Source organism: Rheinheimera soli (genome assembly GCF_021290985.1).
Classification (GTDB): domain Bacteria; phylum Pseudomonadota; class Gammaproteobacteria; order Enterobacterales; family Alteromonadaceae; genus Pararheinheimera; species Pararheinheimera soli.
Genome location: NZ_JAJOYU010000003.1, coordinates 57,672 through 173,014 on the forward strand (window position 1 = coordinate 57,672; position 115,343 = coordinate 173,014).

Here is a 115,343-nt window from a genome sequence, read left to right on the forward strand (position 1 = left end):
AGTGCTGGCTGATGGTCTGCAGAAAGCTGCAGAGTCTGGTACCGGATTGATTATTGATGCAGCCACTTTAACGGGTGCTGCGATGAATGCTTTAGGTTCTGAATACAATGCAGTCTTTGCTTTGGATAAAGCTTTAGCACAACGGGTGTTAGGTTATGCCGAACAAGTGCAGGAAGGTGCCTGGCAATTGCCGCTGGAGAAATGGCACCAAGGCCAATGTCCTTCACCTTATGCCGATACGGCCAACAGCCGTCCTGTGAAAGGTGGTGGTACTGGTGGCGCCAGCAATGCGGCAGGCTTTTTAAGCCGTTTTGTGCCTAACGATGGCAAAGGCTGGGTGCATTTAGATTTAGCCGCAGCTTTCCATAACTCAGCGAATGGTTTCTGGGCCGCTGGCGCTACAGGTATGGGCATTCGTTTAGTGGCTCAAACTCTGACACAGGAATAATTGTTGGCTAATTGCTGTTTAAGGCAGCAGTTAGCCGCATAAAGTTTGTTTCTGGCTTCGGTTCAACGAAAAAAGCAGCTAAGATAAGGCTGCTTTTTGTTTTTTGCGAGACCTGATTTGTTACCTGTTGCAGAGATTTGCCCAAGGCTGGTTCAGAGCCTGAAACAGCACAACAAAGTGATTTTATCTGCGCCGCCAGGTGCTGGTAAATCAACCTACCTACCCCTGTATTTGCTTAAAGATGCTAATTTTGCAGGCAAAACTATTCTACTGTTAGAGCCGAGGCGTCTGGCGGCTAAAAGCATTGCCAGTTATCTGGCCAGCCAGTTGAACGAAGCCGTGGGCCAGCAGGTGGGTTATCAAATCCGCTATGAGAAAAGTGTCAGTAAAAATACCCGACTGTTGATAGTCACAGAAGGTGTGTTGATCCGAAAAATTCAGCAGGATCCAGAGCTTGCAGCTATAGACCTGATTATCTTTGATGAATTTCATGAACGTTCTTTGCAAGCCGATTTAGCTTTGGCTTTGGCGCTGGAAGTGCAGCAGCTTAACAGCGAGCTTCAACTGCTAATTATGTCCGCCACTTTAGACCAACAAAAACTCGCAGCGGCTTTAGATGCACCTGTGCTTAGCAGCGAAGGTCGCAGTTATCCGGTGGATATTCTGTATCAGCCGCCGAGTTCTGAACCCATCTGGTTGCAAAGTGCCAGACTAAGCTTGCAGGCAAGTATCAAACATCAGGGCAGTATTCTGACCTTTTTACCGGGCCAGCGAGATATTAATCAGGCAAAGGACTGGTTATTGGAGCAAAGCAGAGACAGCAACTTAGATATTTATGCTTTATCCGGTGCTTTAACTTTGGCTGAGCAGCAGCAAGCCATAGCACCAAGTCCTGCGGGGCGGCGTAAACTGGTGCTGACCACTAATATCGCTGAAACCAGTCTGACTATTGAAGGTATTGAAGTGGTGGTCGATTCCGGTTTCTGTCGCCAGGCTGTGTATCATCCGAAACATGGTTTAACCAGGCTCGACACTGTCGCTATCAGCCAGGCCGCTGCTATTCAAAGAGCGGGTCGGGCAGGGCGTTTATCGGCAGGCATTTGTTATCGCCTTGATAGTGCCGAGCTGTGGCAACGCCGTATTGCCTTTACTCCAGCCTCAATACTGCAATCGGATTTAACGTCGCTGCTGTTGGAAATCTCGGCCTGGGGCTGTTCAGCAGAGCAACTCTTCTGGTTGGATCAACCGCCACAAGCCAACCTGAAATCTGCAGCCTGGGTGTTGTTGCAACTGAAAGCCATCACGAACAAAGGCCAAATCACCGACTTTGGCAGACAGTTGTTAGCTACAGGTACTGAACCCAGACTGGCGGCTTTAGTGCTGCATGGTAAAGAGCTGGAACACCAAGGTGAGCAAGGGGCTGCCTGGTTGGCCGTGGTGCTGGCTACTCTGCTGGAAAACCCAAACCGCAGCCGGGAGCAGGATATCGATCAGTTGCTGCAGCAACCCTTGTATGGCGCTTTACTGCAACAGGCAAAACAACTGGCGCAGCAGAATCAAGTTAAAGTCTGTGCTTTTTTACCACAGCACTTAACGGCCGTGTTACTAAGCCGCGCTTTCCCTGACAGAATAGCGCTGTTACGAGGCAAAGGTTATCTGCTGACCAACAGCGCCGGAGCTTCGTTGTTTCCGGATAGCCCTTTGTCTGGCGCTGAAGTACTGGTGATCTGTGATTTGTATTTTGGTCAGAGTACTCAAATTAGTCTGGCAGCCCGATGGAGCATGGCAGAGCTGATAAAGGAGTGGCGGGCTGATTTGCAACAACAGCAGTATGTGGGTTTTGATGCTCAGCAAGGGCGTTTTATCGCAGAACAACGTTTAACACTCGGCAGTTGTGTGCTGGAACGTAAACCGCTGAATATCAAACTAACAGAAACACAACAGCAACAGGCTTGGCTGGATTGGTTAAAACAGCAAGGTTTGCAGTCTTTGGCCTGGACAGAGCAAGCCCTGCAGGTGCGGTACAGGCTGCAGCTTATGCAAGTTTATATGCCTGAACATCATTTGCCCAAGGTGGATGAAGATAGCTTGTGGGCTGATGCTGAAGTCTGGTTAGCGCCCGCTTTGGGCAAGTTTACAAAGTTGAATGATTTGAATAAGTTAGATCTTTACACTTTATTGTGGCAACGTTTAACTTATAAAGAGCAGCAGCTGTTAAATAGCTGCATGCCAGACAGTTGGCGTTCAGCTGTGGGATCTATGATCCCTGTTCACTACAGCGACGAAGGAGAAGCCATTTTGTCGATCCGAATTCAGGAAATGTTTGGTCAGCTAGATACTCCTGCTGTAGCAAACGGGCGTTTAGCCATGAAAATTCATTTATTGTCGCCGGCGCGTCGCCCTTTACAGGTGACGCAGGATTTAGCCAGTTTCTGGGCCAATAGTTATGCTGAAGTGAAGAAGGAAATGAAAGGTCGTTATCCAAAACACTATTGGCCAGACAATCCTGCAGACGCCATGCCGACCAATAAAACTAAAAAAGCTATGCAAAAATGACTCAAAAACAAAGCCGTACCCCAAGAAAAAAACCAGCCGCTAAAAACACCAAAGGCTCCCAGTTTGCCAGGCAAATGTTGTGGCTTGGCCTGAAAATAGGGCTGGTGTTGCTGCTCACTTTATTTATCTACCTGATTTATCTGGACAGCAAAATTACCACTTTGTTTTCTGGCCATAAATGGCAGTTTCCGGCTCAGGTGTATGCCCGTAGTCTGGAGTTAATACCTGGTAAAAGTCTGACACAAAAGCAATTAATCAGTGAGCTTGATTTACTGCAGTACAGAGCTGTGGATGCAGTCAAAGGTCCGGGGCAATACAGTCAGAGTGGCGATAAAGTGGTGGTGTTTCGCCGCGCTTTTCAGTTTGCCGATGGTTATGATCAGGAAGAAGCTTTTACTGTGTCTTTTGCCGGTCAAAGAGTGCATAACATTTATGATCATCAGCTGAAAAAGTCGGTACAAAAAGCCCGGATTGAACCTCAACTGGTTCAGCATTTGGTATCTTCCGAACAAGAAGACAGAGAAATGGTGTTTTTGGCTGACCTGCCTGAGCACATAAAAGACGCTTTGCTGACGATAGAAGATCGTGATTTTTATCAACATCATGGTGTATCAGTCTGGTCTGTAATCAGAGCGTTCTGGGCAAATTTGCAAGCGGGAAGAACAGTGCAGGGCGGCTCGACTTTGACTCAGCAACTGGCAAAAAACATGTATCTGACGTCTGAACAAACATTGATCCGCAAAGTAAACGAAGCACTGATCGCGCTGATCCTTGATTACCGCTACAGCAAAGATCAAATTCTTGAAGCCTATCTGAACGAAATATTTATCGGCCAGTTCCATAACAATGCAGTGCATGGTTTTGCTTTGGGCAGTAAATTTTATTTTGGCAAGCCGCTGAATGAGTTATTGCCGGAAGAATATGCGCTACTGGTGGCTATTGTAAAAGGTCCGTCTTATTACGACCCACGTCGTTTTGGCGCCAGAGCAAAAAGCAGGCGTGATCTGGTACTGAAAATGCTGCATAACGAAAAGTTACTGTCAGAGGCTGAATATAATCGTGCTGTCAGTAAACCTTTGGCCGTGATCCCTATGGGTCATCATTTAAAAGGCCGATCACCTTCTTATCTGGATGCAGTAAAACGTGAACTGAAGGATTTAGTGACAGATCCGGCTACCATTGAAAGCGGTATGAAGATTTTTACTTATATGGATCCCCAGGCTCAACTTGCAGCAGAGCATACAGTGAAACAACGTTTGTCTGAGCTGGATAGCAAACTGGAAGCAGCTATGGTGGTCACGGATTATCAGGCCGGTTCATACAAAGCCATAGTGGGTGGCAAAGCCGTGCATTTTGCTGGTTATAACAGAGCTTTAGATGCCCGTCGTCAGATTGGCAGTATAGTAAAACCTGTACTGTATTTGCAGGCGCTGGCGAAACCTAATCAGTTTAGTCTGGCGACTATGCTGGATGACAGCCCTATCCATCTGAAAGGCAATCCGAAGGGCTGGAGTCCACAGAATTTTGATAAGAAGTTCCGCGGCCAGGTCACCTTGATCCAGGCGTTATCCGAATCACTCAATGTCCCTACAGTGCGTTTGGGTTTAAAACTAGGTTTACCTGCATTGCAGGATGGCTTTCAACGTTTGGGGCTTGAGCGTGAATTGAAACTGCAGCCGGCAGCCTTCTTAGGGGCGGTAGAGCTGACTCCTGCTGAAGTAGCACAGCTGTATCAGGTTATTGCCAATAAAGGCCGTTATATAAAATTAGCCAGTATAGAGTCAATTACTAAAACTGACGGTACTATGCTTTATCAGCGCAGAAACATTGTGCAACAAAGAGTTACAGAAGAAGCAGACTACCTGTTGCAATATGCGATGCAGCAAAGCACCCGCAGCGGTACTGCAAAAACTCTGGCAAATCAGTTTTCCGGTATACGTTTTGCGGGAAAAACCGGCACCTCCAGTGATCACAAAGACAGCTGGTTTACAGGTTTTGAGCATGAAAGCTCGGTCACCATCTGGTTAGGACGAGATGATAATAAATCTATAGGTTTGACAGGTGGTTCGGGTGCTTTAACCTTATTTAGTCAGTACTTCAGAATGGTGCCTCCGAACTCTTTGTTCAGAGCTGTGCCACCAGATGTCACTTTAGGGCGTTTTTCTGCCAGCACGGGCAGGGCTGTAGCCGATCATTGTGGCGGAACTCTGTTGTTGCCAAAAGTTGTCAATGCGACACTACTTACGGAATGCGAATAAACGGGAATTATTGACTTATGTCGTTCAGGCCAGAGAAGCAGTTAAAAGTTGAAGAGTGGTGGTATTTGCCGCAGCTGGATAAGCTGGCAAAGCTAAATGACAGAATGGAAGTCAGTGAAGTGGCTGATCTCGATCATTTGTGCCAAAGCGTATTAAACTTTTTCCTACTGAACTCAGGCCGTTTGATCAGTAAAGAAGAATTACTGAAAGAAGTCTGGCGAATGACCTCTGTCACTGATGGCCGTGTTGCCAGGGTGATCAGTATCTTGCGTGATGTATTGGGTGATGACGTAAAGTCGCCGCGTTATATTGAAACCATTCCAAAACGCGGCTACCGTTTTATTGCTAAAGTGATTGAGCAGGAGCAACAAATCGCTCTGGCTTCCGATCGTCAGGATGAACCTCAAAGTGCAGCGGAACGTAAAATCAACCGCATCTGGTGGGCAGCTTTAACTGTATCTACATTACTATTAGGCTTGTTGGCCAGTTGGATCTTCTGGCCAAGCCACTCTTCAGTGCAACAGCAAGCCCCTTTTGTCAACTGGAGCCCGGTGTCTTCGCTGGATGGTTTTGAGTATTATCCTGCTATTTCAAATGATAAAAACTTTCTGGTTTACAGTTATCAGAAAGATAAAGATCATTCTAATGTACTGATGCTGCAAAATTTGCAGACGCATCAGACTCAACAATTAACAGATAGTGACTCCCACGATTTTGGTGCCAGTTTTCGGCCAGATGGCAAAGCTATTGCTTATCAGCGCCTTAAGTATCGTGAGTCCTGTGAAATTCGGCTGCTAACTTTTACCGGTGAACCTGGCCTTTCGGCGACGGAAGATAAGTTGTTAGCGTCCTGCGGGGGCGGCAGTACTTCGACCCGTATTTCCTGGGCTCCTGATGGAAAATCTTTGTTGTTTAGCAGTGATGAAAACAACAAGCAACGTATGGCTATTTTTTCGCTGGATATAGCGTCCGGCAGCAAAACCCAACTGGTGTTGCCTGGCAATACTGGTATGGGTGACTTTACTGCCCGTTATTCGTATAGCGGCGATAAAATAGCCTTTTTGCGGGATGTGGCCAGTAACTCAGTGCAAATTTGGATTATGGATTTAAATAGCAGAGAAACTTCGTTATTGCTGCATCTAAAGCATAGTTATCCGGGAGATCTGGCATGGAGTCATAACGATGAGTTTATTTATTACCCTGCTCATAAATGGAATATTGAAAGTGTGAATATCAACACAGCTGAGCAACAGACGGTGGCTTTAACCAATAATCAGGCTTATGAAATTGCTTTAGGAGGCGACGGTGAGTTTTATGGCTCGATAGGGCGTTATGGCAATTATTATATTAAAAAATTTAATAATCCTATGACTAATCCAATAGCCTCAGAAGAAATAGTGTTTAAGTCCAATCGCAGCGAACGGTTGGTTGAGGCTAACCCTACAGTGGACGGCCCCACAGCAGCTGTTTCTATGCGAACTGGTTTACCGCAAATCTGGTTATTTTATCCGAATGGCACACAACAGATGATTAGTCAGTTTGAAAGTTCTGTGGTGATTTCTGATATGGAATTTTCAGGAGATGGCAAGCAACTGCTGGTGTTGATTGATCAGGAAGTTTGGTTATTTGATTTAGCAGGTAAGTCTAAAAAAATCAGTGCAAAAGGTGAGGTGGTTAAAAATTTAAGCTGGGGTCAGCAAACCAATAATGTGTTTTACACGGTGAATAATAAAGGCAACTGGCAGGTGATGTCTTATTTACTGGACACGAAGAACCCGCCAGAGGTTTATCTGGATGGTGTGGACTTATTTGTGCAAAGTAAAGGCAGCCATCATCAGTTAAAACGAAGTACGGTAACAGGTAAATACAGTATTTTAACTGAGCAGGGAGAGGAACCCCTTAGTGATGAAGTTCAGCGTCTGATGTTTGCTGAGTCTTCCTCTTTTGTGTTAAGAGAAAATGGTATCTACTTTTCTGCGACCAATAATCAACTGAAAAGTGAGTTATTTTTTTACTCTTATCAGGATAAAAGTCTAACACCAATGGCTTTAGTCTCTGATTTGCATTCGTCCCGTTTCTCTTTAAGCCATGATGGTCAATATATTTATATGGTGATAGGTGAAAGTCAGGATTTGGATATCGCTAAATTAGAGTTAGAAACCATAAATTAATCATTAATTTATAACAATTTCATCAGTTTATGTTTTTTAGCGGAACCGATACTTTGGTGGTCAAATTCAACCACCCAACATTGGAACCTCTATTATGAAACTGATTAAATTTATCGCTGCTGCTGCTTTAATTGCTTCTACTTCTTTAGTTTCTGGCGGTAACGCTGCGCCTGTTGGTGTGGCACCAGCTACAATAGCCTCATGTTACAACTGGCCGTTTTGTCGTGACGTGGAAATTACTGAGCAAACAACAGAGCAACAACAATATATAGCGTCATGTTACAACTGGCCATTTTGCCGTGATGTTGAAGTGACGGACCAGGTGCTGCCGCAGCAACTGCAAACAGAAACAGTTCGCAAAGCCGCATAACTCCCGCTCTACTTTTCGCCTGAATTGGTTATAATCCGCCTACTTGTTTATGTAGGCGGATCCTTATGCAACATACAGCAGACTACCTGACCTTTGGTCAATGGCGGTATCTGCGTACCATTGGTCAATTACAGCCTCTGTCAGCATCCGCTGATCCGGAGGTGCTGACATTGGAACCCCGGTTGCATAAGCTACTTAATTTTTTCCTCGATCATAAAGATCTGGTGGTCAGCCGCGAGCAACTTCTGTCCGGAGTCTGGGGGGAAGGGCTTGGATCGGATGAATCTTTAACCCGGGCCATAGCTGCACTAAGGCGTGCTTTACAAGACAGCAGAGTGGAACCGACTTATATCGCAACCTTGTCGAAAAAAGGCTACTGCTGGCTGGCTCCTGTGGCAGCGGTTGATTTGCCACCAGTCAGTCATACTGCAGAACCAGACACAGCGGCTCCAGCGGATTTGCGCAGCACTCAACACGCCATAGACAGCTGGCACAGTGGTAAAAAGAGTAAACTAAAACGTATTCGCTATATCTGGTTCAGTACCTTAGTCTTGTTACTTTTTAGTCTGAGTTTTGCTTTGTTGGTCATTAAAATGAACGAAAAAGCAACCTTACCTCGTTACTTGCAAGTCACGCCTGTCAGCGCTTTGGACGGTAAAGAACAAACGCCATTGTTATCCAGTGATCAGTCTTTATTGCTATTTCAACATCAGTTGCCAAATGAATCCAATTGGCGCTGGGTGGCGCAACAATTACCTTCGATGCAATCCCGCCGTGATGAGCAAACCTTTCAGCAGCTTTCTCAGCCACATTGGGACAATGCAAATCAGATTATATTCCGCGCTCAGCAGCAACAGGATTGTGTGTTCTGGCGTAAAACTGTTAAACCCCAGTTTGCGGCCGCTACTCCGTTGTTTTCCTGCCATCAGTTTATCGCCGCAGGGCAAGCCATATCGGCCGATGGCCTCTATTGGCTGGATTTAGATCCGGCTACCGGACAAAGCCAACTCTGGCTGTGGCAGCAGGACAGCTCGCAACGCTTGTTGATGCAGTTTCCGGCCTGGTGGCGGGGTGTCAGTCATTTAATTGTCAGAGATAAAACCGCTTATGCCTTAGCTCAGGTAGGTTACAGTCGTTCTTCGCTGATCGAACTTGATCTGGCAGATTTGGACTGGAAACTTATTGCGGACTTTGATTTCTCGGCGAATCAATTAACCTGGTGGGGAGAGCATGACTTGTTGGTAAATAAGTCTGCTCACCAGCTTCAGGTGTTGTCGCTGCGTACAGGCAACAGCAGGGTCTTTGGTGAAATGACCTTCAATCTGGCTGATAGTTCTGTATGGAAACAGTCTTTACTGGCAGTTTATCCAGCGCAAGCTGTGACGGATTTACGTCAGTTGCAATGGCAGGAGCAGAGCAGTCATATAGTGTCTCTGCCTTTTGTGGAAAGTAATAGATCCGAATCTTTATTGCTGGTGCAACAGGACCAGTATTTCTTTGTCTCAGACCGCTCAGGTTTACCTCAACTGTGGCGATCGGACGGGCAAAATACACAGCAAATCAGCCATTTTAAAACACAGTTGGCGATCCAGCAGCTGTTATGGTTTGACGGCAAATTGGTGCTATTGATTGACAGACAACTCTTTGAGTATTCAGCAGCGCAAGATGAGTTGTTGCCTTTGACCGAAATATTGCCCGGCAGTGAACGTTTTGTCGTTTGCAATGACGCTTTGTATTGGACGTCCTATGGTCAGAGAGGCTGGGCATTACATCAGCTAGAACAAGCTAAGGTGAGTCAACTGTTGACGGATATAGTGAATGTGCAGTGCGGACCGGATCAAAGCCTGGTTGTGCAGCAGCAGGATTCGTCTTATCTGAAACAATGGCAACAAGGACAGCTTATGACACTGCCAGTGCAAATCAACTGGCGGACAACGGCAGCAGAGGCTTGGGCCAGCACTGAAACCGGTTTGTATTGGTTATCCGACAAGGGAACAGAATTAAATTATTACGACTGGAATACTAAACAACAGCAACAATGGCCGCTGTCGCAAGCGGCTCATGCTTTGATAGCAGGGAAGGGCGCTCTGTTTACAGAGCAATTCAGGGTTCAGGACACAGACATTGTCTGGCTGCATCCTGAGCCTGATTTGTGATAGCAGGCTTTAAGCCTTCAGTTGGATAAAAGCTTTTTTGGCTGCAGCTATGGTGTAGGCCAGATCGTCATCTGTATGAGCGACAGACAAGAAACCTGCTTCATAAGCTGAAGGTGCCAGATAAACGCCCTGGTCCAACATCAGATGGAAAAAACGCTTAAAGGCAGCGATATCACACTGAGTAGCTTGCTGATAGTTGGTGATTTGCGCTTCATTGCTGAAAAACACCCCAAACATACCACCGACTTGAGTGGTCGCAAGTGGAATGCCCACTTCTTTAGCCGCTGCAGCTAAACCTTCAATCAACTGCGTGGTTTTGGCTGTGAGTACATCATAAACACCAGGCTTACGGATTTCTGTCAGTGCAGCTAAACCAGCAGCCATAGCTATAGGATTACCGGATAAAGTGCCAGCCTGATAGACACCACCTAAAGGGGCTATATGTTGCATAATGTCGCGACGGCCACCAAAAGCGCCAACCGGCATACCACCACCTATAATTTTACCTAAAGTAGTCAGGTCAGGTTTGATGTTGTAATAAGCCTGAGCTCCACCTAAAGCGACCCGGAAGCCTGTCATCACTTCATCAAAAATCAGCACAGCACCGTACTGATCACAAAGGGCACGTAAACCTTCTAAAAAGCCTGGTGCTGGTGGAATGCAGTTCATATTGCCGGCAACCGGCTCGACGATAATACAAGCCAAATCCGTGCCTTGTTCGGCAAAAATCTGTTTGACCTGCTCTAAGTTATTAAACTCTGCCGTCAGAGTATATTTGGCAAAATCAGCTGGTACGCCAGGTGAATTCGGTACACCTAAAGTTAAAGCGCCTGAGCCAGCTTTGACCAATAAAGAGTCGGCGTGACCGTGGTAACAGCCTTCAAATTTTAAAATGCTGTTGCGGCCGGTAAAACCACGGGCTAAACGAATAGCGCTCATAGTGGCTTCTGTGCCTGAGCTGACCATACGGACCATCTCCATGCTTGGCACTAATTCACAAATGGTTTCAGCCATAGTAATTTCAGCAGGGCAAGGCGCACCAAAACTTAAGCCTTTTTCAGCAGCTTTAATTACAGCTTCGCGGATAGCAGGGTGGTTATGACCTAGCAGCATTGGGCCCCAGGAGCCGATATAATCGATGTACTTTTTACCATCGACATCATACAAATAAGCACCATTGGCACTATCGATAAAAACTGGCGTGCCACCTACGCTTTTAAATGCGCGAACAGGGGAATTCACACCACCTGGAATGGTTTTTTGGGCTTGCTGAAATAACTGCTCTGACTTGGACATAGAAGATCCTTAAAACGAAATCTTTAAAACTAAAAATTTAAAAGAAAGCCGGGCACAAAACCCGACTTAAAGATGAATGTGTTGTGGCTTACTTGTTGCTGTACCAGGGCACTTCACGTTCGTATTTACTCACCAGTTGGTCCACACCTAAGGTCAGAGCAAACAAAGCCATACGCACTAAAACGCCGTTATCCGCCTGACGGAAAATCGCCAGATGAGGGTTCAGGTTTAAGTCGTTGTCGAGCTCATTGGCTTCGATACGTGAATCCCGTGGCAGCGGATGCATAATAACGGTGTTGGATTTACAGTGCTTGGTATAAATATCCTGATTTAAGCGAAACTTACCGCGGTATTTATTCGCTTCTTCCTGAGACGGAAAGCGCTCTTCCTGAATACGGGTTTGATAGACAATATCAGCGTTTAAGTTACCAGCCAGTTGATCCGTCACTGTCACTCTGTGACCGGCATTTTCAATGAGCGAGACAATATCATCCGGCATCGCCAGTTCGTTTGGCGCTATCAGTGTGAACTGAATATTTTTATACAGCGCCAGTAACTTCGATAGCGAATGCACTGTACGGCCAAACTTTAAATCACCAATCATAGCGATATGCATACCGTCTATGGGCTGCTGTGACGCCGCCAGTTCCTTTTCTATAGTGAACAAATCCAGCAAAGCCTGAGTTGGGTGTTCATTGGCGCCGTCTCCGCCATTGAGTACAGGCACCCGGCTGCCTTCAGCAAATTCAGCCACTGAGCCTGCTTGTGGATGACGCATGGCAATGACATCACTGTAACTGCTGATCACCCGGGCTGTATCAAACAAAGACTCGCCTTTGGATAAGGCTGAGGACTGCATACCTGTAGTTTCGCGAACTTCGCCACCCAATAGATTAAAAGCACAGCCAAAGCTGACACGGGTTCTGGTGCTGGGTTCAAAAAATAAATTCCCTAAAATTGCACCTTCCAGCACTGTAGTGCGTTTCTGGCGTTTGGCATAAGGTTCCATGCTGCGGGCAATATCAAAAACCTGCTGAATTTTGTCGCGGTCAAACTGTTTGACGGAGAGGATATGTTCGCCTTTAAAGCTCATACTGGGTGCTCATCTGCTAGAGGTTGCGGGGGCGCCGAAACTGGCTGAAAGTCGGCGCGTATCATAGCAAATAAGCTGCTTAAAATCAGCCTAGAGCGGCTTCAAAATCGCCAGAAAAATAATGGCAAACAGCAACAGGACCGGGAACTCATTAAAGAAGCGGTAAAACCTACTGCTTTTGCTGTTTTTACCCTGTTTAAAATCGCTCAACAGCTTAAAACAGTAACCATGATAGATATAAAGCAAAATCACCAATATGAGTTTGTAATGCAGCCAGCTACTTGCTGCAAACCAGGCTGCACCATACAGATGGATCAGCCATAGCCCAAACACTAGCGTCAGCACCGCAAAAGGTGTGACAAAATACAGTAATCGCCTTTCCATCACTTTAAACTGTGCATCGACGGCTGGGTCTTTAGTTTCGGCGTGATACACAAAAAGCCGCGGCAGATAAAAAATTCCGGCAAACCAAGCCACCATAAAACTGACATGCAACGCTTTAATGACAAGTAGTGTATTCATCAGATTAAATTATTCTGTTTAGTTAAAAGGGCGCGGACCTGTTCCCAACGGATCAGACCCAGCATTTGTTCTGGTTGTTGTGGGTCGAAAATATACACCACCCCACCTTTTTGTTCGTCCAGAAGGGTATGGACTTCAGCCATAGTGGTCTGATGGCTTAATCCTTGTATTGGCAAATGCAATAAAGTCGATTGACCTGTCATAGATGCGTCCAGATCATAATCGATCAGCAGGAAAGGCTGTTCAGGATTACCTGTGTATTGGATCAGTAACTGGTGGGCTTCTTTTTCCGCCAGTGTTTGCTCAATCTGTTGCTCTTCTGCGGCTGTGATCAGCAAATAGTCTTTATCCAGCATCGCCAGCACACCGACTTTTTGTAGCACATCGTCGGCTGGTGCCAGTTTATAAGGCAGTTGTTGCAGTTCCAACTGCAGCACAAAAATAGATTTGTTTTTAAACAGCTGCACTGTGGTGACATAAGCGCAGGTAATCACCAGCATGGCGGGCACTATAATATCCGGGTTGTAAGACAACTCCATCACAGCCACTAAAGCGGCCAAAGGCGCATGTAAAGTGGCCGCCATAAAACCCGCCATACCTAAAGTGGCATAAGTGCCGGATAAGCTGGCATCGCCCGATACAAATACAGGTAAAAATGCCAATAAAGTACCAGCCAGAATGCCGATACCAAAAACCGGACCTATCACACCGCCCGGCACAGCCAGACCTACTGCAACTATGGTCAAAAGAAATTTCGCCAGCAAAATAGTCAGCAATAACCAGAACTCAGTGGATGCAGTCACAGCATAAAATATCGCGCCTGTTTCAGCTCCCATAGCCTGAGGAACCAGATGACCTACTGCCGCTGTAATAGCTGCAGCGAGCAATAATTTCAGTGCTAAATGCCACTTCTGAAACCATTTTAAAATACGCCAGATACTCTGGTTAAACACATAAGCGGCAGCGCCTATAGCGATACCGCAAAGCACCAGATAAGGCAGATGCCAGCCACTGATAGAGACAATCTTTAATGCTGCTAGATCATTGCCCATACCAAACACTCCACGGGTCAACAAAGCGCCCACTACTGAGGCCAGCATCACAGGCACAAACACATGAATTCGGTATTCCCGCAGCACCACTTCCATCACAAAAATAACGGCGGCTAGAGGTGTGTTGAAAGAGGCCGAAATGGCTGCTGCTATGCCGCAGCCGGCCAGAATACGAATACTGTTATAAGGCAGGTGTAAATATTGGCCAAGCAATCCGGCACCAAAAGCACCTAAATGCACCGAAGGACCTTCACGTCCAACAGAGAAACCACTGGTCAGGGCGATAATGCCACCAAAAAATTGGTTAAAGGTATTCCAGAAGGGCATCACCCCATAGCGGGTTTTTATACGATGGATCACATAGGCTATGCCCATACGATAATGAGAAAGCCCAACCAGCATGGCCATAATACTGATCAGAATGGCGGCAATAAAAGGCAAAGCCCAACGATAACCTTCAGCTATACCTGAAAAGTCATCAGTGCGTTCTAAAAAGAAACTTTGGATGCCGATAATAGTCAGACGGAACAGCAGAATAATTAATGCAGCTAAAAAGCCTGCCACTATAGCCAGTAGGCAGAGTTGTACTGACGTGAGAGGGAAAGCTAACCGAAGTCGTAATTTTGCTTGCCAGTCCGCTGGTAGTAACATGCTATAGTGTCTGAGTCCGCGATAGGCAAAGTGTAACATAACTATTTGAGTAGGTTGATGAATCGTATGCAGTTTATGCTCTGGCTCAAAGGCAGTTGGAGACAAGTATTAGTAACCGCAGGCCTGATGGGGCTTGCTGCATTGGCCGGGCAGTTGTTTGGCAATTATTATTATGTGAAACAAGTGAATGTGCTGTCGTCCAAACTGGAAGAAAGTCAGAAAAAAACCAACAGTCTGACAGCCAGCATGAATGAACAGTTAAAACAAAATGACTATTTAACGGCAGAACTGGCGGTAGAGAAAAGTGCCGGGCAGTTGATCCAGCAAGAACTCAAAGCTGAACAGCAAAAGTTGTTTGATACCCGTAAAGAACTGGCTTTTTACCAGCGTATTATTTCCCCTGAATTACAGGCCGATAGCCTGATTATTGACAGCTTCAGTATCAGTCCTGGCGCTTCTGCCACTAAGTACAGATTTAATCTGGTGCTGATCCAGCAGGATAAACAGCGTAATTTTGCCAAGGGTACAGTCGATTTAAAATTACATGGCTTTAGCGGCGATAAACGAGACAGTATCGATTTGTTGCAATTGGCCGGATTCAGCAAAAGTGACAAAGCTTTTAGCTTTAAATATTTTCAGATCATCGAAGGTGAGTTTTCTTTGCCAGAAGGCTTTAAACCAGAAAAAGTGGATGTGGCACTCAAGGTTGCCGCAGCTCGTTCGGCCAAGTCAGCTAAGGTCGATAAGAGCTTTTTCTGGCCTGCTGAACAGCCTGGCGAAATACTTGAATAAATTAGTCAGGTATTAGATAATCCGCGCCCAGTTATACCGGAGGACATATGTCAGAGTTACAGCTTCCTATTCAGTTTACCGACGCCGCCGCCAATAAAGTATTGGCCCTAGTCACCGAAGAGGAAAACCCTGAGTTAAAACTGCGGGTTTATATTACAGGTGGTGGTTGTTCAGGCTTCCAGTACGGTTTTACTTTTGATGAAAAAGTAAATGAAGGTGATCTGGTTGTCGAAAAAAATGGCGTGATTATGGTGGTAGACCCAATGAGTCTGCAGTATCTGGCAGGTGGTGTGGTGGATTACACTGACGGTCTGCAAGGTAGCCGTTTTATTGTGCAAAACCCCAATGCAACTACAACCTGTGGTTGCGGATCCAGTTTCTCCGTTTAGTCCATTCAAGTCAGTGCGACTTAGAAAGAGGCTTCTGCAGTGCAGAGGCCTTTTTAATTTGCGCTCCTTAAAAAACTTCATTCAGCTGCCAGTCAGACCTGTTGTGGAAACATAGCTGATAGTCGTTTGCATTGGTTGCTATGCCTTACGTAAAACCCTTTGTTCCCTTTATTTAACTGGAACGATTAACCGACAAAAATCAGAGATAAGTGGCTACTTTTTCAACCATGCAACTATACGCTCTGAACAAGCTATGGTTTAATGAAATGCTTTTTTTGCTTATTGGGACATTCTCATAAGCTTTTGGATTTTTTTGGCAGGAAGTTTAAGTCGTAAACAGAAGGCGTTCGCACGCCGGGAGAACAACAAATGAAAGGTACTAAAAGCGTTATTTCAGATGAAAATAAAAGATTGTGTGTATGGCTGAAGCGTCAGCGTCAGGAAAAAGGCCATACCATGCGTAGTTTGTCTGAAATTTTAGGCACTCCGCATTCTTTTATCGGTAAAGTGGAGAATCAGGAACGTCGTCTCGATGTTGTTGAATATGTTCGTTATTGCCAAGCCCTGGCCATAGATCCTATGGATGGGTTAAAGCAAGTTCTGATTGAAGCCTAATCTGCTTTCGTCTGAAGAAAAACGCCGCATTAATGCGGCGTTTTTTTTATCAGTATCAAACAAAGTACTATGGCTGGTAATCCCATCAGTGCTGTCATAATAAAAAAGGCCTGATAGTCCATCACTTCTACCCAGCCGCCAGAAAAGCCGCCGAGGAACTTAGGTAATAACAGCATCAGGGAACTAAACAACGCATATTGTGTTGCGGTAAAGGCCAGGTTTACCAAAGAGGAGAGGTAAGCAATAAAAGCACTGGTCGCTATGCCAGCGCTTAAATTATCAGCAGAGATCACAGCGACTAACAGCGGAATGTTGTGGCCTTGGGTACTCAGATAACAATAAAGCAAATTGGTACATGCACTGAGCAGCGCACCCAGTAACAATATTCGTAAAATGCCAAAGCTGTTGATCAGCAAGCCACCCAAAGCGGCTCCAAGCAAGGTCATCAGCACACCAAATATTTTCGACACGCTGGCTACTTCTTCTTTGCTGAACCCCATATCGACATAAAACACATTAGCCATTACCCCCATTACCACGTCTGATACGCGATAACAGGCGATTAAACTTAAGATTAATAAGGCATTCATACCATGGCGGGCGAAAAAATCAACAAAAGGGCCGACTACGGCCACCTTGAGCCAGTTCAGTAATTTCTGGCTGACAGAGCTCTTTGTTGTCTGGATATGGATTTGTGGTTCGACAACAGGTTCAGGAGAAAACAGGGTGGTCAATAAACCTAAAGCCATGCAAGCAGCCATCACCACATAGGTGGATTGCCATGCATTCAGATCATAACCTGTTTCAGTACGGCTGAATAAAGCGGCTATCCATAAAGTACCAGCAGACGAGAAAATCATAGCCAGGCGATAACCAGCAAGATAAGCAGCTGCCAGAACCGCCTGTAAACGCTCTGGTGCCGCTTCAATCCGATAGGCATCTATAGTGATATCTTGAGTGGCTGAAGCTATAGCCAGTAATACAGCACACAATGCCATCCATTTCAGCTCGGTTTGCGGGTCCATACTGGCCATTAAAAGTACGGCCAGAATGATCAGACTTTGCGACAAAATCAGCCAGCTACGCCTGCGTCCGAGCCATTGTTTCAGGCCTGGTAAACTTAAGTGGTCTATCAAAGGTGACCAGATGAATTTAATGGCATAAACCATAATCACCCAACTGAAATAACCTATTTGTTCACGGGATACTCCGGCCTCTCTGAGCCAGAAAGACAACACACCAAACACCAGCATTAACGGCAGACCGCCGGAGAAACCCAAAATAAAGATGGTTAATACCCGGCGTTGGCAATAGAGTTGCAGTGAGGAGAAAAACGTAGCGATAGCAGACAAGACAGCAGTCCGTACAAAAAAAGATGAAACCAGCTTACAGCTTCAATAAATTAGATCAAGGCCTTACCCCGACACAATAATACGGCAGTTGTCCGTAGCCATGTAAAAAGCTCAAACAATACTGTAATTCGCGCCGTACTCTGAGGTTTTGTTTTAGTTCCGGCTCCGACCAGTATTCAATCTGGTATAGCAAATGCCAGAACACCTGCTCACGCAAAGTTTCAGGCCGCCAGCTTCTGACTCGAAGCTGTGACCATTCTTCCAGCGTATCCCAGACAAATAAATGCAGCTCTCTGTGCGGCAGACGGCCACGCAGGAAACGGGAAAGGTAAAAAATCAACTGTCGTGATTTTTGTTCAATAAAGGGCTCTAACATAGGTCTGATCCCTGTCAGAGCTGGCACCACGCCAGCTCTGTGCGCTCAGGGCAAGTATAGTCGGGCTTTATTGTTCTGGCTGTAAAATCACTTGTTTTAAAATGATGGGCTGTTTAGGCACATTTTGCCAGCCGGTTTTTTCATCAGTATGGGTTTCCAGCAGCTTTATTTTTTCAAGCACTTCAAAGCCATCCTGGACCTGACCAAACACTGTGTAACCCCAGTTTCGCCCCGGATCTAAACTGGTATTGTCATTGAGGTTAAAAAAGAACTGACTGGTCGCACTGTGTGGATCATTGTTTCTGGCCATAGCTATACTGCCCAACTGATTTTTTGCGCCATTACCTGACTCATTAAATACAGCCGGAAATTCGTCTACAGGGGCCAGATCAGGTTTATAACCGCCGCCTTGTAAAACAAACTCAGGCTCAAGACGATGGAATACCGTATTGTCATAGGCTTTGATATTGACGTAGCTCAGAAAGTTATTCACCGCCAAAGGGGCCCTGGTTCTGTCCAGCTCAACAGTGATATCGCCCACTGAAGTGACCAGCTTTACCTTAGGGAACAAATTATCTTGCTGCACATATTTGCCCGTTGGTTTTTTCATATCCACAGCAGCTAAAGCAGATACAGAAAACAGCGCAAGCAAAGTGAAAGTAACCAGACGCATAGCTTAGCCCTTCACGTAAGAATGCCAACTGCTGTCGTTCAGCAATTCAGCCAGCACTTGTTCAGTTAATACACGTAACTTCACTTCAGCCGCAGCGTTGTCTAATTTAAATGGACCAGAGAAGCTACTTTTGCCTGCATAGACTTTATCAAATGAACCATTGTGGTTTTGAATAGCGATACGCAGTTCCACATCGTTTTTCACCACGTGCTCTACTGTACGTTGGTCTGCATCAGCGGATAGTTTCAAAATTTGAATGGTCATGGTGGTGACGCTGCTGGATGTTAATTTAGCGCCTTGAGCCGTCATCGCGTCTGTCAATGTAGATTCGAGCTGTTGAGCCAGATTATTACTGGTCGGCATACTGGTGACAGCAGTGCCTTTGCGTAAAAACAAGGTTTGATCAGAAGGACGCTGATCCACCACTGTTAACACAAATTCGGCACCAGACAGCGCTTTGCTTTGATTCCAGAACACTTGAGGTGTGACTAAAAAAGAAGACGAAGTGCTGCTACAGGCGGCCAAAGCCAGGCTGAAAGCCACTAAAACTGGTCGCAAAAGAGAGGACATAGTTATTTCCTTTTGGTTGATTCGAGGATCACAAATTTATTATTGCTGGCAATATGGCGGCAACCGCCCAGCAGTACTGTCATTTTTTCGTAATAAGGCAAATGTCTGTTGGCCACGATACGTAGTTTGCCACCGGCTTTCAAACAACGCTTTGCGTCATTAAACATCTGCCAGGCAATATGTTCTGTTACAGCCTGCTGTTGATGAAAAGGCGGATTACAGATCACATAGTCCAGGCTCTGATCGGCCTGAGTGGCTAAACAGTCGTCTGTTCTGAACTCGGCCTGAGCTATTAGTTCAGGTACATTCGCTTCGACAGAGGCTTTGGAAGATGCCACAGCCATATAAGAGTCATCAGTAAATATCACTTTAGCTTCAGGCTGTTGTTTTAACAAAGCAATACCAAGCACACCGTTGCCGCAGCCTAAATCAGCCACTAAAGCACCTGCATCAAGCACTGGTAAATGTTCCAGCAGGAAACGCGCCCCTATGTCCAGTTGCTCTTTCGCAAACACATTGGCGTGATTGACTAGTGTTAACTGATAATCAGGTAATTCCCATTGAATAGGGTAAGTAAAAGCACGGGCTTCACCGCGAGGCGTACAATGGATAGTCCGGCATTTTTTCTGTGCCAGAGAAGCCTGAGTTGCGCCTAATTCCTGCTCAAAAATAGCCAATAAGTTTTTATGAATATCTTTGGCTTTGGCTGCAGCGATAATAATGGTGTCAGGCCGAACCACCTGACTCAATTGCTGCAACATAAAACGCAGATAACCATGATTATTAGGTACTTTTAACAGCACCAGATCCAAATCGGCAGGTAAAGCCGTAACACTGTCAATAAAACTGACGGCATCGGCAGACAAGCCATTTTGTTGTCTGTTATGAACAGTCGCTTGCTGGCTTAGTACAGAATCGTTTTGCTGACTGTGTGGGTAGTCACCTAAAGCACAGGACAAAGCGCCAAACAAATCGTGCATCACTAAGATGTTTAAGCCGGCGCGTTCATTGATCAAAGGCAGCGCTTGTTGCAACAGCAATTCATCGGCTGCATCCCAGGCTTGTAAGCTGCGATTGCTTTGCCCCAGTGGTAATCTGTCCAGCTGCAGTTGCTTGTCAGCGACGGTAAAAATAGTATTCATGCCATTCAACTTAAAGAAGAGAAGGTTGTATTTTGACACGAGCACACCAGAGCGACAACCATGGATCGTTGCAACACTTTGTATTACCTAACGCAGAGTTGTCATTTTGGCCGAAGTGGCTCTCGCCAGAGCAGGCAGAGCGCTGCTATCAGCAATTGGCGCAGCAATTAAACTGGCAGCAGCCCGCGATAAAAATCTTTGGCAAAGCCGTGCTTATTCCAAGGCAACAGGTGTGGATGGGCGATCCGCACTGCAGTTATAAATATTCAGGCGTATTATTTGAGCCTGAACCCTGGCATCCGCTGGTAAAGCAATTAACAGACAGGGTGAATCAGCTGTGTCAGACTCGCTTTAATTCGGTATTGTTGAACTGGTACGCTGATGGTCAGCAGCATATGGGCTGGCATAGTGATGACGAGCCGGAGCTGGGTGAAAACCCACAAATTGCGTCGTTAAGTTTAGGCCAACAGCGGTTTTTTGATTTAAAACACAAGAACTTAGGTACACAGCTTAAGCTCGAGTTGGGGCATGGTTCTTTATTGTTGATGGCTGGTCAATGTCAGCAGTATTGGCAGCACAGAGTACCTAAAATGGCTGCGGCAACACAAGGTCGCATAAACCTGACTTTCCGTGAAATCAAGCAAAAAACAACTTAATTATATTTTCTCTATGGCAGCAGTCGCTTAGCGGATTTTCCTTCACTTTTGCAAAAAAGCGGGCTGACAAGGCGCATTGCCTTAACTAGAGTAGAGGTGAGGGAGCAATAAAGGGGTTCAGCTATGTTGGTTCATACCGCAATAGAACAGAAGTTATTGAGCGCATTTGATCCTGTGTTCCTTGACGTGGTCAATGAAAGCCATATGCACAGTGTGGCACCGGGTTCGGAGTCACATTTTAAAGTAGTGATAGTGACAAATGCCTTTGATGGCATGAGATTGTTAAATCGCCACAGAGCAGTCAATGCCATAGTGGCCGAGGAGTTAGCCGAAAAAATTCATGCTTTAGCCTTGCATACCTATACGCCTGGCGAATGGTACGAGTATTACGCCGAAAAACCACCGGCTTCGCCTAAATGTTTTGGTGGCAGTAAAAGAGAAAAAACTGCCTTGCCGGAGTCCTGAGACCCTACTAAGTCAAAGCGTCGTAAGACGCTTTGACTTTATCCGCTGATTTATTTTGTGTTTCTCATCCAACTGCAGATGTGACTAAGCTCTTGTTTTTCAATGCACACTACTGCTATTTTTGCTGATCAGACCTGTTTTTTAAGCTAACGGCTTAAACTAGCTGACAATTTTCAACCAACAATAGGTTTTGTTATGGTTATCCAACCTAAAATTCGTGGTTTTATCTGCACTAACGCCCATCCAGTCGGTTGTGCAGCTCATGTGCAAGAACAAATTGATTATGTTAAAGCCAAAGGCCCTGTGGCCGGTGGTCCAAAAAACGTATTAGTCATAGGTGCCTCAACAGGCTATGGTCTGGCGTCTCGTATTACATCAGCTTTTGCTTCTGGCGCTAAAACCTTAGGCATCTTTTTTGAAAAAGAACCTACCGAAGGCAAAACTGCTTCAGCCGGTTGGTACAACACTGTGGCTTTTGAACAGGCTGCAGCAGCTGAAGGCTTGTGGAATAAGCACCTGAATGGTGATGCCTTTACTGACGAGCTAAAGTCTCAGGCTATTGATTTAATCCGCAGTGAAATGGGCAAAATTGATTTAGTGGTCTACAGCCTTGCAGCGCCTCGCCGCAAAGATCCAGTGACTGGTGAAGTGTATAGCTCGGTATTAAAGCCAATAGCTCAGGCTTATACCGCCAAGACGTTAAACACCAGCAAACGTGAAATTGAAAGTGTTTCTGTTGAACCTGCATCTGATGAAGAAATCTTCAATACTGTGAAAGTGATGGGTGGGGAAGACTGGGAGCGCTGGCTGGATCAGTTACATGCCGCTGGTGTGCTGGCTGAAGGTTGTCAGACCGTTGCTTACACTTACATTGGTAAAGAACTGACCTGGCCTATTTATGGCAAAGCCACTATCGGCAAAGCCAAAGAAGATTTAGATCGTGCTGCTGCTGCTATCACACAAAAACTGGATTCGGTTGCTGGTCACGCTTATGTGGCTTCATTAAAAGCTTTAGTGACCCAAGCCAGTTCAGCCATCCCTATTATGCCGCTGTATATCTCCTTGTTGTACCGCGTGATGAAAGCTGAAGGTACCCATGAAGGCTGTATCGAACAGATTTATGGTTTGTTCCAGCAAGCACTTTATAACAACAACCGTACTTTAGATGAAGGCGGTCGTTTGCGTATGGATGGCAAAGAATTGTCTGAGCATATCCAGTCTGCAGTAAAAGATTTGTGGGGTCAGGTGACCACAGAAAACATTGATGAGCTGACCGATTACAAAGGCTATCACAATGAATTCCTTCGCTTATTTGGTTTTGGTTACAGCCATGTCGATTATAGCGCCGATGTGCCGGCTTTATTGCCGCTGAAAAATCTGGTGCAGTAACTTTGAAAAGCCGCTAAAAGCGGCTTTTTTTTCGAGAATTTTTCGTTATTGGCTAATTTCACAGAATTTGAAACCATTGCAGTGACAGACAAAAGGCAAAGTTAAAAAACTTGACTACACTGAGCTTCAGTCGGCTGAAATGCCGGATAATTTTGTTGATTAACATAGATAGCACTTATGTTTAGTGCTAGAATCCGCGACTTTGGTACGAGTGTCCGCCACCTGCAACAGAGGTTAGGCTGTTGAGGTCCCGGATGCTACGCGCGGCGAGCAGCCGATTAAACCAGGCCCTGTTTCTTCCCGTTAAAAAGTGCAAGTACGTATGATAAAAATCAAAAAAGGATTGGACATTCCCCTCTCGGGCAGTCCCAAACAAGACATACATGATGGCCCGTCCATCAAACACGTTGCTGTACTAGGCGAAGAGTACGTCGGTATGCGTCCTACAATGCTGGTAGAGGTTGGGGACCGTGTGAAAAAAGGTCAGGCTCTTTTTGAAGATAAAAAGAATCTTGGCGTGTTTTTCACGGCGTCTGTTGCCGGTACAGTGAAAGAAATCAACCGCGGTGCTAAGCGTGTGTTGCAGTCTGTTGTGATTGAAGCTGAAGGTGACGATTCTGTTACTTTTGATTCCTTCACGGCTGCAGAACTTGCTTCGTTAACTGTTGAACAAGTGAAGAAGAACTTAACAGGTTCAGGTTTGTGGACTGCTTTACGCACCAGACCATTCAGCACTTCGCCAGCTGTTGACAGCACGCCACGAGCTATTTTCGTCACTGCTATGGATACCAATCCATTAGCTGCTGATCCGACAGTAGTGATAGCGCAGCGCAGTGCAGACTTCAGTAATGGTTTAACAGTGTTATCCCGTTTGTCTGACAAAGTCTATCTGTGTAAAAAAGCGGGTGCCTCCATTCCTTCAGTTCCTGCAGTGCAGGTTGAAGAGTTCGATGGTCCACACCCTGCTGGTTTACCAGGCACTCATATTCATTTCCTTGATCCTGTCAGCATCAAAAAAGTGGTGTGGCATATTAACTATCAGGATGTTATCGCTATAGGTGCACTTTTCACTTCAGGTCAACTGAATGCTGAACGCGTGATCTCTTTAGCCGGTCCTGTAGTGAAAAATCCACGTTTATTGAAAACTATTGCTGGTGCATCTCTTGCTGAACTGACTGCTGGTGAGCTGCAGGAAGGTAAGAGCCGTATTATTTCAGGTTCTGTATTAGCAGGTGCGGCAGCCAGTGGTGTTCACGGTTATTTAGGCCGTTTCCACAATCAGGTGTCTGTGTTGGCTGAAGGCTACGACAAAGAGTTTTTAGGCTGGGCTATGCCTGGTTCTGACAAATTTTCTGTAACCCGTGCTTATTTGGCTCATTTAAATCCTAAGCGTCTGTTTAATATGACCACTACTACCAACGGTTCTTCACGCGCCATGGTACCAATCGGTAACTATGAACGTGTAATGCCGCTGGATATTCTGCCTACTTTGTTATTACGTGACCTGTTGGTTGGTGATTCAGATGGTGCAGTCTCTTTAGGTTGTTTAGAGCTGGATGAAGAAGATTTGGCATTATGTACCTTTGTTTGCCCTGGTAAATATGACTATGGCGTAGCATTGCGTGAGTGCCTGACGACGATCCAGAAGGAAGGCTAAAAATGGGTTTAAAGCATTTTTTAGAAAGTATTGAGCCGCAGTTCGAGAAAGGTGGTAAATACGAAAAGTGGTATGCTTTATATGAAGCTGCTGCAACAATATTCTATACCCCTGGTCTGGTGACCAAAGCGGGTACTCATGTGCGTGACAGTATCGATCTGAAACGTATCATGATTTTTGTCTGGTTAATGTTATTCCCTGCGTTGTTTTTTGGCATGTTCAATATCGGTCATCAGGCGGTTATCGCGCTGCAGGCGGGTTTTGGAATGCCTGACACCTGGCAGGTGGCCTTGTTCCAGTTACTCGGTGGTGAACTGAGTGCCGAATCTGGCTGGGGCAGCAAAATGTGGTACGGCGCCGTTTGGTTCCTGCCTATTTACGCCACTGTCTTTATTGTCGGCGGTTTCTGGGAAGTGTTGTTTGCTTCTGTGCGCAAGCATGAAATCAACGAAGGCTTCTTTGTCACTTCTATTCTGTTCGCCTTAATTCTTCCTGCTTCTATTCCACTGTGGCAAGCCGCTTTAGGTATTACCTTTGGTGTGGTTGTAGCAAAAGAAGTCTTTGGTGGTACAGGCCGTAATTTCTTAAACCCTGCGTTAGCTGGCCGTGCTTTCCTGTTCTTTGCTTACCCTGCACAGATTTCAGGCGATAAAGTATGGACAGTGGCTGATGGTTATTCAGGTGCTACCTGGTTGTCAAAAGCAGCTAACGGTGAAGTCTCTGATTGGTCTATTAATGCTCAGTGGTGGGATGCGTTTTATGGTTTTATCCCAGGCTCAGTCGGTGAAACATCCTTCCTGGCTCTGATGATCGGTGGTTTAGCCTTAATCTATTTCCGTATCGCTTCATGGCGCATTGTTGCAGGTGTAATGGTTGGTACTGTTGTTTTTGCCACTATGTTCAATATGATTGGTTCTGAGACAAACGCTATGTTTGCTATGCCTTGGTACTGGCACATAGTTCTGGGTGGTTTTGCTATTGGTATGTTCTTTATGGCAACTGACCCTGTATCAGCGTCATTCACCAATCCGGGCAAATGGGCTTACGGTATCCTGATCGGCTTTATGGTGGTGATGATCCGAGTGGTCAACCCTGCTTACCCTGAAGGTATGATGTTAGCAATTTTGTTCGCTAACTTATTCTCACCATTGTTTGACTATATGGTGGCTCAGGCGAATATCAATCGGAGGCTTGCCCGTAATGTTTAGTAATAACGATAGTATTGGCAAAACCTTTTTTGTGGTGATTGCTTTATGTTTAGTGTGCGCAATTTTAGTGGCGACAGCTGCGGTTCAGTTGCGGCCAAAACAAGTTGAAAACAAGCTGCTGGACAGTCAGAAAAACGTTCTGGCCGTGACAGGTTTGTTAGCTGAAGGCAATATCAAAGAGTTATACACCAAACATATTCAGGAGCGTTTAGTTGATCTGAATACAGGTGAGTTTGTTGATATGGCTCCTGAAAGCTACGACTACCGCAGAGCAATGAAAGCACCAGAAACCAGCATCAAGCTGGAAGGTGCCGACGATATGGCTTCTATAAAAAGCCGCGCCAATATTGCTCCTGTGTATTTTGCTTATAACGAAGGCGTTGAGTCAGGCAAGTTATCAGCCATTGTGCTACCAGTGCATGGTTATGGCTTGTGGTCAACTATGCATGCGTTTTTAGCTTTGGATAAAGATGGCAACACCATCAAAGGTATTAACTACTATGAGCAAGGCGAAACAGCCGGTTTAGGTGGTGAAGTGCAGAATCCAAAATGGACAGCTCAGTTTGTTGGCAAAAAGTTGTTAGATGAATCTGGCGCTCCGGCTATTAAAGTAATGAAACCTGGTAATGCCAACCCAGCTTCACCTTATGAAGTAGATGGTTTATCTGGCGCAACTTTAACAGCTAAAGGTGTGCAGAATACTTTCGATTTCTGGGCAGGGGCAAAAGGTTTTGCGCCTTTCCTGACCAAAGTTCGTGACGGAGCATTAAACAATGGCTAGTGCAAAAGAAATTAAAACCGTTCTGTTTGGCCCTATATTTGCCAACAACCCTATAGCTTTGCAGGTTTTGGGTATTTGTTCTGCTTTGGCAGTAACAACCAAAATGGAAAAAGCTTTGGTGATGGGGATTGCACTTACTGTGGTAACTGCATTCTCTAACCTGTTTATCTCTTTGATCCGTAACCATATACCTTCCAGCGTTCGTATCATAGTTCAGATGACTATTATTGCGTCTCTGGTAATAGTGGTGGATCAGGTGTTAAAGGCTTTTGCCTACAATGTGGCGAAAGAGCTGTCGGTATTCGTCGGCTTGATTATCACCAACTGTATCGTTATGGGCCGTGCTGAAGCTTATGCGATGAAAACTGGTCCTGGTATGAGTTTCCTGGACGGTATTGGTAATGGTTTGGGTTACTCAGTGCTGTTGCTGATTGTTGCCTTTATCCGTGAGCTGTTTGGTTCTGGTACTTTATTTGGTGTGGAAATTCTGCCTTTAGTCAGCGCCGGCGGCTGGTATCAGCCTATGGGTATGATGTTGATTGCACCTAGTGCGTTTATCATTATTGGCTTGTTGATCTGGATATTGCGTACTTTCCGTCCAGAACAAGTTGAGAAGGCATAAGGGGCTATCAATGGAACATTACATTAGTTTATTTGTCCGTGCTGTCTTTATCGAGAACCTGGCTTTGGCCTTTTTCCTCGGTATGTGTACTTTTATTGCAGTGTCAAAACAAGTTAAAACGGCGTTCAGCTTAGGTATTGCTGTTACTTTCGTTTTAGCTTTGTCTGTGCCTGTGAACAACCTGGTTTTCCATAACCTGTTAGCACCTGGCGCATTAGCCTGGGCTGGTTTTCCTGATACAGATTTAAGTTTCCTTGGCTTTATCACCTACATTGGTGTGATCGCGGCTTTGGTACAAATCGTAGAAATGTTCTTAGACAAGTACGTGCCTGCTTTGTACAACGCCTTAGGTATTTTCTTACCTTTGATCACCGTAAACTGCGCGATTTTTGGTGCTGTAGCCTTTATGGTTGAGCGCGATTATAACTTCGGTGAAAGCGTAGTTTTTGGTTTAGGTAGTGGTATTGGCTGGACTCTGGCTATCACATTAATGGCCGCCGTCAGTGAAAAACTGAAATATGCCGACATGCCAGCAGGCGTGCGTGGTTTAGGTTCACGTTTTATCATGGTTGGTTTAATGGGCTTGGGCTTTATGTCCTTCTCAGGCGTTTCACTGTAAGCAATTGCTGTAAAAGGAAAGAACAATGCAAGAGATATATCTTGGCGTTGGGATGTTCACCCTGCTGGTTGTAGCCTTAGTTGTTATGATTTTAGCTGCTAAAGCCAAACTGGTGTCTTCAGGTGACATTACCATTGGAGTGAATGGCGACCCTAAGTTAGCTATTCAGACAAAAGCTGGCGGCAAACTACTGAACGCTTTAGCTGACAGAGGTATTTTCCTGTCGTCAGCTTGTGGTGGCGGTGGTTCTTGCGGTCAGTGTCGTGTTCATGTTCATGCAGGTGGCGGCGACGTTCTACCTGTAGAAATGGGCCATCTGACTAAAGGTGATCGTCGTGAAGGTTGTCGTTTAGCTTGTCAGGTCAGTGTAAAAACTGACATGGAAATCGAAGTTGAACCAGAAATCTTTGGTATCAAAAAATGGGAATGTTCAGTTATCTCTAACGATAACAAAGCAACCTTTATCAAAGAATTGAAGTTGGCTATTCCTGATGGCGAATCAGTACCTTTCCGTGCTGGTGGTTACATCCAGATTGAAGCGCCTGCTCACCATGTGAAGTATGCTGACTTTGATATTCCGGCTGAATACCGTGGTGATTGGGAACGCTTTAAGTTCTTTACACTGGAGTCCAAAGTAGACGAAGAAACTATTCGTGCTTACTCTATGGCGAACTACCCGGAAGAAGAAGGCATTATCATGTTAAACGTGCGGATCGCATCTCCGCCGCCAAATAACCTGAGCTTACCTTGCGGTAAAATGTCCTCGTACATCTGGAGCTTAAAAGCTGGCGATAAAGTGACGATTTCTGGTCCATTTGGTGAATTCTTCGCGAAACAAACTGAAGCAGAAATGGTATTCGTAGGTGGTGGTGCTGGTATGGCCCCAATGCGTTCGCACATTTTTGACCAGTTACGCCGCCTGAAATCCAAGCGTAAGATGAGCTTCTGGTACGGTGCCCGTTCTAAGCGTGAAATGTTTTATGTTGAAGATTTCGACATGTTGGCCGCAGAGAATGAAAACTTCCAGTGGCACGTGGCTTTATCTGATCCACAGCCGGAAGATAACTGGACTGGTTACACAGGTTTTATTCACAACGTATTGTTTGAAAATTACCTGAAAAACCACAAAGCTCCGGAAGACTGTGAGTTCTATATGTGTGGTCCACCGATGATGAACAAAGCAGTGATCAACATGCTGAAAGATTTAGGCGTAGAAGACGACAACATACTGTTGGACGACTTCGGCGGTTAAGCCATAGCAAATTAAAAAATGGGGTCCTTAGGACCCCATTTTTATTTGTCTGCAGTTTGTTTTTGCATAGGGATTGCGGTCGAAACTTGTTACAATAGCCGCCTTTATTGAGCAAGCAGGCAGACTGTTTGTTCAGAACTTCTAAGTTTGATGAGGTTGCTATGGAAGTTTTTATTTTTACATTTGTCATCCTGATAGTTGTAGTTGCTGCTATGGCTATCGGCTATATGGTGCAACGTAAAACCATAGCAGGCAGCTGTGGTGGCTTAGGTGCTTTAGGTATCGAAAAGGCCTGTGATTGCGATACGCCTTGTGAAAAACGCAAAGAGCGGATGAAAAAAGAGCAAGAATGGCAGCAGAATAAAATTATCTGATGCAGTTTATGTCCATCTGTTAAATGTCCGTCAAGCCAGCTTTAGCTGGCTTGTCAGTTTTTAGCTACAAGCCCTGTACCTCTCCCCATTTCGCTCTATTGCCTCAAAGCGCAACCTATTCAATAATGCAGCTCTTTTTTTACTGAGGTCATCTTATGTCTTATCCGGTTGCTATCGCTGTTTCTTCTGTTCAGGCTGCACTGAATGACTCCCAATGGGATGCTCTGATCGTTATTGCGTCGACGTTTACAGCCGTAGCTGAATTGCAATCTGAAATTGAGGCTGCTGCAGCGATCGACAGTCGTATTGGTAAAGAAACTGTACTGTTACTGTCAGGAAAAGCGCCGGGCCAACGTCTGGTGCTTTCGCCTACAGGCACGCTGGACAGGGATTATGATGATGTCCGTAGTTTTTATGATGCAGCAAAGCAAGGGATTACTCAGGCTAAAGCCGCAGGTGCTAAGTCTCCAGCGCTGTATGTCATAGCGCCAGACTCTGATGCTTATCAATATGCAGCTGAAGTGGCTTATTTAGGTGCTTGTCAGGCCTTATGGCAGCCTTTAGAGGGCCGTGAAGCCCGTGGTGAAGCCACCATAGAACCTGTTATTGCGATTGGGGTGATAGCAGTATCGGAACAACAAGCCAGTTATATGAGTGCTGTGGAAGCCGGGAAGCGTGTCGCCCGTGATTTATGTGGTACTGAGCCTGAGCGTATGGCTCCGCGTCGTTTTGCCGATTATTGTGTGGAAGCTTTTGCGGGCACTGATGTTCAGGTTTCGGTAGAAACCAAAGTCGACGTGCTGCAAAAAGACTATCCATTGCTGATGGCCGTAGCCCGTTGCTCTTTGCAGGTGGACCGCCATAAACCAGCTGTGATCCGACTGGAATATCAGGGCGAAGGCGAAATCGAACACACCCTGTTATTTGCCGGTAAAGGCCTGGTGTATGACACTGGTGGTGCCGACTTAAAAATCGGCGGCGGCATGGCTGGCATGAGTCGTGATAAAGGTGGCGCTGCAGCTGTGGCTGGTCTTTTGAAAACTGTGGCTTTGCTGAAGCCCAAAGGGTTAAAAATCATTGCAGAAATTGGTGCTGTGCGTAACAGCATAGGAGCAGATGCTTTTGTGCCGGATGAAATAATTACCAGTCATGCTGGTGTGCGGGTACGTATAGGTAATACGGACGCTGAAGGTCGCCTGGTACTGGCCGACTTACTGTCGCATTTACGTGAAGACGCCAAAACTGCTGTCAATCCAACCTTGTATTCTATTGCGACTTTAACAGGCCATGCTGCACGTGCTGTTGGCCCCTATACTGCTTTGGTGGAAAACGGTGCCGCCCGTCGTATAGGTTTGTCCGCTGATTTAGCTATGATTGGTGATTTATGGGCCGACCCAAGCGAAATATCCCGCAGCCGTCGTGAAGACTTCAGCTTTATCAAAGGCCGCACTTCTGCCGATGATTTATTAAGCTGCAATAATGCTGCTTCTTCGGTAACCCCTCGTGGCCATCAGTTCCCAATGGCGTTTTTAGTGGCTGCTGCTGGTTTGGATCAACATGGATTAAATACAGAACAACCACTGCCTTATTGTCATATTGATATAGCGGGCAGTGGTGTGGACGGCGGCGACTGGCAACATGGTAAACCATCAGCCGCGCCAGTGGCTGCTTTGGCCGCTTACTACTGCCTCTAAACTAAAATTTGCTTGGCTGTTTAAAGACCCGGGGCTATGCTTCGGGTTTTTGCTTTATAGATCATGGCACATAGGCAAGCGACAGATTGGCTTCTCACAAATGGATAGTTCTTTATGAATTTTATAGATCGTTATTTTGAGCTGACGGCGCGCCAGACCAGTATCAAACAAGAGCTGATCGCTGGTTTAACCACTTTTATGGCGATGAGTTATATCCTGTTTGTGAACCCAAGTATGCTGGCGCAAACCGGCATGGATCACGGCGCTGTTTTTGTTGCCACTTGTCTGGCTGCAGCTTTTGGTTCTATTGCTATGGGCATGTTGGCGAATCTGCCTGTGGCTTTGGCTCCGGGCATGGGGCTGAATGCTTTTTTTACTTATGTCATAGTGCTGGAACAAGGTCATAGCTGGCAGACGGCTTTAGCCGCAGTATTTTGTTCAGGTGTTTTGTTTTTATTGCTGAGCATTTTTAGAATTCGCGAGTGGATTATTCAAAGTATCCCCTTTGCGTTAAAGATGGGTATAGCAGCAGGCATCGGTATGTTTCTGGCGCTGATTGCATTAAAAACGGCGACAATCATAGTGGCTAGTCCTGCCACTTTGGTCACTCTGGGTGATTTGCATGACCCTAAAGTACTGCTGGCCATCGCAGGTTTTTTCCTGATTTTTGCGCTGGCGCATCGTAAGCAACATGCTGCTGTGTTTATCAGTATTTTAGTGATCACTGCTATAGGTTGGTGGCGGGGCGATACAGAATTTAATGGCATAGTGGCTGTCCCCCCTTCTTTAGCTCCTACTTTTTTGCAGCTGGATTTCGCCTCTGTGCTGCAATTGGCCATGATCCCGGTCATTTTAAGTTTGCTGTTTTTGGACCTATTTGACACCTCAGGCACTTTGGTGGCAGTCAGTCAAAGAGCGGGTTTAATGAAACCTAATGGTGATATACCGCGTTTAAAAGATGCTTTATTGGCCGATAGTTCTGCCACTATAGCGGGCTCTTTATTGGGCACTTCAACCACAACCAGTTATGTGGAAAGCACAGCTGGTGTCAGTGCAGGAGGGCGCACAGGGTTAACTGCAATAGTGGTTGGGCTGGCCTTTTTAGCAGCGCTTTGGTTATCTCCTCTGGCTGCTATGGTACCTGCTTATGCCACGGCAGGGGCATTGCTTTATGTGGCCACTCTGATGCTGAGCAGTTTGCAGCATGTAGAGTGGAACGATCTGATCGAATCTGTGCCAGTGGTCGTAATCCTGGTGATGATGCCGCTGACGTTTTCTATTGCCGATGGTATAGGCATGGGCTTTATTACCTATGCGGTGCTGTGTTTGGTAACAGGACGTTTGTCGAAAACGACCTTGAGCGTCTGGGTGTTAACCGCAGTTTTTGCTGCGAAATTTTTCTTTGCATAAGGAAGGGTATGAAAAAAGTAACGGTTTTATTGGCATTGATGTTATCCGCTGCTGTAACTGCTCAGGATAAAGTACAAGTCACAAGCACTGAATTAGCACCGCATTTATATATGATTAAAGGGGCTGGCGGTAATATTGCTGCTGTTGTAGGGCCACAAGGTGCGCTGGTGGTGGATTCACAGTACGAGCATATGGCGCCTCAAATTAAGGCTGAGCTTGAAAGCAAACAAGCCGGAGTGCAAATCAAAACTCTGATCAATACCCATTTTCACGGTGATCATGTCAATGGCAATGCGGCTTTAGCTTCTGGTGCTCAGATTATTGCGCACACCAACGTATTAACCCGATTAAAAGCTGACAGCAAATTCCCGGTGGCGGGTTTGCCGACAGAAACTTTTGTCGGTGAAAAACAGCTGTCGCTGAATGGGGTTGATTTGCAGCTGGTGACTATGCCCGTCAGTCATACTGATGGCGATTTGGTTGTCTGGTTTAAAGAGGCCAATGTGCTGCATATGGGCGATCTGTTTTTCGCTGACCGTTTCCCTTTTATTGATCTGAAAAGTGGCGGCTCTGTTGCGGGTTACATCAGCAACGTCAAACTGCTGCTGGGGCAAATCGATGATAAAACCAGACTAATACCTGGTCATGGTGATTTAATGGATAAGGCGGGCTTACAGCGCTTTTTAGCCATGATGGAACAGACGCTTGCTGAAGTGAATGCGTTGAAAGCGGAAGGCAATACCGAAGATCAAATAGTGGCACAAGGGTTATCAGCACAATGGAAAAGCTGGAGCTGGAACTTTATTACTGAAGAGCGTTGGATCCGTACGCTATTTAAAGCTTAGTCTTGTAGTTCGTTAGCGCTCTGGTTATGCTTTGCCACATCATTGAGCGCTTTTAGGGCATAAACCAGGATCTTCATGAGGTTACGTGAAACTTTAGTAGTCTACATGCTACCGATCCTGGTCTTGCCTTCATTAATTCTGGGTTATTTGTCTTATCACTTCAGTGCCCGCTATTACGAGCAGCAGCTTTTTCTACAGATAAAAAATGAGCTGGTGCAACGACAACAGGATATAAGGCTGAAGTTATCCTCCTACCAGCAAAGCTTGCAGATTTTATCTGCTCAGAATCTTGTTGAACGTTTTATCTCAGGCGAACTGCAGCCAGCTTCAGAGTTGGTGCATGAGTTTGAGCGTTACCTCAGAACCGATCCGGAAATTAGCTCTGTTAAGTTTATTCGCTTAAATGGCGACTATCAGTTGACCATCCCTTTACAGAAAAAGACGGTAGAGACCAGCAGGTTCAGGAACCAGTATTTTTCTGCCTTGCAGTCTATGCTGGATGACAATGGCTTTTTTCTGTCCAGTGAACAAGGCTCCAGTCAGGTTAATTTGTATGTTGCGCAAAAGCTCTACTTATCGGGGCAGTCGCCCGGTGATATCAAACGTTTGTGGGGATACGTGGTTCTTGTGATAAAGCCTGAACTTTTCCGGACTGCTATCACTGAGTTAGCTGGTGAGTTTAGGGCTCCTCTGGTTGTGAGTCAGGCCGCTACAATAGCGTTCTCCGAAAATGCTTTACTGATGGGCAGTGCATTTTCTCCGGTTCATTTCACTGAAATTCAGGCCAGTGTTGACCAACATCAGTTTGTGCCAACCTTGTTACTTGGCCAGTCTATGCTGGTGACTGGTGTGTCTCTGGCCGGGCCTTATCAGCTAGTGATGGGGATCCAACCTGCATTGTTAGCCAGAAGTATGGAGTATAAACCCTCGTTAATTGCTTTGTTTTGTGTGCTGTTTTGTGTAGGTTTGCCGGTATTGATTTACAGGGTGTTGGCCCGTTTTGTGTTGACACCAATACGAGAACTCACTGCAGCTAAAACTGCGGTAGGGCGAGGGGATTTATCTACTGTACTGACCGTCAAAAAGCAGGACGAATTAGGTGATATGTTTGCTGCTTTTAATGTGATGGTACGACAACTGCGAGTGTACCGAGAACGTGAGCGGGCTTATCAGCTGCAGTTAGAAGACAAAGTTGCGGCCAGAACTCAGGATTTAGCCAATGCGAATCAGCAACTGGAAGATGCTAATCAGCAATTGATCCTGGCTCGCGAAGTGGCAGAACAAGCCAACCGATTAAAAAGCGTATTTTTGGCCAATATGAGCCATGAAATTCGCACACCTTTGACCGCTATTATTGGTTTTAGTGAGCAGGCCATTCATGAAAATGATCCTCACCGCCAACTGGATTACCTGAGTCGGGTGTTGCGTAGCGGTGATCATTTGCTGGCATTGATTAACGATATTCTCGACTTGTCTAAAATCGAAGCCGACAAGTTAGAGTTGCTAACAGAGCAGGTCAATCTGTTAGCTATAGTGGATGATATTTATCAGCTGACTAAACAACAGGCCGAACAAAAAGGTCTGCAATGTCTGCTGGAATTAAGCTATCCCTTGCCTCAGTTTATCTACACCGACACTTTAAGATTCCGCCAGGTACTGCTGAACCTGAGTTCTAATGCTGTGAAGTTTACTCAAAAGGGCAAGGTGGTGATTAGTATTTCCTACCAAACCCCGGAAGAAGTGCTGCGGATCAAAATTAAAGACACAGGCATTGGCATTACCGATCAAGAATTAAGTAAGTTGTTTCAGCCTTTTGTGCAAGCCGATGCCGCTGTCACCCGTAATTTTGGTGGTTCAGGGCTTGGCCTTTGTATTTCAAAAAAACTGATGGAGCAGATGAAAGGCGACATTCAGGTAGAGAGTGTCAAAGGTATTGGCAGTTGTTTTGAGATTGTGATGGCTTGTGAACATCAACATATTAGTCTGGTGCACAGTTATCAGCGTACTACTGCGGAAACCCCGGAAGTCGAAGCAGCGACAGACTACCACAAGCTCAAATTGCTGGTGGCCGAAGACAATCCAGATAATCAGCTGCTTATTCAGGTGTTGTTGCAGAAGTTGGGTATTCAGGCTGTAATTGTAGAGAATGGCCATAAAGCCGTTGAGCGGGTGCTGCTGGAAAGTTTTGATCTGGTCTTGATGGATATGCAGATGCCGGAAATGGGTGGGGAAGAAGCCACAGCCTTGATACGTCATGCCGGGATAGACTTACCTATAGTGGCTCTGACTGCCAACGTGATGAGTGAAGATCAAAGCCGTTATCTCAAAGCTGGCTGCCAGGCTGTTTTATCCAAACCTATAGTGCAAAAAGAGTTCTTAGCTGTGATACAAAAGTTTTGTCAGACAGGCACCACGCTGGATGAACAGCTGGAAGCGCAACTGGCATCTGATCCTGTCATTATGCAGCTGAAAAAAGACTTTAAACTTGCGCTGCCTGCCATGCTGAACGACTTTCAGCTTTGGTTGTCTTCAGCCAACTGGAGTCGTATGCAATACGAAGCTCACAGTGTCAAAGGCAGTGCCGGCAGTATGGGTTATCCGCAGTTAACTGAATTGATGTCAAAACTTGAGCTGGCGTCGCAAAGTGCCAATTTCGAACAGGTGAACCAGCTTATGGCTGAATTTGCGGCTTTGGTGTCAGCAGATCAAGGGACAGAACCGGAGGTGAGTCGTGAGTCATAATGAGTTTAAGCTGGCGCCAGAGCTGGAGCGCGATAGTATCTGGTTAGCCGACTGGCCTTTGTGTCAGCTACGAGTGCAGAACGATGTCAATTACCCTTGGTTTGTTTTGATCCCAAGGCGTTTGGACATGGTTGAAATCATTGATTTGTCAGCAACTGAAAGACAACAGCTATGGCATGAGAGTATGCATTTGTCGACCTTTCTGAAAGTGGAGTTTCAGGCCAAAAAACTGAATGTGGCCGCTTTGGGAAATATGGTACCGCAGTTACATCTGCATCATATAGTGCGTTATGAAAATGACAGTGCATGGCCTGCTCCGGTTTGGGGTAAAGTGCCGGCCAGAGCTTATAGTGAAACCGCCTTGCAGCAGTTAAAACAAAAGTTGGCGTTATTAACCTCACCCTCATGACGGTTCAGGCCTAAACTAGTAGAATTACCACGTTGTTTGTGGTGTATCTGAGTGAGCATCAGGCCTTGATTGTCTGAAATTTATTGTTGTAAGGAACCTTGTTATGTCGGCTGAAAATGCCTTATTAACCATATTGGTTGAGAAGATCCGCACAGATATGCTGGTGCTGCCAACTTTACCTGAAATGGCTATTCGGGTCAGAAGAACTGCAGATGATCCAGACAGTAACCTGCAGATGATTACGGATGTCATAGCACAGGATCCCGCTTTAGCGGCCCGTATGATCAAAGTGGCCAACAGCGCCTTTATGGGGCGCTCTATTAAAGTGAACTCGCTAAATCAGGCGATCACTCGTATAGGTTTAAGTCAGGTAAAAAATATCGCTACTGCTATGGCGATGGAGCAACTTTTTGTCTCTCAGCATGAACAAATCAAAGAAAGGATGTCGCAGGTTTGGCGCGATAGTGTCAATGTCACCAGCATAGCCTTGGCTTGTTTAAAGCTGTATATGGCAGAGAACAAACACTGCAATTTAAATCTGGACGTGATGACACTGGCTGGTTTGATGCACCTGATTGGCGCTTTGCCTATTCTGACTGAGGCTGAACGTTATCAAACCGTGTTTGGCGATCCGCAATTTTTAGAAAATGCCATCAGCACTTTATCTGGCCAGATAGGGTCCAGCATTATGCGGGCCTGGGACTTTTCAGATACTTATGTGCAAATAGTATTGAACTGGAACAATTCGTCCTATCATGCTGGTGAGGTCAGTTATATAGATTTTATCCGGCTTGGTGCTCTGGTGCAGAGCCCATTGGAAGGAACAGCCCGTTTGCAGGCGTTTCAACCTTATATTGAGCGTCATATAGTACCGGACGCTAACTTTATGGATATCACAGAAATTCGTCTGATTTCTCAGGAAGTAAAAGCATTATTTAGCTAATTAAGTGTCCGCAAATGAAGCCCCGCAGCAATGCAGGGCTTCTCCGCGAGCATTTTACTGAACGGCGATATTGGCTTTTAGTGGCAGTAAGGCGTGGCGCAGTGCGTCCGTCATTAGTAACAAATCTGCGTCTAAGCGACCTATTACATCATCCCAACCCATTTCTTCATTGGAACCCGATAGCAAGTCATGGAATTTCAGACGCTTAATACTGCCATCTTCACAAATCAAAAAGGTGACCTTTTCGTCTTGTTCTAACGCCAGCTTAGTTACCAGTTTATCCTGTAAATGACTTTGTACTTCATCGGCACTGAGCAAGTGGTTAATAAAGCGTACTTTAGCGCCTTCTTCATCCGGTGCTTTTAATTCAGCTTCAGCACCTAACTGAAAACCTTCCGGTAATTCTTTGCCTTGCAACCAGAAATGTAGTTGCTGATTGAGCTGATGATTATCCAAAAGTGGCATCGCAGGTAAAGAACCAAAAGCTTTGCGCAACAAAGCCAATAACTCTTCTGCTCTGCTGGCGCTGCTGGTATCCACTAATAACCAGCCTTGTTGTTTGTCATACAAGGCGGTAGTCACGCTGGATTTGCTGAAAGCACGGGGTAACAGAGTTTGGATCAGTTCTTCTTTTAACGCCTGCTTTTCTTTGCGGCTTAAAGGACGGCCTTTTTCCTGCTCCATTGCATCAATTTTGGGAGCCAGCTCTTCATTGACCACTGAACCTGGCAGTACTTTTTCCTGACGTTTCACCGCAAATAACATCACGTCATTGGTCTGGTGGCAATATTGCTTCAGGCTTGGATGCAAAGGGCTGGTGAAGCCCATTTTAATGGCTTCCTGCGAGGTGCAAGGGGTAAATTTGAATGCAGCTAAGGCCTGCTCTAATTGATCCTGATCGGTGTTTAAGTTTTCGGTGACCTGATACAAACGTAAATTTTTAAACCACATAATTGGACTACTCTAGCTTGAAGAATTGCGGCTTAGTATACAGAGTTCAACTGCAGGATTTTGACTTTTTCCGCTTAAAAATAATAAAGCCCGGTGCACAAGACCGGGCTCTTTTATCATGGATCAGCTTCAGGAGTTACGTTTTAAATTTTTCGGGAAACGAATATGGTAACTCAGGCCATGACCAGGTTCGCTGCTGACCTGAATTGAACCGCCCAGCGTCTGACGCACCAGATTGTAGGTAATATGAGTACCTAAACCGCTACCGCCCTGATCACGTTTTGTGGTGAAAAACGGATGGAACAGTTTTTCCAACTGCTCCTGGGTCAAGCCCCGGCCATTGTCAGAGTAGGTAATATCGACCATTTGCCCTTCATCGAGCACAGTGATGCGGATATAACCTTCTTCCAGCTCTTCGAAACCATGAATTAACGAATTCATTAAAAGGTTGGTAAAAATCTGTGAAATAGCACCGGCAGGGCAGCTTAGCATCAGGCTTTCCGGGCAATTCACATCAATATGATGGCGGGTTTTTTTAAAGTTTGGCTGCAAGGAACGAATGACTTCGTGCAGGTATTCGGCCAGATTAATAGTACGAATGGCATCACTGGTTTGATCGACCGCTATTTGTTTAAAGCTGGCAATCAGCTCTGAAGCGCGGGTCAGATTGGACTGCAGCAAAGAGGTACTTTGTTTGGCTTCTTCAATAAAATGCTCAAGCACTTTGGGAGACAAGGTTTTGTCTTTATAAGCCAAATCCAGCGCAGCCAATTTTTCTGCCAAAAAACTGGTGGCTGTGACGCCAATGCCTACCGGAGTATTCACTTCATGGGTAATACCAGCGACAAAGCCACCTAAAGCCGCCATTTTTTCTGACTGTACTAAGCGATCCTGAGCCTGCTTTAAATCATCCACGGTTTTTTCCAGCTCGCTTTGTTTGCCACGTAAAGCTTCTTCACTATGGCGGCGGCGTTCTATTTCTTCCCGCAAGGCTTGCTGTTTTACTTCCAGCTCTTGTTTTTGCTGCTGCAAATCCATCATGGCCTGACTTAAACCTGAGGTTTTACGTGCAACCTCCTGCTCCAGCAGCAAGTTATGCTGATCGAGTTTTTCATTGGAATGCAGCAGCTGTTTCTGCGTACTTTCCAACTGAACTTTATAATCCTGTACACGAGCGATCAGACGGTTAAAGGCATCTGCCATCACACTGAGTTCATTGGCTTCATCGTGGCGTACTTCAACTTTGGTGCCTTCCAGATGATCCAGCTCCAAATCTTCAATTTGTTGGGTCAGTTCGCTCAGAGGCAAGGTCAACTGACTGCGAAAGGCCAGTAAAAACAGAATAATTAAAAAGGTAGTTTTTAATACCGCGTTACCGACCAGGAAATAAATACCAATTTTAATCCGATCAAGCACCACAGCGCGGCTGGAGAACAGCGTGACATCGCCTACTTGAGTCGCGCGGCCTGAGAATTCAAAAATAAGCGGAAAGGTATAACCAAATAACCCCGAGTTTTGTTCTGTTAATCGAATACCTTCCTGCACCAGCTGATTGCTGTAACGTTCACTGATATCGATATAACGACCTAGTTGTGTAATAACAGCGCCACTATCGTCCCTTACTATAATGCCTTCGATGGCAGGGATTGCCAGCAGGCCATCAGCGATAATCAATGCTTGTTGGGTGTTTAGCTCCCAAATAGCCCGGGTCAGACTGCCAGAAAAGGTCTGTTGTAATGTCGCCAATTCACCATTGATATGATCTTTGGTGTTGAAGTACTCCGCAACAATCTGGCCTAAAGTCACAATAAAGGTCAGGATAAAATACACTGACAAAACTTTAGTCAGCAGCTTACGCGATAAACTTTTCTGCTGCATGAAACAACCTTGTTTGGTTCGGCTTAATGATGAATACCATTGAAACACTAACTTATAGAAGATCTGTTTAAATGAAAATACTATATGTAATAAATAACTTAGAGACTAGGCAACAAGAGCGGCTTTGGCAACACACTGCTGCAAATTGTTAGATTAGGGCAAAAGACGCATTTAATGGTGTTCAATTGCAGTGGCATTCAGTATGGTATCAATGTCCAATAATTGAACTGTGCGCATAGAAGTGAAAACAAATAAAACCATAATAAAGAGGCTGTGTTAATGGCGTTACCCGTATTAATTTGTGACGACTCCTTACTGGCACGAAAGCAAGTGCGTAAATCTTTACCTGAGTCTTTTGATGCTGATATTTTGACTGCGGGCAATGGTGTGGAAGCTTTAGCTATTCTGCGCAGCCAGGAGATCGGCTTAGTGTTTTTAGACCTGACGATGCCTGAGCTGGATGGCATAGGTGTGCTGGAAGCCATTAAACAGGAAGGTCTGGATTGTTTCGTTATTGTGATTTCGGCTGATATTCAACCTGAAATGCAAAAACGAGTGACAGAACTGGGGGCTTTGGCTTTTGTCCATAAACCTGTCAATCCGGAAAAGCTTGTCGTCATTTTGAAACAATATGGACTGATATGAGTACAGTATTCTCTGAAGAACAAAGGGATTGTTTGCAGGAGCTGATCAATGTCGCTATGGGCCTGGCCAGCGACAAACTTGCCCGTTTTTTAAATACCTTTGTGCATTTACAGGTGCCGGCCATTGAGTTGGTAAGCTCGGCTCAAATTCCGGCTCAATTTGAAGCTCGTTATAGCAATACAGAAGCTGCTTTAGTCAGTCAGGGCTTTTTAGGCAATGATGGCTTACGAGGCGAGGCGATAGTTTTATACCAGTTAGATAACGCGCATCGAATTGCTGCTTTGTTGGGGTATGACACGGACAGTGCTTCTGAGCTTGAAATGCTGACGGACATCAGTTCAATTTTAACTACCACTTTTTTAAATGGGCTGGCCGATCAAATTGATAACAGTCTGTCCTACAGTGCGCCGCGGGTTTTATCGTCACGGCAAACTAATGTGAGCCAGGCTTTGCAGGAAACCGCTTTCCACTGGGAACTGGCATTAAAAGTAGACATCAGTTATCAGTTAATCGATCATTCTTTTAATTGCGATATGTTGTTATTAATTCCAGGAGAAGCTGTGTCAAATATACAGCACATTCTGGATCGGATTTTGGAAGAGTATTGATGTCTGAAGACTGGTTAACCGGCCCTGTATTAGAGCAACTCAATAGTGGCGTGCTGGTGGTCGATGAACACTTGCAACTGGTGTACCTGAATAGCTTTTTACAGCGCCATAGTTCAGTGCAGCTGTCTGAGGTAAAAGGAAAAAGCTTATTTCAGGTATTCACCGATGTACCTGAAGCCTGGCTGAGGCGTAAGTTTGCCTCAGTACTGGAATTACAAAGCCCATCGTTCAGTAGTTGGGAACAACGCCAGTATATTATTAAGCTGCCGCACCTGAGACCCGTCACCAGTTCAAGCCAGTATATGGCGCAAAATTGCACTATGTTACCGCTGAAGGATCCGGCTGGCCGACGTTATGTATGTTTACTGATTGAAGACGCCACTGATGCTTTTGTCTACCAGCAACATTTGCAAACGACCTTAGAAAAACTGGAACTTAGTAACCGCATTGATGGTTTAACTCAGGCGTTAAACCGACGTTACTGGGAAGATCAACTGAAACTGGAAGTACAACGTTCACAGCGTTACCAGCAACCCCTGTCGCTGTTATTGTTTGATTTGGATAAATTTAAGCAGCTCAATGATCAGTATGGCCATTTAGGTGGAGATTCTGTGTTGATTGAGTTAACTGCACGGGTAAGAGCCTTATTGCGAGATACAGACTGGTTTGGTCGTTACGGTGGCGAAGAATTTGGCATAGTGCTGACCAATACTGCTTTGGCTGGTGCTATCGAAGTCGCTGAACGTATTTGTCTGGCGGTCAATAGTACAGCTGTCACATTCCATGAGCAGTCTATAGCTACATCAGTCAGTATTGGTGTGGCACAACTGGATGCCGCGGGTGACAGAGCCCACGAAGTATTGATAGGTCAGGCTGATATAGCGCTTTATAACGCCAAAAGAGAAGGTCGCAACAGAGTGGTTTCTTTTAGTGAAGGCGAAACAGAGTTTCTGCTGAAGGCAAATTAAGCCTCAACGAATTTTAGAATAATCTAAACATTTAGATTGACAGACGTCTAAAACTTTGAGCATATAGACAGTATGAAAAAGACACAAATCCGCAATACACTCACCATTATTATTACCACCAACCCTGCGGGGTAGGAGGTCGGCGGCGTATTGTTTTCAAAAAGGCCCGTGACCTCCCTGTCACGGGCCTTTTTCGTTTAGCAAGGAGTAAAACATGAGGGTGCTTAAGTTTGGTGGTTCGTCTCTGGCGTCGGTAACCCGCTTCCTCGAGGTGGCGGATATAGTGCAACAACAGATTGGCAACCAAAGCGTAGGCTTGGTGTTGTCTGCGCCGCAGGGCGTCACCAACTTACTGGTGGAACTGACGGATCTGGCTTTTTTAGGCTCTGACTATCAGCCGCTGTTGCTGCAGTGGAAGCAGCGGCTGGCTCAATTAGTATCGGAAGCCAGTTTACGGGTCAGTAGCGAGCAGTTAAAAACAGTGCAACAACTGGCTGATGAACAAGAGCAAAAGCTGACCGAACGTTTGCAGGGCATCAGCTTATTAAGTTATTGCCCCGATCATATCAAGGCGCAAATTTTAGGTATGGGTGAGCAGTTTAGTGTTTGCCTGATGACGGCGTTGTTTAAATCCCGTCAGGTCAATGTGGTGCTGCTGGACTCTGTGGCCTTAGTAAAAAGTCAGGGTGATTACTTAAATGCCGTGGCCGATATTCCTGCTTCTGAACTAACTTTTGCTGCAGCTTTAGCTAAACAATCGGCTCAGGTCTATGTGATGGCCGGTTTTGTCTCCAGTAATGCCCAGGGTGAGCTGTGTTTATTAGGCCGCAATGGCTCTGACTACTCAGCCGCCATTGTGGCTGCTGCGGTAAAAGCTTCAGTCTGTGAAATCTGGACCGATGTAGATGGTGTCTACAGTGCCGACCCACGTCAGGTGAAACAAGCCAAACTGATTGAGCATTTATCTTATGATGAAGCCATGGAGCTGTCGTACTTTGGTGCCAAAGTGCTGCATCCAAAAACCATTGGCCCATTGGCGCGTTTTCAAATTCCTTGTTACATCAAAAATACCTTAAATCCTGCAGCGCCTGGCACCTGCATTGATGCCGATAATAATGGTGACTCGCTGGTCAAAGGTATTTCCAGTCTCGAGCATCTGGCGCTGATTACCGTCTCTGGCCCTGGCCTCAAAGGTGTGGTCGGTATGGCGTCCCGTGTTTTTGCCACTATGGCGCGTGAACAGGTTTCTGTCAGTTTAATTACCCAGTCTTCTTCTGAATTTAGTATCAGCTTCTGTGTCGCTCAGCTGGATTTAGCTTCAGCGAAAAAAGCGCTAGAAGCTGAGTTTGAACTGGAACTGCAAGGTAAGTTATTGCGTCCGCTGCAAATATTATCTGATATGGCTATTGTCAGCCTTGTGGGTGATGGTATGCGTCAGCATCGCGGTGTGGCGGCTAAGTTTTTTGCCTCTTTAGCGCAAGCTCGTGTCAACGTGGTGGCTATAGCGCAAGACAGCAGCGAACGTTCTATCTCCGCTGTGGTAGAACAAAAGGCCTGTCAGAATGCAGTGAAGGTGTGCCATGAAAACTTCTTCAGCCATATCCCAAGTATCGATGTATTTCTGGTCGGTTGTGGTGTGGTGGGCAGTGAATTACTGGCGCAGTTCCAGCGTCAGCAGCAGTTTTTGCAGCAACGTAACGTCAAGCTGAAGGTCTATGGTATTGCCAATTCCAAAGCCTTATTGTTGGATGAAAAGGGCATCGACTTAAGCCAATGGCCACAGCAGATGCAGCAGGCCAAGGCGCAGTTCTCTGTGGCAGATTTAAGCCGTTTTGTGCAGGAACAGCATTTAACTAATCCGGTTTTGATTGATTGCAGCAGTGCAGAACCTGTGGCTAATTTGTATGTTGATTTCTTAAAAGCCGGTTTTCATGTGGTCACGCCCAACAAAAAAGCCAATACAGGCTCTTTGGACTATTATCATCAGCTGCGTCAGGTGGCACAGCAGCACCGTCGTCGTTTCCTGTATGAAACCACTGTAGGCGCAGGTTTACCTGTGATCGACACCTTACAGGGCTTGTTTAATGCTGGTGACGAGCTGGTGGCTTTTGAAGGGATTTTATCTGGCTCTTTATCTTATATCTTTGGATTGCTGGAGCAGGGACAGTCTTTGTCTGAAGTCACTACGAAAGCACGGGAATTAGGCTTTACTGAGCCGGATCCACGCGATGATTTGTCTGGCATGGATGTGGCACGTAAGCTACTGATCATGGCGCGTGAGTCTGGTTTGATGCTGAATTTAGCCGATGTCGAAGTGGAAGGTGTATTACCTGCTGACTTTGCGCCTGGCACTGATGTACCGGCTTTTATGCAGCAGTTGCCAGAGCTTAATCAACAATTTGCAGAGCGTATTGCAGAGGCGAAAGCCAAAGGCCAGGTGCTGCGTTACATAGGTGAAATCAGCGAAGGTCGCTGCAAAGTGGCCATCAAAGCTTTGGATCTGGATCATCCATTGGCTAAAGTGAAAGACGGTGAAAACGCCTTGGCTATTCATACCCGTTATTACCAGCCTATTCCTTTTGTGTTGCGTGGTTATGGTGCTGGTGCTGCGGTAACAGCAGCAGGTGTGTTCAGTGATGTAATGCGGACTTTGTCCTGGCAGCAGGAGATGTAACATGAAGTCGTATTTTGCGCCTGCATCCACAGGGAATTTTTCTGTTGGATTTGATTTATTAGGCGCTGCTTTTGAACCAGTCGATGGTTCTTTATTTGGTGATGAACTGCGTATTCAGTCTGAGCAGGCTGAACTGAGTTTGCAACTAACCGGCCGTTATGTGCATCAACTGCCTGGTGACACAGACGATAACTTAGTGCTGAAGTGTTTTTATGCCTTTGAAAAGGCAATAGGCCGGACTATCCCTCGGTTGCAACTGGAGCTGGTGAAAAACCTGCCAGTTGGCAGTGGTTTGGGTTCCAGCGCCTGTTCTATTGTGGTTGCCTGTTATGCCTTTAATGACTATTTCGGCAAACCTTTAACTGACTATCAGCTGTTGCAGCTGATGGCGCAACTGGAAGGTGGCGTCAGCGGTTCAGTGCATTACGATAACGTCGCTCCGTCTTTTTACGGCGGTTTATTGTTGATGTTGCCAGACAGCCCTTTGTTATGCCGGGCTTTACCTTGGTTTGAGCACTGGCAAGTGGTGCTTTGTTACCCCGGTACTGTGCTGTCAACCAAAGAAGCCCGTGCTGTATTGCCGCAGCAATTGACGCTGAAGCACAGCATAGCTTTTGCCGGCATGTTAAGCCGTTTTATCAGTGCTTTGTATGCCAAAGATGAAACCGAAGCTTTTGCCGCTTTACAGGATTTAGTGGCAGAACCTGCCCGTCAGCATTTGATGCCTGAACTTGCACCTATACGTGAAAAGTTAACAGCTCAGGGCATTGGCCATGTAGGTATCTCAGGCGCTGGCCCTACTATTTTTGCGGTCTGTCAAAATGACACCCAGGCCCAATTTGCCGCTGATTATTTACAACAGCATTACGCTAAAAACTCAGATGCCATCACGACAGTCTGTCGTCTGGCGAGACAAGGCGCACGTGCGCTGTAGGATGTAACAATGCAATTAACAAATACCAAAGTCGCTTCACAACAAGTTAGTTTTTTAGATGCAGTGCGTATTGGATTGGGCGAGCAGCAGGGCCTGTTTTTCCCAACCCAGTGGCCAACACTGGATATTGACACCATATTAGAGCTGCCTTTTGTTGAGCGCAGCGCCAAAGTGCTGCAGGCTTTAATAGGCGACGAGCTTTCTGCTGAACAAATCCATCAGATGGTAAGTTTGGCTTTTCAGTTTCCGGCGCCCTTAGCGCAAGTAACAGAGGATGTGGCCTGTTTAGAATTATTTCATGGCCCCACTTTAGCTTTTAAAGACTTTGGTGGCCGTTTTATGGCGCAGGCTTTAATTCAGGCGCAAAAGCAGCAGAATGTCAGCAAAACCACTATTGTCACTGCCACTTCGGGTGATACAGGTGCTGCTGTGGCTCATGCTTTTTATCAGCAGGCCGGTGTGGATGTGGTGATTTTATTTCCAAAAGGAAAAATCAGCCCACTGCAAGAAAAGCTGTTTACTACCTTAGGTCATAACATCCATACACTGGCTGTAGACGCCGATTTTGACCAGTGTCAGGCGCTGGTGAAAGATGTATTTAACGACCGTGATTTAGTCAAACAGCTAAATATCAACTCAGCCAACTCTATTAATATCAGCCGGTTATTTGCACAAATTTGTTATTACTTTGAAGCAGTGGCTCAGGTGCCAAAAGATAAAAGAGATCAAATTGTTATTGCTGTGCCCAGCGGTAACTTCGGCAACCTGACTGCAGGTTTAATTGCCAAAGTCTTAGGTTTACCTATCAAGCGTATGATAGCGGCCACTAACTTAAACGACACAGTGCCTCGTTATTGGAAAGAGGGCCAGTGGGCGCCCAACAAAACTATCCCAACTTTATCTAACGCAATGGATGTTAGTGCGCCGAATAACTGGCCACGGGTTGAAGCTTTATTAGCGCAAGGAAAAATTTCCCGCGACGATTTAGAAGCTGTGATGGTGGACGAAGAAGATACCCAAGTCTCTATGCGCTTATTGGCGCATTTAGGTTATGTCAGTGAGCCTCATGCTGCTATTGCTTACAAAGCGTTAAAACGTAGCTTGCAGGATGGCGAATTTGGCATTTTCTTAGGCACTGCGCATCCGGCTAAATTTAAAGAGCAGGTCGAAAACATCCTTGGCAGCCCTATAGCTCTGCCGCCTGAGTTAGCCGCTGTGGCATCTGAGACAAGTTTAAGTGCAGATATGGCGCCGGATTTTGTACAATTACGCCAATTCTTACTGACTCTGGATAAATAAGCTGTGTCTTTAAATTGGCAAGACGTGATTGGGGCTGAAAAAAATCAGCCCTATTTTCTGCAAACTATGGATTACTTAAAGCAACAACGTGCCGCAGGCCAGGTGATTTATCCACCTGAAGCGCTGGTGTTTAATGCCTTTAAGTTAACGCCTTTTTCAGAGATGAAAGTGGTTGTGATAGGGCAGGACCCTTACCATGGTCCAAACCAGGCTCATGGTTTAAGTTTCTCTGTGCCTGCAGGAGTCGCCATTCCACCTTCGCTGCGTAATATCTACAAAGAGCTGGCGCTGGAATATGTTGATTTTCAAACCCCAAAACATGGCTGTCTGGAAAGTTGGGCAGAGCAGGGCGTGTTGTTACTTAATACCGCATTAACTGTGGTGGCGAATGAGGCCAATTCACACCGCAATTTAGGTTGGGAGCAATTTACCGATCAAGTGATTCGGGCTATCAGTGCCAATGCAGAAGGTATAGTGTTTTTGTTATGGGGCAGCCATGCGATTAAAAAATCGCAGCTGATTGACCAGGCGAAACACCATATTCTGACGGCTCCTCATCCATCACCTTTGTCAGCGCACCGCGGCTTTTTAGGCTGTGGACACTTTGCCAAAGCAAATGAGTTGCTAGAACAGCAGGGTAAGCAACCTATCCGCTGGCAGGTTTAACCACAGATACCCTGATTAGAATTGAGCCTGAATTACAGCCAAATAAAAAGCCCCGACATTGCTGTCGGGGCTTAATTTAACTTAATTCGATGTCTACTAACTCAGGTTCTATGGTCCAGTCTATGTCTTCTAGTTCTCGTTTTAAGCGCTGGCGTTCTTTGACTGCTTCAATTTCGCGCCACTTGCGTTTTACTGCACGGCTCTTTGTCGCAGGACGCTCCAACATATTCAGTAAGTCTTCGAAGCTTTCCATGGTTGCCCCTCTGAGTTGTTGTTATTTTCAACAAATTAGTACCACACTTTGTCTAAAAATAAAATAACTCTTTGACACAAATATGAACGAAAAATGAATGTTTTTCGTTCATTCAACAGGTTAGCCCAAGTTCAACTGCTTAAATTTTGCGATAAGTGCCTCTGTAGACGCATCAAAGTTGTTGTTTTGTTGGCGAGATAACACCTGATAAATAGGAGTCGACAGCTGTTTACCCAGCTCAACACCCCATTGATCAAAAGAGTTGATATTCCATAAAACACCCTGACAAAACACTTTCTGCTCATAAAGCGCAATCAAAGCACCTAAGTAATAAGGCGATAATTCTGGCAGCAATAAAGTGTTGCTTGGCTTATTTCCAGGCGACACTTTATGTGGTGCCAAAGCAATAGCTTCTGCTTCTGATGCACCGCTTGCCAGTACTTCGGCTTTGGCTTCGTCAAAAGTTTTACCTTGCATTAGCGCCTGAGTTTGGGCAAAGCAATGAGCAGCTAATCTGTGATGATGATCTTTGAGCTCGTGACTGACTTTGGCAGGCAGAATAAAGTCTGAAGGCACAGCCAACACGCTTTGATGCAATAACTGATGGTACGCATGCTGACCATTAGTACCCGCATCTCCCCAAATCACCGGCGCTGTGGCATCTGTTAATGGCTTGCCATCAAGATCCACCCCTTTACCATTACTTTCCATATCCAGCTGCTGTACGTAAGAGGGCAGGAAACGTAAATAATGGCTGTACGGCAGTAAGGCTTGCGCCTGACAACCTTTGGCATTGATATACCAGACGCCAAGCAAAGCCAAAATCACCGGCATATTCTGCTCAAGTGGGGCATTGATAAAATGCTGGTCCATATCGCGGGCGCCTTTGAGCAGTTGTTGAAATTGCTCCATGCCCAGTTGCAATGCGACCGGGAAGCCGATTGCAGACCATAACGAATAACGGCCGCCAACCCAGTCCCACATTGGCAGAATATGTTCAGCCACTATGCCAAATTCTGCTGCGGCTTTGATATTGGACGAGGTGGCCCAGAAATGCTGAGCTATAGCGGCTTTGTCTGCACCTTTGTCGGTGAACCACTGACGCACAGCCAACGCGTTTTGTTTGGTTTCTTCAGTGCCAAAAGACTTAGAGGCTACAAACACCAGAGTAGTCGCAGGGTTTAAGTTTTTCACCACATCTGAGACGACGGCACCATCAATATTGCCGGCAAAGTGAATACGCACTGGGCTTTGGTTAAAAGGCGCTAAAGCTTCACAGGCCATTTGTGGGCCTAATAACGAGCCACCAATACCAATCCAGATCAGATCGGTAATGGCATCGCCCTGATAGCCTTTGTAGCTGCCTTGATGCAACTGGCCAATCAGCTCTGCCATTTGCGCATGGCAGGCCTGAATTTCAGGTTGTAAATCAACACCATCTAACACTAAAGGAGTTTTTGTATCTGCACGCAACGCCATATGCCAAACCGCACGTTGTTCCGTGTTGTTTATTTTGTCGCCACTTAGCATCTGCTGAGTTTTGCTTTGGATCTGGCTTTGTTTGGCCAGCTCCAACAGCTTTTGCCAGATGCCATCTGTGATCAGGTTTTTGGCAAAATCCAGGTGAATGCCACAGGCATTGACCTGAAATTTTTCAGCACGCTTTGGATCTGCGGCAAACTCTTGACGCAAGGACAAAGGCTGTTGCGCCAGCTGTTTTAACTCTGCCCAGACTGCAGACGACATCATATAAACTCCTGTAGTGATCCGATGGTGATAAAAATTAAGCCTTTGATTAGGCCTGTAACTGCGCCTGAATTAAAGTTTCCAGCTTACGTTGGTCAACGGCAAATTTACGGATACCTTCCGACAGTTTTTCGGTGGCCATTGCATCTTCATTCAGCGCCCAGCGGAATTCTGCTTCAGTTAAAGCCGCAGTTTCTTTGGCGGTAGCGCCAGTATCTTGCAGATGAACTGTCAAAGTGCCTTCTTGCTGGCTTAATTCTTCCAGCAAGCCTGGGCTGATGGTTAAGCGGTCACAGCCTGCTAAAGCTAATACTTCGCCGATGTTACGGAAGCTTGCACCCATCACCACAGTTTTATGGCCATAGGTTTTGAAATAACGATAAATTTCACGCACTGAAACTACACCAGGGTCAGTTTCTGCTGTGTAGTCTTGTTTGGTATTGGCTTTGTACCAGTCCAGAATACGGCCAACAAAAGGAGAAATTAAGAAGATGCCAGCTTCAGCACAAGCACGGGCTTGCGCCATATGAAACAGCAGCGTCAGGTTACACTGAATACCTTGTTGCTCAAGATGGCGTGCTGCCTGAATACCTTCCCAGGTCGAGGCTATTTTGATCAAAATACGATCTTTGCTGATGCCGTTTTCTTCATATAAAGCAACCAACTGCAGCGCTTTATCAATGCTGGCCTGAGTATCAAAAGATAAACGGGCATCCACTTCAGTCGACACACGACCTGGTACTAACTTGCTGATCTGAGTGCCGATATCTACTGCAAATTTATCGCTGGCAATACTAACCTGAGTCGCCAGATCAGAGCTTTTGCTTTTGGCATAAGCCACAGCCTGAGCTAATAACGGCTTAGAAAACTCCAGCTGACTAGCGTTTAATAACAAAGAAGGGTTTGTTGTGGCGTCTACAGGGCGGAATTGTTCAATGGCGCCTAAGTCACCACTGTCGACCACTACTGTAGTCACTGCTTTTAGCTGTTCAAGTAAAGTGCTCATATTGTTTTATTACCGTTTTTCTGATCACAAGTCAGTGATGTGGGGCTTAATACTAAATAAATGTAGGAAAATTACAACACAAAAGCAGGCTTTTGTGGCAAGTTTCTTACATTCGGAATTCTGTTTGTTTTGCTGCTTATAGCCTTATTTTATAAGGTCTCTATAGTGTTCAGAGCTTACCATGAAAAAAAGTAAAAACCATGTCTAAGCCCCGTCCGTATTGAGTTTTGTTGTCGAGCTCTGCTGTAGTTTTTGTTATAGTCGCTTTATCTTGCTGTATAGGAAACCAAAACCCATGTTGATGGTGATATCACCCGCCAAAGATTTAGATTACCAAAGCCCTTTATCCGTCACTGCATTCAGCCAGCCTGCATTGCTGGATCAAAGCCTTGAACTGATGCCCTATTGCCGCGAGCTGACACCAGTTCAACTGTCAGGCTTAATGCATATCAGTGACAAGCTGGCAGGTTTGAATGCAGCGCGGTTTGCAGAGTGGTCCACACCTTTTACGCCAGACAATGCCCGCCAGGCGCTGTTTGCTTTTAATGGGGATGTGTATCAGGGCTTGCAAGCGTCCAGCCTGAAACAAAAAGATCTGGACTATGCCCAGCAACATTTACGCATTTTAAGTGGTTTGTATGGGGTGCTGCGGCCTTTGGATCTGATGCAGCCTTACCGTCTGGAAATGGGCACTTCGTTAGAAAATGGCCGTGGTAAAAATTTATATCAGTTCTGGGGCGATCGCATCAGTACTGAACTGAATCAACAGCTGGAGCAGTTAAATTCAGAGATGCTGCTGAATTTAGCTTCGCAGGAATACTTTAAAGCCGTGGATAAAAAAGCGCTGCACGCCAAAGTGCTGAATGTGGAATTTAAAGATTTCAAAAATGGTCAGTATAAAATCATCAGTTTTTTCGCCAAAAAAGCCCGAGGCCTGATGGCGCGTTATGTCATTGAACAGCAAATCCAAGAGGTTGAAGGCTTAAAGCAATTTAATAGTGCCGGTTATCAGTTTAGCAGCGCCGAATCTAAAGCCGATAAACTGGTGTTTACACGGATGCAACAACAAGACTAATACTTCGTGTTCTTTAGGCGAAGTAAGCTGAAAAAGCCGCATAAAACTGCGGCTTTTTAGTGCGCTTTTTTAATTGGCTTTTGCTAAAATGCGCGGCTCTATTGATCCGAGTGTTGCCCTATGAAATTCCCTGGTCGTCGTAAACTCAAACATTATTTCCCAGTGTCTCAGCCTAAGCTGACTTTACCCAGCTACGAAGTGCGACCTGAGCTGGACACTTATATTGTGGGTTTGGACCAAACCATAGTGGATGTGATTGCCAATGTCAGTGACGAATTTCTGGAAAAATATGGCATAGGCAAAGGCTTATCCAACTTAGTCGAACATGGCAAAGCTGACCTGATTTATCAGGAACTGGTGGGCTCCAATGCTATTTCTGATCACTTTGCCGGCGGCACCATAGGCAATACAGTACATAACTATTCTGTACTGGCTGACGATAAATCCGTGTTATTGGGCGTGATGTCAGCCAATATTCAACTGGGTTCTCCTGCCTATCACTACCTATGCCATACCAGCAGCAAAGTGGATATGAACCATCTGCAAGGCGTGCCAGGTGATATAGGCCGTGGTATTACCATGATTACTCCGGATGGCGAACGCACCTTTGTGATAGACCCGGGTGATATGGACGAGCTGACACCTGCTTATATTCCTACGGATATTATTTCTAAAGCTGCCGCTATTGTGGTGAGTGCCTATCCGCTGCGCGCCACCGATCAGCCTATCCAGCAGGCGATGGTTAAAATGTTATCCGATGCTAAAGCTGCAGATGTTCCTGTGGTAATGAGCTTAGGCACTAAACATTTAGTCGAAGAGCACAGGGAGCTTATTCAGCAAACGCTGGCTCAGTATGTCAATGTGTTGGCGATGAATGAACTGGAAGCTGAAGCTCTAACTGGTTTTGCTGATCCATTGCTCGCGGCAGAAGCTGCGCTGGATTATGTTGATATGGTACTGTTAACTGCAGGCCCTGAAGGTTTGTATTTGTGTGGCTACACAGACGCGTCAGCCAAACGTGAAACCACCAATCCAATCAAATCAGGTGCTTTGGCTGATTACAACGAGTTTGAATTCAGCCGTCCTATGCAGAAAAAAGACTGCCAGTTGCCAGTAAAAGTCTATTCGCATATCGACCCATATTTAGGTGGGCCTGAGCGGATTAAAAACACCAATGGCGCAGGCGATGGCGCTTTAGCTGCTATTTTGCATGACATAGCGGCCAATCATTTCCACCGTCAAACCTTGCCTTTATCCAGTAAACACGAACAGCCTTATCTGGCTTACTCGTCTTTTGCTCAGATCTGTAAATACGCCAACCGGGTTAGTTACGCCATTCTGGTGCAAAATGCGCCACGTTTATCCAAGGGTTTACCGGAAAAAGAAGACTCTCTGGAAGAAAGTTACTGGGACAGATAACCACAGTCTGTAAAACGGCAAAGAGGACCAGCGCTGAACTTGGGATCAAAACCTTTGAACTGACGGCTCTGCAAGTGTTCGGATTTTAGATCAGCTTCTGCCCTGTCTGGATTTACCAGTAAAAGTGCTGTCTGCAGAGCGTAGAAATAGATTAATTCGGCTTTACCACAGTCTATGTTGTTGAATTAATGTCGCAAAATCACTTTGGTCCGCTATGCTTTATAGCTTGTTAGCAACAAAGGTGGGCTCTGGATGCGTGTCTGTTTACTGCTGGTTGTATTCTTGATGGCACCTTGGCAAGCAAGGGCTATTGATGTTGATTTTCAAAGCAAAATGCCACCTGGTTGGCTTGATGCAAAGCCGCCTGTCGATGAGTCATTAGATAAGCAGCTAATCCGCAAAATATTGCTCAGCGCAAAAGGGCTCAGTTACAACTTTGTGCTGATTAACCATACCAAAGCTATGCAGTTAACCTTGCAACAGACTAATAGTTGTATGGCTGGTGTGTTAGCAAGCCCTGAGCGACGTCAGCTTTATCATTTCAGCAAAGCTTTTATCCTGGTGCAAGGTATGCATCTGTATGTGCTCAAAGGCAGCGCCTGGCAGAAAAAACTGACTGCAATGCAAAATGAAGGAAAAGTCAGTATTTTGAACACCTGGTCCAAAGACGCCCGCGCTTTGCTGGGGTTGGATTATGAGCGTTCTTATGGTGCAGAACTGGACCCTCTGGTGCGAGATCCTGCAATGGCCAAGTATTTATATCAAAAACAAAGTGGCGTTGGTATTGGCGATCTGTGGCCTATGCTCAAACAAAAGCGGGTTGATATGATTCTGGAGTATCCGTTTTTATTGCCTCCTGACTATGAAGCGCTGTTAACAGGCTATCCGGTTGCGGAAGCTGAACCCGACACTGCAGCTTATTTCGCTTGTCACAAAGGCCCTGTAGGAGAAAGAATAATCAAAAGATTGGATGAGGCAATAGCTGAGTTGGTTTTGGACGAAGAATACCTGCGGCTCCAGCTTGAACAAGTGGAACCGCAGTATCACAGAGCGTTTCTACAAACTTATCATCAACTAATGGCTGAGCCTTAATACAGTTAAGCTTTGGCTCTGGCGGCTTTTTTCAGCGCTTTTTTCTTGGCTGCTGTTTTAGGTTTCTTCTGTTTAGTTGGCGCTTTGGCTTCTTTGTGTTTAGGGCGCATACCTTCAATAAAGCGGCGCTTTAGCGGCTGCTCTGTATAACGCTCTACTTTACCTACTACGCCAATATCATGAGCTTCCACTAACGAAATAGCTGTGCCTTTTTTACCAGCGCGGCCAGTACGGCCAATACGGTGCACATAAACATCGGCAGTACGTGGCATATCGTAGTTAATCACATGAGTAATATCGTCGATATCCAGACCACGGGCCGCTATATCGGTCGCCACCAGAATACGCACCTGATTGTTACTGAAACGAGCTAAAGCAGTCTGACGTTTGTCTTGCGCCATTTCACCCTGTAACCAGCAGCATTTTAAGCCTGCGGCTTCGAGCTGACCTGTTAAGGTGGCTAAACGCTCACGGGTCTTCACAAAAACGATGACTTTGCTAACATCTTCCTGTTTCAGAATATGAATTAGCAACGCCAGTTTATGATCGGCATCGTCAGCGGCGTGCATCCATTGCAGGATCTTCGCTTTTTCGCGGCGTGGCGGCGTGGCTTCAACCAGCACTGGCTCACGTAAAGCGCGCTCTGAAAACTTGTTGACGCCGTTACCTTCTAAAGTGGCGGAGAACAACATGGTCTGACGACGACGTTTAGCTTCCAGAATAATGCGGTTCATTTCACCAACAAAACCCATATCCAGCATACGGTCGGCTTCGTCGAGGATCAGCACTTCCACTTCATCAGCATGGAAGCTTTCATTATCCAGATACTCAATTAAACGACCCGGTGTCGCCACCAGAATATCGTTATTTTTTTCTAAAGTTTCTTTGTGACTACCATAGTTAATACCACCGGTGATCACACCGGCGTGCAGGTCGGTCAGCATAATCAGCTGTTGCACCTGTTCAAAAATCTGATAGGCCAGTTCACGGGTAGGCGTCATGATGAGTACTCGGGCAAAACCCGGATCTCGGCGCGGAAAATCCAACAGGTACTGAATAGCTGGCAATAAAAACGCCAGGGTTTTGCCTGTGCCTGTAGGCGCACTGGCCAGTATGTCGCGGCCTTCCAAAGCCACAGGAATAGCCAGTTTCTGAATGCTGGTCGCTTCTTTAAAACCCGCTTTACTCAGGGTTTTCTCTAAGCTCTCATCCAGTTGAAACTCAGCAAAGGTCATTTTTTCCTGTGCAGTGTTAATTTCGCTCACGCTGTTCTTACCTTCTGTTTAGATAGTCCGGAGATGCTGTCTGTCAGTGACAGAACTTCTAGCATCTTTTACACTGCCACTCTTTTGACCTTAGTAAGTAAGGACAGTGGTGAGCGGCTTTTGGTGTAAAGAATTTTTTGTTGGCCACGACCGCTGTGCGATGAAAGTCAGCACGGACGCCTTGCTGTTGGGCGCTTGGGCAACTTTACCCAAGGCTGGCACAGCACTGGATATAGGAGCTGGTTGTGGCATTTTATCTCTGATGCTGGCGCAGCGACTGCAAAAATCAGGGCTGAACCCATTGGTTTATGCAATCGAACTGGACCAGGATGCGGCCTTACAGGCGCAGGATAATGTGGCGGCCAGTCGCTGGGCGGCACAAATCCAAGTCATTCAGGCCGATATTCTAACCTATGCGGCGACGGATAACCAACCGGAGCTTGGATTTGAGCTGATTATCAGTAATCCACCTTATTTTCAGCAGAGTTTAGGCGCTTCAGATCCGAAGCGGCATCAGGCCCGCCATACCGACAGCTTATCTTTTACTGATTTGGCTATTGTTGCCAAAAAGCTTGCCGCAGCTGATGCACATTTTTGTTTAGTGTTGCCTGCTGATGCCGATTTTATCCCTGTCGCAGAACAGGCTGGCTGGACTTTACAGCGCCGTTGTCTGGTCAAAACCTCTGCACACAAAGCAGCTAAATTGCAGCTGCTGGATTTTAGTGCCAGTGCCGTAACCAGCCAGGTTGAACAGACAGAACTCTTGATACAGCAAAGCCCGGGCCAGTACAGTGATGCTTATCGAACCCTTCTGGCCGATTTTTATTTAAGGTTTTAAGTTATGACTCTGTCCTGTCCCTTTAGCCCAAAAGAGTTACGCCAACTGGTATTGCAGCAGCAAGGTTTGCTGCAACCAGCGTCCGGCAAAGCAGCAGTGGCAGAAGTTCTGAAACAAATTAGCTATGTGCAGCTGGATTCTATTTATGTGGTGGAGCGGGCACATCACCATGTGCTGTACAACAGAGTAAAAAACTATCAGCCAAAGCTACTAGACAAGGCGCTTAAGCAAAAACAAAGTTTTGAATACTGGTCGCATGCCGCTGCATTTTTACCAGCCGAAGATTATCGTTTTAGTTTGCAGCGAAAGCTCTTACTGCAAAACGGCAACAACCACTGGTTTAACCCTGAACAGCAACTGATGAATGAAGTGCTGGCCCGTATTGAAGCCGAAGGCCCACTAAAGGCCAGTGACTTTGCCAGTGAAAATGGAAATGCGGGCAAAAAAAACGGTGCCTGGTGGGACTGGCAACCGGCCAAGCAGGCGCTGGAACAATTGTTTATGCAAGGCAAGCTAATGGTGGCCAAAAGAGATAAGTTCCAGAAAGTCTATGATCTGGCGGATCGGGTCTGGCCTGATCACCATCAACATTTAGCTCCAACCGACGCCGAGTTTGCTGATTATTTAATAGAGCGCTGCCTGCAAAGTCAGGCGGTGGCGACAGTGCAGCAAATAGGTTATCTGCGCAAGAATATGCAGTTGGTACTCAAGCAGCAGCTAAAACAACAGCTGGAGCAGGGCAGGCTGCAGACTTTTCTGCTGGATGGAAAGGCGTATTACCACAGGCCCCAGTTAGCGCTTACTAACAATTCCCCCTCAAAACTGCCCAATAAAGTCTGGCTGTTGTCGCCTTTTGATAACTTAGTGATCCAACGCGACCGGCTAAAGCAGTTGTTTAATTTTGATTACCAGATTGAAGTTTATGTGCCTGCCGCCAAACGTCAGATAGGGTATTACAGCTTGCCGATTTTGTATAAAGACCAGTTTATAGGCCAGGTCGATGTCAAAGCAGACCGAGCCAGCAAAACCTTATTGTTGCAGAATTTAGTGCTGGATGAGCAGGTGAAATTGACGGACGCATTAAAAACGGCGCTGACCAAAGCTGTGCTGGACTATGCCGCTTTTAATGGCTGCGAAAGCTGGCAACTGGTAAAAACCAGCGCCAGAACCCGCGACTGGTTTGTTGGTTAAAGCTCAATTAAAGCTTGGTTCGATAGACATACTTAGCCAACGGATGTTGTTGTTTTTGTAAGTCTTGTACAAACAGCTGAGCCACTTTAGAGGCTCCTTGCACCGATAAATGGGTGTTGTCGGTTTTGCCATCCGGAAACTTCTGATACAAACCAGCAGGCACCTGAATAAAATACGGCTGACTGCCAGCAGGGCCTAACTCTTGCCATAAATCACAGCTTTGCTGCTGCAAATCAAAAAAATCGACCTGAGCCAACTCGGCTTGCTGTTTAGCTTGGGCTGCATAAGCTGCTAAATCCCGCTCTAAAGTTTTACCTTTAAAATTACGCCTGCAAATCGAGCTGGCAAGTAGTGGAATAGCGGCTTTGGCTTTGACCTCGCGGATAAACTGCTGCAGCAACTCTGGGTAACGCGTATTGACGTCGGCATAACGTTTTGGGTCGTCTTGTTTTTGATCGTTGTGGCCAAACTGGATCAGCACATAATCACCAGCTTGCAGCTCATCCAGCAGCATTTGCCAGCGGCCTTCATTTAAAAAACGAAGGGTACTGCGGCCATTGGCTGCTAAGTTAATCACTTGCAATTGCGGCAGCAGAAATTCAGGCAATAATTGACCCCAGCCGCGCTCCGGATAAGCCAGATTAGTTTTATCCGATAGGGTAGAATCACCGACCAGATAGAGTTTGGCAGGCATAGGTTGGGTTTTGGCTTTTAACCAGCTACGGATGATTCTTAACAACTGTTCCGGTTGCCACTGGCCCTGATAGACCCAATCTTCGGTGATCTGAGATACTGCTTTAGGCCAATTGTTTTGCAACCAGCCGTAAGTGGCACCACTGGAACCGTCAAAATAGCTGCGTTCACCCCATAAGTTGGCTCTGTCGCGGCTAGGTTCATCCGGATAGGTTTTACGGAATATCGGTTTATCTGCCATCAAAGGCGAATACTGATTATTCTGCAGATAAAACTGGGCGTCATAATGACGACGGCCGAGTAAAAAGCCATGAATACCCGAGAGTTTCGAGTCTGTGACCACTAACTTCGCGTTTTGATCCAATTCACCATCATGCCAAAGTGAAGCTGCTGTCGCCTGGCTATAAAACTGGCTCTGTTTAATCCAGGCTGTTCCCCGTGGGCAAACATAATCGACATGGCCTTCAAAGTAGCAGTTGCTGTGGTAATACAATCCTTTTTTATTCCATAAGCTTAAGCTGTCAGCACCACCGGCTATTACTCTGCATTGGTCTGTGATGATGCGGCTGGCCTGCTCAAAACCACGAATGGCAAACTGATGATCATGATCGCCATAGACTGCGCCGTAGCTGTTAAATACAGTTAAATCTAAAAGCACTATATCCGAGGCTTTGATATTAACCACGGCAGAGCCCCAGTCGTCTGGGTGCTGTTTTAAATAGTTTTTACGAAGTTCCGGAAATTCTATAGTGGTGCTGGTTTTACCGCTGCCCGCCAAAATGACTTTGTCGCGACTTAGGTAGAGTTTTTCTTTATAAATACCGGGGCCAATCTCTATCAAAGCCCATTGTTTGGTCGAAGGTAAGGAGTCCAGCGCCTGTTGAATGGAGTTAAAAGGCGCTGAGCCATCTAAAGCCACCTGCAGGCGCAGTGGTTGCTCACTGGCGTGCAGGTTCAGGCAAAGCAGGTACAGCGCTAGTGCACTCAGCCAGGCAGTAAGAAACTTCATCAGCTTAGTCTTTTAATAGCTGTGCCATTTGCACACCAGCCATAATGAAAGGCCCTGTGCCTTTGCTGTCGTTGCGGTAAATAGGCTCACTCATGTAATAGTGATAGCTACCGTCGCGACCTGCACCTAAACCTGCTACCTGCACCATATTGGTCAGGCTGATGCTGCCATCCGGATGCACCAGTACAAATTCATTTAACAGGCCTTGCCAGGCTTTTTTACTGATCTGCAGGTACTGCTCTTTTGGCAAATAACCTTTATTGATGGCTTTGGCATAAAAGTAGACAAACATACTGCTGCCGCTCGATTCCAGATAATTACCCCGCTCGCCGGCTTTATCCATGATCTGATACCACACGCCCGTTTCAGCATCCTGATACTTGGCTAAATCTGCTGCCAGTTCAGTCACCATATTCAGCAGCGGCTGGCGTAATTCGGTGTTATCCGCTGGTATATAATCCAACACATCCACCAGCGCCATAGCTAACCAGCCAATAGCACGGCCCCAGAAGTAAGCTGAACGACCTGTTTCTTTATCAGCCCAATCCATTTGTTTGGATTCATCCCAGGCATGGAAATACAGGCCTGTTTTGTCGTCACGTAACTGCTCACGGGTCACTACAAACTCATGCACGGCTTGATCCAAGCTGGCACCTTGTTCAAACAGGCTGCTGTAATAAGCTAAAAACGGCATGCCCATATAAACCCCATCTAACCACAACTGATGTGGATAAATATTTTTATGCCAGAAAGCGCCATTTGAGGTTTTAGGATGATGCTTTAACTGCTCACGTAAGGCTTGAGCGGCCAGTTGATATTTTGGCTCTTTTGTTTGTTCAAATACCCGCAGCAGCAGGTTGCCGCTATTGATACTGTCGATATTAAATTTGCTGGCGTCGTAGCTGTGAATGGTGCCGTCTTCGGTGACAAAGGTATCAGCCATTTTACGGATCACGGCCTGATAAGCCGGATCTGCGCCGTATTTATTTAAATCATCAAAAGCCTGGATCAATAAGCCTGTGGTGTATTCAAAGCTGACAGGCCTGTCACGTTCAGTGTCCCAACCGCCCCAATAATACTGGCCTGCCTGACGATTCAGCTCAGAGTTGGCCAGCTGCTGGCTCCAGTATAAAGCCCGTTCGCTGGTCATAGGCTGACTGATTTGTGTGTTGGTGAATTCTGTTTTTAAACTTAACCGTGGAGTCAGAGTTAAACGCTCCACTTCTTGCTGCAAATACTCCACAAACTGCTGCTCATTGGTGATGCCATTCAGCTCATGTTGCCAGGCACCTAACAGGTAATACTCCAGATGTTGCCCAGATACACTCATCACAGCCACATGGTTATGTTCGTCTGTCGTTAATTCTTTGAGCTTGCCGCGTTTAAATAAAATTGCCATGCCCAAATTAGCGCCATCCAGACTTTGTTTGCCATAAGTTGCCAGATAAGTGTAGGTATGGCCGCTGCTTTCCAGTGTGCCTGTTAACAGCTTAGTGTCGGGTAGTTTCACTATGCCCAGCGCCAGATTATCCAGTGGCTGGCTTAACGTCAGGCGATTTTGCAGCAAACGGCTGCCTGCTGTCATGGATAAATGTGCTCTGATATCCAGAGTCTTACCGGCAATTTGCCAGTTTTTGTAGTCTATGGTCAAAGCTGAATACAGAGCGCCATTTTCGATAATATTCACTGTATGGCCGTCCAGCTTGGAGACTCGTTCTACTTGAGATCCGTCCCAATAGCCAAAACCACCGGCGCCTACAGCTTTGCCAACTTTCAGTACATCCATGCCCCAGTCCGCTGGTTCATGATAGGAGCTGTAACCATCCTGACCTATTTGATCGAGCACAGGCTTACCGGTTTTATTGCCAAAAATATCAAAGCCGTTACGCCAGTCGAGATAAATACGGTAAGCCACTTTATCGGATTCAATACCAGGGCCTTCATAACGAATAAATTCACTGTGATCGGTGTACTGTGGCGGCGGAGTCAGGTGCTTTACATTTTCAAAACTGCCACCGATATATTTTTTGTCTTGCCACTGTCCGCCAGTTTTTTGAGAAATTTCAGCCTGAGTTTGTTTTGGCAATTCTGTGGTTGTGCCTGCAGTGATTTGCACGGCTAAAGTTTCACCAGCACTCAGAGTAGGGCTGATGAGTAAGGTATCTTTTTGACCATCCGCATTGCGGTCAATCCACTGGGATGGCAATTGACCTTGTGCTGTGGCTGCAATAAAAGCTGAATTCTGAACTGCGCTTTCTGTTAAACCTAAATCTGCAGCAGACACATAGATGGCTTCTTGCACTCTGGCGAAATCAGAGGGGTTATGAATGCTTAAGCTGGCGACAGATGTGGTGGTAGCAGGCTGAGCAACTACTGCCTGTTGTTCCGGTGCTGGGGCTGGTTTACCGCAGGCGGCTAAAAAACTTAAGGTGAGGCTGGAAATCAGCAAAGGTCGCTTCAAGACATAGATCACGGCTAGTACCTATTGTAAATAGTAAAACAAAATCGTGACTTGCAGCAGAGCACCACAAGTCACGCCAAAGCCGCCATCCCTGGCTAAGCGATGAGATTCTTGTCCAAAAAGGATTAGAACTTGTATTGAGCGCCTAAGTAATATTGACGACCTGTTTCATGGTAATAAGTCAGGCGGTCCCCCGCTGAATCTACCCATTGGTCATCTACTTCGTCGGTCAGGTTCAGTGCTTCAAAACTGATTTTCCAGTTGTCGTTTAAGGCATAAGAGACAGAGGCGTCTACGTTAGTCGTCGCGTTGGTGCCTTCCATATCGTTGTTATCACGACCTATAGCAGTTGTCAGGTATTTACCACGTTTCGCCATCGAGACACGGGCATTTAAGGCTTCATGTTCGTAGTAAATAGTGGCGGCAGAGGTGTTTTTTGACAAACCGTTTAAGTCACGTGTTGCCTGCACTACACCAGCTGCGCTGATATAGTCCATCTGGGCATCAACATAAGTGTAGTTAGCAATAAAACCAAATCTGTTCCAGAACTCAGGCAAGAAGGTGAAAGGTAACTGGTAGCTGACTTCCATACCTTTTAAATCACCACCAGGGCCGTTCAGTGGTGTAGTGACTTGCCAGTCTACATTTTCATTACAGTCTGCATTGTAACCAGGACCAGCTGTACAGGCATCAATAGCGGCCTGAATAGGTAAACCCGTTTCAGTAAAGGCTTTGGTTTCACGTAAAGTCTGGACATGGCTGTCGATATCTTTGAAGAAAAACGCCAGACCTAACATCGACTCGTCAGAGAAATAAAATTCAAAGCCTAAATCGTAAGTGCGGGCTTTGGTTGGCTCTAGTTGTGGATTACCACCACCTACAGAGCGACTGCCGCCTGATACAGAAACCGATACATCAGGACGAATAGCACCTAAACCAGCTCGTGCCATTACTTCTGCTGCGCCAAAACGTACTATCACATCTTCCCAAGGCTCTAAAGCCAGGTTAAGGGACGGCAATACTTCGTTGTAATCATGTTCTGCAGTGATCTGAGTAGGACTGGCTGCAATTGTCGCCCAGGCTGTCGATTTCTGGTCTGATTTGACATGACGTACACCTATATTACCCCGTAAAGGCATATCAGCGATGTCTGTATCAAAACCTAATTGCAGGTAGGTGCCTAAACTTCTTTCGTTGGCAGAATAGTTATCAGGACGACGGAAGTCTGCACTAACGGTAAATTCCCCCGTATTACTGTAGATACCATACTGAGCATCTATGGCAGCAAAATCAGGCACTAACCAGGCCGGTTGGCTGCCTAAACCTGAATCATATTGCTTCAGTAAATCCGGCGTATAAACAATACCTGCGCCGTTTTCAGCCTGACGACGGGCCTCATAGGTTTCAAAACTAAAGTCTTTGTAATGCAAACCCGCTTTTAACGTCATATTGTCGGTGAGCAAATAAGTAAAATTCAGCTCTGCGGTATCAAAAGTATTTTCTGCCCCCAGTGGACGTAAACGCACACTGTTGGAGGTCCAGCCTGTAGGATCAAACACACCAGCGCCATAAGTCAGGGCCGGGCTTTCTCTGTTACTGCCACGATAATCATACGCAAATTCAACACCACGTTTTTCTGCCACTAAAGTGGTTTGTACCGGGTTATCAAATTCTGAAGTTGCAGTGCCTACCATGGCATCCATGCTCAGGTTATCTGTCAGATGTTGCTTCAGCGTCACGTTGTACTGCAAAAATTCAGTGCTGAGTTCGTCAAAACGGTTTTCGGCACGGATAGTGGCATTTTCAAAACTGCCGTAAGTCATGGTATTGGTGTCATCGATAAAATAATCGAGCACATTCATCACACCTGTATTGCCAGAAGCCGCAGTTGCTGAGGTTGGTCTGTTTGCACCTGCGTTCAAAATACCCTGTAAAAATACTTCGTTACGGCTTGCATCTGTTTTGGCATATAAAATATCTACATCAATTTTAGTGTCGTCATTCAGTCTGAACTGAAAAGACGAACTTAAGCCTAAACGGTCCATATCATGAGTGTAGGAGTCGTAACGTGGTAAACGTGGACGGAATGCGTTATTGATATCATCCAGTTCTGGTGCAGCGCTGTCACCCTGATAAGAACCAAAGTCATTGACGTTGTTCCAGCGTACTGTACTGGCACCCTGATCTTTTAACTGACGTTCTGAATAAGAAGCGGAAAATAAAGCGCCGATTTTACCGTCAGCAAAAATATTACTGACTAAAAATGAGGTTTTAGGATCAGATTTTTCCGACAAGTCGTTGTAACCCATCTGGCCTGATGCCGCAAAAGTAAAGCCATCGTAGTCAAAAGGCTGAGCTGCTCTCAAATCAACAGTGGCACCTAATGAACCCTCTTCGACATCAGCGGATGCTGTTTTACGCACTGTCAAAGAGCTGAATAAATCGGAAGAAAAGGTATTGAAGTCAAAACCACGGCCACGGTTGGCGCCACCAATTTGGTCTGTACCACCACTGGTTGACACTGCTTCCATACCGTTGATACGAACACGGGTAAATTCAGGGCCCAGGCCCCGAACTGAAATTTGACGGCCTTCACCTGCTGCACGCGAAATAGCAATACCTGGAATACGTTGTAAAGATTCGGCCAGGTTTAAATCCGGGAAGTCAGCAATATCTTCAGCCAGAATGGCATCGATGGCGCCATCTGATTGGCGTTTTTGATTTAAAGCGTTGGATAACGAATCGCGGAAACTGCCTTTCACTTCGATCACTTCAATTCTTTCTTCTGCTTGCGTAGTTTCAGCTGTTTCTTGTGCTGATACAGAAAATAGTGAAGTACAACCTGCGATAGCTAAAGCTAAAGCAACTTTATTCGGGTGAAATGGCGTGTTGGTTTTGGCCATGATCTCTACCTCGTCCTGTCTGGTTCAAAGCGTTCAGCCAGTACATGCCAGCTGTATTTTTAATAATGGAAGACGCTTTGTGCGACTCCCTGTTGATTTTGTCTACCGGTGGCAAAAAATGCTTGCAATTTTGTGCCACCGATGGCAAAAAGCTAACACCAAGCTTAGATTACTGTCAAACGTCGCACAAAAAAAAATCAATGATGTTCTGATGTTTTATTTAGTGTTGATAGTTAACTTGTTGTTTTGTATTGATAATGTTGCATAGTTTGGAGCCGGATAAAATAGGTTTTGTTCCAGATGTGAAATTAATTCTGATTGGACTGAACTTCACGGGCATTTTGAGCATTAAATGTGCAATGGTTTAGCTAAGGTTTAGCGAACAGATTAGCCAAGGGTTAGCGAATGCTTACGCAATATCCATGCAGTAAAAAATGCAGTGCTTCAGACAAAAAAGGAGTCAAAGAATGTCGGCTTTATTTTCGTTAAAAGGGCAAACAGCTTTAGTTACAGGTGCCAGTCGTGGCTTGGGCAAAGCTATTGCACAGGCATTGGCGCAAGCCGGCGCTTCAGTGATTTGTTGCAGCTCTCAATTAGACGGAGCCAGCGCCACAGCCAATCAGATTAAAGCTGAAGGTGGGCAGGCTTTTGCGCTCGCTGCTGATTTGTCTGATTTGGAACAGGTGCGTGCACTGGCACAAAGTGCTTTGGCATTGGGCGAAGTACATATTCTGGTGAACTGCGGAGGCACTATTTTCCGTGCTCCTGCTGTGGATTACCCGATGGAAGAGTGGCAGACGGTCATGCGGGTGAATCTGGATTCGGCATTTTTACTCAGCCAGTTGCTTGGCGCTGAAATGCTTAAACGTGGACAGGGCAAAATTATCAATATTGCTTCTATGTTGTCCTACAGCGGTGGAATTACCGTGCCGGCTTACACCGCCAGTAAACATGCCATCACTGGTTTAACCAAAGCGTTGGCGAATGAATGGGCCGCTTCTGGTTTAAATATCAATGCGATAGCACCGGGTTATTTCCGAACCGACAACACTTTCGCCTTACAGCAAGATCAGGTTCGCAATCAGGCTATCCTGGCGCGGATCCCGTCTGGGCGCTGGGGAGAACCTGAAGATTTAGCAGGTGCTGCTGTGTTTTTGGCGAGCAGCGCCAGTAATTATGTCAATGGCCATGTACTGGCCGTGGATGGAGGCTGGCTAGCTCGCTAGAGTGCGCCATAGCAGGAGAACAAAATGAACGTAATTTTTGAAAACCGTTTTGCCACAGCGCCATTGGATGTCAAACACTACGACACCGAAAAGCTACGGCAAAACTTTCTGATTGATAACCTGATGCAGGCCGATCAACTGGTGTTGTGTTACACCCACTATGAACGTTTGATTGTTGGCAGTGCAGTGCCTGTTGATGCTCCCGTTTTATTGCAAACCGTAGACGCGCTGAAAGCCGAGTTTTTTCTGCAACGCCGTGAGCTGGGTGTGATCAATGTCGGTGGCACCGGGTATGTTGAAGTCGATGGCAATAAATACGAGCTGGCGAACAAAGAGGCCTTGTATGTCGGTATGGGCTGTAAAAACGTCAGTTTCCATAGTTTGAACAGCGAAACTCCGGCCAAATTCTATTTGAATTCCACTCCTGCACATCATGCTTATCCGGTACAGCATGTGCGGATGGCTGATTGTAAAAAACTGGAGATGGGCGCTTTAGCCACTAGTAACGAGCGCATTATTTATCAGTTGATGATTAAAGAAGTAGTGCAAACCTGTCAGTTGCAAATGGGCTTAACAGTGTTGAGTCAGGGCAGTGTCTGGAACACCATGCCAGCGCATCAGCATGACAGACGGATGGAAGCCTATTTCTATTTTGATCTGACCCCAGGCCAGGCTGTGTGCCACTTTATGGGCGAGCCAACAGAAACCCGTCATTTGTGGATGGGCAATGATCAAGCTGTGGTCTCTCCGCCCTGGTCTATTCACAGTGGTGTAGGTACAGGTAGCTACGCCTTTATCTGGGGCATGGCAGGTGAAAATCTGGATTATCACGATATGGATAAATTTGGTCCTGATCAGTTGAGATAAGGACCACGAAGCTCTGGGGAGGGCTTCGTTCATCATTAATAGCTTAGTAAAACAGGGCAACAATCACTGCGGTAGACAGTGTGCCCTTCGACGGCGCCAGCAGTACGAGCGCTGACTTATAAAAAAAACAACAGGTAGGTTAGACGATGAACATTAGTACACTGCGCGGCATGCTGCTGTGCTGCGGTTTGGCGACTCTGCTATTCACTGCGGGCTGTCAACGCCAGCAAGAGCAGATCACCTTACGCATGGGCCATTCACTGGATCAGGAGCATGTGGTTCACAAAGCTATGGTCTATATGGCAGAAAGGCTGGAGCATTACTCAAAAGGGCAGATGCATATTCAGATTTACAGCGGTGGGCAGCTGGGTTCAGAACGTGAGCTGATTGAACTGTTGCAGATTGGCAGCTTGGCTTTAACTAAAGTGTCAGCCAGTCCGCTGGAAGGTTTTGTGCCTAAGATGCAAGTATTCAGTGTGCCTTATGTGTTCAGAGACAGTGCGCATTTATGGGCTGTACTGAACGGTCCCATAGGCCAGGATTTACTCAATTCGATGCAAAACGCCCGCTTGCATGGTTTAGGTTATTACGACGCGGGCAGCCGCAGTTTTTATACCACCAACAAAGCTGTGCATCAGCCCTCTGATTTAAAAGGTTTAAAATTCCGGGTGCCTAATAGCCAAACTGCAGTGCAGATGGTGCAAACCTTAGGTGGCGCTGCGACCCCTGTTGACTGGGGCGAGCTCTATACCGCATTACAGCAAGGCGTAGTGGATGGTGCTGAAAACAATCCGCCTAGTTTCTATTTATCCCGTCATTACGAATTATCCAAATACTACAGTCTGGACGAACACACTTCAGTGCCGGACGTGATTTTAATGAGTCTACCTGTCTGGAAAAGCCTGAATGCGCAGCAGCAAGGTTGGGTGCAACAAGCCATGAATGATTCAGTGCGTTATCAGCGCGAGTTGTGGCAAGAGGCCAGTGATGATGCCTTAGCTAAAGTCAAAGCTGCTGGTGTGGAAGTGATTTATCCGGACAAAGCCGCCTTTGCCGCAGCAGTACAGCCATTGCATCAATCGCTGCAGGGCACGGAAGTGGGCGATTTGATGGCGGAAATTGCGTTGATCCAGGCTGAAACAGCAGGAGCGTCCAATGACTAAATTAGTGTTGTGGGTCGATTGGTTGTTAAAGCGCAGTTTAATGCTGCTGATGGCCAGCATAGTGCTGGTGGTGTGTTGGCAAGTGTTGTCACGTTTTTTACTGACCAATCCCAGTTCAATGACCGAAGAAATTGCCCGCTGTTTATTATTGTGGATTGCGATGTTAGGCGCAGCTTATGCCTATCGGACAGGCCAGCATTTAGGTCTGGATATAGTCACCAGCCGGATGCCACCGTTGTGGCAGAACCGTATCGCTTTTGTGTTAACTGCTGCTGTGGTGGTGTTTGCGTCCATAGTGATGGTGTGGGGCGGTGGTGAACTGGTGTGGCTAACCTGGGAGCTGAACCAAATGTCAGCAGCACTGGGTATCCGCATGGCCTGGATCTATATGGTCTTGCCTTTAGCCGGGCTCTTGATCGCTTTTTATGGGGTATGTCAGCTGCGTTGTCTGGCGGAAAAGATTCAATTAGTCCCGGCAGAGGAGGCTGAATAATGGAATGGTCTGTACTTATTTTAATCTCTGTATTTTTTACCTTGTTGTTACTGAATGTACCTATTTCCTTTTGTATTGGTTTAGCCACTTTATGCACCATGTTGCTGTCGATGGATTTATTGCCAGCTGTTACCACGCTGGCGCAGCGGATGGCGGGTGGTTTAAATAGCTTTGCCTTACTGGCTATCCCATTTTTTGTGTTATCAGGACTCTTGATGGGGCGGGGCGGTATCGCCAAACGATTAATTGAAGCTGCTATGGCGTTGGTCGGCAGCCTGCCTGGCGGTCTGGCACTGGTGAATGTATTGTCCTGTATGTTATTTGGCGCTATCTCAGGTTCGGCAGTTGCAGCTACTTCTGCTATAGGCAGCTTTATGGTGCCTGAGATGAAAAAGCAGGGCTATGATGTCAACTACAGCGCAGCTGTCACTGCAGCGGCGGCAACCACTGGTATGTTAATTCCCCCTAGTAATATTATGATTGTTTACGCCATCGCCAGTGGTGGTGTGTCTATTGCCGCTTTATTTGTGGCTGGTTATTTGCCGGGGATTTTGTTGGGTATAGCTCTGATGGTGGTCTGTGCCGGTTACGCCAAAATGAAAGGTTATCCGCTGGCTGCCCGCCTGCCTTTGTCTTTAACCTTTAAAAAGCTGGCTGCCGCTATTCCTAGTTTGTTGATGATAGTGCTGGTGATCGGTGGCATTATCAGCGGTGCTTTTACTGCGACAGAAGCTGGTGCAATAGCAGTGGTTTATTCATTTATTCTTGCGGTCTGTGTGTATCGCGAAGTGAAAGTTAAAGAGCTGCCGGCTATTTTACTGAAGTCAGCTGAAACCACAGCCATAGTGATGGCATTAATCGCCACCTCTGCTGCCATGTCCTGGATATTATCCTATGAAAACATTCCGCAAACTGTCAGTCAGGGTTTACTGACCTTAAGTGAAAATCCGCTGCTGATTTTATTGTTAATCAACATTATTTTGTTGGTGGTGGGCGCTTTTATGGATATGACACCAGCAGTGCTGATTTTCACGCCTATCTTCCTGCCTGTGGCGGTGGAGCTTGGTATGAGCCCGCTGCACTTTGGCATTATGATGATTTTGAACCTGTCTATTGGTTTAGTTTCACCTCCTGTTGGTAGTGTGTTGTTTGTCGCTTGTGCTGTGGCCAAAACCAAACTGGAAGCCTTGATCAAGCCGTTGTTGCCTATGTATGCCGCTATGGTTGTGGTGTTATTGCTGGTGACTTATGTGCCAGCCATCAGTGAATTTTTGCCTAATCTGTTTGGGCTGTAGGAGCTGTTATGACCAGTTATTTGATCCCAAATCTTGCCAATGCCTGCCGCATGATGGAGTTAGTGGCGGCATCAGGTTCTGGTTTAACCTTATCCCAGTTGGAACAGCAACTGCAGGTACCCAGAACTAGCGCTTTTCGTATTTTACAAACCCTTTGTCATCAGCAAATGTTGTACAAAGAGGGCAAAAAATATCGGGTGGGCAGCAGTTTATACAAGATGGGGCTGGATTTATTGCAGCACCACCATTTGCACCAGTTGGCTGTGCCTGTGCTGCATAAATTGACGATCAGTACAGGACTCACCAGCCATCTGGCTTTGCCACGGCCCGATGGTGCTTTAATAGCTGAAGTTTGTGACAGTCCAAATCCTAGCCATCTGGCAGCCAGACCAGGGTTTTTAGCGGATCTGCATTGTTCTGCCGGTGGCAAAGTGTTTCTGGCTTTTAACTACTTTGATCAACTGGCTACTTTGCCGGGGTTGCAGCAAATGAGCGCTAGAACAGCACAAAGCATTACCGATCTCAATCGCTTGCGGGTAGAATTGCAAAGCGTTTTAGGCCGGGGTTATGCGCTGGACGATCAGGAGTATCAAGCCAACATACGCTGTATTGCTGTACCCATCCGTAATGCGCAGGGCATAGTGGTTGCTTCTGTTGGGGTGACAGGTTTAAGCAGTATTTTATGCAAACAACGTTTACCACTATTGGTTGCTGCCGTAAAACAAGCTGCTATCGATATTAGTCTGGCGTGCTACAGGCCTGCTTTGCTGGCCAATGATAAATAACAGGACAACTGGATGATACAAAAAAGTTCGACCATTAATGACGTAGCCCGTCTGGCTGGTGTGTCCAAGCGCACAGTGTCACGGGTGATTAATGGCTCTTTAAGTGTGGGAGACAGCACCAGAGTCCGGGTCGAAAAAATTATCGCTGAACTGAATTATTCGCCAAACACTCAGGCTCGTGGCCTGGCATCCAGCCGCTCGTATTTGTTAGGCTTAATTTACGACAACCCGGATGCTTTGTATCTGGATGATGTGCAACGTGGTGTGCTGGAGATTTGTTCTACGCTGGGCTACGAGCTGGTGGTGCATCCTTGCCGTTATCGCAGCGAAACCCTGGTGCAGGATTGTCTGAATTTCATCAACAGATCCAAGCTCGATGGTGTCATTGTGTTACCTCCGGTGTCTGAACTTGAGTCTTTGGCTGAAGCACTGAAAAATGCCGGTCGGCCTTATGTTCGCCTGACTTCTGTGGCAATAGACGAACCTCAGCATATAGTGGTGTCGGACGACCGCTCTGCTGCTGCCGAAATGGCGCGTTATTTTGCTCAGTTAGGCCATCAGGACATAGCTTTTATCAGCGGTCCACAGCGTTATAAGTCGTCGACTGAGCGGATGGAAGGGTTTAAATTGGGTTTATCTGCTTATGGTATAGCCCTGAAAGCCGAGCGCATTATGGAAGGTAATAATACCTATGAAACCGGTATTGAATGTGCCCGTAGTTTGCTAAGCCAAAGCCCTTTACCTACAGCAATTTTTGCCAATAACGATCAAATGGCCGCTGGCGTGCTGAAAGTAGCGCATCAAATGGGGATAGCTATTCCACAGCAGTTGTCGGTGGCTGGTTTTGATGACAACTTACTGGCGTCCAGAGTAATACCTGCTTTAACGACAATCAGGCGTCCGGTACGACAAATGGCGCAGCTGGCGACCACAAAAATGATTATGGTGATTGAACAAAACGATAAAGCAGCACAACAAGTCGCAGCGAAAGTTGCACCCACTCTGGTTGTGCGGGAATCCACAGCCCAGGTTACAACAGCAGTTTCTTAATAAGTTCAGCTGAATTTATAGTTTTTTTAGTTTTCCCGGTCAAAAAAATAGAGTAAGGTAACTTTATTAGAAAAAATGAAACCATCTTTTGACTGGGATGGCGCTGATGTCTATTTTTGCAGAATTTATCAAAATATTACGTAACAAAAACTTCAGTGGGATAGTCACTGTACTTCTGCTACAGCTTTTTTTGGCCCTGCCATTTTCTGCCTCCGCCGCAACAGCGGCTTTAACGGATTACTTTCGCGAAAGCTGGAATACCCGCCAGGGCTTGCCCCACAACACGATCAACAGTATTAGTCAGACTCCGGATGGTTACCTTTGGTTTGCTACCTGGGAAGGTGTAGCCCGTTACAATGGCCGTGAATTTAAAGTCTTTGGCCGTGAACAACAAACCGGGTTGCCAGACTCTGGGATCCGGGCTTTGCATCTTGATCCCAAAGGACGTTTGCTGGTTGGCGGATCCCGTGGTGGTTTGGCTTTGTTACAGGATCAGCAATGGCGTCCAGTGGATGCCGTATCTTCTTTAGTTAATGAAGTTCGTGGGGATGCCAAAGGCCAGCTGTGGGTTGGCACTGAAGGTGGAGGTTTGTTTTGTCTGCAAACGGATGGCTCTCGCCAGCAGTGGACGCGGCATCATGGTTTACCCAGCAACACCTTGTACAGCCTGCTGCATGATGATAACGAAGGGCTCTGGATAGGCACAGCCGAAGGCTTAGCTTATTTGCATCAGGGTAAACTGAGTACTGTGGTCAATAGCCCAAAACTTCCGGTCTTCGCTTTGGCTTATTACCAGGGAAAGCTTTATCTCGGCACTGAACGCGGCTTGTATCAGCAGCAAGAGAACGACTTTGTGTTAGTGCAGCCTGAGCTGCATCAAACCGCTATCTCCAGATTATTAGTCGATCATCAAGGGGATTTATGGATAGGCACTGTAGAAGAGGGCGTATTTCGCCTGAGTAATTATGGTTTAGAGCAACTGACAGCGCAGCACGGTATGCCAAATAACAGGGTGCTGGCTATCTATGAAGATAACGAGCGCAGCATCTGGCTCGGTACCAATGGTGGAGTGTTCCGTTTACGGGATGCACCTTTCGCGACCTTAAGCACTGAACAAGGCCTGCCAGATAATTTTGTCCGTACTGTATTACAGCATTCGGATGGCAGTGTCTGGATTGGCACCGCACGTGGAGTGGCACGTTACAAAGGCGGCCAATTGCTTGCTGAAACTAACCTGCTGCCGGAACAGGTGGTATTAAGTCTCGCTGAAACGCCTAAGGGAGATGTGCTGATAGGGACCTATTCTTCAGGAGTCTTCCGCTATAGCCATGGCACCTTGACCAAACTGCTCGACCGCAATTCAGGGTTATTGTCCAACGAAGTCAGAGCCATTTTACCTTTGGCTGATGGAAATCTTTGGCTCGGGACAGCGCAGGGACTCAACCTCTATCACCAGCAGCAGGTACGTAGTTACACCACTCGCGAGGGCTTGCCTGCAGATTTTGTCATAGCTCTGCACAAAACAAAGGATGTGTTGTGGGTGGGAACCGGCGCTGGCGTCACCCGTCTGGTCAATGGCCAATTTGAGCCTTTGTCTTTGTCGGCTTTAGATCAGGCCGAATATGCTTTTGACTTTTATGAACAACCTGACAAAAACTTGCTATGGCTTGCGACAGACCGGGGCTTGGTGCGTTATCGATTAGATACAGCAGAGTTGGCTATGGTAGGGCGTAAAGCCGGTATGCCTTTTGATAAATTTTTTCAGGTGCAGGCTGATTTGCATGGCAACTTCTGGTTGAGCAGCAACAGAGGTATTTTACGTATCAGCCGTCAGGACGCGAATGCGGTAGCGGATGGCACCTTAGCTGAAATATCCTTTGATTTGTATGGTGAAAGTGACGGCATGCTCAGTGCGCAAGCCAATGGTGGGTCAAACCCTGCAGCTATAATGGCAACGGATGGCGCTTTATGGTTTGCCACGGCTTCAGGTGTCAGCCGGGTACAGCCCAGCCGCTTGGCTGCATTTGCTGAAGCTGTTCCTCCTGTGGTTCTGGAAGAATTACTGGTGAATGGGGTTGCGAAAAAAATCAGTGACAGCATTGAATTACCGCCGGACAGTGACAGGGTAGAGTTACATTTCGCTGGTTTAGGTTATGTGATGCCTGAACGTATTCAGTACCGCAGCCGTTTAGTTGGGTTTGATGCCAACTGGCTGGACAGAGGCAAACAGAACTTTGCTGAATACACCAATCTGGCGCCGGGTCGTTATGAATTTTTGGTGCAGGCAGCAAATTCGGGTGGTCCGTGGAGTGAAGCTGCCCGCATAGAACTGATTAAACATCCACACTGGTGGCAAACCCGTCATTTCCAGTGGTTGGGCACTTTATTTACCATAGCAGTGCTGCTGTTGCTGCTGTATTGGCGTATGTCCAGCCTGCGCAATTCAGAGCAGCGTTTAAAGCGGCAGGTTGCGGAAAAAACCGCAGAGCTGCAGCAAAAAGCCAATAGTCTGCAGGCTGCAGATGAAGAAAAGTCAGCTTTGTTGGCTCAGCTGCATCAACAGACTTTAGCTTTGGCTTTGCAAGCCAGGCAGGATGGTTTAACTGGTCTTGCTAATCGCCGTGCTTTTGATGAAGTGCTGAGTAAAGAATTCACGCGTTCACAACGATTAAAGCAGTCATTGGCTTTGGCTTTTATCGACATTGATCACTTTAAACAGATCAACGACACCTGGTCTCATAATGCAGGTGATGTGGCATTAGTTGCTATAGCAGAAAAAATCCGGCAGCACTCCCGCTCTGTCGATTGTGCTGCGCGCTGGGGGGGCGAAGAGTTTGCGTTACTGATGCCATCGACCAGTCTGGAACAAGCACAGTTAGTGTGTGAACGGTTACGACTGGAGATTATGGCGCTGGACTGGCTGGATATAGCAGAAGGTATCAATATTACGGTCAGTATAGGTATTGCCATCAGCGACGAGCTGAATGATGCCAAACAACTGCTGTTTTTAGCCGATCAGGCTTTGTATCAGGCCAAACAACAAGGCCGAAATCGCGTCTGTGCAGCCTGAGTTTAAGGCCTTTCTCTGCCTTTTGAGTTCAATAATGGAATCTTGCCTTTGAAGTTCTCTGACCAGTTGCCATCGGTGGCAAAATTTTTTGTCAATCTATTGCTACCGGTGGCAAATGCGTTATTATGCTTTTTAAATAAGCATAAAGCAGAAGAAAACTCATAGCTTTATGCAAAAAAAGGGAAAACTAATGCTAATACCTGATCTGAAAAAACGTTTTTTACTCAAAGCTTGTGCTGCTTCTGCGGTACTGCAACCTTTGTTAAGTTTTAAAGTGACGGCTGCTGCGCCTAAAGTTGTGGACCCTGTCTGGGCTGTGGCTGAACAAATACTGCGGGATATAAAACTTACATCCTTTCCACAGCGGGATTTTGTTATCACCGCCTTTGGTGCTGAAAAAAATCAACCTTGTGATGCTGCTATTAAAAAAGCCATAGCTGCTTGTCATGAAGCGGGTGGTGGTCGTGTGGTGGTGCCTGAAGGCGTTTGGTCCACTGGTCCTGTGCATTTAAAATCTAACGTGAATTTACATCTGCAAAAAAATGCAGTCTTGTCTTTTGTCACAGACCCACAAGCTTATTTACCAGAAGTTTTTACCCGCTGGGAAGGGGTGGAGCTGATGGGCTTTTCGCCGTTAATTTATGCTTATCAACAGCAAAATATTGCGGTGACAGGTGAAGGTATTCTGGAAGGCAATGCCAGTGGTGAAAACTGGTGGCCCTGGAAAGGGGTATGGAAACATACACCATGGAAGCTGGACCCGGCAACGGATCAAAAACCAGGCCGAGATCAGCTGTTTGCTATGGCTGAAGCTGGTGTACCGGTTGAAAAACGATATCTGGACAACAACAGATTAAGACCACCTTTTATTCAGCCTTATGGCTGTGAAAGGGTGTTGATTGAAGGCGTCACTATTCGTAATTCACCCTTTTGGCTGATCAACCCTGTGCTGTGTAAAGACGTGGTGATCCGTGGTGTGAACTGTGTCAGTTTTGGCCCCAATTCTGATGGTTGCGACCCTGAATCCTGTCAGCGAGTGCTGATTGAAAACTGTTTGTTTGATACAGGTGATGACTGCATCGCTTTGAAATCTGGCCGTAATGCGGAAGGCCGCCGTTTAGCCACTCCTATACAGCAAGTGGTTATTCAGGATTGTCTGATGAAATCCGGTCACGGTGGTGTAGTGATTGGCAGTGAAATATCCGGTGGTGCTAAGCAAATATTTGCCCGCCGTTGCCGCATGAGCAGCCCAAATCTGGAGCGGGGTTTACGCATTAAAACTAACTCAGTGCGTGGCGGTTTAATTGAACAAATTGCGGTAGATGATATTGAAATTGGTGAAGTGAAAGATGCCATTGTGATCAACTTCTATTACGAAGAAGGCGATGCAGGCAACTTTTTACCTGAAGTCAAAGATCTGAAGATCAGTAACTTCAGAGTGAAAAAAGCCCAACGTGCTTTTGAAATTCGTGGCTTACCCCGTGCTGGTATCAGCGGCATTCAGATGACGGATGTCAGCTTTGAGCAAGCAAGCTTAGGTGTTTTAGAACATAGCAGTGGTTTTAAACTGGAAAACGTCAGTCTGAATGGTAAAGCACTCACTGCTGCTCTGTTAAAACAGAGCAGCTAGTGTTTTTTTTAATTCAATTTGCCACCGATAGACAAGCTATTTAGCAGGTTAAATATGACAGAACAAACAAAAGGTTGTAGCCCACATATTGCCGACCCGGCCGCTATTCAGCTGAGCCTGTTACAGGTGCATCCACGCGACAACGTGTTGGTGGTGTTGCAGCCTTTGGCTTCAGGCCAATCTTTAATTGAACCCTGGCACGAAGTGCAGGCAAAAGAAGATATTCAGCCTGGTCATAAAGTAGCATTGAAGCTGATTAAAAAAGGTGAAGCTGTGATCAAATATGGTTATGCCATAGGAGTAGCACAGGATGATATTCCCTCTGGCAGCTGGGTGCATTCACATAACCTGAAAACCTTATTGTCTGATCAGATGGAGTACCAGTACCAAGGCTGTGTGGCTGAAGATTTAGCTTTCCCAACCGAATTGCCTACCCATTTTATGGGCTATCGCCGCGCCAATGGCAGAGTCGGTACCCGCAACGAGCTGTGGATCTTAAATACGGTCGGTTGCGTCAATAGGGCCGCAATGAAAATAGCCGAAAAAGCCAATCAACAATTTGCTGGTTTAACAGACGGTGTTTTTGCGTACACCCATCCATTTGGCTGCTCTCAGTTGGGTGACGATTTAAATCATACCCGCGCTGTATTGGCTGGCTTAATGCAGAACCCTAATGCTGGTGCTGTGCTGGTGCTGGGTTTAGGCTGCGAAAACAATCAACTGGCAGCTCTACTTAAAGCCTGTCCTGAATTGGATCAAAGCCGTTTACGCTCTTTTAATGCTCAGCAAGTGGAAGATGAATTAGAGCAAGGCCTCGAGGCCGCAGCTGAACTTATTCAACTGATGCAGCAGGACCAACGCACAGCATGCCCTGTGTCCGATTTAGTGGTCGGCATGAAATGTGGTGGCTCAGACGGTTTAAGTGGTTTAACTGCGAATCCGCTGGTGGGCCGTATTGCCGATTTAGTATGCGCTGCCGGCGGCAAAGTAGTACTGACTGAAACTCCTGAAATGTTTGGTGCCGAACAAGTGCTGATGAGCCGTGCTGTCAATGAAGCTGTGTTTTCCGACATAGTCAGCTTAGTGAACGACTTTAAACAGTACTTTATCGACAACAAACAGCCTGTGTACGAAAACCCAAGCCCTGGTAATAAAGCCGGTGGTTTAACTACGCTGGAAGAAAAATCCTTAGGCGCCATTCAAAAAGGTGGCTCTGCCAAAGTGACACAAGTGATCCCTTATGGCGCTTTAGTGCAGCAACAGGGTTTAACTTTGCTGCAGGGCCCAGGCAATGATGCGGTGTCGTCTACTGCTTTAGCAGCCAGCGGCGCGACCATGCTGCTGTTTACTACTGGCCGTGGCACCCCACTGGGTTTTCCTGTGCCTACAGTAAAAATTTCGTCCAACAGCGATTTAGCCAAACGTAAACCCCAATGGATAGATTTTGATGCCGGCGCTTTGTTGCAACAAGGCCAGAATGCTCAGGATTTTTCTTACCAGTTTTTCCGCTACCTGATTGATATCGCTTCAGGCAAGCAGACGCAAAACGAATTATCAGACAACAAAGAAATTGCCATTTGGAAAAATGGCGTGACCCTGTAAGGACTTTATATGGCCAACTTTAAACCTTTAGTACTAGATCAAGACAGATTATTTCCGGCCGATCCAACAGTTCGCGCCATAGCCCGACGTTTGTATGCAGGCATTAAAGACTTGCCTATTGTCAGCCCGCACGGCCATACCGACCCAAGCTGGTTTGCCAGCAATGCCAATTTTGACAATGCCACCAGTCTGTTACTGCTGCCGGATCATTATGTGTTTCGCATGCTGTACAGCCAGGGGATTTCGCTGGAGTCTTTAGGGATCCGCACTAAAGACGGCACGCCGGTCGAAACCGATTACCGCAAAATTTTCCACACTTTTGCCCAAAATTATCATTTGTTCCGTGGCACACCGTCACGTATCTGGCTTGATAGCGTATTCCATGATGTGTTTGGTTTAGAGCATGCATTAAACAGCGATACCGCCGATTTGTATTACGACAGCATCAACGAGCAGTTAGTTAAGCCGGAATTTAAGCCGCGTGCTTTGCTGGATAAATTTAATATTGAACTGATTGCCACGACCGAAGGCGCAGTGAATTCGTTAAAGCACCATGCCGCTTTAAAAGGTACGGGTTATGAAAAACGGGTGATCACCACTTTCAGACCTGACGATGTGATAGACGCCGACCGTGCTGATTTTCTGGCCAATATCAAAAAACTGGCTGAGCAAACAGGTCAGGACACGCATAGCTGGCATGGTTATTTACAGGCCTTGCGTATTCGTCGGCAGTTTTTCCGCGACCACGGCGCTACGGCCACAGATCACGGTCATCCAACAGCCAAAACAGCCAATTTGTCAGAGCATGAAGCAAGTGCTTTGTTTCAGCTGTGTTTATCAGGTACTGCCAGCAAAGAGCAAACCGAGTTGTTCCGTGCTCAGATGCTGACGGAAATGGCCGGTATGAGCATTGAAGATGGCATGACGATGCAAATTCACCCTGGTGCGTTCCGTAACCATAACCCTTCTATTTTTGAGCGTTTTGGTGCCGACAAAGGCGCTGATATTCCAAGCCCGACTGAATTTGTCAGCAACTTAAAACCTTTGCTGGATAAATACGGCAACAATGCCGCTTTGAAAATTATTCTGTTCACTCTGGATGAAACCACTTATGCCCGCGAACTTGCGCCTTTGGCTGGTCATTATCCGGCTTTAAAACTCGGTCCAGCCTGGTGGTTCCACGACAGCCCTGAAGGTATGTTGCGTTTTAGGCATCAGGTCACTGAAACCGCAGGTTTTTACAACACTGTAGGTTTTAACGACGATACCCGTGCTTTCCTGTCTATTCCGGCCCGTCATGATGTGGCACGCCGCATTGATTGTCGCTTCTTAGCTGGTTTAGTGGCTGAACATCGCTTAAACGAAGATGAAGCGCATGAACTGGCACAGCAACTGACCTATCAGTTGGTAAAACAAGCTTATCAGCTGGATTAAAAGGACAAAAAATGAGCATCGATATTCCTCGTTTAGAGCCTGCTTTGCTGGAACAGCTGCAAGGCAAATTGAAGCTGCCAGCTTATGATCCATCTTCGACTGGCATTGGCATAGTGCATATTGGCCCTGGCGCTTTTTTTCGGGCGCATCAGGCCTGGTACACAGACCTCGCGCTGAAATACGGCGGTGACTGGGGCATTTCTGTGGTATCGATGCGATCGAACGATTTAGCCAAAGCTTTAACACCACAGCAGGGTTTATACAGTCTGGTATTACTGGATAAAACAACTGAATATCAGCTGGTAGGGTCTATTCGTGAGCTGCTGGTTGCGGCTGAGCAGTACGAGCAGGTGTTACAACGTTTAGCTGCGCCAAGTAGCTGTTATGTCACCTTAACCATCACGGAAAAAGGTTACTGTTTAAATACCTTGGGTGAGCTGGATTTAACTCATGCCGATATTCAGCATGATTTAGAAACTAACGTCAAAGCCCGCTCTGCGATCGGTTTATTAGTGCAGGCGTTGGCTTTGCGGTTCGCCGCTAATGTACCTCCTTTTGTCGTACTGAGCTGCGATAACCTGACCGACAACGGCCATAAATTACGCAATGCGCTGCTGACTTTTGCCCGGCAAAAACAACCTGCTTTGGCCAACTGGTTGGAACAGCAATTGTTATGCCCTTGCACTATGGTGGACAGTATCACCCCTGCCACGGATGAAGAATTGCCTAAACAGCTGGCGGCAGAGCTGGGGTATCAGGATAACTGGCCTATTAAACGCGAAAAATTCTGTCAGTGGGTGATTGAAGATATTCTGCCCGCCCACAGACCTGCCTGGCATCAGGTGGGTGTGACTTACACTCAGGACGTCAAAGCTTTTGAAAAAGCCAAGCTGCGGCTACTTAACGCACCGCATTCGGCTTTGGCATATTTAGGATCTTTGTGTGGTTTGGAAACTGTGTTTGATGCGATGCAGCAAACACAGCTGCGCAATTTTGTGCAAAAGCTGGCACAAAATGAAATTATTGGCTCTTTTCACGCACCGGCCGAATTAAACCCGGCAGAGTACAGCGCTGATATTTTCCAGCGTTTTGACAACCCGGCCATCCGGCATTTGCTGGCTCAAATTGCTTGGGACGGCTCGCAAAAATTGCCGATGCGGGTGTTTCCAATTATTCAGGATAACTTAGCCAGTGGCCGCTCTATTCGCTTATTAAGCCTGGTGGTGGCCAGTTGGATGTTGTTTATCCGGCTACGGTATCAGCAACAACCCGATACGGCTTTGGTCGATCCGTTAGCCGCAAGCTTATTGGATTGTGCAGCAGCTTGTACTGATGATGCAGTCACAGACACCAGATTATTTTTAGCTCTGGGTCAGGTATTTCCGCCTGCATTACAGCAATCAGAGCTATTTAAAGTACAACTGACCCAAGCTTACCAGCAGCTTTGCCCCTTACTTTTATTACCCAAAGGCACTGACGTTGCCGCTTTTTTACAGGACCTTGTTGAATGACCTCTTTATCTTCCTTACTCAAAGGTGGCTTGTTGTTGCCCATTATCCAGGCTGAGCAACCAGAACAAGCTGTTGCAGTTGCCAAAGCGATGCAGCAAGGTGGTGTGACCGCAGTGGAAGTGGTGTTGCGCACAGCTGCAGCATTGGATTGTATCAGTGCCATTCGTGCTGAAGTGCCGGAGCTTTTAACAGGTGCTGGTACTATTTTATCAGCCAAAGATGCCATTAATGCCAAAGCTGCCGGCGCGCAGTTTTTGGTCAGTCCAGCCAGTACGCCTGATTTACTCAAAGCCATGATCAATACCGAACTGGCGTTAGCGCCAGGTGTGGCGACGCCTTCTGAAATGGCGATGGCGCTGGAGTTAGGTTTAACAGAATTAAAATTTTTCCCGGCGCATTTAGCTGGCGGTATTGAGATGCTGAAAGCTCTGGCTGGTATTTTTCAACAGGTTAAATTTTGCCCTACCGGTGGTGTACAGCTGAATAATCTGGCAGAGTTTTTGGCTTTACCTAATGTGTTTGTGGCTGGTGGTTCCTGGTTGTCACCTAAAGATTTGGTACAACAACAAAACTGGGCTGCCATTACTGAATTGACCCGTCAGTCTGTGACTGTGGCAGAGCAAAGCCGGGTTCGGCATAGCCGCGTTGCCTGAGGCAAAACTTAAGGATTGATCCATGAAACAAGTCATAATTTTTGGCGAATGTATGGTCGAGTTATTCCAGCTCGTGGATAACGTTTACCATCAGGCGTTTGCCGGAGATGTTTACAACACTGCGGTGTACTGCAAGCGCAGCGCACCACAACAGCTGAACCTGAAGTTTTTATCCGCAGTGGGCACTGATTTAGTCAGTGACAAACTGATAGCCCAACTGGAGCAGGAAAAACTCGATAGCTCCTTGGTGTTTCGCAGCAAAACAGCCCGCCCTGGCTTGTATATGATCAATACTGACTGTTTTGGCGAACGTAGTTTTGTCTACTGGCGCGACAGCTCAGCGGCCAAACAAAGTCTGACTTTGTTTCGTCAGCAGGGCTCTGTGGCGCAGTTGTTACCTGCGGATGTATTTTATTTTTCCGGCATCAGTCTGGCGATTTTGTCACTGGATGATCGCAGCTATCTGTTTGCGCTGATCAAAGAGTTAAAAGCTCAGGGCGTACAAATCGTATTTGATCCAAACTACCGGCCCGCACTTTGGCCTGATGCCGAAATTTGCCGTGCTAATTTTGATCAGGCTTATGCCTTGTCAGATATAGCTTTGCCTGGGCTGGACGACCATAAAGTGTTGTACGGCAGTACTTCTGCTGCCGATGTATTGGCGCAACTACAGAAGCTGGGTGTGAAAGAAATTATCGTCAAAAATGGCCCTGCAGGTGTGTTGGGTTATAGCGATGGCAAAAGTTTCCAAAGCCCTGCAGTGCCTGTTAAAAAAGTAATAGACACCACAGCTGCAGGAGATTCCTTTAATGGTGGTTATTTATCAGGTCGTCTGAATGGCTTGTCGCCTTTAGCTTCCTGCCAGTATGCCGCAGCTTTGGCCAGCTTTGTGGTAGAGCACACAGGCGCCATAGTGACAAAAGAGCAATTCCGTAGTTTTTCCGGTCGTTTTAATTTGAGTACATTTAGCTAAAAGGAAATAAGTAATGTCTGCTGATCTGTCTTTGTATTTTCCAACGCCTGCTGAGATCCCAAGCCAATGGCAACTCACAGGTCCGATAGAGCAGCGTGACTATTTACTCAACGGTACCCTCTGTCAGTGGCAAGGTGACTTAGCTCCTGTCTATAGCCCAGTGGCGTTACGAAATAGCGCAGGTGAACTGACACCCACTTTGTTAGGCGCGACACCTTTAATGGATGAAGCCGCCGCCAAAGCCGCTTTGGATGCCGCCTTAAAAGCTTATGATTTAGGCCGTGGCGTCTGGCCTTCGATGGCAGTGATGGAACGTGTGGTGGCGGTGGAGAAATTCCTTGCTGCTATGCTGTTGCAACGTGATGCCGTGATCCGCTTATTGATGTGGGAAATTGGTAAACCTTTACCGGATGCCGCCAAAGAGTTTGACCGCACCTGCGACTATATCCGCGATACCATTCAGGCCTTAAAGCAGCAAGACCGCAGTGCCAGCCACTTTGTGATAGAGCAGGGCACTTTAGGCAAAATACGCCGGGTTGCTGTGGGTGTGGCGCTTTGTATGGGACCTTTTAACTACCCGCTGAATGAAACCTTTACCACTCTGATCCCGGCTTTGATCATGGGCAACACTGTTATTTTTAAACCTGCTAAATACGGTGTTTTGCTGATCCAGCCGCTGTTAAAAGCTTTTGCAGAGTCTTTTCCGCCAGGTGTTATTAACGTGATTTATGGCCGTGGTCGGGAAACTGTGGGTGCTTTAATGGAAAGTGGCAGTGTCGACTTGTTTGCCTTTATCGGCACCAATAAAGGCGCCAGTGATTTAAAAAAACTGCACCCACGACCACATCGCCTGCGTGCAGTACTTGGATTAGACGCTAAAAATCCGGCCATAGTACTGCCGGATGCCGATTTAAATTTAACAGTCAAAGAAGCTGTTGCCGGTGCTTTGTCCTTTAATGGCCAGCGCTGCACAGCACTAAAAAACTTTTTTGTGCAGCGTTCAATTGCCGATGCTTTTGTGCAGCAATTGTCGGACGCCATCAGTGCATTGCAGCTTGGTTTACCCTGGACCGACAAAGTGCAAATTACGCCTTTGCCAGAACCTGGCAAAGTAGACTTTCTAAAAGGCTTAATAGCCGATGCTATAGAGCATGGTGCAAAGGTGATGAACCCAGAAGGTGGCCAAAGTGCTGGCTCCTTAATGCGTCCGGCTTTGTTGTATCCGGTCAACAGTCAGATGAGGTTGTATCAGGAAGAGCAGTTTGGGCCTTTAGTGCCAGTGGTGCCTTATGACGATATCAGCGAAGTGATCCACTATGTGATCCACTCAGACTTCGGCCAGCAACTGAGTATTTTTGGTCAGGACGCGCAACAAATAGGTGAGTTGGTGGATATGTTTGCCAATCAGGTCGGCCGTATCAATATCAACAGCCAATGCCAGCGCAGCCCGGATAGTTTTCCTTTTACCGGCCGGAAAAACTCAGCCGAAGGCACATTATCGGTGGAAGATGCTTTGCTGCAGTTTTCTATCCCCACCTTAGTGGCTTGTAAATACAACCCTGAACAAATAGCGCTGATGAAAGAGATGATCAAACAAGGTTCATCACAGTTTTTAGCCACAGATTTTCTGTTTTAATAAAGTGGAAAAACACGATGAGATTTGAGCATGTGGCGTTAAATGTCGCCGAACCTAAAGCCATGGCAGAGTGGTATTGCCAGCATTTGGGGTTGAGAGTCCGGCGTGCTTTAGCTGACGAAGCTCAGACACATTTTCTGGTCGATGACAGCGATCAGATGATGCTGGAAATCTATTGTAATCCAGCCGATCAGGTACCGGATTATGCAAAGATGCATCCCTTATTATTGCATCTGGCGTTGGTCAGCACCGATCCTTATGCCGACAGCCGCAGGCTGCAACAGGCAGGCGCGCAACAAGTCGATGAAGTGAATTTAGCTGATGGCTCTTTGCTTCTGATGTTACGTGATCCTTGGGGACTGGCACTTCAGCTGTGCAGACGCGGTGCAGCTCTGAATCAGACGTAAGATGTTTAGGCTGCGTATGGTTGTACTGGCTTTGAGTCTTGTTGCAGAAGTCTTAGCAGCAGAACCACTTAACAACTCCTGGCGGGAGCAACTGACTGCGGATCCAGAGTGGCAGCAGTATTTTTCACGTTCAACACAGTTACAACAGCTGGATCAGCAACAACTGGATCATGAATTGAGTCAGTTGCCCCAAACAGCCCCGACCTTGCCAGCCAGACATCTGAAGTTTGGTTTTCCGACTGAGCCCGATAGTGCTTTCTGGTTATCCGCTGAAGCGACCCGTATTGCCCAGGTTATTTTATCTTTCCAGACCCCTTCAGGGGGCTGGAGTAAAAGAACGGATATGGCCACTCAGCCTCGGGAATCTGGTCAGCTGTATGGCACCGAAGCTGGCTATATTCCGACCTTTGACAATGACGCCACCAGCACACAAATTCTCTGGCTGAGCGCTTTTTTGCCTTATGCCAGTGAGGCCATGAGGCCTGAGCTGCAACACTCTATTGAACGGGCTATTCGGTTTGTGTTGGCAGCGCAATACCCCAATGGAGGTTTTGCTCAGACCTACCCGCTGCGGGGGGGGTTACCACGATGCTATTACTCTGAATGACAATGTGATGGTGCAGCTGTTAAGACTTTTGAAAAAGGTAGCCACAGAACCGCAATTTGCTTTTGTCGAAGCCGATATAAAACAACAAGCACAGCAGCAGTTTTTATGTGGCGTAGAGTTATTGTTAAAAGCTCAAATCAGACTCAAGGGTGAACTGACCGTTTGGGCTGCCCAGCATCATCCGCTGACACTTTCGGCTGTAAAAGCCAGAGCTTATGAGTTACCGGCTTTGGTCAGTAGTGAAAGTGCGGAAGTCACCTTGTTATTGATGCAGTTGCCAAAGCCATCCAGAGCAGTGATCCAAAGTGTAGAAGCCGCAGTCGCCTGGTTTAAAGCCAAACAAATCCACAATACCGAAATGCAGCGTAGCGATAGCGGAGTACGTTTTTTCAAAAAAGCTGGAGCTAAGCCGCTATGGGCGAGATTTTACGACTTACAAAAGCAGCAGCCACTCTTTGTCGATCGTGACGGTACTATAGTTCGCAGCATGGCAGAGCTTTCAATTGAACGACAAAAAGGCTATGGCTGGTATCAATCCAATGCTGAAGCTGTACTCAAAGCGTATCCGGTCTGGCAATCGAAGCTTGGCACTCAGAGGTAAAAAAACGAAGGTGTTGCTGTCTGTACACAAAAGCCCGGCGAACTCACCGGGCTTGCCTCTTCATTAAAAGTTATCTTTTTTACTGGCGTCTTTGGTGATTTTATCCAGATAACCCATAGCAAAAGCGGATAATACAAAAGTCAGGTGGATCAGCAAATACCACATGATTTTGTCATTTGGAATGTTTTGGGTATCCATAAAGACTTTTAGCAAATGAATAGATGAAATAGCCACAATAGAAGCTGCGACTTTATTTTTCAGTGAGTTGGAGTCCAGCTTGCCTAACCAGCCCAGTTTATCGCCGTTGTCATCGATATCCATTCTGGAAACAAAGTTTTCGTAACCAGAAAACATCACCATCACAATCAAACCGCTTACCAGAGTAATATCTATTAAAGACAGCACCACTAAAATCAGGTCTACTTCTTTCATGCTGAAAATGACTGGCATTATATGCAGCACTTCCTGAAAAAACTTAATGCCCAAAGCCAACAGAGCTAAACTCAACCCAAGATAAATAGGCGCCATCAGCCAGCGGGTGGCATACATTGTTTTTTCTATTAGCTGTTCCATTATTGCTCCCGTCTCATTATTGACATCACTTTATGGGGTAAATACTACAGAAATTCAAGCGTCTGGCCGTTTTACTTTGCTGTAAAATATCGCACAATGAGCGCAGTTACCCGAAACAGCATGCGCACTGAGCCTTAATGCTGTTAGTTTGTCTGGGCCTCTATGCCAAGGAATTTCCGAATGAAAAAAACTCTGTTTGCGCTGGCTTTGTCAGCCGCTGCTTTTGCCCATGCCGACGAAGGTATGTGGCAACCTCATCAGTTACCTGAACTTGAACAACTCCTCAAAGAAAAAGGTTTAGAAATTGATGTCAAAAGTATTGCCCAATTAACAGCATTTCCAATGAATGCAGTCATCAGCTTGGGGGGCTGTACTGCCTCTTTTGTCTCAAATCAGGGCTTAGTTGTAACCAATCATCACTGTGCTTATGGCAGCATTCAGCACAATAGTACAGCAGCTAACAATTTGCTGGCGAAAGGTTTTTTAGCCGAAGATTTAGATGAAGAGTTACCGGCAGCTCCGGGTTCTAAGGTATTTGTCACTCAGGAAGTGACCAATATCACTGCGCAAATTAACCAGGAGTTGACTCCTGCGCTTAAAGGCAAAGAGCGTTTTGAGCGCATCAGCGAGTTGCGTAAAGAACAAATCGCCGCTTGTGAAACGCCGGGCTACCGCTGTGATGTCTACAGTTTTCACGGTGGTCTAGAGTATTACCTGATCAAACAAATGGAAATCCGTGATGTGCGTTTAGTGCATGCGCCTGCTTCAGGTGTGGGTAAGTTTGGTGGTGATATCGACAACTGGATGTGGCCACGTCATACAGGGGATTATGCGTTTTACCGCGCTTATGTAGGCAAGGATGGTCAGCCGGCAGATTTCGATGCTGAGAATATTCCATTTACTCCACCTTCTTATCTAAAAGTGTCAGCAAAACCACTGAAAGAAAACGATTTTGTAATGGTGATTGGTTATCCGGGCCGCACCAACAGATACAACACGGCCGCCGAAGTGGAAAATCAGTTCACGCAAGTTTTGCCTTTGTCCAAGGCCTACCGTGAAGAAGCTATTGAGGTCATTAAACAGCATTCAGCCGAAGGTTCGGAAGAGCGTATTAAATACGAAAGCATTCTGGCGTCTTTGGCGAACTATGCGAAAAACTTTGAAGGCATGATCCATAGCTACAAAACCGGTGATATTCAACAGCGTAAGAATCAGTTTGATAAAGGCCTGAACCTGTGGATTAAATCCAGCCCGGCTCGCCAGGCGAAATATGCGCCAGCAGTACGCAGTCTGCAGCAGTTACTGGCAGAAGAGCAGGAAAATCAGCAACGAGATCTGATTTTAGGTTACTTAAGTTATGGTCAGCTGTTTAACACTGCCAAACGCTTATACCGCTTAGCTCATGAACAGCAAAAGCCAGATGCAGAGCGTGAAATGGGGTATCAAGAGCGCGATTTAGAACGTTTTTCTGCCAGTATGAAACGATTATCCCGCAGCTTCGATGCCAAAGTTGAGCAAGAGCTGATGCTGCATTTCCTGCAGCACTACGCTAAATTACCCAAAGATCAGCGATTAAAAGCACTGGATGGTTATTTTGCTATAGGTTCTGGTCAGCTGGATCTGGCGGCGCTTCGTACCAAACTTGAGGGCTTGTATCAGGCCACTAAGCTGTCGGATGAAGTGGAACGTTTAGCCTGGATGGGTAAATCAGTAGACGATTTTAAAGCCAGTGAAGATCCACTGATCCAATACGCTGTGGCTATGTACGACACTGAGATTGCACTGGAAACTGCGGACAAAGAACACAAAGGTAAACTGGCTGTCGCTCGTCCGCAGGTGATGGAAGCTATTATTGCCTTTAATAAAGCCAATGGTAAGGCGGTGTATGCTGATGCCAACAGCACGCTGCGTGTGACTTACGGTTCTATCAAAGGCTATCAGCCAAAAGATGCAGTGTCTTATCAGCCATTTACAACAGCTGCTGGTATTTTGCAGAAACAAACTGGTGTTGACCCTTTTGATGCGCCACCAGCTCAGGTTGAAGCCTTAAAAGAAGGCGATTTTGGTATTTATAAAGATGTGGTCTATAACAACCTGCCAGTGAATTTCTTAAGCACAGTGGATACCACAGGCGGAAACTCAGGTTCACCCACATTGAATGGTAAAGCCGAATTAGTGGGTTTGTTATTTGATGGGGTGATTGAAGGCATAATCGGCAACTGGGACTACGACCCGGCCACCAACCGCTCTATCCATGTCGACAGCCGTTATATGCTGTGGCAAATGGAGAAAGTAGATGGTGCGACTAACCTTCTGAAAGAAATGACAATAGTAAAATAGCCCTGTAGGGGCGGGTCTTGTACCCACCCGTCTCAAATTCAAATCAAAACCGGGGACAGTTGCTTTAAGGCGTCACAGTAAAACTAATAGCCCCAAGCAATTGCCCTGAATCTGTTACTACACGAATTTTCCACTGACCTACAGCATTTTGTGGAAATTGCTGTTTACGAGTCCAGGCTCTGTAGCCTTGTTCCCGCCCGCCGGATATATCCAGCCGAATGCGTTCTACTGACTTACCATTGTGAACCCATTCATGATAAATCTGTTCTTTCAGACCTCGAGGTGCCCGCACTGAGGTATAGGCATACACACCTTGTTGCAATTGTGACAGGGTCAGCTCTGTAAAAGTTGAACCAGGTAAACGTTGCTCATAATCCAGTTGCTGGCTCAATTGAATGTCGTTTAAGCGTAAGACCGGGGCTGGGATCAAACTGCGGCCAAACCAGATGCCTGTGACAAGTACAACTAATAACAGAGATAACACAGGCAAGCGCCAGCGGCCTGGTTGCGCCAATAAAGGGCGGATACTGGGAATACTCAGCAAAGCAGAAATAATCAAAGCCAGACCCAGACTCTGGGTGGTAGTCATAAAAAACAACAGTGGCAATACCACCATCAATACGGCAAATAAAGAAAAGCAGTGATAGACAAGAAACAAGGCTCGTCGTCGGGTCAATAGTTTGTTGTACACAGGGTCAATGACGGCTACTACAGCACAGAGCAATAGCAATGAGGTAAAAAGTGCCTGAGGTTGATCCCAGTCGGTGGCTGCCAGAAAAAAGGGTAAGGCAAAAAACAAACTTTCCTGGTGCAATAACTGGGTCACAAAGCTGGTTAAATCTTTGGATAAACTCACACCGAATTTTTTTAATAATCCTTTACGCAGCCAGTATTCGCCTGTCAGCCATACCCAGCCAACAACCATTAAAATGGCAAAAAACTGAGCGAACTGCTCACGCTGCTCCACTTGCCACAAGCTGAATAAGCCAGTGCAAAAACCAAACAAGGCCATCAGGCCGGAGTATTTTTTTGTTAATTCAATAATCCAGACAAAAGCACTGCTTATTTTGTTCATCAAGCCCCCAACAGTATTCATCCCTGTCCTTGTGTGGCGGTTTGAATTTATGCTGCCGCACTATACGCTGTAATGACCCTGAAAAGCTGTTTTGGTTTCAGATTGACGGTGCTTGCTGTTAATTTCCATAATCCACAGCTAAAACCGCCTTTTTCTGCTCCAGCTATTCTTAGTAACCCTGCTTTTGCAGTAAGATACGCTTCGTTTCGTGACCATGTGGGTTGCGATTGCAGAAGTGACAGAAGGGTTAACGTTCGTGGATCAGAAAGTTCAGGTAAAACTTATCATACGCCGGGTGCCGATGCAGGCCGCTATGTCATGGCTGAGCAAAGCCTGGGAATTATTCCGTCTGGCGCCGTCCACTATGATAGCTATGGTTGCCTTTATGACGGTGCTGGGTTTAGTCGCTCAGTTTCACCCTGTACTTGGCGTTCTGCTGGTGCTGGTGAATCCATTTTTAACGGCCGGTTTTTACAAAAGCATAGTGCTGCTGCAACAGCAAAAAGAAGTGAATTTCCAGCTGATATTTAGCGTCTTTAGCGAAGCCCGTTACCGTCGTACTTTTATCCGGCTGGCAGGGGCTAATTTGCTGGCGAATATTCCGTTGATATTGCTTATGGAACAGTTAATGGAACAGACACAGGCTAAAGCGGTTGAGCCGTTGACGGCTTTGTTTTTTGTGGCCGCGCTGAGTTTGGTGTTTATGTTATTTGCTTATGCGGTAGCTATAGCTTATTTCCTGAATGAACAACGTTTACAGGCCATTTTAACCGCCAGTCTGACGGCTTGCTGGCGTAATGTCGGCGCCTTAACCCTGTTTGGTATGATGGCTGTGGCACTGGGACTCTTAGGTATTGTTACTTTTGGTTTTGCTTTTATTGTGATTGTTCCTGTGCTGCAAATCGCATTCTTTTTATCGTTCAGTGCCTTTTTTGCGTTGCAGCTGGATGATTCAGCACCTGCGGTGTTGGAAGTATAAACATGACAGAGCCCCAGCCTTCGCAAGAGCCAAAGCTTCTAACAGAACAGGAATTGCGACAATGGCTGTTGGGTTTGCTATCACGCCGTGAATACAGCGCGCTGGAGCTAAAACAAAAGCTTAAGCAAAAAAGCGCATCGGCAGAACAAATTACTGAATTACTGGACTGGGCACAGCAACGGGATTATCAGAACGAGTTACGTTATGCCCGTATGCAGGTCAATGCAAAGTTGCATAAAGGCTATGGATGGTTTTACATTAGCCAGTTTTGTGCGCAGCAGGGCATTAAAAAAGAACTACAACAGCAACTGCTGGAAGAATTAGACATCGATTGGTTGGAGGTCGCCTCACAGGCGTACCGGAAAAAATATGCCGATAAACCCATAGCGGATTATCAGGACAAACTTAAACGGATGCGTTACTTACAAAGCCGGGGCTTTGGTAGTGACACTATCCAACTTGTATTTGCAGAGCTTAAAGAAGAGTAAGATATGTATATGACTTCGGCACAACTTCGCCGCGCTTTCCTGGACTTTTTTGCCAGTAAAGGCCACCAAATCGTTAGCAGCAGTTCACTGATCCCGGGCAATGACCCGACTTTACTCTTTACCAACGCAGGTATGGTGCAGTTTAAAGATGTGTTTTTAGGTCAGGACAAACGTAGCTACAACCGCGCAGTGACAGCACAACGTTGTTTACGTGCCGGTGGTAAGCACAACGATTTAGAAAACGTAGGCTATACAGCCCGTCACCATACCTTCTTTGAAATGTTGGGTAATTTCAGCTTTGGCGATTACTTCAAACAGGATGCTATTAAATACGCCTGGGAATTTTTGACTGAAGTGGTCAAGTTACCTAAAGAAAAACTCTGGATCACTGTCTACGCTACAGATGATGAAGCTTTTGATATCTGGACTAAAGAGATTGGTGTGCCAGCTGAGCGCGCTATCCGCATTGGTGATAACAAAGGTGCGCCTTACGCTTCAGATAACTTCTGGGCTATGGGCGACACAGGTCCTTGTGGTCCTTGTACTGAAATTTTCTACGATCACGGCGATCATATCTGGGGTGGCCCACCGGGTTCACCAGAAGAAGATGGTGACCGTTTTATTGAGATTTGGAACAACGTTTTTATGCAGTTTAACCGTCACGCCGATGGCCGGATGGAACCACTGCCAAAACCAAGCGTGGATACAGGTATGGGCTTAGAGCGTATTGCAGCTATTTTGCAAAACGTGCACAGCAACTACGAAATCGACACCTTTGCTGCGCTGATTAAAGCTACTGCTGAGATTACAGGTGCGACCGACTTAAACGACAAGTCATTACGTGTAGTGGCCGACCACATTCGCAGCTGCTCATTTTTAGTGGCTGACGGTGTAATGCCATCCAACGAAGGCCGTGGTTATGTGCTGCGCCGTATTATTCGCCGCGCTATCCGTCATGGTAACAAGCTGGGTGCTAAAGGCGTGTTCTTCAGCAAATTGGTTGGCGCTTTGGCAGAACAAATGGGTGAAGCTTACCCTGAACTCGTTGAAAAGCAGGCCGTGATTGAAAAAGTGCTGGCGCTGGAAGAAGAGCAGTTTGGTAAAACTTTAGAACGTGGTCTGGGTATTCTGGAAGAGGCTTTAGCAGAGCTTAATGGCAGCACTGTGATCCCGGGCGAAGTGGCCTTTAAACTGTACGACACTTACGGTTTCCCGCTGGACTTAACCAGCGATGTGGCGCGTGAACGTGGCTTAACTGTGGATCAGGCCGGTTTTGAAGCCTCAATGGAAGCGCAGCGTAAACGTGCTCAGCAAGCCTCTAACTTTGGTGCTGATTACAATCAGGCCTTAACTTCTGCTGTGTGCACTGACTTTACCGGTTACAGCCAAATTCAGGGTAAAGCCAAAGTGGTCGAAATTCTGCTGGAAGGCAATGCTGTTAACTCATTGACTGATGGTCAGCAGGCATTGGTGATCCTGGATCAAACCCCATTTTACGCCGAGTCTGGTGGTCAATCCGGTGATGCTGGTGTGTTAACGCTGGCCAATGGCGCGGTCTTTACCGTGGCAGACACCATCAAAGTAGGCAAAGCTTTTGCCCATAAAGGCAGCTTAAAAGGTGCCTTGGCTCTTGGCGATTTAGTCGATGCGGCTATCGATAATGCCCGTCGTGAAGCTATTCGTAAAAACCACTCGGCGACTCACTTATTACATGCCGCACTGCGCACCGTCTTGGGTGAGCATGTGACTCAGAAAGGCTCTTTAGTAGGTTCAGAGCGTTTACGTTTTGACTTCTCGCATTTTGAAGCAGTAAAAGCCGATGAAATTCGCCGTATCGAACAAATGGTCAACGAGCAAGTGCAACAAAACCATGAAGTGCTGACCCGTCTGATGAATGTCGATGAGGCCAAAGCTGCAGGTGCTATGGCGCTTTTTGGTGAAAAATACGATGACGAAGTGCGTGTACTGAGTATGGGCGACTTCTCAATTGAACTCTGTGGTGGTACTCATGTGTCCCGCACCGGTGATATCGGCTTGTTTAAAATTGTTGTCGAAAGCGGTATAGCTGCTGGTATTCGCCGTATTGAAGCTGTGACTGGCGAAGGCGCTTTAGCTTTTGTACATAAGCTGGAACAACAGGCTCAAACAGTAGCTTCGATGCTGAAGGGCGATGTGTTTTCTATTGCCGAAAAAGTACAGCAAGCCATGGACAGCCGCAAAGCGTTGGAGAAAGAGCTGGAGCAATTAAAAGCCAAGTTAGCCAGCGCTGCCGGTGCTTCCTTGCTAGAGCAGGTGCAGCTGATTAACGGCGTAAAAGTACTGATTGCTGAACTGAAAGGCGCTGATCCAAAAGCCTTCCGTACTATGGTAGATGAGCTAAAGAACAAATTAGGTTCAGGTATTTTGTTATTAGCTACAGCTGCTGAAGGCAAAGTCAGTTTAATTGCTGGCGTGACCTCAGATTTAACTGGCAAGGTTCAGGCAGGTCAACTGATTGGCTGGGCCGCAGAACAAGTTGGTGGTAAAGGCGGTGGTAAGCCTGACTTAGCCCAGGCAGGTGGCACAGACGTCGCTGCTTTACCTGGCGTGCTGAAAGCTGCTGCCGACTATATTGCGGCTAAGCTGTAACACTCAGTGGCTTTATATGTACAAAAATTCGGGGGTACCTCAGTAGGTACCCCCGAACGTATCGAAGCTGTGGCAGAGCAGGTTATTCAAACCGTGCATGCCGGTCATAAAGTAGTAGTGGTGGTGTCTGCTATGGCAGGTGAAACTAACAGACTGCTTGGGCTGGCGCATCAGATTGATAGTCGTCCCGCGACTCGCGAATTGGATATGCTTGCCGCCAGCGGTGAGCAGGTGAGTATTGCTTTGCTGGCGATGGCGCTGATTAAACGGGGTCATCCGGCTGTGTCGCTACTGGCCGATCAGATTGGTATTCTGACTGACAATAAATTCAGTCGTGCCCGTATTTTATCTGTTGGCACCGAACGTTTGTGGCAGGAGCTGGAGCAGGGGCATATTGTGATCGCTGCTGGTTTTCAGGGCAGAGACATTGAAGGCAATATCACGACTTTAGGCCGTGGCGGTTCTGATACCACAGCTGTTGCTTTAGCTGCCGCTTTAAAAGCTGACGAATGTCAGATTTTTACCGATGTCGACGGTATTTACAGTATGGACCCGCGTATTTGTGCTGATGCGTTCCGGCTACCTTATGTGGATGCGTCCAGTATGTTGGAGCTGGCCAGTTTAGGCGCCAAAGTATTGCACTCCCGTTCTGTCGAATACGCAGCTATGCATCAGGTACCAGTACGGGTGTTATCCAGCTTCAAACCCGATCAGGGAACTTTAGTGTGTTATGAGGACCAGACCATGAGTGTACCAGCGGTGACAGGACTGGCATGCCAGACCGGCGAAGTCTGGTTGGAGCTGAATGAGTTAAGTAGTGAGCTACATATCGCATTACTGAAGGAGTTCGCCCGTTTAGCTATTGAGACCGATATGTTAAAGGTGCAGTATGCGCCGTCCGGTTTAGTGCAGATGCAGTTCAGTTTGAACCAAAATGATCTGAATACTGTAGAAGATATTTGTAATGAACTGAAAAAGAAGCAAAATTTTACGCTGCAAAGCAGGAAGTCTTTGGGCAAGTTATCTATAGTAGGGATAGGGCTGAAATCAAATCCTGCCATTACAGCGACAGTATTTGAACAATTGCAGTTATTAGCCGTGCAGGTTGTTGCTGTCAGTTGTGCCGAAATTAAATTATCGATCGTCGTACCAGAGACTGAATTGAATAAAGTGGCAGTCGCTTTACATACTGCCTTATTGGGTTCAGTTAATTAATTTCAAGGTTTTCATAAATTTGTCGGCTGAGTTATCATAAGGCTGACAGGTCTGCGCAGTACGATCAAACAAGCGCAACCATTGGAAGCTGGGATCATACAAAAGGAGCAAAGAATGCTTATTTTAACGCGTCGTGTTGGTGAGACACTGATGATCGGTGATGAAGTCACGGTCACAGTTTTAGGCGTCAAAGGAAATCAGGTTCGCATCGGTGTGAATGCACCAAAAGAAGTTTCAGTGCACAGAGAAGAGATTTATATGCGCATTCAGGCTGAAAAAGGCACCCCAGGTGGCTTTAGCGGCGATGACGATCAATAAGTTATAAGCTTTATCATTTTTAGAAATTGTATATTTTTAACGCTTTGTAGCGAATATTTAGTCGAATTGTTTAAAAGGTCAGCAAACGCGCTTTCCAGCTCCAAAAATTGTTTGACTTATTTTCCTGAGACATTAATATACACGCCGCAACGTAGTGCGGAGAAGTGGCCGAGTGGCTGAAGGCGCACCCCTGCTAAGGGTGTATAGGGGAAACTCTATCGAGGGTTCGAATCCCTCCTTCTCCGCCAGTTGTACTGTTAAGATTGGATGCATAGCTCAGCTGGATAGAGTACTCGGCTACGAACCGAGCGGTCGGAGGTTCGAATCCTCCTGCGTCCACCACTTAACTACAACGACGATGTGAAAAAGAAAGTACCAGATGGATGCATAGCTCAGCTGGATAGAGTACTCGGCTACGAACCGAGCGGTCGGAGGTTCGAATCCTCCTGCGTCCACCACAACTAAACCTGCTAAGTGCAGGTTTTTTTGTTTTTAGAATTCAATAAAATAAAGCTCAGAGTGGACGTGAGGAGGTGAGATCCTCCGTCAGGTTCGACAAAATCGCCGGGAGCGATTTTGGACGAGCGAAGCTCGGCCCGCAGGGCAAGTGGCAGGACGCCACTTGCAATCCTCCTGCGTCCACCACAACTAAACCTGCTAAATGCAGGTTTTTTTGTTTCTAAAATTCAGTCAAACAGATCGGCGATGGTGGACACAGGCGGATGAGATCCTCCGCAAGGTTCGAGCTATTTGCCGGGAGCAAATGGCGACAGCCGAAGGCTGGCCCGCAGGGCTCGTGGCAGGACAGCCACGAGCAATCCTCCTGCCGCGAAGTCTTAGCTTCTGCAATTGCTCTTTTGCTTTTAAGATTACCAAACCCAAACCCAAACCCAAACCCAAACCCAAACCCAAACCCAAACCCAAACCCAAACCCAAACCTAAGCCGCTCTCTCCCCGCCATAACACTCCCCAAGCGTAGCCTCCAGCGCCCTAACCACTTGACCTCTGTTCAGTACCCCAACCACCACACCATTCTCAAGCACAGGCAGCTGGTGCAAATGCAGGCTGGTAAAGATCACTGCGCTATCCACCACGCTGTCAGACGCCAATACAGTCACCACCTTTTTACTCATTACTTGAGCTATCGTATTGTGCAGGCTGCAGAAGTAGCTGGCGTGTAACATAGCGGCTAAACAGTCTTGCTCAGACAAATAACCGACCAGATTATTTTCTTTATTAAACACCGGTGCACCGGTCAGGTTAAACTGTCGCAGTTGCTGCACAGCCTGAACTATCGTATCGTCTTGTTGCAGGCGTGGAAATTCTCGTTGGTATATATCTTGTACTTTGCTCATGGTTTTTCTCCTTTGAAGCTATGGAAGCAGCATAAGTCCGATAAATGCTTCGATGAAAACGAATTAATAAGCTTGCCAGTATCGTAATTTTTGATTAGAAAGCTTAATAACAAGCAGGGAAGGGGCCTTGAAGGAATGAAACGTATGTTTTATGCGCAGTTAAATCAGTGCAGACAGATTTTTGCTTTACCTTTGATGCCTCTTTTGTATAATGGCGCCTCCAACGCTAGGGGCATAGTTCCAATTGGTAGAACAGCGGTCTCCAAAACCGATGGTTGGGGGTTCGAATCCCTCTGCCCCTGCCACTTCATTCTGATATGAATTCTTTATCGTCTAAGCAGCAACTGCTGCATTTACTCCAGATACAACCACTTGAATTACATCAAGAGTTTTCTGCTATGGCCAAAACGCCTGAAGTTGAAATTGGTGTGCTGGCAGAAGCTGTTGCTGATACCAAAGCTGTAGTTGAAGCTGTCGAACCAGCAGTACCTGTTTACTCTGATCCTGACGCAGAACTGACCTTATCCAAAGACGTCCTCGTGGCTCTCAGCGAGTATCAACCACAACTGCAGTGGCGGTTAAACCCGGCCAGTACTGAACCTATGTTGCAAAACGGACTCTTAGTAACACCTTCGATTGAATTATTACAGTCAGCCCAGCAGAAAAAGCTGCTCTGGTTGTGCCTCCAGCAAGAGAGCTGATGCATGCCGTTAATACGTAGTGCCACCCCTGCCGATATCCCTGCGATGCTGCAGATCGAACAAAGCGCCAATAGCCATCCCTGGTCGGAAAGCACCTTTAGCACTTGCTTTGGCGAGCGTTATTTTAATGCGGTGCTGATGGATGATAACGACGCCATTATAGGTTTTTATATAGGCGAAAAAGTCGCAATGGAAGCCAGTTTATTTAATATTGGTGTGTCGTCAAAAGCTCAGGGTCAGGGTTATGGCCAGCAACTGATGCAGCACTTTATTGCCCAGGCCCAGGATTTAGAAGCACTGGACTGCTGGTTGGAAGTACGTCAATCCAATGCCAATGCCATTAAGCTGTATGAAAAATGTGGCTTTATACAAACCGGTTTACGCCCCAGTTATTACCCAACAGCGACAGGCCGTGAAGACGCAATTTTAATGGCTTTGCCCTTAGGCTAGGGCTGAATCATCTCTCTAGGCAGATAATTTCCAGACCGAAGTGGCTAAATTCTGTGCCTATGCTCTGCTTGCTGTTATAATCGCGCGAAATTTCCTATATAACCCAAGCCCACTCTGCTTCTTGGCTATGTTGTGGGCTTCGTTTATTGATCAAGTTGGATGGCATGACTACCGAACTGTTTTTAGAAGAAATTAACAAACGCCGCACTTTTGCGATCATCTCTCACCCGGATGCCGGTAAAACCACTATCACTGAAAAAGTGTTGTTGTTTGGACAGTTGATCCAAAAAGCAGGTACGGTCAAAGGTAAAAAGTCTGGCCAATACGCCACCTCCGACTGGATGGAAATGGAGAAAGAGCGGGGCATCTCGGTCACGACTTCTGTGATGCAGTTCCCTTATGCGGATTGCTTAGTCAACCTGCTTGATACTCCTGGTCACGAAGACTTCTCGGAAGATACCTACCGTACTTTAACGGCAGTAGACTCCTGCTTAATGGTGATCGACGGCGCTAAAGGTGTTGAAGACCGAACCATTAAACTGATGGAAGTCACCCGTTTACGTGACACGCCTATCATTACTTTTATGAACAAAATGGACCGCGATATTCGTGATCCTGTTGATTTATTAGATGAAGTGGAAAGCGTATTAAAAATCGCCTGTGCTCCTATCACCTGGCCAATCGCCTCGGGTAAAGAGTTTAAAGGTGTCTATCACATTTACCGTGACGAAATTATTTTATACAAATCAGGTATGGGCCATACCATCCAGGAACTGGATGTGATTAAAGGTATCAACAACCCTGAACTTGATAAACGAGTAGGTTATTACGCCGACCAGTTACGTGAAGAAATGGAACTGGTCAAAGGCGCAAGCCATGAGTTTGATTTAGAGCTGTTCCGTAAAGGTGAACTCACTCCAGTGTTTTTTGGTACAGCCTTAGGTAACTTTGGTGTGGATCATATGCTGGATGGTTTAACCGAATGGGCGCCAGCGCCACAACACCGCGCTACCACCAGCCGTGTTGTTGAGCCATCAGAGCCAGCCTTTACCGGTTTTGTCTTTAAAATTCAGGCCAATATGGATCCGAAACACCGTGACCGTGTGGCCTTTTTGCGTATCTGTTCAGGTAAATATGAAAAGGGCATGAAAATGCACCATGTGCGTATTGGCAAAGATATGCTGGTACCACAGGCTTTAACCTTTTTAGCGGGCGATCGTGAACACGTGGAACAAGCGTTTCCTGGCGATATCATAGGTTTACATAACCACGGCACTATTCAGATTGGTGATACTTTTACCTCTGGGGAAAAGTTTAACTTCACAGGTATTCCAAACTTTGCGCCTGAGTTATTCCGCCGTATTCGTCTGCGCGACCCGTTAAAGCAAAAGCAGTTACTCAAAGGTTTAGTGCAGTTATCTGAAGAAGGTGCTGTGCAGGTATTCCGTCCGCTGGATAACAACGATTTAATAGTAGGCGCTGTTGGTGTGCTGCAGTTTGACGTGGTAGTGCATCGTTTACGCTCTGAATACAGCGTCGATGCGATTTACGAAAGCGTCAACGTGACGACAGCGCGTTGGGTGTACAGCGATGATCATAAAGCTATGACTGAATTAAAGAGCAAAGCCAGCATGAACCTGGCATTGGACGGCGGTGATAACCTGACCTATCTGGCACCTACTATGGTCAACCTGAACTTGTCGATTGAACGTTATCCGAAGATCAAATTCCATAAGACCCGTGAACATTAATTCAGGCTCGAGCAAAGGTTTGTTATGAATATTAAAGAATTATTATCCGCCAAAACCCAAGCCGCTATGGTGGCTTTGGGTTTGCCTGCCGACACTAATACGGCTGTCACCATCAGCACTAAAGTTGAGTTTGGTGATTACCAGATCAATGGTGCTATGGCGGCCGCCAAGTTATTAAAAACCAATCCCCGTGCTTTGGCTGAACAGCTGGTGCAACAACTGGATTTAGCCGAACTAGCTGAAAAGGTTGAAATTGCAGGCCCTGGTTTTATTAACGTGACTTTGCGTAAAGACTGGTTAGCAGCACAGTTGGTGGGGGCTTCACAAAACCCACGATTAACCTTGAGCACTAACCCAGCCCCTCAAATTGTAGTAGTGGATTACTCAGCGCCCAACCTGGCGAAAGAGATGCACGTTGGCCATTTACGTTCCACCATTATTGGCGACGCCGTTGTGCGTTGTCTGGAGTTCTGGGGCGATAAAGTCATTCGTCAGAACCATATGGGCGACTGGGGCACGCAGTTTGGTATGTTGATTGCGCATCTGGAAGACAAGCTTGCAGCCGGTATCGATTTAGAACAAGTGGCTTTAGCCGATCTGGAAGACTTCTACCGCGAAGCGAAAAAACGTTTTGACGATGAAGCAGGTTTTGCTGATAAGTCGCGTGACTATGTAGTGAAATTACAAAGTGGCGATGCGCACTGCCAAAAGTTGTGGCAGCTGTTTATCGACACCTCCATTAAACACAGCGACGAAGTGTATAAAACCTTAAAAGTCACTTTAGGCCATGAGCATATCAAGCCTGAAAGTGCCTACAACTCTATGCTGCAGCCTATAGTCGATAGCTTAAGACAGCAGGGTTTAGCTGTGGAAAGTGAAGGCGCTTTAGTGGTGTTTTTGCAGGAACTGGCGGATAAAGAAGGTAATCCTTCACCTTTTATCGTGCAAAAAACCGGTGGTGGTTTCCTGTATGCCACTACAGATTTAGCAGCCTGTCAGTACCGTAGTTTTGATTTAGCTGCCGATCGCATTGTGATTTTTACCGATGCCCGTCAGGCGCTGCATTTTAAACAAGTGGAATTAGTGGCCCGTAAAGCGGGTTTATTAAAAGAACACGTCGCTTACGATCATTGCCCTTTTGGCACCATGATGGGTGAAGACGGTAAGCCGTTTAAAACCCGTACCGGTGGCACTGTCAAGCTGGCTGAATTGCTAGAAGAAGCCGTAGTGCGAGCTCAAGCCGTAGTAGAGCAAAAATCCTCTGATTTAAGCGCTGAAGAAATGGCTGAAGTGGCACGCAAAGTAGGTATAGGTGCAGTGAAGTTTGCTGACTTATCGAAAAACCGGACCAGCGACTATGTGTTTAGCTGGGATGCCATGTTAAGTTTTGAAGGCGCCACAGCCCCTTACCTGCAATATGCTTATACCCGTGTCAGCGGTATTTTGCGCCGTGCTGGTATAGATGAGAGCTTTGTGGCTCCGCTGCAACTTCTGGAAGAGCAGGAAAAGCAGTTAGCCGTCAAACTGTTACGCTTAGAAGAAACGCTACAGGCCGTGATGAAAGATGCGGTGCCTAACCTGCTGTGTAACTACTTATACGAGTTATCCAGCCAGTTTATGAGTTTCTACGAAGCTTGCCCTATTTTAAAAGAAGGCATTGAACCAGAACTGAAAAACAGCCGTTTAATGCTGAGTATTCTGGTGGCCCGTACCTTAAAACAAGGCTTAGACTTATTAGGTATTGAGGTCATGGAGCGGATGTAATCCGCTTTACTCCAGTCGTTTGCTATAGACCTTTGATGTAAAAGGACAAACTGATGAAAATTGCTGATATTCGCCGCAGTTACACTATGGACAGACTGGATCTGGATAAGCTCAATGCCGATCCTTTTGTGCAGTTTGAAGGCTGGCTGAAAGATGCAGTAGCTGCCGAATTACCCGATCCAACCGCTATGTGTGTCGCTACAGTGGATGCGTCAGGTCAGCCATCACAACGTCTTGTATTGCTTAAAGATGTTAGTAGCAAAGGTTTTGTGTTTTATACCAACTTAGGCAGCCGTAAGGCCTCTGAGCTAGAGCATAACCCTAAAGTCTGTCTGCATTTTCCGTGGCATCCACTGGAGCGTCAGGTCATTGTTTATGGCACGGCTGAGCGGGTTCCGACCAGTCAGGTGATGAGTTACTTCTTATCCCGGCCTAAAGAAAGCCAGCTGGCAGCCTGGGCTTCAGAGCAAAGCCGTCCTGTCTCGACCCGTCAGGTGTTGATGCAAAAGTTTGCTGAAATTAAACATAAATTTGAGCAAGGTGAAGTGCCAGTACCATCATTCTGGGGCGGCTTTTTAGTCAAACCCCATCAGATTGAATTCTGGCAAGGTGGCGAACACAGGCTGCATGACCGCTTTATGTACAAGCAGCAAGCAGATAGCAGCTGGGCCATAGAGCGTTTATGTCCATAACCCTTCCTTTACAGGCCGCCTATACGCGGCCTGTATTATTTGATAGCCACTGCCATCTGGATTTGCCAGAGTTATTGCCTGAACTTGAGCTGCATTTGGCCAACGCCAAAGCTGTGGGCGTTGAAGGCTTTTTAGTGCCTGCAGTGCAATCGTCCGCCTGGTTGCCTTTGCTGGAATTAAAGCAGCGTTATGGTTTTTACATCGCCTTAGGTGTACATCCTTGGTGGGCAAGTCAAACACAGCTGGACGCTCTGGAAGGATTAGAAGATTTAGCCGCTTTACCTCAAGTCAGCGCTATAGGCGAAATAGGGCTGGATTTTGCGCTGGATGAGCAAAGTTTTGCTCTGCAACGACAGTGTTTTGAATTTCAGTTGCAGCTGGCAGCCAAACTGAAAAAGCCTGTGATTTTGCACCATCGCAAATCACAGAATGAATTACTGCAGGTCATTAAACAGCAGCAGTTTAGCCAAGGTGGCATTTTGCATGCGTTTTCCGGCAGTTTTGCGCAAGGCAAAGCTTTTATAGATATGGGTTTTAAGCTCGGCATAGGCGGTACTATTACTTACGATCGCGCCGAGAAAACCCGCAACGCAGTGAAACAATTTCCGCTCGACGCTTTAGTGCTGGAAACCGATTCACCTTCGATGCCACTGCATGGTTTTCAGGGGGAAATAAATACACCAGCCCAGTTGCCTTTGGTGCTGAAAGAGCTGGCAGAATTAAGAGGCGAAAATCAGCAGCAGATAGCACAAGTGCTGCTGAACACAACGGTTCAGTTGTTCCCAACCTAAAGCAAATTCGCCGCATCCGCTTGTTTGCTGCGACGCCATTTTTGCCACTGATGCACAATCTTGCTCCAGGTGCCACGTAACATAAAGGCTACTACACCTGAGAGTAACAACATCCAGAATACTTGCCGCATCAACTGCTGCCAGGCTTGAGTCACAGGCAATAAGCTGGCGTCCAGTTTCATACTGATTTTGATATAGCCAATGACTCTATTGTCCTGCGTAATTTCCTGCACCATGGCAAGCAAAGCTTGTTCATGTTGAGGTGCATATAACAGCTGAGCTGCGGCAGTACCTTGTGAAGCAGACAACTTCACGCCGTTAGCGTCATATACCACTACATCCTGCAGATAAGGTGTAGCGGCAATATGAGTAGTCAGTTGGTTTAAGCTTTCCAACTGATCGTTGTTTATGAGATAAGCTGCGGTATGAGACAAAGCCACTAGCGTTGAGCGCATCAGTTCGGCACTTTGTTGCTGGAACAATAGTTCGCCTTGCTGGTTACTGTTCCACCACCATTGCGAGAGCACCCAAATCCCCAGCAATGCCAGCAACAGCTGGGCCAGTCTGAAGTATTTTGAGTTTTTGTTGTGCTGATATCCGCTTAATTGCATTAATTTGCCTGATTTTTACACTGACAATGGCTTAAAAATGTCGGTAGAATGCCACGGCAACAGAATGAAGTACAGGTGGCCCATTGAGCTTTTATTATAAGATTGACCCAAACTCCTTTGCTGACAACAGTTTAATTCAGTGGCTGACGGCGCAAGGTGCAGTAAGAGGTGCAGTACAAATGCATGCTTCCGGCTTTTATCAAAGCGAACGTGAGGCTGCTGACTTTGTTTCAGCACCAGAATTCTGGTCTGGCTTAGTTACAGGACAAAGTACCGCCAGCCTGAGGATTTTTTCTGGTGCCATCACGCTACATCAGTTATTTGCTGTGCTGCAGTTATTGCCTGCAGATGCGGCTTATTCCTTGAGTTTGTATCGTCCTCACGCTGATTTAGCTTTGGCGGTGCGTATCGATTTGCCTTTAGCCTTAAGCTCAGCGCAAATTCAGGCCTTACGCCAGTTGAGTGAGTCATGGGCTGCTGAACTGGTCTATCTGCCAGCTCCGGTGTTTTTACAGCAACCCGGTGTGCTGGTGATGGATATGGATTCCACTGCTATCCAGATTGAATGTATTGATGAAATCGCCAAACTAGCAGGTGTTGGTGAGCAAGTAGCAGCTGTGACTGCGCGCGCTATGAATGGCGAACTGGACTTTGCGCAAAGCTTGCGTCAACGAGTGGCTACTTTAAAAGATGCTCCTGATACAGTGCTGAAAAAGGTGCTGGATGCTGTGCCATTGATGCCGGGTTTAGAAGCTTTAGTGTCGTTTTTACAGCAACATCAATGGCAGGTGGTGATTGCATCAGGTGGCTTCACTTATTTTACCGAAGCCTTAAAACAGCGTTTACAACTAACGGCCACTTTTGCTAATCAGCTGGAAATCATCGATGGCAAGCTGACAGGTCAGGTGTTGGGTGCAGTAGTTGATGCTCAGACCAAAGCGGACGTGGTGCAACAGATTGCCAATCAGTACCAGATCCCCGCCAGTCAGACTGTGGCTATTGGTGATGGTGCTAACGATTTACCTATGCTGGCTGTCGCAGCCCTTGGTGTAGCTTTTCATGCCAAACCTAAGGTACAGGCTCAGGCCAAAGCGGCGATACGGCAAGGTTCGTTATTGCAGTTGCTGTATTTACTGGAGAGCTGATGCAACACCAGCAAAGCTCAGAATGGCTGACGGTCGCTGATTATCAGCTGCATTTGCGACAGTTGACACCGAATCATGCAGAGTCAGCTTATCCTGTGCTGATGCTGCATGGTGCTATTGAAAACAGCCGGATTTTTTACAATGAAAAAGGCCGGGGTCTGGGCTGCTTTCTGGCCGATCGTGGTTTTGCTGTCACTTGTGCTGATTTCGCTGGTCGTGGCTTATCCAGTCCTCAAGCCAGCAGGCGTTTTAATCACAGTCAGCAGCAACTGATTTGTCAGGATATTCCTGCTTTAATTCATCATCTGTTCCAGCAGTATCAGCAGCCTGTCATGGTAATGGCACATTCCTGGGCTGGTGTGGTGTTGGCGGCAAGTTTAGCGCGTTTTCCAGAACTGCTACCTAAAGTCAAAACCATAGTCACTTTCGGCAGCAAGCGGGTGATTAGTGTAAGAGGCTTTAAAAAACGTCTGCATATTGATTTGGTTTGGAATCTGTTTTCGCCACTGCTTTGTCGTTTCTATGGCTATTTACCGGCCAGACAATGGCGTTTTGGTGCGGACAACGAACCAGCTCAATATCTGCTGGATACCATAGGCTGGATCCGCGGAGATGCTTTCACCGATCCAACTGATGGTTTTGATTATGCCGCAGCTTGCACTGATGTGAACTGGCCGGTCAGCTGGCATTTTGCCGCCATTAACGATCAGCTGTTAGGACATCCGCAGGATGTGCAGGCTTTTCTGGCAGAAACAGGGTTAAACTCAGGGCGTTATAGCTTGCTCGGCAAAGCGCAGGGGCATCGGCATGACTATGATCATATCTCTATGCTGACTCACCCCAGCGCCAGTTCAGATCATTTTGCTGAACTGCTGTTATGGCTGAAACAGATTTAGCCGGCCGAATTTAAACAGGTTGTTTGAGACTGGCCAATAAAGTCAGCCGTTTGTGCTGTTGCTCTGCTATTTGTTCGTTGCTTAAGTTAAAACGCAGTAATACTTCGTCTGTGATATCCACGACATCACCTACGCCCACCACACTCCAAAGTTCTTCTTCCAGTACTTTCGCCTTATGAATGGCGTAAGTGCTGACATACCCTAGCTCTTTGGCAATATGTTCGGTATCAGGCCGGCCTGTGCGGGATAAAAAGATCTTAAAAGCAAACAACAGATCCGTCTTGACCACGTCATCTACAAAAGCTTTTTTGGCACTGTGCAGTTGGAAATCAAAGTCAAACTTAGTTTCAAAGCTGTGTTCGGTGTTGTCCTGTTCAGGGATAAAACGCAGAAAAACCTCATAGCTGTATGGGACTTCCTGGCGCTTCATTTTTTTCAGCTGATTGGCAAACTGCAAGTTGGTGGCATTGTTTTTCAGCAAAGGTAACATGGTCATAGACTCAGACCCTTCGCTGAAATGTGCCAGTAACTTGTGCAAAGCACTGGGTTTTGCACCCATAGCCACTACATCCAGATTGTAACGGACACCTTGACGATGCACATAAAAGGCAAAGGTGTCCAAAGCTTTAACGTACATATTACGTAAGGCAGGGCCAAGGCCCGGAAACTTTGGCGTTTCCTCTGCCATCGTCAGTTTGCTTCTGTTGTTATTAATGAGCTGCTGAAAAAATATTTTGCCTGGATGATCGTTGGTTGGATCTATCACTCTCATATTCATAATCAGTTTGTTTTTACTGACCGCCATCACTTCATAAGGCAGGCCTGAGAGCTGATGCTTAGTGGTGATTTTTTGCAGTTCAGGCAAACTGATTTGCACTGTATCGCCTTTTGAAAAACTCACAGGTTCGGCACATTCCAGCTGGATGCCTTTACTGGAGAAATCGCGGCTAAAGGACTGAATATCACCTCCTTTATCCCTCTCCAACAGTACTGTGGTTTTATATAAAAACCGGCTTTCAGAACGTAAATTCACATACTGTACAGAGGCGCTTTCAATAGGTGGGATCTGCTCAAGTTTGGCATGTCCAAACACTTTCAACTGATTCAGCAAAGCCGCGTCGTAAGTGATAGCTTTGTACAGGCTGTTGCTTTGGGCCGTACTGATATCGGTCAGCGCCACTATATAGCGCAAGTTACGAATGAAATTTGCGATCAAAGGTGTTGGTGGTTGATTCAGCTTTTGCACTTCCTGATCCGCAGTAGCGGGTAATGACAGCGGAATATGGGCATGAGCAGGCACAGTGCGTAACACCGACATACGGAATGCGCGGAAGCTTGGTTTGGCTGCACCAAAGCCGAAGAACACCGCTTTCAGTTCAGGGTGTTGCAGTAATTCTTCTGTTGTAGCCGAATAAAAAAACAATCGGCCTTTGGCCGCATGGGTAAAGGTATAAAGTATGGTGCTGTTTTCATTGGCCTCTTTAGCCAGACACTGTTTTAATCTGCGCACGTGCAGCAGTTGTGGCAAAACATTCTGCTGACGCTCATCCTGAAAATAGTGCATCAGGTGCCTGTTGTTTTCAGTGGTTAATACACAGGCGGGTGAGGCCTTGCCGTCGTTAACCGCCAGAAATACCGGTAAAGAGCTGATGCGGGGTAAATAAAATTGCTCATAACCTTTGATAAACACCGCTTCGTAGGTGTTATCCAGATTCACTTTGTAACGTCTTTTATTGCCGTGAATAAAATTTTGCAGAAAATCTGAAAAGCCTTTTTCATCCGCTAAAGGCAAACGTTTTAACCGCACGTAATAACTTTTGTCGGCAGGTTCAACATCAATTACCTGATAAGGGATGCCGTTATTGATACCAAGGGCAAACTCCTGCTCTAAGCCGCGGAAAAATATGGCAACTTTTTGCCCGGCTGTCATTTCTATTGCCAGCGGGATTTTGATTTTACAGCCAGATACGGATAGGTCACTGGTGGTTGCAGGAAAACGTTCTTCATCCTGCAATACCACTTCAATATCTATAGAGAAATTCATTCGCTCTTCACGGCGCACGCTGTAACCGGCAAAGCGGATCAGTTGAGCTGCTTTGTAGTCATTGGCCGTAGCATCCAGATCAGAAGGAATAGCGGCTAAGTCTCTGGTGTCAGAAACCTCTCCTGATAATACGTCCTGCAGCCTTTTATTGGTTTCTTGCTGATGCCGCACTCTGAAGTTGTTATTGGTATTGGTGACGTCTTCAAAAATGCCAATAGTGTATTGGCCGTATTGCTTCAGCCCTTTTTCAAAGGTTTGGATCGCAAGTTCATCCAGATAATGGGTTTGGCCTTTATGCTCAAAAGGGCGAACTTCGCCGTCGACCCTGCCACGTAAATCGATATAATAGGTGCATGGCTGCGCCAGACGCTTTAATTCCATTTTGATCAGAAATTGCTGCGATTTGGCTAAGTCGCCGGTCAATAGCCGAAACTCCTCATCAAACAATTGAGTGTTGATAAGGGGTTTCAGACGTTCCAGGACGCTGCTATAAGCTTGTAAGTCGTTTGTTGTCATGCTCGCTTAAACACTGACAGGGGAGTGGCAAGCCCTGTATCAATAATTTGGGTTAGAGTAAAACCAGTACGATGTAAAAGCAATAATCGTGCCTTTTAATAAGAAGAGATAAAAAATGGCTAAAACTAAGAGCGCGTACGTCTGTAATGACTGTGGCGCTGACTTTGTGCGCTGGCAGGGCCAGTGCACTGAGTGTGGCACCTGGAACAGTATCAGCGAAGTGCGTTTACCCAGTGTAACAAAACAACAACGTTTTGACGGTTATGCCGGAGCTACCGCCGCTAAAGTGATTCGGTTGGATCAAGTTGACTTGCAGGAGGTGCCACGTTTTAGCTCTGGTTTTGCTGAATTTGACCGGGTGTTGGGCGGCGGTATAGTGCCTGGTTCAGCGATATTGATTGGCGGTAGTCCGGGCGCAGGTAAAAGTACCTTGCTGCTGCAAATTATGTGTGGACTGGCAGTAACAGACAAAGCTCTGTATGTCACAGGTGAAGAATCGCTGCAACAAGTGGCGCTTCGAGCGAACAGATTGGGCTTACCGACACAAAACTTAATGATGCTGGCTGAAACCAATGTTGAGACTATTTGCCAGCTGGCACAGCAAGAAAAACCGCGCATTATGGTCATCGACTCGATTCAGGTGATGCAGATGTCGGATATTCAGTCTGCTCCAGGCAGCGTATCTCAGGTGCGGGAAAGCGCGGCGTACTTAACCCGTTTTGCTAAACAACATAATGTGGCTGTGATTATGGTCGGTCACGTCACTAAAGATGGTTCTCTGGCTGGTCCTAAGGTACTGGAGCACTGCATCGACTGTTCTATTTTACTGGATGGGGACACCGACAACAGATTCCGCACTTTACGTGGCAATAAAAACCGTTTTGGTGCTGTCAATGAGCTGGGCGTGTTTGCGATGACAGGCCAGGGTATGCGGGAAGTGAAAAACCCTTCCGCTATATTTTTAAGCCGTGGCAAAGAAGATACGCCAGGCTCTATTGTGATGGTGTTATGGGAAGGGACCCGACCTTTGCTGGTGGAAATTCAGGGGCTCGTAGATTATTCGCCATTAAATAATCCACGCCGGGTTACTTTGGGCATGGAGCAAAACCGTATTTCGATGCTGCTCGCAGTATTGCACCGTCATGCTGGTATTCAAATGGCCGATCAGGATGTATTCGTCAATGTGGTGGGTGGCGTGAAGGTGAATGAAACCAGCGCTGACTTAGCTACTTTGCTGGCGCTGGTGTCGAGCTTTAAAAATAAAGCTTTGCCCAATGAGCTGGTCGTCTTTGGTGAAGTGGGCTTGTCCGGTGAGATTAGGCCTGTACCCAGTGGTCAGGAACGTTTAAAAGAAGCAGCAAAACATGGCTTTAAACGCGCCATAGTGCCGGTTGCCAATGCACCTAAAGAAGCTATTCCGGGAATGACAGTAGTAGCAGTCAGTAAGTTATCAGAAGCTTTGGATGCGTTGTAAACGCAAAGTTAAGCATCAGCAGAAATAAAAAAACGGCCTAAAAGCCGTTTTTTTATTTCTGTTTTTATACCCTAAGTCATAGTACGACGGGGATACTAATTCAGCGCGTTAGGGAAGTTCAGCAGCAATACCGCTTTGGCATCATCACGTAATTTCACTAAACCTAATTTGTCATAGCTTTCGACCATAATAACCAAGGCTTGCTCTACTTGTGGCGAATCGCGGTAATACTCGACAATGTATTTACAACGGTTGGCTGCCGCTAAATGAGCGCCACGACGGACGTAATAATCAGCAACCAGTAATTCGTAACGTACCAGTCTTTCTTTAATAGCGAACATACGCTTTCTGGCGTCATCTGCGTATTTACTATTTGGATAAGTGCTGACCAGTATTTTAAAGTCATCAAAACCTTGTTTGGTGCTGGACATATCCCGGTCGGCGCGATCTATACCGACAAATTCCTGAAAAGAGTTTTCGTCAGCTTTGACGTTATTTAAACCACGCATGTAGTAGGCGTAGTCTAAATCCGGGTGGTTTGGGTTAAGACGAATAAAACGGTCTATGCTGGCTAAGGATTGAGTGGTATCACCGCTTTGGTAATAAGCGTAGATCAGATCCAATTGCACCTGACGGGACAAAGGACCAAACGGATAACGGCTTTCCATGCCTCTTAACAGCTCAATAGCTCTGTTATACAGACCTGAATCCAGCACATTTTTGGCTTCTTCATACATTTGCTGAGCAGACTGGTTGGTATTGACCAGTTCTTCTTCGGCTTTTTTGTTCCCCGCACAGGCGGTTAGTGTTAAAGCTAGGGCGATTATGGCTAAAAAATTCACTTTCATTTAAAAATCCGCTACTACTTAAACCTATTGGCTATTTAGTCTGGAGTAAAACCGTTAAAATAACCTTTTATGGCCCGATTCTAACCCAGACAGTTCGGGTATGCACACAGGATAACTGGTTCCGACATGACAAAACAGATAAAACTTGCAGAAATTGTACCTGACCATCTATTTGGTAAACGCTTAGATCAGGTATTGGCCGAAATGTTCCCGGACTATTCGCGTTCCAGAATAAAAGAGTGGATCTTAGCCGATTGGGTTCAAATCAATGGCCAGCTATGTAACACGCCCAGAGAAAAGTTACTGGGCGGGGAGTCTGTATTGATCCAGGCCGAGTTACCGGATGATGAACGCTTTGAAGCTGAGCCTATAGACCTGAATATTGTTTACGAAGACGAACATATTATGGTGATCAATAAACCTGCGGGTTTAGTGGTGCATCCTGGTGCGGGCAATGCCGACGGTACTTTGTTAAATGCTTTATTACACCACTGTCCTTCTATTGCTGAAGTGCCAAGGGCCGGTATAGTGCATCGTCTGGACAAAGACACCACAGGTTTAATGGTGATAGCTAAAACTATCCCTGCTCAGACCCATTTGGTAGAAGCGATGCAGGAGCGGGAAATTACCCGTGAATACGAAGCGATTTGCCACGGCACTATGACAGCGGGCGGTACAGTGGATGAGCCAATTGGCCGTCACCCTACCAAGCGTACTCATATGGCGGTAACCAGTTCTGGCCGTCCTGCAGTGACTCACTACCGTGTAATGGAAAAATTCCGTGCTCACACTCGCTTGCGTTTACGTCTGGAATCTGGCCGTACTCACCAAATTCGTGTGCATATGACCTACATTAACTATCCGCTGGTGGGTGACCCTGTTTACGCAGGTCGTCCACGTCCACCACGTAAAGCTGATGAAGCTCTGTTAACTGTATTACGTGCCTTTAAACGTCAGGCGCTGCATGCAGCTATGCTGCGTTTAGCTCACCCTATTACCAGTGAAATTATGGAATGGCATGCACCAATTCCTGACGATATGGTAGAGCTGACTCAGGCCTTACGTGAAGACACTGATATTCACGGTCTGGATTTCGCCTGATGTTTAAAGCTGACTGGCCTGCGCCTTTGCATGTAAAAACAGCGATCAGTACTCGCGAGGGGGGAGTATCTTTGCCTCCTTACGACGGATTGAATTTAGGTAGTCATGTCAATGACAGACCTGAAGCTGTGGCGCAGAATCGTCAGCTTTTCAAGCAACAGGCGGGGATGCCTGCTGAACCTTTATGGCTCAATCAAGTGCATGGTACAGATTGCGTCCTACTGGAACAGACTGATTTTTCAGTGGGTCCTTTTACAGCCGATGCCAGTACCACCAAAACCAAAGGTCTGGTGTCAGTGGTACTGACCGCTGATTGCCTGCCGGTGTTGTTTTGTGATGCAGCTGGTACTCAGGTGGCTGCAGCTCATGCGGGCTGGCGTGGCTTAGTCGATGGCGTGCTCGAACAAACCCTGACACAGTTTACTGATCCTGGCCAGGTGATGGCTTGGCTAGGTCCTGCTATTGGCCCCACAGCTTTTGAAGTGGGGGATGAAGTACGGCTGGCTTTTATGGCAAAAGATGCCAAAGCTGAAGCAGCTTTTATGGCTGTTCCGAATAAAACAGGTAAATGGCTGGCTGATTTATATCAACTGGCGCGTTTACGTTTGAATGCGGCCGGAGTTTCACAGATTTACGGTGGCGGTTTTTGCACTTACACCGACTCACACGATTTTTATTCCTATCGCCGTGATGGCCAAACAGGCCGAATGGCATCCTGTATCTGGATTGACTGATCTAAGTCAATTTTTTGACGTTTATCGCTTGATAATTAACCTGCTCTGCCCCATCTTAATGCCAACAGCAGTTTGATGTATGCGGAGATGTTATGAGACTCGACAGATTTACCAGTAAATTCCAATTGGCAATAGCCGAAGCTCAGTCTATGGCTTTAGGCCGTGACCATCAGTTTATTGAACCCATTCATTTAATGCATGCTTTGCTGAATCAGGAAGGTGGATCCACCAAAGATCTGTTCAGCAAAATTGGCGTCAATACCAATGAACTGCGTTCCAAATTATCCCAGGCTTTAGAGCGCTTACCCAAAGTGGAAGGTGCAGATGCTAATGTGCAGCTGTCTGCTGCCACTATTAACCTGCTGAATCTATGTGATAAATATGCGCAAAAACGCAAAGATCAATATATCTCCAGCGAGTTGTTTGTGTTGGCTGCCTGTGAGGACAAGTCTGAATTAGGCCATTTATTACGCCTCCTGGGTGTAGATAAAGCTGTAGTGGAAAAAGCCATAGAACAAATTCGTGGCGGCCAGAATGTCGATGACCCTAATGCTGAAGACAGCCGTCAGGCTTTAAACAAATATACGGTGGATTTAACGGCGCGGGCTGAAGCTGGCAAGTTAGATCCTGTGATAGGCCGTGATGAAGAAATCCGCCGTTGTATTCAGGTGCTGCAGCGCCGCACTAAAAACAATCCTGTGCTGATTGGTGAACCTGGTGTGGGTAAAACCGCCATAGTCGAAGGTTTAGCGCTGCGTATCATCAATAAAGAAGTGCCGGAAGGTTTAAAAGACAAACGAGTTCTGTCTTTGGATATGGGCTCTTTATTGGCTGGTGCTAAGTATCGTGGTGAATTTGAAGAACGCCTAAAAGCAGTGCTGAACGAGCTTTCAAAAGAAGAAGGCCGGGTTATTCTGTTTATTGACGAAATTCATACCATGGTCGGTGCTGGCAAAGCCGACGGTGCTATGGATGCCGGCAATATGCTCAAACCTGCATTAGCTCGGGGTGAACTGCATTGTTTAGGCGCCACCACTTTAGATGAATACCGCAAATACATTGAAAAAGATGCAGCTTTGGAGCGACGTTTCCAGAAAGTCATAGTGGATGAGCCTTCAGTGGAAGACACTATCGCCATTTTGCGTGGCTTAAAAGAACGCTACGAGCTGCACCATGCGGTAGAGATTACCGATCCGGCCATAGTGGCGGCTGCTACTTTGTCGCACCGTTATGTCAGCGACCGACAGCTGCCGGATAAAGCCATTGATTTAATTGATGAAGCGGCGTCCAGCATTCGGATGCAGATGGACTCTAAGCCGGAAGAACTGGACAGATTAGAGCGGCGTATTATTCAGTTGAAGCTGGAAGATAATGCGCTGGCGAAAGAAACAGATGATGCGACGAAAAAGCGCCGTGACATGATCCAGGAACAAATCCGTGAACTGGATTTGAAATACAACGAGCTGGATGAAGTCTGGTCTTCAGAAAAAGCGGCCTTGCAAGGCACACAAAATATCAAAGCGGACTTAGAACAAGCCAGGCTGGATATGGAAGTAGCGCGTCGTGCCGGTGATTTAAACCGTATGTCGCAGCTGAAATACGAACGTATTCCTGCTTTGGAAAAACGGCTTGATTTGGCGTCACAAGTGGAAATGCATGAAATGACGCTGCTTCGAAATAAAGTGACGGAGCAGGAAATTGCTGATGTGTTATCCAAAGCCACGGGAATTCCGGTCAGCAAAATGCTGGAAGGTGAACGCGACAAACTGCTTCGTATGGAGCAGGAACTGCAAAAACGGGTGGTAGGCCAGGCCGAAGCTTTAGAAGCTGTGTCCAACTCCATCCGCCGTTCCCGTGCAGGTTTAGCCGATCCGAATAAGCCTATAGGTTCATTCCTGTTTTTAGGCCCAACAGGTGTGGGTAAAACCGAGCTAACCAAAGCCTTAGCCCAGTTCCTGTTTGATACCGAAGATGCGCTGATCCGCATTGATATGTCGGAATTTATGGAAAAGCACACAGTATCGCGTTTAGTCGGTGCTCCTCCTGGCTATGTCGGCTATGAAGAGGGGGGTTATTTAACTGAAGCAGTGCGGCGTAAACCTTATTCTGTGGTGTTGCTGGATGAAGTAGAAAAAGCCCATCCTGATGTGTTTAACATTTTGCTGCAGGTGCTGGACGATGGTCGTTTAACAGATGGGCAAGGTCGTACAGTCGACTTTAAAAACACAGTGATCATTATGACCTCGAATTTAGGTTCAGATTTGATCCAGGAGCATTATCAGCATCAGGATTATCAGCAAATGAAAGATATGCTGATGGACGTGCTGAGCAAACAGTTCAGACCTGAGTTTTTAAACCGGTTAGATGAAACTGTGGTGTTCCACCCGCTGGACAGCGCGCATATCCGCCATATAGCGTCTATTCAGTTGCAACGCCTGCGTTTGCGTTTGCAGGATAAAGGCTTTGGTTTGTCGGTGACAGATGCTGCTTTAGATCTGTTGGCAGCGGCTGGTTTTGATGCAGTCTTTGGCGCGCGACCGTTAAAACGCGCTATTCAGCATTATATTGAAAACCCATTGGCTCAAACCTTACTGAAAGGTCAGATTAAGCCAAATGCAATAGTGTCAGTCGATGCCAAAGCAGGAAAATTTGTGATTGAATCCGGACCTGTTCAGTAAAACTTGTAGTCACTAAAAAGCCCGCAGCTGCGGGCTTTTTTTATAGCCAGA

Annotated in this window: 95 protein-coding genes, 4 tRNA genes and 1 pseudogene (1 of these 100 only partly in view); 76 read left to right on the plus strand and 24 right to left on the minus strand. The window is 46.5% G+C overall.

Annotated elements, in window-relative coordinates; genetic code table 11:
• The 6 genes from pepB to LSG37_RS03635 all read left to right on the plus strand — a co-directional run.
• On the plus strand, positions 1 to 448 hold the 3' end of the coding sequence (gene pepB, locus LSG37_RS03610) for an aminopeptidase PepB (protein ID WP_233078508.1). It extends 842 nt beyond the left edge of the window; only the last 448 of its 1,290 coding nucleotides appear in the window; the start codon falls outside the window, past its left edge; its stop codon occupies positions 446 to 448.
• A 96-nt stretch (positions 449 to 544) separates the two neighbouring features.
• Entirely contained in the window at positions 545 to 3,004 is a 2,460-nt protein-coding gene (hrpB, locus tag LSG37_RS03615; protein WP_233078512.1) for an ATP-dependent helicase HrpB, read from the plus strand.
• Positions 3,001 to 5,262: a penicillin-binding protein 1B gene (gene mrcB / locus LSG37_RS03620; RefSeq protein ID WP_233078514.1), complete on the plus strand. Its 2,262-nt coding sequence runs from the start codon at positions 3,001 to 3,003 to the stop codon at positions 5,260 to 5,262. The genes hrpB and mrcB overlap by 4 nt, the downstream gene beginning before the upstream one ends.
• A gap of 17 nt (positions 5,263 to 5,279) precedes the next feature.
• Positions 5,280 to 7,433: a winged helix-turn-helix domain-containing protein gene (locus tag LSG37_RS03625; RefSeq protein WP_233078515.1), complete on the plus strand. Its 2,154-nt coding sequence runs from the start codon at positions 5,280 to 5,282 to the stop codon at positions 7,431 to 7,433.
• A gap of 94 nt (positions 7,434 to 7,527) precedes the next feature.
• Complete coding sequence (locus LSG37_RS03630; protein ID WP_233078518.1) at positions 7,528 to 7,803, plus strand: hypothetical protein; 276 nt, start codon at positions 7,528 to 7,530, stop codon at positions 7,801 to 7,803.
• A 65-nt stretch (positions 7,804 to 7,868) separates the two neighbouring features.
• Positions 7,869 to 9,959 carry a winged helix-turn-helix domain-containing protein gene (locus LSG37_RS03635; protein ID WP_233078519.1) on the plus strand — a complete coding sequence of 697 codons (2,091 nt, stop codon included), beginning with the start codon at positions 7,869 to 7,871 and terminating at the stop codon, positions 9,957 to 9,959.
• A 9-nt stretch (positions 9,960 to 9,968) separates the two neighbouring features.
• On the opposite strand, the gene hemL is transcribed toward LSG37_RS03635, so the two are convergent.
• From hemL to LSG37_RS03655, 4 genes are all read right to left on the minus strand, one after another.
• On the minus strand, positions 9,969 to 11,255 hold the full coding sequence (gene hemL / locus LSG37_RS03640) for a glutamate-1-semialdehyde 2,1-aminomutase (RefSeq protein WP_233078527.1): 1,287 nt from the start codon (positions 11,253 to 11,255) through the stop codon (positions 9,969 to 9,971).
• Positions 11,256 to 11,343: 88 nt separating this feature from the next.
• Entirely contained in the window at positions 11,344 to 12,348 is a 1,005-nt protein-coding gene (locus tag LSG37_RS03645; protein ID WP_233078531.1) for an aspartate carbamoyltransferase, read from the minus strand.
• Positions 12,349 to 12,438: 90 nt separating this feature from the next.
• Positions 12,439 to 12,870: a CopD family protein gene (locus LSG37_RS03650; protein WP_233078538.1), complete on the minus strand. Its 432-nt coding sequence runs from the start codon at positions 12,868 to 12,870 to the stop codon at positions 12,439 to 12,441.
• A complete protein-coding gene (locus LSG37_RS03655) occupies positions 12,870 to 14,573 on the minus strand; it encodes a chloride channel protein (RefSeq protein ID WP_233078540.1) in 1,704 nt (567 codons plus the stop codon). Before LSG37_RS03655 ends, LSG37_RS03650 begins: the two co-directional genes overlap by 1 nt.
• A 57-nt stretch (positions 14,574 to 14,630) precedes the next feature.
• Between LSG37_RS03655 and LSG37_RS03660 the strand changes: the two genes are divergently transcribed.
• From LSG37_RS03660 to LSG37_RS03670, 3 genes are all read left to right on the plus strand, one after another.
• Complete coding sequence (locus LSG37_RS03660) at positions 14,631 to 15,365, plus strand: DUF6776 family protein (protein ID WP_233078542.1); 735 nt, start codon at positions 14,631 to 14,633, stop codon at positions 15,363 to 15,365.
• 47 nt (positions 15,366 to 15,412) lie between these two features.
• A complete protein-coding gene (gene erpA / locus LSG37_RS03665; protein ID WP_008897259.1) occupies positions 15,413 to 15,754 on the plus strand; it encodes an iron-sulfur cluster insertion protein ErpA in 342 nt (113 codons plus the stop codon).
• Between the two features lie 369 nt (positions 15,755 to 16,123).
• Complete coding sequence (locus LSG37_RS03670; RefSeq protein WP_008897260.1) at positions 16,124 to 16,369, plus strand: helix-turn-helix domain-containing protein; 246 nt, start codon at positions 16,124 to 16,126, stop codon at positions 16,367 to 16,369.
• A gap of 29 nt (positions 16,370 to 16,398) precedes the next feature.
• On the opposite strand, the gene LSG37_RS03675 is transcribed toward LSG37_RS03670, so the two are convergent.
• From LSG37_RS03675 to LSG37_RS03695, 5 genes are all read right to left on the minus strand, one after another.
• A complete protein-coding gene (locus LSG37_RS03675) occupies positions 16,399 to 17,721 on the minus strand; it encodes an AmpG family muropeptide MFS transporter (RefSeq protein ID WP_233078544.1) in 1,323 nt (440 codons plus the stop codon).
• Between the two features lie 55 nt (positions 17,722 to 17,776).
• Positions 17,777 to 18,097, minus strand: coding sequence for a hypothetical protein (locus tag LSG37_RS03680; protein ID WP_233078549.1), 321 nt, complete (start codon positions 18,095 to 18,097; stop codon positions 17,777 to 17,779).
• A gap of 67 nt (positions 18,098 to 18,164) precedes the next feature.
• Positions 18,165 to 18,770: a peptidylprolyl isomerase gene (locus LSG37_RS03685; RefSeq protein ID WP_233078551.1), complete on the minus strand. Its 606-nt coding sequence runs from the start codon at positions 18,768 to 18,770 to the stop codon at positions 18,165 to 18,167.
• A 3-nt stretch (positions 18,771 to 18,773) separates the two neighbouring features.
• Complete coding sequence (locus tag LSG37_RS03690) at positions 18,774 to 19,340, minus strand: YajG family lipoprotein (protein ID WP_233078552.1); 567 nt, start codon at positions 19,338 to 19,340, stop codon at positions 18,774 to 18,776.
• A gap of 2 nt (positions 19,341 to 19,342) precedes the next feature.
• On the minus strand, positions 19,343 to 20,482 hold the full coding sequence (locus LSG37_RS03695) for a methyltransferase (RefSeq protein WP_233078553.1): 1,140 nt from the start codon (positions 20,480 to 20,482) through the stop codon (positions 19,343 to 19,345).
• A gap of 32 nt (positions 20,483 to 20,514) precedes the next feature.
• Between LSG37_RS03695 and LSG37_RS03700 the strand changes: the two genes are divergently transcribed.
• The 16 genes from LSG37_RS03700 to LSG37_RS03775 all read left to right on the plus strand — a co-directional run bounded on the left by LSG37_RS03700 (position 20,515) and on the right by LSG37_RS03775 (position 37,548).
• A complete protein-coding gene (locus LSG37_RS03700; RefSeq protein WP_233078563.1) occupies positions 20,515 to 21,138 on the plus strand; it encodes an alpha-ketoglutarate-dependent dioxygenase AlkB family protein in 624 nt (207 codons plus the stop codon).
• A gap of 123 nt (positions 21,139 to 21,261) precedes the next feature.
• Positions 21,262 to 21,603, plus strand: a complete 342-nt coding sequence (locus LSG37_RS03705) for a BolA family protein (protein ID WP_233078579.1) — start codon at positions 21,262 to 21,264, stop codon at positions 21,601 to 21,603.
• A gap of 195 nt (positions 21,604 to 21,798) precedes the next feature.
• On the plus strand, positions 21,799 to 22,992 hold the full coding sequence (fabV, locus tag LSG37_RS03710) for an enoyl-ACP reductase FabV (RefSeq protein WP_233078580.1): 1,194 nt from the start codon (positions 21,799 to 21,801) through the stop codon (positions 22,990 to 22,992).
• A 322-nt stretch (positions 22,993 to 23,314) separates the two neighbouring features.
• Positions 23,315 to 24,649: a Na(+)-translocating NADH-quinone reductase subunit A gene (locus LSG37_RS03715; protein WP_233078582.1), complete on the plus strand. Its 1,335-nt coding sequence runs from the start codon at positions 23,315 to 23,317 to the stop codon at positions 24,647 to 24,649.
• Positions 24,650 to 24,651: 2 nt separating this feature from the next.
• Complete coding sequence (locus tag LSG37_RS03720) at positions 24,652 to 25,857, plus strand: NADH:ubiquinone reductase (Na(+)-transporting) subunit B (protein WP_233078584.1); 1,206 nt, start codon at positions 24,652 to 24,654, stop codon at positions 25,855 to 25,857.
• A complete protein-coding gene (locus LSG37_RS03725) occupies positions 25,850 to 26,638 on the plus strand; it encodes a Na(+)-translocating NADH-quinone reductase subunit C (protein WP_233078586.1) in 789 nt (262 codons plus the stop codon). The genes LSG37_RS03720 and LSG37_RS03725 overlap by 8 nt, the downstream gene beginning before the upstream one ends.
• Positions 26,631 to 27,260, plus strand: a complete 630-nt coding sequence (locus LSG37_RS03730) for an NADH:ubiquinone reductase (Na(+)-transporting) subunit D (RefSeq protein WP_127685975.1) — start codon at positions 26,631 to 26,633, stop codon at positions 27,258 to 27,260. Before LSG37_RS03725 ends, LSG37_RS03730 begins: the two co-directional genes overlap by 8 nt.
• Before the next feature lie 10 nt (positions 27,261 to 27,270).
• Positions 27,271 to 27,879: an NADH:ubiquinone reductase (Na(+)-transporting) subunit E gene (gene nqrE, locus LSG37_RS03735; protein WP_233078588.1), complete on the plus strand. Its 609-nt coding sequence runs from the start codon at positions 27,271 to 27,273 to the stop codon at positions 27,877 to 27,879.
• 25 nt (positions 27,880 to 27,904) lie between these two features.
• Positions 27,905 to 29,131: an NADH:ubiquinone reductase (Na(+)-transporting) subunit F gene (nqrF, locus tag LSG37_RS03740; RefSeq protein ID WP_233078590.1), complete on the plus strand. Its 1,227-nt coding sequence runs from the start codon at positions 27,905 to 27,907 to the stop codon at positions 29,129 to 29,131.
• Positions 29,132 to 29,292: 161 nt separating this feature from the next.
• Complete coding sequence (gene nqrM, locus LSG37_RS03745) at positions 29,293 to 29,505, plus strand: (Na+)-NQR maturation NqrM (RefSeq protein WP_233078599.1); 213 nt, start codon at positions 29,293 to 29,295, stop codon at positions 29,503 to 29,505.
• Between the two features lie 155 nt (positions 29,506 to 29,660).
• Entirely contained in the window at positions 29,661 to 31,199 is a 1,539-nt protein-coding gene (locus LSG37_RS03750; RefSeq protein WP_233078601.1) for a M17 family metallopeptidase, read from the plus strand.
• Between the two features lie 114 nt (positions 31,200 to 31,313).
• A complete protein-coding gene (locus LSG37_RS03755) occupies positions 31,314 to 32,609 on the plus strand; it encodes an NCS2 family permease (protein WP_233078602.1) in 1,296 nt (431 codons plus the stop codon).
• Positions 32,610 to 32,617: 8 nt separating this feature from the next.
• Positions 32,618 to 33,454 carry an MBL fold metallo-hydrolase gene (locus LSG37_RS03760; protein ID WP_233078603.1) on the plus strand — a complete coding sequence of 279 codons (837 nt, stop codon included), beginning with the start codon at positions 32,618 to 32,620 and terminating at the stop codon, positions 33,452 to 33,454.
• Positions 33,455 to 33,529: 75 nt separating this feature from the next.
• Positions 33,530 to 36,196 (plus strand): ATP-binding protein, encoded by a 2,667-nt coding sequence (locus tag LSG37_RS03765; RefSeq protein ID WP_233078604.1) that lies wholly within the window; start codon positions 33,530 to 33,532, stop codon positions 36,194 to 36,196.
• Complete coding sequence (locus tag LSG37_RS03770) at positions 36,186 to 36,605, plus strand: HIT domain-containing protein (protein WP_233078605.1); 420 nt, start codon at positions 36,186 to 36,188, stop codon at positions 36,603 to 36,605. The genes LSG37_RS03765 and LSG37_RS03770 overlap by 11 nt, the downstream gene beginning before the upstream one ends.
• 103 nt (positions 36,606 to 36,708) lie before the next feature.
• Positions 36,709 to 37,548: an HDOD domain-containing protein gene (locus LSG37_RS03775; RefSeq protein ID WP_233078606.1), complete on the plus strand. Its 840-nt coding sequence runs from the start codon at positions 36,709 to 36,711 to the stop codon at positions 37,546 to 37,548.
• A gap of 54 nt (positions 37,549 to 37,602) precedes the next feature.
• On the opposite strand, the gene rdgC is transcribed toward LSG37_RS03775, so the two are convergent.
• Together rdgC and LSG37_RS03785 are read right to left on the minus strand one after the other, a co-directional pair.
• Complete coding sequence (gene rdgC, locus LSG37_RS03780) at positions 37,603 to 38,499, minus strand: recombination-associated protein RdgC (protein ID WP_127020430.1); 897 nt, start codon at positions 38,497 to 38,499, stop codon at positions 37,603 to 37,605.
• Positions 38,500 to 38,628: 129 nt separating this feature from the next.
• Positions 38,629 to 40,377, minus strand: coding sequence for a sensor histidine kinase (locus LSG37_RS03785; protein ID WP_233078607.1), 1,749 nt, complete (start codon positions 40,375 to 40,377; stop codon positions 38,629 to 38,631).
• A gap of 279 nt (positions 40,378 to 40,656) precedes the next feature.
• Here LSG37_RS03785 and LSG37_RS03790 point away from each other — a divergent pair, with 279 nt between their 5' ends.
• The 7 genes from LSG37_RS03790 to ung all read left to right on the plus strand — a co-directional run bounded on the left by LSG37_RS03790 (position 40,657) and on the right by ung (position 48,171).
• Positions 40,657 to 41,022: a response regulator gene (locus LSG37_RS03790; protein ID WP_233078608.1), complete on the plus strand. Its 366-nt coding sequence runs from the start codon at positions 40,657 to 40,659 to the stop codon at positions 41,020 to 41,022.
• Positions 41,019 to 41,630, plus strand: a complete 612-nt coding sequence (locus LSG37_RS03795; protein ID WP_233078609.1) for a chemotaxis protein — start codon at positions 41,019 to 41,021, stop codon at positions 41,628 to 41,630. Before LSG37_RS03790 ends, LSG37_RS03795 begins: the two co-directional genes overlap by 4 nt.
• Positions 41,630 to 42,598 carry a sensor domain-containing diguanylate cyclase gene (locus tag LSG37_RS03800; RefSeq protein WP_233078610.1) on the plus strand — a complete coding sequence of 323 codons (969 nt, stop codon included), beginning with the start codon at positions 41,630 to 41,632 and terminating at the stop codon, positions 42,596 to 42,598. The genes LSG37_RS03795 and LSG37_RS03800 overlap by 1 nt, the downstream gene beginning before the upstream one ends.
• Before the next feature lie 214 nt (positions 42,599 to 42,812).
• On the plus strand, positions 42,813 to 45,272 hold the full coding sequence (gene thrA, locus LSG37_RS03805) for a bifunctional aspartate kinase/homoserine dehydrogenase I (RefSeq protein ID WP_233078611.1): 2,460 nt from the start codon (positions 42,813 to 42,815) through the stop codon (positions 45,270 to 45,272).
• 1 nt (position 45,273) lies between these two features.
• Complete coding sequence (thrB, locus tag LSG37_RS03810) at positions 45,274 to 46,206, plus strand: homoserine kinase (RefSeq protein ID WP_233078612.1); 933 nt, start codon at positions 45,274 to 45,276, stop codon at positions 46,204 to 46,206.
• 9 nt (positions 46,207 to 46,215) lie between these two features.
• On the plus strand, positions 46,216 to 47,505 hold the full coding sequence (thrC, locus tag LSG37_RS03815; RefSeq protein WP_233078614.1) for a threonine synthase: 1,290 nt from the start codon (positions 46,216 to 46,218) through the stop codon (positions 47,503 to 47,505).
• Between the two features lie 3 nt (positions 47,506 to 47,508).
• On the plus strand, positions 47,509 to 48,171 hold the full coding sequence (ung, locus tag LSG37_RS03820; RefSeq protein WP_233078616.1) for a uracil-DNA glycosylase: 663 nt from the start codon (positions 47,509 to 47,511) through the stop codon (positions 48,169 to 48,171).
• 76 nt (positions 48,172 to 48,247) lie between these two features.
• Here the strand turns inward: ung and LSG37_RS03825 are convergent, their stop codons facing one another.
• The 3 genes from LSG37_RS03825 to tal all read right to left on the minus strand — a co-directional run bounded on the left by LSG37_RS03825 (position 48,248) and on the right by tal (position 51,176).
• Positions 48,248 to 48,424 (minus strand): DUF3545 family protein, encoded by a 177-nt coding sequence (locus LSG37_RS03825; RefSeq protein ID WP_008897291.1) that lies wholly within the window; start codon positions 48,422 to 48,424, stop codon positions 48,248 to 48,250.
• A gap of 120 nt (positions 48,425 to 48,544) precedes the next feature.
• Positions 48,545 to 50,173, minus strand: a complete 1,629-nt coding sequence (gene pgi / locus LSG37_RS03830) for a glucose-6-phosphate isomerase (RefSeq protein WP_233078618.1) — start codon at positions 50,171 to 50,173, stop codon at positions 48,545 to 48,547.
• 46 nt (positions 50,174 to 50,219) lie between these two features.
• Positions 50,220 to 51,176 (minus strand): transaldolase, encoded by a 957-nt coding sequence (tal, locus tag LSG37_RS03835; protein WP_233078619.1) that lies wholly within the window; start codon positions 51,174 to 51,176, stop codon positions 50,220 to 50,222.
• Between the two features lie 295 nt (positions 51,177 to 51,471).
• Here tal and yaaA point away from each other — a divergent pair, with 295 nt between their 5' ends.
• From yaaA to LSG37_RS03850, 3 genes are all read left to right on the plus strand, one after another.
• Positions 51,472 to 52,251, plus strand: a complete 780-nt coding sequence (gene yaaA, locus LSG37_RS03840; RefSeq protein WP_233078620.1) for a peroxide stress protein YaaA — start codon at positions 51,472 to 51,474, stop codon at positions 52,249 to 52,251.
• 120 nt (positions 52,252 to 52,371) lie between these two features.
• Positions 52,372 to 53,670 carry an inosine/guanosine kinase gene (locus LSG37_RS03845; protein ID WP_233078621.1) on the plus strand — a complete coding sequence of 433 codons (1,299 nt, stop codon included), beginning with the start codon at positions 52,372 to 52,374 and terminating at the stop codon, positions 53,668 to 53,670.
• Positions 53,671 to 53,955: 285 nt separating this feature from the next.
• Positions 53,956 to 54,762 carry a hypothetical protein gene (locus LSG37_RS03850; RefSeq protein ID WP_233078622.1) on the plus strand — a complete coding sequence of 269 codons (807 nt, stop codon included), beginning with the start codon at positions 53,956 to 53,958 and terminating at the stop codon, positions 54,760 to 54,762.
• Between the two features lie 5 nt (positions 54,763 to 54,767).
• Here the strand turns inward: LSG37_RS03850 and srmB are convergent, their stop codons facing one another.
• Positions 54,768 to 56,027 (minus strand): ATP-dependent RNA helicase SrmB, encoded by a 1,260-nt coding sequence (gene srmB / locus LSG37_RS03855; RefSeq protein ID WP_233078623.1) that lies wholly within the window; start codon positions 56,025 to 56,027, stop codon positions 54,768 to 54,770.
• A gap of 109 nt (positions 56,028 to 56,136) precedes the next feature.
• Here srmB and LSG37_RS03860 point away from each other — a divergent pair, with 109 nt between their 5' ends.
• Positions 56,137 to 56,865: a tRNA1(Val) (adenine(37)-N6)-methyltransferase gene (locus LSG37_RS03860; protein ID WP_233078624.1), complete on the plus strand. Its 729-nt coding sequence runs from the start codon at positions 56,137 to 56,139 to the stop codon at positions 56,863 to 56,865.
• 3 nt (positions 56,866 to 56,868) lie between these two features.
• Entirely contained in the window at positions 56,869 to 58,056 is a 1,188-nt protein-coding gene (locus tag LSG37_RS03865; protein ID WP_233078625.1) for a winged helix-turn-helix domain-containing protein, read from the plus strand.
• A 7-nt stretch (positions 58,057 to 58,063) separates the two neighbouring features.
• Here LSG37_RS03865 and LSG37_RS03870 read toward each other — a convergent pair whose 3' ends face one another.
• The 3 genes from LSG37_RS03870 to LSG37_RS03880 all read right to left on the minus strand — a co-directional run bounded on the left by LSG37_RS03870 (position 58,064) and on the right by LSG37_RS03880 (position 65,122).
• Positions 58,064 to 59,758: a pectinesterase family protein gene (locus tag LSG37_RS03870; protein WP_233078626.1), complete on the minus strand. Its 1,695-nt coding sequence runs from the start codon at positions 59,756 to 59,758 to the stop codon at positions 58,064 to 58,066.
• A gap of 4 nt (positions 59,759 to 59,762) precedes the next feature.
• Positions 59,763 to 62,231, minus strand: coding sequence for a DUF4861 family protein (locus LSG37_RS03875; RefSeq protein WP_233078627.1), 2,469 nt, complete (start codon positions 62,229 to 62,231; stop codon positions 59,763 to 59,765).
• A 113-nt stretch (positions 62,232 to 62,344) separates the two neighbouring features.
• Complete coding sequence (locus tag LSG37_RS03880) at positions 62,345 to 65,122, minus strand: TonB-dependent receptor (protein ID WP_233078628.1); 2,778 nt, start codon at positions 65,120 to 65,122, stop codon at positions 62,345 to 62,347.
• A gap of 467 nt (positions 65,123 to 65,589) precedes the next feature.
• Here LSG37_RS03880 and LSG37_RS03885 point away from each other — a divergent pair, with 467 nt between their 5' ends.
• From LSG37_RS03885 to pelA, 17 genes and pseudogenes are all read left to right on the plus strand, one after another.
• Entirely contained in the window at positions 65,590 to 66,348 is a 759-nt protein-coding gene (locus LSG37_RS03885; RefSeq protein WP_233078629.1) for an SDR family oxidoreductase, read from the plus strand.
• Positions 66,349 to 66,372: 24 nt separating this feature from the next.
• Positions 66,373 to 67,215 carry a 5-dehydro-4-deoxy-D-glucuronate isomerase gene (gene kduI / locus LSG37_RS03890; RefSeq protein WP_233078630.1) on the plus strand — a complete coding sequence of 281 codons (843 nt, stop codon included), beginning with the start codon at positions 66,373 to 66,375 and terminating at the stop codon, positions 67,213 to 67,215.
• Between the two features lie 146 nt (positions 67,216 to 67,361).
• Positions 67,362 to 68,378 carry a TRAP transporter substrate-binding protein gene (locus LSG37_RS03895; RefSeq protein WP_233078631.1) on the plus strand — a complete coding sequence of 339 codons (1,017 nt, stop codon included), beginning with the start codon at positions 67,362 to 67,364 and terminating at the stop codon, positions 68,376 to 68,378.
• Positions 68,371 to 68,871, plus strand: coding sequence for a TRAP transporter small permease (locus tag LSG37_RS03900; RefSeq protein WP_233078632.1), 501 nt, complete (start codon positions 68,371 to 68,373; stop codon positions 68,869 to 68,871). Before LSG37_RS03895 ends, LSG37_RS03900 begins: the two co-directional genes overlap by 8 nt.
• The gene (locus tag LSG37_RS03905) at positions 68,871 to 70,166 is read left to right on the plus strand and encodes a TRAP transporter large permease (RefSeq protein WP_233078633.1); all 1,296 of its coding nucleotides are present in this window, start codon (positions 68,871 to 68,873) and stop codon (positions 70,164 to 70,166) included. Before LSG37_RS03900 ends, LSG37_RS03905 begins: the two co-directional genes overlap by 1 nt.
• 8 nt (positions 70,167 to 70,174) lie before the next feature.
• Positions 70,175 to 70,951: an IclR family transcriptional regulator gene (locus LSG37_RS03910; RefSeq protein WP_233078634.1), complete on the plus strand. Its 777-nt coding sequence runs from the start codon at positions 70,175 to 70,177 to the stop codon at positions 70,949 to 70,951.
• A gap of 12 nt (positions 70,952 to 70,963) precedes the next feature.
• Positions 70,964 to 72,001: a LacI family DNA-binding transcriptional regulator gene (locus LSG37_RS03915; RefSeq protein ID WP_233078635.1), complete on the plus strand. Its 1,038-nt coding sequence runs from the start codon at positions 70,964 to 70,966 to the stop codon at positions 71,999 to 72,001.
• 106 nt (positions 72,002 to 72,107) lie between these two features.
• Complete coding sequence (locus LSG37_RS03920) at positions 72,108 to 75,071, plus strand: two-component regulator propeller domain-containing protein (protein WP_233078636.1); 2,964 nt, start codon at positions 72,108 to 72,110, stop codon at positions 75,069 to 75,071.
• Positions 75,072 to 75,261: 190 nt separating this feature from the next.
• Positions 75,262 to 76,701, plus strand: coding sequence for a glycoside hydrolase family 28 protein (locus LSG37_RS03925; RefSeq protein WP_233078637.1), 1,440 nt, complete (start codon positions 75,262 to 75,264; stop codon positions 76,699 to 76,701).
• 54 nt (positions 76,702 to 76,755) lie between these two features.
• Entirely contained in the window at positions 76,756 to 78,303 is a 1,548-nt protein-coding gene (locus LSG37_RS03930) for a UxaA family hydrolase (protein WP_233078638.1), read from the plus strand.
• Positions 78,304 to 78,312: 9 nt separating this feature from the next.
• Positions 78,313 to 79,737 (plus strand): glucuronate isomerase, encoded by a 1,425-nt coding sequence (gene uxaC, locus LSG37_RS03935; protein WP_233078639.1) that lies wholly within the window; start codon positions 78,313 to 78,315, stop codon positions 79,735 to 79,737.
• Positions 79,738 to 79,748: 11 nt separating this feature from the next.
• Positions 79,749 to 81,248 carry a mannitol dehydrogenase family protein gene (locus LSG37_RS03940; RefSeq protein WP_233078640.1) on the plus strand — a complete coding sequence of 500 codons (1,500 nt, stop codon included), beginning with the start codon at positions 79,749 to 79,751 and terminating at the stop codon, positions 81,246 to 81,248.
• Entirely contained in the window at positions 81,245 to 81,901 is a 657-nt protein-coding gene (gene eda, locus LSG37_RS03945) for a bifunctional 4-hydroxy-2-oxoglutarate aldolase/2-dehydro-3-deoxy-phosphogluconate aldolase (protein WP_233078641.1), read from the plus strand. The genes LSG37_RS03940 and eda overlap by 4 nt, the downstream gene beginning before the upstream one ends.
• Before the next feature lie 22 nt (positions 81,902 to 81,923).
• Entirely contained in the window at positions 81,924 to 82,874 is a 951-nt protein-coding gene (locus LSG37_RS03950; protein ID WP_233078642.1) for a sugar kinase, read from the plus strand.
• Positions 82,875 to 82,887: 13 nt separating this feature from the next.
• On the plus strand, positions 82,888 to 84,510 hold the full coding sequence (locus tag LSG37_RS03955; RefSeq protein ID WP_233078643.1) for an NADP-dependent glyceraldehyde-3-phosphate dehydrogenase: 1,623 nt from the start codon (positions 82,888 to 82,890) through the stop codon (positions 84,508 to 84,510).
• A gap of 17 nt (positions 84,511 to 84,527) precedes the next feature.
• Positions 84,528 to 84,917 (plus strand): VOC family protein, encoded by a 390-nt coding sequence (locus LSG37_RS03960; RefSeq protein WP_233078644.1) that lies wholly within the window; start codon positions 84,528 to 84,530, stop codon positions 84,915 to 84,917.
• Between the two features lie 343 nt (positions 84,918 to 85,260).
• Positions 85,261 to 86,125, plus strand: a pseudogene (gene pelA, locus LSG37_RS03970) (pectate lyase).
• A 63-nt stretch (positions 86,126 to 86,188) separates the two neighbouring features.
• On the opposite strand, the gene LSG37_RS03975 reads toward pelA, so the two are convergent.
• Positions 86,189 to 86,698: a TIGR00645 family protein gene (locus tag LSG37_RS03975; RefSeq protein ID WP_233078647.1), complete on the minus strand. Its 510-nt coding sequence runs from the start codon at positions 86,696 to 86,698 to the stop codon at positions 86,189 to 86,191.
• Between the two features lie 180 nt (positions 86,699 to 86,878).
• Here LSG37_RS03975 and LSG37_RS03980 point away from each other — a divergent pair, with 180 nt between their 5' ends.
• Positions 86,879 to 89,038 (plus strand): S46 family peptidase, encoded by a 2,160-nt coding sequence (locus LSG37_RS03980; RefSeq protein WP_233078648.1) that lies wholly within the window; start codon positions 86,879 to 86,881, stop codon positions 89,036 to 89,038.
• A 64-nt stretch (positions 89,039 to 89,102) separates the two neighbouring features.
• Here LSG37_RS03980 and LSG37_RS03985 read toward each other — a convergent pair whose 3' ends face one another.
• Positions 89,103 to 90,113, minus strand: coding sequence for a DUF5924 family protein (locus tag LSG37_RS03985; RefSeq protein WP_233078649.1), 1,011 nt, complete (start codon positions 90,111 to 90,113; stop codon positions 89,103 to 89,105).
• A gap of 256 nt (positions 90,114 to 90,369) precedes the next feature.
• Here LSG37_RS03985 and LSG37_RS03990 point away from each other — a divergent pair, with 256 nt between their 5' ends.
• The 8 genes from LSG37_RS03990 (at position 90,370) to LSG37_RS04025 (ending at position 96,199) form a co-directional block, all read left to right on the plus strand.
• Complete coding sequence (locus tag LSG37_RS03990; protein ID WP_233078650.1) at positions 90,370 to 91,092, plus strand: DUF2189 domain-containing protein; 723 nt, start codon at positions 90,370 to 90,372, stop codon at positions 91,090 to 91,092.
• A gap of 2 nt (positions 91,093 to 91,094) precedes the next feature.
• Positions 91,095 to 91,580 carry a regulatory protein RecX gene (locus LSG37_RS03995; protein ID WP_233078651.1) on the plus strand — a complete coding sequence of 162 codons (486 nt, stop codon included), beginning with the start codon at positions 91,095 to 91,097 and terminating at the stop codon, positions 91,578 to 91,580.
• 9 nt (positions 91,581 to 91,589) lie between these two features.
• Positions 91,590 to 94,208, plus strand: coding sequence for an alanine--tRNA ligase (gene alaS / locus LSG37_RS04000; RefSeq protein ID WP_366515543.1), 2,619 nt, complete (start codon positions 91,590 to 91,592; stop codon positions 94,206 to 94,208).
• A gap of 6 nt (positions 94,209 to 94,214) precedes the next feature.
• Positions 94,215 to 95,423: an aspartate kinase gene (locus LSG37_RS04005; RefSeq protein WP_233078653.1), complete on the plus strand. Its 1,209-nt coding sequence runs from the start codon at positions 94,215 to 94,217 to the stop codon at positions 95,421 to 95,423.
• 114 nt (positions 95,424 to 95,537) lie between these two features.
• A complete protein-coding gene (gene csrA, locus LSG37_RS04010; protein ID WP_008897327.1) occupies positions 95,538 to 95,741 on the plus strand; it encodes a carbon storage regulator CsrA in 204 nt (67 codons plus the stop codon).
• Positions 95,742 to 95,899: 158 nt separating this feature from the next.
• Positions 95,900 to 95,989: transfer RNA gene (locus LSG37_RS04015), tRNA-Ser, on the plus strand.
• A gap of 17 nt (positions 95,990 to 96,006) precedes the next feature.
• A tRNA-Arg gene (locus LSG37_RS04020) sits at positions 96,007 to 96,083 on the plus strand.
• A gap of 39 nt (positions 96,084 to 96,122) precedes the next feature.
• A tRNA-Arg gene (locus LSG37_RS04025) sits at positions 96,123 to 96,199 on the plus strand.
• Between the two features lie 480 nt (positions 96,200 to 96,679).
• On the opposite strand, the gene LSG37_RS04030 is transcribed toward LSG37_RS04025, so the two are convergent.
• On the minus strand, positions 96,680 to 97,096 hold the full coding sequence (locus tag LSG37_RS04030; protein ID WP_233078654.1) for a CBS domain-containing protein: 417 nt from the start codon (positions 97,094 to 97,096) through the stop codon (positions 96,680 to 96,682).
• Positions 97,097 to 97,324: 228 nt separating this feature from the next.
• On the opposite strand from LSG37_RS04030, the gene LSG37_RS04035 reads away from it, so the two are divergent.
• The 7 genes from LSG37_RS04035 (at position 97,325) to LSG37_RS04065 (ending at position 103,245) form a co-directional block, all read left to right on the plus strand.
• Positions 97,325 to 97,401 (plus strand) — tRNA-Trp (locus LSG37_RS04035).
• Between the two features lie 12 nt (positions 97,402 to 97,413).
• Positions 97,414 to 97,797, plus strand: a complete 384-nt coding sequence (locus tag LSG37_RS04040; protein ID WP_233078655.1) for a hypothetical protein — start codon at positions 97,414 to 97,416, stop codon at positions 97,795 to 97,797.
• A gap of 3 nt (positions 97,798 to 97,800) precedes the next feature.
• Positions 97,801 to 98,247, plus strand: a complete 447-nt coding sequence (rimI, locus tag LSG37_RS04045; RefSeq protein WP_233078656.1) for a ribosomal protein S18-alanine N-acetyltransferase — start codon at positions 97,801 to 97,803, stop codon at positions 98,245 to 98,247.
• A 164-nt stretch (positions 98,248 to 98,411) separates the two neighbouring features.
• Positions 98,412 to 99,998 (plus strand): peptide chain release factor 3, encoded by a 1,587-nt coding sequence (gene prfC / locus LSG37_RS04050; protein ID WP_233078657.1) that lies wholly within the window; start codon positions 98,412 to 98,414, stop codon positions 99,996 to 99,998.
• A gap of 24 nt (positions 99,999 to 100,022) precedes the next feature.
• Entirely contained in the window at positions 100,023 to 101,762 is a 1,740-nt protein-coding gene (argS, locus tag LSG37_RS04055; RefSeq protein ID WP_233078658.1) for an arginine--tRNA ligase, read from the plus strand.
• 53 nt (positions 101,763 to 101,815) lie between these two features.
• Positions 101,816 to 102,454: a pyridoxamine 5'-phosphate oxidase gene (gene pdxH, locus LSG37_RS04060; protein WP_233078659.1), complete on the plus strand. Its 639-nt coding sequence runs from the start codon at positions 101,816 to 101,818 to the stop codon at positions 102,452 to 102,454.
• Positions 102,445 to 103,245, plus strand: a complete 801-nt coding sequence (locus LSG37_RS04065; RefSeq protein WP_233078660.1) for a TatD family hydrolase — start codon at positions 102,445 to 102,447, stop codon at positions 103,243 to 103,245. The genes pdxH and LSG37_RS04065 overlap by 10 nt, the downstream gene beginning before the upstream one ends.
• Here LSG37_RS04065 and LSG37_RS04070 read toward each other — a convergent pair.
• A complete protein-coding gene (locus tag LSG37_RS04070) occupies positions 103,242 to 103,856 on the minus strand; it encodes a hypothetical protein (RefSeq protein WP_233078661.1) in 615 nt (204 codons plus the stop codon). The two genes, LSG37_RS04065 and LSG37_RS04070, sit on opposite strands and share 4 nt — an antisense overlap.
• A gap of 83 nt (positions 103,857 to 103,939) precedes the next feature.
• On the opposite strand from LSG37_RS04070, the gene serB reads away from it, so the two are divergent.
• Both serB and LSG37_RS04080 read left to right on the plus strand, forming a co-directional pair.
• Positions 103,940 to 105,001 (plus strand): phosphoserine phosphatase SerB, encoded by a 1,062-nt coding sequence (gene serB / locus LSG37_RS04075; protein WP_233078662.1) that lies wholly within the window; start codon positions 103,940 to 103,942, stop codon positions 104,999 to 105,001.
• Entirely contained in the window at positions 105,001 to 105,897 is an 897-nt protein-coding gene (locus LSG37_RS04080) for an alpha/beta hydrolase family protein (protein WP_233078663.1), read from the plus strand. Before serB ends, LSG37_RS04080 begins: the two co-directional genes overlap by 1 nt.
• Before the next feature lie 10 nt (positions 105,898 to 105,907).
• On the opposite strand, the gene LSG37_RS04085 is transcribed toward LSG37_RS04080, so the two are convergent.
• Positions 105,908 to 108,457 (minus strand): PilZ domain-containing protein, encoded by a 2,550-nt coding sequence (locus LSG37_RS04085; protein WP_233078664.1) that lies wholly within the window; start codon positions 108,455 to 108,457, stop codon positions 105,908 to 105,910.
• Positions 108,458 to 108,572: 115 nt separating this feature from the next.
• On the opposite strand from LSG37_RS04085, the gene radA reads away from it, so the two are divergent.
• Complete coding sequence (radA, locus tag LSG37_RS04090; RefSeq protein ID WP_233078665.1) at positions 108,573 to 109,931, plus strand: DNA repair protein RadA; 1,359 nt, start codon at positions 108,573 to 108,575, stop codon at positions 109,929 to 109,931.
• A 95-nt stretch (positions 109,932 to 110,026) separates the two neighbouring features.
• Here radA and LSG37_RS04095 read toward each other — a convergent pair whose 3' ends face one another.
• The gene (locus LSG37_RS04095) at positions 110,027 to 110,779 is read right to left on the minus strand and encodes an outer membrane protein assembly factor BamD (protein WP_233078666.1); all 753 of its coding nucleotides are present in this window, start codon (positions 110,777 to 110,779) and stop codon (positions 110,027 to 110,029) included.
• A gap of 126 nt (positions 110,780 to 110,905) precedes the next feature.
• On the opposite strand from LSG37_RS04095, the gene rluD reads away from it, so the two are divergent.
• The 3 genes from rluD to clpB all read left to right on the plus strand — a co-directional run bounded on the left by rluD (position 110,906) and on the right by clpB (position 115,292).
• Positions 110,906 to 111,880: a 23S rRNA pseudouridine(1911/1915/1917) synthase RluD gene (rluD, locus tag LSG37_RS04100; RefSeq protein WP_233007883.1), complete on the plus strand. Its 975-nt coding sequence runs from the start codon at positions 110,906 to 110,908 to the stop codon at positions 111,878 to 111,880.
• Positions 111,880 to 112,614 (plus strand): peptidoglycan editing factor PgeF, encoded by a 735-nt coding sequence (gene pgeF / locus LSG37_RS04105; RefSeq protein ID WP_233078667.1) that lies wholly within the window; start codon positions 111,880 to 111,882, stop codon positions 112,612 to 112,614. Before rluD ends, pgeF begins: the two co-directional genes overlap by 1 nt.
• A 92-nt stretch (positions 112,615 to 112,706) precedes the next feature.
• On the plus strand, positions 112,707 to 115,292 hold the full coding sequence (gene clpB / locus LSG37_RS04110; protein WP_233078668.1) for an ATP-dependent chaperone ClpB: 2,586 nt from the start codon (positions 112,707 to 112,709) through the stop codon (positions 115,290 to 115,292).
• Positions 115,293 to 115,343: the final 51 nt, after the last annotated feature.

Bases quoted from the DNA above. Each gene is read 5' to 3' on its own strand.
- mrcB (WP_233078514.1), top strand. From the start codon at position 3,001: ATGACTCAAAAACAAAGCCGTACCCCAAGAAAAAAACCAGCCGCTAAA.
- LSG37_RS03625 (WP_233078515.1), top strand. From the start codon at position 5,280: ATGTCGTTCAGGCCAGAGAAGCAGTTAAAAGTTGAAGAGTGGTGGTAT.
- LSG37_RS03630 (WP_233078518.1), top strand. From the start codon at position 7,528: ATGAAACTGATTAAATTTATCGCTGCTGCTGCTTTAATTGCTTCTACT.
- LSG37_RS03635 (WP_233078519.1), top strand. From the start codon at position 7,869: ATGCAACATACAGCAGACTACCTGACCTTTGGTCAATGGCGGTATCTG.
- hemL (WP_233078527.1), bottom strand. From the start codon at position 11,255: ATGTCCAAGTCAGAGCAGTTATTTCAGCAAGCCCAAAAAACCATTCCA.
- LSG37_RS03645 (WP_233078531.1), bottom strand. From the start codon at position 12,348: ATGAGCTTTAAAGGCGAACATATCCTCTCCGTCAAACAGTTTGACCGC.
- LSG37_RS03650 (WP_233078538.1), bottom strand. From the start codon at position 12,870: ATGAATACACTACTTGTCATTAAAGCGTTGCATGTCAGTTTTATGGTG.
- LSG37_RS03655 (WP_233078540.1), bottom strand. From the start codon at position 14,573: ATGTTACTACCAGCGGACTGGCAAGCAAAATTACGACTTCGGTTAGCT.
- LSG37_RS03660 (WP_233078542.1), top strand. From the start codon at position 14,631: ATGAATCGTATGCAGTTTATGCTCTGGCTCAAAGGCAGTTGGAGACAA.
- erpA (WP_008897259.1), top strand. From the start codon at position 15,413: ATGTCAGAGTTACAGCTTCCTATTCAGTTTACCGACGCCGCCGCCAAT.
- LSG37_RS03670 (WP_008897260.1), top strand. From the start codon at position 16,124: ATGAAAGGTACTAAAAGCGTTATTTCAGATGAAAATAAAAGATTGTGT.
- LSG37_RS03680 (WP_233078549.1), bottom strand. From the start codon at position 18,097: ATGTTAGAGCCCTTTATTGAACAAAAATCACGACAGTTGATTTTTTAC.
- LSG37_RS03685 (WP_233078551.1), bottom strand. From the start codon at position 18,770: ATGCGTCTGGTTACTTTCACTTTGCTTGCGCTGTTTTCTGTATCTGCT.
- LSG37_RS03690 (WP_233078552.1), bottom strand. From the start codon at position 19,340: ATGTCCTCTCTTTTGCGACCAGTTTTAGTGGCTTTCAGCCTGGCTTTG.
- LSG37_RS03695 (WP_233078553.1), bottom strand. From the start codon at position 20,482: ATGAATACTATTTTTACCGTCGCTGACAAGCAACTGCAGCTGGACAGA.
- LSG37_RS03705 (WP_233078579.1), top strand. From the start codon at position 21,262: ATGTTGGTTCATACCGCAATAGAACAGAAGTTATTGAGCGCATTTGAT.
- fabV (WP_233078580.1), top strand. From the start codon at position 21,799: ATGGTTATCCAACCTAAAATTCGTGGTTTTATCTGCACTAACGCCCAT.
- LSG37_RS03715 (WP_233078582.1), top strand. From the start codon at position 23,315: ATGATAAAAATCAAAAAAGGATTGGACATTCCCCTCTCGGGCAGTCCC.
- LSG37_RS03720 (WP_233078584.1), top strand. From the start codon at position 24,652: ATGGGTTTAAAGCATTTTTTAGAAAGTATTGAGCCGCAGTTCGAGAAA.
- LSG37_RS03725 (WP_233078586.1), top strand. From the start codon at position 25,850: ATGTTTAGTAATAACGATAGTATTGGCAAAACCTTTTTTGTGGTGATT.
- LSG37_RS03730 (WP_127685975.1), top strand. From the start codon at position 26,631: ATGGCTAGTGCAAAAGAAATTAAAACCGTTCTGTTTGGCCCTATATTT.
- nqrE (WP_233078588.1), top strand. From the start codon at position 27,271: ATGGAACATTACATTAGTTTATTTGTCCGTGCTGTCTTTATCGAGAAC.
- nqrF (WP_233078590.1), top strand. From the start codon at position 27,905: ATGCAAGAGATATATCTTGGCGTTGGGATGTTCACCCTGCTGGTTGTA.
- nqrM (WP_233078599.1), top strand. From the start codon at position 29,293: ATGGAAGTTTTTATTTTTACATTTGTCATCCTGATAGTTGTAGTTGCT.
- LSG37_RS03750 (WP_233078601.1), top strand. From the start codon at position 29,661: ATGTCTTATCCGGTTGCTATCGCTGTTTCTTCTGTTCAGGCTGCACTG.
- LSG37_RS03755 (WP_233078602.1), top strand. From the start codon at position 31,314: ATGAATTTTATAGATCGTTATTTTGAGCTGACGGCGCGCCAGACCAGT.
- LSG37_RS03760 (WP_233078603.1), top strand. From the start codon at position 32,618: ATGAAAAAAGTAACGGTTTTATTGGCATTGATGTTATCCGCTGCTGTA.
- LSG37_RS03765 (WP_233078604.1), top strand. From the start codon at position 33,530: ATGAGGTTACGTGAAACTTTAGTAGTCTACATGCTACCGATCCTGGTC.
- LSG37_RS03775 (WP_233078606.1), top strand. From the start codon at position 36,709: ATGTCGGCTGAAAATGCCTTATTAACCATATTGGTTGAGAAGATCCGC.
- rdgC (WP_127020430.1), bottom strand. From the start codon at position 38,499: ATGTGGTTTAAAAATTTACGTTTGTATCAGGTCACCGAAAACTTAAAC.
- LSG37_RS03785 (WP_233078607.1), bottom strand. From the start codon at position 40,377: ATGCAGCAGAAAAGTTTATCGCGTAAGCTGCTGACTAAAGTTTTGTCA.
- LSG37_RS03790 (WP_233078608.1), top strand. From the start codon at position 40,657: ATGGCGTTACCCGTATTAATTTGTGACGACTCCTTACTGGCACGAAAG.
- LSG37_RS03795 (WP_233078609.1), top strand. From the start codon at position 41,019: ATGAGTACAGTATTCTCTGAAGAACAAAGGGATTGTTTGCAGGAGCTG.
- LSG37_RS03800 (WP_233078610.1), top strand. From the start codon at position 41,630: ATGTCTGAAGACTGGTTAACCGGCCCTGTATTAGAGCAACTCAATAGT.
- thrA (WP_233078611.1), top strand. From the start codon at position 42,813: ATGAGGGTGCTTAAGTTTGGTGGTTCGTCTCTGGCGTCGGTAACCCGC.
- thrB (WP_233078612.1), top strand. From the start codon at position 45,274: ATGAAGTCGTATTTTGCGCCTGCATCCACAGGGAATTTTTCTGTTGGA.
- thrC (WP_233078614.1), top strand. From the start codon at position 46,216: ATGCAATTAACAAATACCAAAGTCGCTTCACAACAAGTTAGTTTTTTA.
- LSG37_RS03825 (WP_008897291.1), bottom strand. From the start codon at position 48,424: ATGGAAAGCTTCGAAGACTTACTGAATATGTTGGAGCGTCCTGCGACA.
- pgi (WP_233078618.1), bottom strand. From the start codon at position 50,173: ATGATGTCGTCTGCAGTCTGGGCAGAGTTAAAACAGCTGGCGCAACAG.
- tal (WP_233078619.1), bottom strand. From the start codon at position 51,176: ATGAGCACTTTACTTGAACAGCTAAAAGCAGTGACTACAGTAGTGGTC.
- yaaA (WP_233078620.1), top strand. From the start codon at position 51,472: ATGTTGATGGTGATATCACCCGCCAAAGATTTAGATTACCAAAGCCCT.
- LSG37_RS03845 (WP_233078621.1), top strand. From the start codon at position 52,372: ATGAAATTCCCTGGTCGTCGTAAACTCAAACATTATTTCCCAGTGTCT.
- LSG37_RS03850 (WP_233078622.1), top strand. From the start codon at position 53,956: ATGGCACCTTGGCAAGCAAGGGCTATTGATGTTGATTTTCAAAGCAAA.
- LSG37_RS03865 (WP_233078625.1), top strand. From the start codon at position 56,869: ATGACTCTGTCCTGTCCCTTTAGCCCAAAAGAGTTACGCCAACTGGTA.
- LSG37_RS03870 (WP_233078626.1), bottom strand. From the start codon at position 59,758: ATGAAGTTTCTTACTGCCTGGCTGAGTGCACTAGCGCTGTACCTGCTT.
- LSG37_RS03880 (WP_233078628.1), bottom strand. From the start codon at position 65,122: ATGGCCAAAACCAACACGCCATTTCACCCGAATAAAGTTGCTTTAGCT.
- LSG37_RS03885 (WP_233078629.1), top strand. From the start codon at position 65,590: ATGTCGGCTTTATTTTCGTTAAAAGGGCAAACAGCTTTAGTTACAGGT.
- kduI (WP_233078630.1), top strand. From the start codon at position 66,373: ATGAACGTAATTTTTGAAAACCGTTTTGCCACAGCGCCATTGGATGTC.
- LSG37_RS03895 (WP_233078631.1), top strand. From the start codon at position 67,362: ATGAACATTAGTACACTGCGCGGCATGCTGCTGTGCTGCGGTTTGGCG.
- LSG37_RS03900 (WP_233078632.1), top strand. From the start codon at position 68,371: ATGACTAAATTAGTGTTGTGGGTCGATTGGTTGTTAAAGCGCAGTTTA.
- LSG37_RS03905 (WP_233078633.1), top strand. From the start codon at position 68,871: ATGGAATGGTCTGTACTTATTTTAATCTCTGTATTTTTTACCTTGTTG.
- LSG37_RS03910 (WP_233078634.1), top strand. From the start codon at position 70,175: ATGACCAGTTATTTGATCCCAAATCTTGCCAATGCCTGCCGCATGATG.
- LSG37_RS03915 (WP_233078635.1), top strand. From the start codon at position 70,964: ATGATACAAAAAAGTTCGACCATTAATGACGTAGCCCGTCTGGCTGGT.
- LSG37_RS03920 (WP_233078636.1), top strand. From the start codon at position 72,108: ATGTCTATTTTTGCAGAATTTATCAAAATATTACGTAACAAAAACTTC.
- LSG37_RS03925 (WP_233078637.1), top strand. From the start codon at position 75,262: ATGCTAATACCTGATCTGAAAAAACGTTTTTTACTCAAAGCTTGTGCT.
- LSG37_RS03930 (WP_233078638.1), top strand. From the start codon at position 76,756: ATGACAGAACAAACAAAAGGTTGTAGCCCACATATTGCCGACCCGGCC.
- uxaC (WP_233078639.1), top strand. From the start codon at position 78,313: ATGGCCAACTTTAAACCTTTAGTACTAGATCAAGACAGATTATTTCCG.
- LSG37_RS03940 (WP_233078640.1), top strand. From the start codon at position 79,749: ATGAGCATCGATATTCCTCGTTTAGAGCCTGCTTTGCTGGAACAGCTG.
- eda (WP_233078641.1), top strand. From the start codon at position 81,245: ATGACCTCTTTATCTTCCTTACTCAAAGGTGGCTTGTTGTTGCCCATT.
- LSG37_RS03950 (WP_233078642.1), top strand. From the start codon at position 81,924: ATGAAACAAGTCATAATTTTTGGCGAATGTATGGTCGAGTTATTCCAG.
- LSG37_RS03955 (WP_233078643.1), top strand. From the start codon at position 82,888: ATGTCTGCTGATCTGTCTTTGTATTTTCCAACGCCTGCTGAGATCCCA.
- LSG37_RS03960 (WP_233078644.1), top strand. From the start codon at position 84,528: ATGAGATTTGAGCATGTGGCGTTAAATGTCGCCGAACCTAAAGCCATG.
- LSG37_RS03975 (WP_233078647.1), bottom strand. From the start codon at position 86,698: ATGGAACAGCTAATAGAAAAAACAATGTATGCCACCCGCTGGCTGATG.
- LSG37_RS03980 (WP_233078648.1), top strand. From the start codon at position 86,879: ATGAAAAAAACTCTGTTTGCGCTGGCTTTGTCAGCCGCTGCTTTTGCC.
- LSG37_RS03985 (WP_233078649.1), bottom strand. From the start codon at position 90,113: ATGAACAAAATAAGCAGTGCTTTTGTCTGGATTATTGAATTAACAAAA.
- LSG37_RS03995 (WP_233078651.1), top strand. From the start codon at position 91,095: ATGACAGAGCCCCAGCCTTCGCAAGAGCCAAAGCTTCTAACAGAACAG.
- alaS (WP_366515543.1), top strand. From the start codon at position 91,590: ATGACTTCGGCACAACTTCGCCGCGCTTTCCTGGACTTTTTTGCCAGT.
- csrA (WP_008897327.1), top strand. From the start codon at position 95,538: ATGCTTATTTTAACGCGTCGTGTTGGTGAGACACTGATGATCGGTGAT.
- LSG37_RS04030 (WP_233078654.1), bottom strand. From the start codon at position 97,096: ATGAGCAAAGTACAAGATATATACCAACGAGAATTTCCACGCCTGCAA.
- LSG37_RS04040 (WP_233078655.1), top strand. From the start codon at position 97,414: ATGAATTCTTTATCGTCTAAGCAGCAACTGCTGCATTTACTCCAGATA.
- rimI (WP_233078656.1), top strand. From the start codon at position 97,801: ATGCCGTTAATACGTAGTGCCACCCCTGCCGATATCCCTGCGATGCTG.
- prfC (WP_233078657.1), top strand. From the start codon at position 98,412: ATGACTACCGAACTGTTTTTAGAAGAAATTAACAAACGCCGCACTTTT.
- argS (WP_233078658.1), top strand. From the start codon at position 100,023: ATGAATATTAAAGAATTATTATCCGCCAAAACCCAAGCCGCTATGGTG.
- pdxH (WP_233078659.1), top strand. From the start codon at position 101,816: ATGAAAATTGCTGATATTCGCCGCAGTTACACTATGGACAGACTGGAT.
- LSG37_RS04065 (WP_233078660.1), top strand. From the start codon at position 102,445: ATGTCCATAACCCTTCCTTTACAGGCCGCCTATACGCGGCCTGTATTA.
- LSG37_RS04070 (WP_233078661.1), bottom strand. From the start codon at position 103,856: ATGCAATTAAGCGGATATCAGCACAACAAAAACTCAAAATACTTCAGA.
- LSG37_RS04080 (WP_233078663.1), top strand. From the start codon at position 105,001: ATGCAACACCAGCAAAGCTCAGAATGGCTGACGGTCGCTGATTATCAG.
- LSG37_RS04085 (WP_233078664.1), bottom strand. From the start codon at position 108,457: ATGACAACAAACGACTTACAAGCTTATAGCAGCGTCCTGGAACGTCTG.
- radA (WP_233078665.1), top strand. From the start codon at position 108,573: ATGGCTAAAACTAAGAGCGCGTACGTCTGTAATGACTGTGGCGCTGAC.
- LSG37_RS04095 (WP_233078666.1), bottom strand. From the start codon at position 110,779: ATGAAAGTGAATTTTTTAGCCATAATCGCCCTAGCTTTAACACTAACC.
- rluD (WP_233007883.1), top strand. From the start codon at position 110,906: ATGACAAAACAGATAAAACTTGCAGAAATTGTACCTGACCATCTATTT.
- pgeF (WP_233078667.1), top strand. From the start codon at position 111,880: ATGTTTAAAGCTGACTGGCCTGCGCCTTTGCATGTAAAAACAGCGATC.
- clpB (WP_233078668.1), top strand. From the start codon at position 112,707: ATGAGACTCGACAGATTTACCAGTAAATTCCAATTGGCAATAGCCGAA.